The organism is Lysobacter sp. SCRH-1R (genome assembly GCF_057747855.1).
In genome coordinates this window covers 3,110,016-3,221,249 of record NZ_CM173227.1, presented here as the reverse complement: position 1 = coordinate 3,221,249, position 111,234 = coordinate 3,110,016, and the positions used below count along the sequence as shown (strand labels likewise).

The 111,234-nt window shown below is 69.1% G+C and carries 106 protein-coding genes, 1 pseudogene and 1 riboswitch (2 of these 108 running past the window's edge); of the genes and pseudogenes, 31 read left to right on the top strand and 76 right to left on the bottom strand.

Annotation, left to right across the window (positions count from 1 at the left end; translation table 11 throughout):
- On the bottom strand, positions 1-558 hold the 5' end (the start) of the coding sequence (locus AC3ANK_RS14800; RefSeq protein ID WP_484171511.1) for an AsmA family protein. The gene continues 1,410 nt to the left of window position 1, outside the view; only the first 558 of its 1,968 coding nucleotides appear in the window; its start codon is at positions 556-558; its stop codon lies off the left edge, out of view.
- A gap of 142 nt (positions 559-700) precedes the next feature.
- On the bottom strand, positions 701-1,381 hold the full coding sequence (gene trhA, locus AC3ANK_RS14795) for a PAQR family membrane homeostasis protein TrhA (protein WP_206861662.1): 681 nt from the start codon (positions 1,379-1,381) through the stop codon (positions 701-703).
- Between the two features lie 197 nt (positions 1,382-1,578).
- On the opposite strand from trhA, the gene AC3ANK_RS14790 reads away from it, so the two are divergent.
- Both AC3ANK_RS14790 and AC3ANK_RS14785 read left to right on the top strand, forming a co-directional pair.
- Entirely contained in the window at positions 1,579-2,202 is a 624-nt protein-coding gene (locus AC3ANK_RS14790; RefSeq protein ID WP_206861483.1) for a sulfotransferase family 2 domain-containing protein, read from the top strand.
- A 2-nt stretch (positions 2,203-2,204) separates the two neighbouring features.
- On the top strand, positions 2,205-2,834 hold the full coding sequence (locus AC3ANK_RS14785) for an aspartyl/asparaginyl beta-hydroxylase domain-containing protein (protein WP_206861482.1): 630 nt from the start codon (positions 2,205-2,207) through the stop codon (positions 2,832-2,834).
- A 113-nt stretch (positions 2,835-2,947) separates the two neighbouring features.
- Here AC3ANK_RS14785 and AC3ANK_RS14780 read toward each other — a convergent pair whose 3' ends face one another.
- Together AC3ANK_RS14780 and AC3ANK_RS14775 are read right to left on the bottom strand one after the other, a co-directional pair.
- A complete protein-coding gene (locus AC3ANK_RS14780; RefSeq protein WP_206861481.1) occupies positions 2,948-3,214 on the bottom strand; it encodes a DUF1294 domain-containing protein in 267 nt (88 codons plus the stop codon).
- A 27-nt stretch (positions 3,215-3,241) separates the two neighbouring features.
- Positions 3,242-4,846, bottom strand: coding sequence for a peptide chain release factor 3 (locus AC3ANK_RS14775; RefSeq protein ID WP_484171510.1), 1,605 nt, complete (start codon positions 4,844-4,846; stop codon positions 3,242-3,244).
- 652 nt (positions 4,847-5,498) lie between these two features.
- Here AC3ANK_RS14775 and AC3ANK_RS14770 point away from each other — a divergent pair.
- A complete protein-coding gene (locus AC3ANK_RS14770) occupies positions 5,499-6,578 on the top strand; it encodes an HDOD domain-containing protein (RefSeq protein ID WP_206861479.1) in 1,080 nt (359 codons plus the stop codon).
- A 204-nt stretch (positions 6,579-6,782) separates the two neighbouring features.
- Here the strand turns inward: AC3ANK_RS14770 and AC3ANK_RS14765 are convergent, their stop codons facing one another.
- On the bottom strand, positions 6,783-7,700 hold the full coding sequence (locus tag AC3ANK_RS14765; RefSeq protein ID WP_206861478.1) for a peptidoglycan DD-metalloendopeptidase family protein: 918 nt from the start codon (positions 7,698-7,700) through the stop codon (positions 6,783-6,785).
- Positions 7,701-7,704: 4 nt separating this feature from the next.
- Positions 7,705-8,817: an NHL repeat-containing protein gene (locus AC3ANK_RS14760; protein ID WP_206861477.1), complete on the bottom strand. Its 1,113-nt coding sequence runs from the start codon at positions 8,815-8,817 to the stop codon at positions 7,705-7,707.
- Positions 8,818-8,934: 117 nt separating this feature from the next.
- Positions 8,935-9,060: riboswitch (SAM riboswitch) on the top strand.
- Positions 9,061-9,131: 71 nt separating this feature from the next.
- Here AC3ANK_RS14760 and metX point away from each other — a divergent pair.
- From metX to AC3ANK_RS14745, 3 genes are read left to right on the top strand one after another with little or no spacing between them, the layout of a single operon-like run.
- The gene (metX, locus tag AC3ANK_RS14755; RefSeq protein ID WP_206861476.1) at positions 9,132-10,193 is read left to right on the top strand and encodes a homoserine O-succinyltransferase MetX; all 1,062 of its coding nucleotides are present in this window, start codon (positions 9,132-9,134) and stop codon (positions 10,191-10,193) included.
- Positions 10,190-11,380, top strand: coding sequence for an O-succinylhomoserine (thiol)-lyase (locus AC3ANK_RS14750; protein ID WP_206861475.1), 1,191 nt, complete (start codon positions 10,190-10,192; stop codon positions 11,378-11,380). The genes metX and AC3ANK_RS14750 overlap by 4 nt, the downstream gene beginning before the upstream one ends.
- Entirely contained in the window at positions 11,377-12,501 is a 1,125-nt protein-coding gene (locus AC3ANK_RS14745) for a homoserine dehydrogenase family protein (protein ID WP_206861474.1), read from the top strand. Before AC3ANK_RS14750 ends, AC3ANK_RS14745 begins: the two co-directional genes overlap by 4 nt.
- 238 nt (positions 12,502-12,739) lie before the next feature.
- Here AC3ANK_RS14745 and AC3ANK_RS14740 read toward each other — a convergent pair whose 3' ends face one another.
- A complete protein-coding gene (locus AC3ANK_RS14740) occupies positions 12,740-13,768 on the bottom strand; it encodes an alpha/beta fold hydrolase (protein ID WP_484171509.1) in 1,029 nt (342 codons plus the stop codon).
- 170 nt (positions 13,769-13,938) lie between these two features.
- Here AC3ANK_RS14740 and AC3ANK_RS14735 point away from each other — a divergent pair, with 170 nt between their 5' ends.
- A complete protein-coding gene (locus tag AC3ANK_RS14735; RefSeq protein ID WP_206861472.1) occupies positions 13,939-14,256 on the top strand; it encodes a winged helix-turn-helix domain-containing protein in 318 nt (105 codons plus the stop codon).
- A 99-nt stretch (positions 14,257-14,355) separates the two neighbouring features.
- Here AC3ANK_RS14735 and AC3ANK_RS14730 read toward each other — a convergent pair whose 3' ends face one another.
- From AC3ANK_RS14730 to AC3ANK_RS14720, 3 genes are all read right to left on the bottom strand, one after another.
- Positions 14,356-16,434 (bottom strand): glycosyl hydrolase family 18 protein, encoded by a 2,079-nt coding sequence (locus tag AC3ANK_RS14730; protein ID WP_425492561.1) that lies wholly within the window; start codon positions 16,432-16,434, stop codon positions 14,356-14,358.
- A 460-nt stretch (positions 16,435-16,894) separates the two neighbouring features.
- Positions 16,895-19,291, bottom strand: a complete 2,397-nt coding sequence (locus AC3ANK_RS14725; RefSeq protein ID WP_206861470.1) for an EAL domain-containing protein — start codon at positions 19,289-19,291, stop codon at positions 16,895-16,897.
- A 312-nt stretch (positions 19,292-19,603) separates the two neighbouring features.
- A complete protein-coding gene (locus tag AC3ANK_RS14720; RefSeq protein WP_206861469.1) occupies positions 19,604-21,001 on the bottom strand; it encodes an L-serine ammonia-lyase in 1,398 nt (465 codons plus the stop codon).
- A 105-nt stretch (positions 21,002-21,106) separates the two neighbouring features.
- On the opposite strand from AC3ANK_RS14720, the gene AC3ANK_RS14715 reads away from it, so the two are divergent.
- Entirely contained in the window at positions 21,107-21,358 is a 252-nt protein-coding gene (locus tag AC3ANK_RS14715; RefSeq protein ID WP_206861468.1) for a glutaredoxin family protein, read from the top strand.
- Positions 21,359-21,462: 104 nt separating this feature from the next.
- Here the strand turns inward: AC3ANK_RS14715 and AC3ANK_RS14710 are convergent, their stop codons facing one another.
- Genes AC3ANK_RS14710 through AC3ANK_RS14700 form a run of 3 tightly spaced genes read right to left on the bottom strand, consistent with a single transcriptional unit; the run spans position 21,463 to position 23,275 of the window.
- The gene (locus AC3ANK_RS14710; protein WP_206861467.1) at positions 21,463-22,017 is read right to left on the bottom strand and encodes a YceI family protein; all 555 of its coding nucleotides are present in this window, start codon (positions 22,015-22,017) and stop codon (positions 21,463-21,465) included.
- Positions 22,017-22,601: a cytochrome b gene (locus AC3ANK_RS14705; RefSeq protein WP_206861466.1), complete on the bottom strand. Its 585-nt coding sequence runs from the start codon at positions 22,599-22,601 to the stop codon at positions 22,017-22,019. The genes AC3ANK_RS14710 and AC3ANK_RS14705 overlap by 1 nt, the downstream gene beginning before the upstream one ends.
- Entirely contained in the window at positions 22,598-23,275 is a 678-nt protein-coding gene (locus AC3ANK_RS14700) for a YceI family protein (protein WP_425492580.1), read from the bottom strand. The genes AC3ANK_RS14705 and AC3ANK_RS14700 overlap by 4 nt, the downstream gene beginning before the upstream one ends.
- Before the next feature lie 237 nt (positions 23,276-23,512).
- Here AC3ANK_RS14700 and AC3ANK_RS14695 point away from each other — a divergent pair, with 237 nt between their 5' ends.
- Positions 23,513-27,028, top strand: a complete 3,516-nt coding sequence (locus tag AC3ANK_RS14695) for a hybrid sensor histidine kinase/response regulator (protein WP_206861464.1) — start codon at positions 23,513-23,515, stop codon at positions 27,026-27,028.
- 165 nt (positions 27,029-27,193) lie between these two features.
- Here AC3ANK_RS14695 and hemE read toward each other — a convergent pair whose 3' ends face one another.
- From hemE to AC3ANK_RS14670, 5 genes and pseudogenes are all read right to left on the bottom strand, one after another.
- A complete protein-coding gene (gene hemE, locus AC3ANK_RS14690; RefSeq protein ID WP_206861463.1) occupies positions 27,194-28,264 on the bottom strand; it encodes a uroporphyrinogen decarboxylase in 1,071 nt (356 codons plus the stop codon).
- A 120-nt stretch (positions 28,265-28,384) separates the two neighbouring features.
- A complete protein-coding gene (locus AC3ANK_RS14685) occupies positions 28,385-28,639 on the bottom strand; it encodes a WGR domain-containing protein (RefSeq protein WP_206861462.1) in 255 nt (84 codons plus the stop codon).
- Positions 28,640-28,735: 96 nt separating this feature from the next.
- Positions 28,736-29,848, bottom strand: coding sequence for a 3-dehydroquinate synthase (gene aroB, locus AC3ANK_RS14680; protein ID WP_425492578.1), 1,113 nt, complete (start codon positions 29,846-29,848; stop codon positions 28,736-28,738).
- Between the two features lie 101 nt (positions 29,849-29,949).
- Positions 29,950-30,474: pseudogene (locus AC3ANK_RS14675) on the bottom strand (shikimate kinase); the annotation flags it as partial.
- Between the two features lie 9 nt (positions 30,475-30,483).
- Positions 30,484-31,302, bottom strand: coding sequence for a kinase (locus AC3ANK_RS14670; RefSeq protein ID WP_206861459.1), 819 nt, complete (start codon positions 31,300-31,302; stop codon positions 30,484-30,486).
- Positions 31,303-31,319: 17 nt separating this feature from the next.
- On the opposite strand from AC3ANK_RS14670, the gene pdxH reads away from it, so the two are divergent.
- The 3 genes from pdxH to AC3ANK_RS14655 all read left to right on the top strand — a co-directional run bounded on the left by pdxH (position 31,320) and on the right by AC3ANK_RS14655 (position 33,198).
- Positions 31,320-31,922 (top strand): pyridoxamine 5'-phosphate oxidase, encoded by a 603-nt coding sequence (gene pdxH / locus AC3ANK_RS14665; RefSeq protein ID WP_206861458.1) that lies wholly within the window; start codon positions 31,320-31,322, stop codon positions 31,920-31,922.
- A gap of 71 nt (positions 31,923-31,993) precedes the next feature.
- Positions 31,994-32,404, top strand: a complete 411-nt coding sequence (gene aac(6'), locus AC3ANK_RS14660; RefSeq protein ID WP_206861661.1) for an aminoglycoside 6'-N-acetyltransferase — start codon at positions 31,994-31,996, stop codon at positions 32,402-32,404.
- Positions 32,401-33,198, top strand: coding sequence for a cobalamin-binding protein (locus AC3ANK_RS14655; RefSeq protein WP_206861457.1), 798 nt, complete (start codon positions 32,401-32,403; stop codon positions 33,196-33,198). Before aac(6') ends, AC3ANK_RS14655 begins: the two co-directional genes overlap by 4 nt.
- Before the next feature lie 217 nt (positions 33,199-33,415).
- Here AC3ANK_RS14655 and AC3ANK_RS14650 read toward each other — a convergent pair whose 3' ends face one another.
- From AC3ANK_RS14650 to AC3ANK_RS14640, 3 genes are read right to left on the bottom strand one after another with little or no spacing between them, the layout of a single operon-like run.
- A complete protein-coding gene (locus tag AC3ANK_RS14650; RefSeq protein ID WP_206861456.1) occupies positions 33,416-33,907 on the bottom strand; it encodes a DUF4426 domain-containing protein in 492 nt (163 codons plus the stop codon).
- A gap of 19 nt (positions 33,908-33,926) precedes the next feature.
- On the bottom strand, positions 33,927-34,778 hold the full coding sequence (gene proC, locus AC3ANK_RS14645) for a pyrroline-5-carboxylate reductase (protein WP_206861455.1): 852 nt from the start codon (positions 34,776-34,778) through the stop codon (positions 33,927-33,929).
- A gap of 45 nt (positions 34,779-34,823) precedes the next feature.
- Positions 34,824-35,519: a YggS family pyridoxal phosphate-dependent enzyme gene (locus AC3ANK_RS14640; protein ID WP_206861454.1), complete on the bottom strand. Its 696-nt coding sequence runs from the start codon at positions 35,517-35,519 to the stop codon at positions 34,824-34,826.
- A 111-nt stretch (positions 35,520-35,630) separates the two neighbouring features.
- Between AC3ANK_RS14640 and AC3ANK_RS14635 the strand changes: the two genes are divergently transcribed.
- Together AC3ANK_RS14635 and AC3ANK_RS14630 are read left to right on the top strand one after the other, a co-directional pair.
- Positions 35,631-36,668: a type IV pilus twitching motility protein PilT gene (locus AC3ANK_RS14635; RefSeq protein ID WP_206861453.1), complete on the top strand. Its 1,038-nt coding sequence runs from the start codon at positions 35,631-35,633 to the stop codon at positions 36,666-36,668.
- 152 nt (positions 36,669-36,820) lie between these two features.
- Positions 36,821-37,996, top strand: a complete 1,176-nt coding sequence (locus AC3ANK_RS14630; protein WP_206861452.1) for a PilT/PilU family type 4a pilus ATPase — start codon at positions 36,821-36,823, stop codon at positions 37,994-37,996.
- Positions 37,997-38,065: 69 nt separating this feature from the next.
- Here AC3ANK_RS14630 and AC3ANK_RS14625 read toward each other — a convergent pair whose 3' ends face one another.
- The 3 genes from AC3ANK_RS14625 to AC3ANK_RS14615 all read right to left on the bottom strand — a co-directional run bounded on the left by AC3ANK_RS14625 (position 38,066) and on the right by AC3ANK_RS14615 (position 44,859).
- Complete coding sequence (locus AC3ANK_RS14625; protein ID WP_484171508.1) at positions 38,066-40,363, bottom strand: hybrid sensor histidine kinase/response regulator; 2,298 nt, start codon at positions 40,361-40,363, stop codon at positions 38,066-38,068.
- 232 nt (positions 40,364-40,595) lie between these two features.
- Positions 40,596-42,200 carry an alkaline phosphatase D family protein gene (locus AC3ANK_RS14620; RefSeq protein WP_206861450.1) on the bottom strand — a complete coding sequence of 535 codons (1,605 nt, stop codon included), beginning with the start codon at positions 42,198-42,200 and terminating at the stop codon, positions 40,596-40,598.
- 46 nt (positions 42,201-42,246) lie between these two features.
- On the bottom strand, positions 42,247-44,859 hold the full coding sequence (locus AC3ANK_RS14615; RefSeq protein ID WP_206861449.1) for a TonB-dependent receptor: 2,613 nt from the start codon (positions 44,857-44,859) through the stop codon (positions 42,247-42,249).
- A 500-nt stretch (positions 44,860-45,359) separates the two neighbouring features.
- Between AC3ANK_RS14615 and AC3ANK_RS14610 the strand changes: the two genes are divergently transcribed.
- Positions 45,360-46,838, top strand: coding sequence for a SulP family inorganic anion transporter (locus AC3ANK_RS14610; RefSeq protein WP_242525138.1), 1,479 nt, complete (start codon positions 45,360-45,362; stop codon positions 46,836-46,838).
- Positions 46,839-46,859: 21 nt separating this feature from the next.
- Here the strand turns inward: AC3ANK_RS14610 and AC3ANK_RS14605 are convergent, their stop codons facing one another.
- Entirely contained in the window at positions 46,860-47,321 is a 462-nt protein-coding gene (locus tag AC3ANK_RS14605) for a carboxymuconolactone decarboxylase family protein (RefSeq protein WP_206861448.1), read from the bottom strand.
- Between the two features lie 11 nt (positions 47,322-47,332).
- Positions 47,333-47,761 carry a cupin domain-containing protein gene (locus AC3ANK_RS14600; protein ID WP_242525137.1) on the bottom strand — a complete coding sequence of 143 codons (429 nt, stop codon included), beginning with the start codon at positions 47,759-47,761 and terminating at the stop codon, positions 47,333-47,335.
- 94 nt (positions 47,762-47,855) lie between these two features.
- Between AC3ANK_RS14600 and pdxR the strand changes: the two genes are divergently transcribed.
- Positions 47,856-49,274, top strand: coding sequence for a MocR-like pyridoxine biosynthesis transcription factor PdxR (gene pdxR / locus AC3ANK_RS14595; protein ID WP_206861447.1), 1,419 nt, complete (start codon positions 47,856-47,858; stop codon positions 49,272-49,274).
- Positions 49,275-49,277: 3 nt separating this feature from the next.
- Here pdxR and AC3ANK_RS14590 read toward each other — a convergent pair whose 3' ends face one another.
- Genes AC3ANK_RS14590 through AC3ANK_RS14570 form a run of 5 tightly spaced genes read right to left on the bottom strand, consistent with a single transcriptional unit; the run spans position 49,278 to position 51,604 of the window.
- Positions 49,278-49,940 carry an aquaporin gene (locus tag AC3ANK_RS14590; RefSeq protein WP_242525136.1) on the bottom strand — a complete coding sequence of 221 codons (663 nt, stop codon included), beginning with the start codon at positions 49,938-49,940 and terminating at the stop codon, positions 49,278-49,280.
- Entirely contained in the window at positions 49,940-50,323 is a 384-nt protein-coding gene (locus AC3ANK_RS14585) for an arsenate reductase ArsC (RefSeq protein WP_206861445.1), read from the bottom strand. Before AC3ANK_RS14585 ends, AC3ANK_RS14590 begins: the two co-directional genes overlap by 1 nt.
- Positions 50,320-50,859 carry an arsenic resistance N-acetyltransferase ArsN2 gene (arsN2, locus tag AC3ANK_RS14580; protein WP_206861444.1) on the bottom strand — a complete coding sequence of 180 codons (540 nt, stop codon included), beginning with the start codon at positions 50,857-50,859 and terminating at the stop codon, positions 50,320-50,322. The genes AC3ANK_RS14585 and arsN2 overlap by 4 nt, the downstream gene beginning before the upstream one ends.
- Positions 50,778-51,266: an ArsI/CadI family heavy metal resistance metalloenzyme gene (locus tag AC3ANK_RS14575; RefSeq protein ID WP_206861443.1), complete on the bottom strand. Its 489-nt coding sequence runs from the start codon at positions 51,264-51,266 to the stop codon at positions 50,778-50,780. Before AC3ANK_RS14575 ends, arsN2 begins: the two co-directional genes overlap by 82 nt.
- Positions 51,263-51,604: an ArsR/SmtB family transcription factor gene (locus AC3ANK_RS14570; protein ID WP_206861442.1), complete on the bottom strand. Its 342-nt coding sequence runs from the start codon at positions 51,602-51,604 to the stop codon at positions 51,263-51,265. Before AC3ANK_RS14570 ends, AC3ANK_RS14575 begins: the two co-directional genes overlap by 4 nt.
- A 354-nt stretch (positions 51,605-51,958) precedes the next feature.
- Here AC3ANK_RS14570 and AC3ANK_RS14565 point away from each other — a divergent pair, with 354 nt between their 5' ends.
- Positions 51,959-54,832 (top strand): ATP-binding protein, encoded by a 2,874-nt coding sequence (locus AC3ANK_RS14565; RefSeq protein WP_484171507.1) that lies wholly within the window; start codon positions 51,959-51,961, stop codon positions 54,830-54,832.
- Positions 54,833-54,835: 3 nt separating this feature from the next.
- Here the strand turns inward: AC3ANK_RS14565 and AC3ANK_RS14560 are convergent, their stop codons facing one another.
- Positions 54,836-55,405 carry a DNA-3-methyladenine glycosylase I gene (locus AC3ANK_RS14560; protein WP_206861440.1) on the bottom strand — a complete coding sequence of 190 codons (570 nt, stop codon included), beginning with the start codon at positions 55,403-55,405 and terminating at the stop codon, positions 54,836-54,838.
- Between the two features lie 185 nt (positions 55,406-55,590).
- On the bottom strand, positions 55,591-57,288 hold the full coding sequence (locus tag AC3ANK_RS14555; RefSeq protein WP_206861439.1) for a dipeptidyl-peptidase 3 family protein: 1,698 nt from the start codon (positions 57,286-57,288) through the stop codon (positions 55,591-55,593).
- A 98-nt stretch (positions 57,289-57,386) separates the two neighbouring features.
- Here AC3ANK_RS14555 and AC3ANK_RS14550 point away from each other — a divergent pair, with 98 nt between their 5' ends.
- From AC3ANK_RS14550 to AC3ANK_RS14540, 3 genes are read left to right on the top strand one after another with little or no spacing between them, the layout of a single operon-like run.
- Complete coding sequence (locus AC3ANK_RS14550) at positions 57,387-57,953, top strand: YqgE/AlgH family protein (RefSeq protein ID WP_206861438.1); 567 nt, start codon at positions 57,387-57,389, stop codon at positions 57,951-57,953.
- Positions 57,953-58,480 (top strand): Holliday junction resolvase RuvX, encoded by a 528-nt coding sequence (gene ruvX, locus AC3ANK_RS14545; RefSeq protein WP_206861437.1) that lies wholly within the window; start codon positions 57,953-57,955, stop codon positions 58,478-58,480. Before AC3ANK_RS14550 ends, ruvX begins: the two co-directional genes overlap by 1 nt.
- On the top strand, positions 58,477-59,406 hold the full coding sequence (locus AC3ANK_RS14540; RefSeq protein ID WP_206861436.1) for an aspartate carbamoyltransferase catalytic subunit: 930 nt from the start codon (positions 58,477-58,479) through the stop codon (positions 59,404-59,406). Before ruvX ends, AC3ANK_RS14540 begins: the two co-directional genes overlap by 4 nt.
- Before the next feature lie 201 nt (positions 59,407-59,607).
- On the opposite strand, the gene AC3ANK_RS14535 is transcribed toward AC3ANK_RS14540, so the two are convergent.
- From AC3ANK_RS14535 to AC3ANK_RS14455, 17 genes are all read right to left on the bottom strand, one after another.
- The gene (locus tag AC3ANK_RS14535; RefSeq protein ID WP_206861435.1) at positions 59,608-60,447 is read right to left on the bottom strand and encodes a carboxylesterase family protein; all 840 of its coding nucleotides are present in this window, start codon (positions 60,445-60,447) and stop codon (positions 59,608-59,610) included.
- Between the two features lie 88 nt (positions 60,448-60,535).
- A complete protein-coding gene (mgtE, locus tag AC3ANK_RS14530; RefSeq protein ID WP_206861434.1) occupies positions 60,536-61,897 on the bottom strand; it encodes a magnesium transporter in 1,362 nt (453 codons plus the stop codon).
- Positions 61,898-62,053: 156 nt separating this feature from the next.
- The gene (gene ptsP / locus AC3ANK_RS14525) at positions 62,054-63,778 is read right to left on the bottom strand and encodes a phosphoenolpyruvate--protein phosphotransferase (RefSeq protein ID WP_206861433.1); all 1,725 of its coding nucleotides are present in this window, start codon (positions 63,776-63,778) and stop codon (positions 62,054-62,056) included.
- A 7-nt stretch (positions 63,779-63,785) separates the two neighbouring features.
- A complete protein-coding gene (locus AC3ANK_RS14520; protein WP_206861432.1) occupies positions 63,786-64,055 on the bottom strand; it encodes an HPr family phosphocarrier protein in 270 nt (89 codons plus the stop codon).
- Between the two features lie 88 nt (positions 64,056-64,143).
- On the bottom strand, positions 64,144-64,536 hold the full coding sequence (locus AC3ANK_RS14515) for a PTS sugar transporter subunit IIA (protein ID WP_206861431.1): 393 nt from the start codon (positions 64,534-64,536) through the stop codon (positions 64,144-64,146).
- Positions 64,537-64,730: 194 nt separating this feature from the next.
- Positions 64,731-65,054 carry a hypothetical protein gene (locus tag AC3ANK_RS14510; protein ID WP_206861430.1) on the bottom strand — a complete coding sequence of 108 codons (324 nt, stop codon included), beginning with the start codon at positions 65,052-65,054 and terminating at the stop codon, positions 64,731-64,733.
- 70 nt (positions 65,055-65,124) lie between these two features.
- Positions 65,125-65,451: an EF-hand domain-containing protein gene (locus tag AC3ANK_RS14505; RefSeq protein ID WP_206861658.1), complete on the bottom strand. Its 327-nt coding sequence runs from the start codon at positions 65,449-65,451 to the stop codon at positions 65,125-65,127.
- 175 nt (positions 65,452-65,626) lie between these two features.
- The gene (gene rapZ / locus AC3ANK_RS14500) at positions 65,627-66,508 is read right to left on the bottom strand and encodes an RNase adapter RapZ (protein ID WP_206861429.1); all 882 of its coding nucleotides are present in this window, start codon (positions 66,506-66,508) and stop codon (positions 65,627-65,629) included.
- Between the two features lie 30 nt (positions 66,509-66,538).
- Positions 66,539-67,489: an HPr(Ser) kinase/phosphatase gene (hprK, locus tag AC3ANK_RS14495; RefSeq protein ID WP_206861428.1), complete on the bottom strand. Its 951-nt coding sequence runs from the start codon at positions 67,487-67,489 to the stop codon at positions 66,539-66,541.
- A gap of 8 nt (positions 67,490-67,497) precedes the next feature.
- Positions 67,498-67,995: a PTS sugar transporter subunit IIA gene (locus tag AC3ANK_RS14490; RefSeq protein ID WP_206861427.1), complete on the bottom strand. Its 498-nt coding sequence runs from the start codon at positions 67,993-67,995 to the stop codon at positions 67,498-67,500.
- 24 nt (positions 67,996-68,019) lie between these two features.
- Entirely contained in the window at positions 68,020-68,346 is a 327-nt protein-coding gene (gene hpf / locus AC3ANK_RS14485; protein WP_115842550.1) for a ribosome hibernation-promoting factor, HPF/YfiA family, read from the bottom strand.
- A gap of 153 nt (positions 68,347-68,499) precedes the next feature.
- Positions 68,500-69,927 (bottom strand): RNA polymerase factor sigma-54, encoded by a 1,428-nt coding sequence (locus AC3ANK_RS14480; RefSeq protein ID WP_206861426.1) that lies wholly within the window; start codon positions 69,925-69,927, stop codon positions 68,500-68,502.
- An 81-nt stretch (positions 69,928-70,008) separates the two neighbouring features.
- Positions 70,009-70,728, bottom strand: a complete 720-nt coding sequence (gene lptB / locus AC3ANK_RS14475; RefSeq protein ID WP_206861425.1) for an LPS export ABC transporter ATP-binding protein — start codon at positions 70,726-70,728, stop codon at positions 70,009-70,011.
- A complete protein-coding gene (lptA, locus tag AC3ANK_RS14470) occupies positions 70,728-71,264 on the bottom strand; it encodes a lipopolysaccharide transport periplasmic protein LptA (protein WP_484171506.1) in 537 nt (178 codons plus the stop codon). Before lptA ends, lptB begins: the two co-directional genes overlap by 1 nt.
- Entirely contained in the window at positions 71,251-71,835 is a 585-nt protein-coding gene (lptC, locus tag AC3ANK_RS14465; protein WP_206861423.1) for an LPS export ABC transporter periplasmic protein LptC, read from the bottom strand. Before lptC ends, lptA begins: the two co-directional genes overlap by 14 nt.
- Positions 71,832-72,413, bottom strand: coding sequence for a KdsC family phosphatase (locus AC3ANK_RS14460; protein ID WP_206861422.1), 582 nt, complete (start codon positions 72,411-72,413; stop codon positions 71,832-71,834). Before AC3ANK_RS14460 ends, lptC begins: the two co-directional genes overlap by 4 nt.
- A 101-nt stretch (positions 72,414-72,514) precedes the next feature.
- Complete coding sequence (locus AC3ANK_RS14455) at positions 72,515-73,537, bottom strand: KpsF/GutQ family sugar-phosphate isomerase (RefSeq protein ID WP_206861421.1); 1,023 nt, start codon at positions 73,535-73,537, stop codon at positions 72,515-72,517.
- Positions 73,538-73,723: 186 nt separating this feature from the next.
- Between AC3ANK_RS14455 and AC3ANK_RS14450 the strand changes: the two genes are divergently transcribed.
- From AC3ANK_RS14450 to AC3ANK_RS14440, 3 genes are all read left to right on the top strand, one after another.
- Positions 73,724-73,966, top strand: a complete 243-nt coding sequence (locus AC3ANK_RS14450) for a BolA family protein (protein WP_206861420.1) — start codon at positions 73,724-73,726, stop codon at positions 73,964-73,966.
- Positions 73,967-74,037: 71 nt separating this feature from the next.
- Positions 74,038-75,315 carry a UDP-N-acetylglucosamine 1-carboxyvinyltransferase gene (gene murA / locus AC3ANK_RS14445; RefSeq protein ID WP_206861419.1) on the top strand — a complete coding sequence of 426 codons (1,278 nt, stop codon included), beginning with the start codon at positions 74,038-74,040 and terminating at the stop codon, positions 75,313-75,315.
- A 16-nt stretch (positions 75,316-75,331) separates the two neighbouring features.
- Positions 75,332-75,667: an EF-hand domain-containing protein gene (locus AC3ANK_RS14440; protein ID WP_242525135.1), complete on the top strand. Its 336-nt coding sequence runs from the start codon at positions 75,332-75,334 to the stop codon at positions 75,665-75,667.
- Positions 75,668-75,772: 105 nt separating this feature from the next.
- On the opposite strand, the gene AC3ANK_RS14435 is transcribed toward AC3ANK_RS14440, so the two are convergent.
- Genes AC3ANK_RS14435 through purM form a run of 4 tightly spaced genes read right to left on the bottom strand, consistent with a single transcriptional unit; the run spans position 75,773 to position 79,022 of the window.
- Positions 75,773-76,462 (bottom strand): DUF3108 domain-containing protein, encoded by a 690-nt coding sequence (locus AC3ANK_RS14435; RefSeq protein ID WP_206861418.1) that lies wholly within the window; start codon positions 76,460-76,462, stop codon positions 75,773-75,775.
- Entirely contained in the window at positions 76,462-77,235 is a 774-nt protein-coding gene (locus AC3ANK_RS14430; protein ID WP_484171505.1) for a DUF3108 domain-containing protein, read from the bottom strand. Before AC3ANK_RS14430 ends, AC3ANK_RS14435 begins: the two co-directional genes overlap by 1 nt.
- 21 nt (positions 77,236-77,256) lie before the next feature.
- A complete protein-coding gene (purN, locus tag AC3ANK_RS14425) occupies positions 77,257-77,955 on the bottom strand; it encodes a phosphoribosylglycinamide formyltransferase (protein WP_206861416.1) in 699 nt (232 codons plus the stop codon).
- An 8-nt stretch (positions 77,956-77,963) separates the two neighbouring features.
- Positions 77,964-79,022, bottom strand: coding sequence for a phosphoribosylformylglycinamidine cyclo-ligase (purM, locus tag AC3ANK_RS14420; RefSeq protein WP_206861415.1), 1,059 nt, complete (start codon positions 79,020-79,022; stop codon positions 77,964-77,966).
- Positions 79,023-79,188: 166 nt separating this feature from the next.
- On the opposite strand from purM, the gene AC3ANK_RS14415 reads away from it, so the two are divergent.
- From AC3ANK_RS14415 to hda, 3 genes are read left to right on the top strand one after another with little or no spacing between them, the layout of a single operon-like run.
- Positions 79,189-80,283 (top strand): DUF2066 domain-containing protein, encoded by a 1,095-nt coding sequence (locus AC3ANK_RS14415; RefSeq protein ID WP_206861414.1) that lies wholly within the window; start codon positions 79,189-79,191, stop codon positions 80,281-80,283.
- 24 nt (positions 80,284-80,307) lie between these two features.
- Positions 80,308-81,471: an AI-2E family transporter gene (locus AC3ANK_RS14410; RefSeq protein ID WP_484171504.1), complete on the top strand. Its 1,164-nt coding sequence runs from the start codon at positions 80,308-80,310 to the stop codon at positions 81,469-81,471.
- Positions 81,472-81,492: 21 nt separating this feature from the next.
- The gene (gene hda, locus AC3ANK_RS14405) at positions 81,493-82,209 is read left to right on the top strand and encodes a DnaA regulatory inactivator Hda (protein ID WP_206861412.1); all 717 of its coding nucleotides are present in this window, start codon (positions 81,493-81,495) and stop codon (positions 82,207-82,209) included.
- Positions 82,210-82,294: 85 nt separating this feature from the next.
- Here the strand turns inward: hda and murU are convergent, their stop codons facing one another.
- The 4 genes from murU to cysG all read right to left on the bottom strand — a co-directional run bounded on the left by murU (position 82,295) and on the right by cysG (position 86,719).
- A complete protein-coding gene (gene murU, locus AC3ANK_RS14400; RefSeq protein WP_484171503.1) occupies positions 82,295-83,011 on the bottom strand; it encodes an N-acetylmuramate alpha-1-phosphate uridylyltransferase MurU in 717 nt (238 codons plus the stop codon).
- A 22-nt stretch (positions 83,012-83,033) separates the two neighbouring features.
- Entirely contained in the window at positions 83,034-84,074 is a 1,041-nt protein-coding gene (locus AC3ANK_RS14395) for an aminoglycoside phosphotransferase family protein (protein WP_484171502.1), read from the bottom strand.
- Between the two features lie 162 nt (positions 84,075-84,236).
- On the bottom strand, positions 84,237-85,214 hold the full coding sequence (gene cysK / locus AC3ANK_RS14390) for a cysteine synthase A (RefSeq protein ID WP_206861409.1): 978 nt from the start codon (positions 85,212-85,214) through the stop codon (positions 84,237-84,239).
- Between the two features lie 65 nt (positions 85,215-85,279).
- Positions 85,280-86,719 (bottom strand): siroheme synthase CysG, encoded by a 1,440-nt coding sequence (cysG, locus tag AC3ANK_RS14385; RefSeq protein WP_484171501.1) that lies wholly within the window; start codon positions 86,717-86,719, stop codon positions 85,280-85,282.
- A gap of 301 nt (positions 86,720-87,020) precedes the next feature.
- Between cysG and AC3ANK_RS14380 the strand changes: the two genes are divergently transcribed.
- Positions 87,021-88,004 (top strand): LysR family transcriptional regulator, encoded by a 984-nt coding sequence (locus AC3ANK_RS14380; protein ID WP_484171500.1) that lies wholly within the window; start codon positions 87,021-87,023, stop codon positions 88,002-88,004.
- A 65-nt stretch (positions 88,005-88,069) separates the two neighbouring features.
- Here the strand turns inward: AC3ANK_RS14380 and AC3ANK_RS14375 are convergent, their stop codons facing one another.
- From AC3ANK_RS14375 to AC3ANK_RS14360, 4 genes are all read right to left on the bottom strand, one after another.
- Complete coding sequence (locus AC3ANK_RS14375) at positions 88,070-88,432, bottom strand: hypothetical protein (RefSeq protein WP_484171499.1); 363 nt, start codon at positions 88,430-88,432, stop codon at positions 88,070-88,072.
- A gap of 84 nt (positions 88,433-88,516) precedes the next feature.
- The gene (locus AC3ANK_RS14370; protein WP_484171498.1) at positions 88,517-89,254 is read right to left on the bottom strand and encodes a phosphoadenylyl-sulfate reductase; all 738 of its coding nucleotides are present in this window, start codon (positions 89,252-89,254) and stop codon (positions 88,517-88,519) included.
- Complete coding sequence (gene cysI, locus AC3ANK_RS14365) at positions 89,251-90,969, bottom strand: assimilatory sulfite reductase (NADPH) hemoprotein subunit (RefSeq protein WP_484171497.1); 1,719 nt, start codon at positions 90,967-90,969, stop codon at positions 89,251-89,253. The genes AC3ANK_RS14370 and cysI overlap by 4 nt, the downstream gene beginning before the upstream one ends.
- A complete protein-coding gene (locus tag AC3ANK_RS14360) occupies positions 90,969-92,786 on the bottom strand; it encodes an assimilatory sulfite reductase (NADPH) flavoprotein subunit (RefSeq protein ID WP_484171496.1) in 1,818 nt (605 codons plus the stop codon). The genes cysI and AC3ANK_RS14360 overlap by 1 nt, the downstream gene beginning before the upstream one ends.
- A 182-nt stretch (positions 92,787-92,968) precedes the next feature.
- On the opposite strand from AC3ANK_RS14360, the gene cysD reads away from it, so the two are divergent.
- Positions 92,969-93,880, top strand: a complete 912-nt coding sequence (cysD, locus tag AC3ANK_RS14355; protein ID WP_484171495.1) for a sulfate adenylyltransferase subunit CysD — start codon at positions 92,969-92,971, stop codon at positions 93,878-93,880.
- A complete protein-coding gene (gene cysN, locus AC3ANK_RS14350) occupies positions 93,880-95,763 on the top strand; it encodes a sulfate adenylyltransferase subunit CysN (RefSeq protein ID WP_206861401.1) in 1,884 nt (627 codons plus the stop codon). The genes cysD and cysN overlap by 1 nt, the downstream gene beginning before the upstream one ends.
- 79 nt (positions 95,764-95,842) lie before the next feature.
- On the opposite strand, the gene AC3ANK_RS14345 is transcribed toward cysN, so the two are convergent.
- The gene (locus AC3ANK_RS14345; protein ID WP_206861400.1) at positions 95,843-96,088 is read right to left on the bottom strand and encodes a GlsB/YeaQ/YmgE family stress response membrane protein; all 246 of its coding nucleotides are present in this window, start codon (positions 96,086-96,088) and stop codon (positions 95,843-95,845) included.
- A gap of 399 nt (positions 96,089-96,487) precedes the next feature.
- Positions 96,488-97,996, bottom strand: a complete 1,509-nt coding sequence (locus AC3ANK_RS14340) for a M20 family metallopeptidase (protein ID WP_484171494.1) — start codon at positions 97,994-97,996, stop codon at positions 96,488-96,490.
- 299 nt (positions 97,997-98,295) lie between these two features.
- On the opposite strand from AC3ANK_RS14340, the gene AC3ANK_RS14335 reads away from it, so the two are divergent.
- Together AC3ANK_RS14335 and AC3ANK_RS14330 are read left to right on the top strand one after the other, a co-directional pair.
- On the top strand, positions 98,296-98,691 hold the full coding sequence (locus AC3ANK_RS14335) for a ComEA family DNA-binding protein (protein ID WP_484171493.1): 396 nt from the start codon (positions 98,296-98,298) through the stop codon (positions 98,689-98,691).
- Between the two features lie 289 nt (positions 98,692-98,980).
- Entirely contained in the window at positions 98,981-99,598 is a 618-nt protein-coding gene (locus AC3ANK_RS14330; protein ID WP_206861398.1) for a HutD/Ves family protein, read from the top strand.
- Positions 99,599-99,655: 57 nt separating this feature from the next.
- Here AC3ANK_RS14330 and AC3ANK_RS14325 read toward each other — a convergent pair whose 3' ends face one another.
- The 12 genes from AC3ANK_RS14325 to sufC all read right to left on the bottom strand — a co-directional run.
- Positions 99,656-101,284, bottom strand: coding sequence for a flavodoxin domain-containing protein (locus tag AC3ANK_RS14325; RefSeq protein WP_484171492.1), 1,629 nt, complete (start codon positions 101,282-101,284; stop codon positions 99,656-99,658).
- Entirely contained in the window at positions 101,281-102,207 is a 927-nt protein-coding gene (locus tag AC3ANK_RS14320) for an FAD:protein FMN transferase (protein WP_484172888.1), read from the bottom strand. Before AC3ANK_RS14320 ends, AC3ANK_RS14325 begins: the two co-directional genes overlap by 4 nt.
- 73 nt (positions 102,208-102,280) lie before the next feature.
- A complete protein-coding gene (locus tag AC3ANK_RS14315; RefSeq protein WP_484172887.1) occupies positions 102,281-103,081 on the bottom strand; it encodes a DUF4198 domain-containing protein in 801 nt (266 codons plus the stop codon).
- An 80-nt stretch (positions 103,082-103,161) separates the two neighbouring features.
- Positions 103,162-103,671, bottom strand: a complete 510-nt coding sequence (locus AC3ANK_RS14310; protein ID WP_206861395.1) for a DUF2271 domain-containing protein — start codon at positions 103,669-103,671, stop codon at positions 103,162-103,164.
- 26 nt (positions 103,672-103,697) lie between these two features.
- Entirely contained in the window at positions 103,698-104,333 is a 636-nt protein-coding gene (locus AC3ANK_RS14305) for a PepSY-associated TM helix domain-containing protein (RefSeq protein WP_425492577.1), read from the bottom strand.
- Between the two features lie 19 nt (positions 104,334-104,352).
- The gene (locus tag AC3ANK_RS14300) at positions 104,353-105,039 is read right to left on the bottom strand and encodes a Fe2+-dependent dioxygenase (RefSeq protein WP_484171491.1); all 687 of its coding nucleotides are present in this window, start codon (positions 105,037-105,039) and stop codon (positions 104,353-104,355) included.
- Positions 105,040-105,100: 61 nt separating this feature from the next.
- A complete protein-coding gene (locus AC3ANK_RS14295) occupies positions 105,101-107,404 on the bottom strand; it encodes a TonB-dependent receptor (RefSeq protein ID WP_484171490.1) in 2,304 nt (767 codons plus the stop codon).
- Positions 107,405-107,728: 324 nt separating this feature from the next.
- A complete protein-coding gene (locus AC3ANK_RS14290) occupies positions 107,729-108,058 on the bottom strand; it encodes a non-heme iron oxygenase ferredoxin subunit (RefSeq protein ID WP_484171489.1) in 330 nt (109 codons plus the stop codon).
- Positions 108,055-108,585 (bottom strand): GNAT family N-acetyltransferase, encoded by a 531-nt coding sequence (locus AC3ANK_RS14285; protein ID WP_484171488.1) that lies wholly within the window; start codon positions 108,583-108,585, stop codon positions 108,055-108,057. The genes AC3ANK_RS14290 and AC3ANK_RS14285 overlap by 4 nt, the downstream gene beginning before the upstream one ends.
- Before the next feature lie 79 nt (positions 108,586-108,664).
- Positions 108,665-109,909 carry a cysteine desulfurase gene (locus AC3ANK_RS14280; protein WP_484171487.1) on the bottom strand — a complete coding sequence of 415 codons (1,245 nt, stop codon included), beginning with the start codon at positions 109,907-109,909 and terminating at the stop codon, positions 108,665-108,667.
- Between the two features lie 11 nt (positions 109,910-109,920).
- Positions 109,921-111,219 carry a Fe-S cluster assembly protein SufD gene (gene sufD / locus AC3ANK_RS14275; RefSeq protein ID WP_484171486.1) on the bottom strand — a complete coding sequence of 433 codons (1,299 nt, stop codon included), beginning with the start codon at positions 111,217-111,219 and terminating at the stop codon, positions 109,921-109,923.
- 1 nt (position 111,220) lies between these two features.
- Positions 111,221-111,234, bottom strand: the 3' end of a protein-coding gene (sufC, locus tag AC3ANK_RS14270) for a Fe-S cluster assembly ATPase SufC (protein WP_206861387.1). It continues 751 nt past the right edge of the window; 14 of the gene's 765 nt are visible here — the last part of the coding sequence; its start codon lies beyond the right edge, outside the window — the gene reads right to left on this strand; it ends in the stop codon at positions 111,221-111,223.

Below are 111,234 nucleotides of genomic sequence, written 5' to 3'. Positions count from 1 at the left end.
GCGTTGGCTGCTCACGCCGACGCGGATGTCGGTGCGCTTGGGCGCGTCGAGGAACTGCAGGAAGCCGCGCTGGATGTCGACGCGCCGGAACTGCACCGTGCTTTCGCCGCCTTTCTCGCCGAACACCCAGTTGCCGTCGCCGCCCTTCGGATTGGTTTCCAGCAGCAGGCGCGGGTTCTCCAGCCGGATCAGCGGCAGCAGTACCTGCCGGCGCAGCAGCGGCCACAGTGCGATGCCGATTTCGGCGCGATCGGCCGAGGCCATCACCGGCGCGCGCGACCACGGTGCGTTGCCGAAGGTGACCTTCTCGCCGGACACCACCGGCGTCCAGCCCAGGTCGACATCGAGGTTGCCGCCGATGCGGAACTCGCGGCCGGTGCGCGCCTGCACCTGGCGTTCGACCGGCCCCTTGAACCAGTTCCAGTCCCAGATCGCGATGAGGATGGCGATGAGCGCGGCGACGATCGCGACCGCCGTCATCACCGGATGGCGATGCGGCCAGGCGCGTGCGCTCGCGCCCGCTTCGTGTTCCGTCGTTCGCGACCCGCGCCAGCGCATGCCGTCATGCGCGCGCGCGGCGGCGCGTGCGAAGAAGCGGAGCGAAGTTGGAGCGCGAAGCGGTCACCGCGAGGATCCGAAAGGGACCGGACCCACCTTCGGGGGCGCGCAGTCAAGCGAAAGTGAATGCGTTGTGCGCAGTTCAGGTCGGAAGCAGGCTGCCCGGCGTGACCACCTGCGCCATCACGGCGACGTAATGGCAGACGCTGCCGGCGACCACGAACAGGTGCCAGATCGCGTGCGAGTAGGGCAGCGAGGGCCGGTGGTAGAACACCGTTCCCAGCGTGTAGAACACGCCGCCGCCGAACAGCCAGCCGATCGTCCACGCGTCCAGCGCGCCCAGCAGCGGCTCGATGGCCACGATCACCAGCCAGCCCATCGCGATGTAGATCGCGGTGGACAGCAGCTTGAAGCGCCCCGTGAAGAACAGCTTGAACACGACGCCGGCCACGGCGAGCGTCCAGATCGCGGCGAACAGCCCCCAGCCCCACGGCCCGCGCAGACCGATCAGCGTGAAGGGCGTGTAGGTGCCGGCGATCAGCAGGTAGATCGCGCAGTGGTCGAACACCTTCAACCGCGCTTTGGCGACCGGATGCTGGATCGCGTGGTACAGCGTGGAGGCCAGGTAGAGCAGCAGCAGGCAGATGCCGAACACGATCGCGCCGGCGAGCTGCCAGCCATCGCCGAACAGCGCGGCGAGCGTGATCAGCACGGCGCCGCCAGCGAGCGCGGCGGTCGCGCCCAGGCCGTGGGTCAGCGCGTTGAAGAACTCCTCGCGGACCGAATGGACTTCGCCCGTCGCGGAAGGCCGCGCGGGCGCCATGGGCTTGGGGCCGTCGTGGACGGATCGGGCGGGGGACATGATGCGAGCATCCTAGCGCAGGCTGGAGTAAATGCTCTGACATGGGTCAAGCAGAGCGCGAGCCTGTGACGCGGGCCGCAGGACGCGCCGCCGCGCACGCCCCGCGCGTTCGCCGCGCCAGCCTCTATGATGCGGCCAGAGCCGAGCCCAGGGGTCCCATGATCATCTCGCACCAGCACCGTTTCGTTTTCGCCGCCATCCCGAAGACCGGCACGCATTCGGTGCGGCAGGCGCTGCGCGAGCACCTCAGCGAGGACGACCTCGAACAGGTCGGCCTGTTCGTGAACAAGCGCTTCCCGTTCGAGGAACTCGCCGCGATCAAGCATGGGCACATTTCGCTGCAGCAGATCCGACCGTTCCTGGGCGAGGCCGCCTTCGCCACGTACTTCAAGTTCGCCTTCGTGCGAAATCCCTTCGACCGTTTCATCTCGTACTGCGCGTTCATGACGCGCGCGGACGGCGCGTTCCTGAAGAATCCCGGGCAGGTGATGCGTTACATCCTCGACGATGCGCGCGCGAGGCAGCACGTGCTGTTCCAGCCGCAGCACACGTTCGTGACCGACGCGGACGGCACGCTGCTGGCCGATTACGTCGGTCGCGTGGAAGAAATGCAGGGTTCGTACGAGGCCATCTGCGAACGCCTGAACCTGCCCGCCGCAACGCTGGGCCAGGTCAACAGTTCGCGGCGCGGCAGTTATCGCGACTATTACGACGACGCACTGCGCGACAGCGTGGCCGCGCTGTACCGTCGCGATCTGGAACTGTTCGGATACGGGTTCTGACCATGACGTCGTCCGTATTCACGCCCGCCGACATCCAGCCGAACCCGCGCAAGACGACGTCGGTGCGTCGCCTCGGCCACGTCGACGTCGCGCGCCTGCGCGAGGCCGTGCTGGCGATTCCCGAAGCGACGTGGGACGCCGAGAACGCCGACAAGCCGAACCGCTTCGAGGCGCTCGATCGGACGCGCCACATCGTGTTCCGCTTCGTCAGCGACTTCCAGGATTGGCGCAAGCATTACGAGCGCCCGCTGTGGGCGTCATGGCGCCCGCTGATCGAGCCGGTGCTGACGCAGGCGGTCGCGCCATACGGTTATGCGAACGGGGAATTCCCGCGCGTGATGCTCGCGCGCATGGCGCCGGGCGGCGTGATCAAGCCGCATCGCGATGCAAACCCGGCGGCGAAGTGGCCGCACAAGATCCACGTGCCGTTGCTGACCAGCGACCGCGTGGTGTTCTACATCGATGGCGTCGGGTATCACTTCGTCGAAGGCGAAGCGGTCGAGGTCAGCAACATGGCCGTGCACGCCGTGGAGAACAACGGCGACACCGATCGCATCCACCTGATCTTCGAGTATTTCGACGCGGACCAGCCGGTGCCGCCGTGGGTGGGGAAGTTGCCGGCGCGGAAATAGGCGCTTGTAGCTCTTGTAGCCCGGGTAAGCGAAGCGCACCCGGGTCGGGCGTCACAGCCCCCGGGTGCGCTTCGCTTACCCGGGCTGCAAATGCCCGCTTGCCCGGCGAACCGCTATCGCTGGAAGTACAGGATCCCCAGCAACACCATCTGCGCGAAGACGATCGCGATCATCATCCGCCGGAACGACACCTTCGCCGTCTTGTGCCGGAACAACCCCATCGCCAGCAGTGCCCCCGGCGAGCCGCCCAGCAGCGCGAGCGCGAGCAGCGTGCGTTCCGGCACGCGCCGGCGGTGGCCGCCGGCGATCGCCTTGTCGTAGCCGTACACGAGCGCGGTGGCGAGGTTGAACGCCAGCCACCACGTCAGCCACATCGACATCAGCGCGCCTTCGTCAACGCGGCGTCGTCAATCGAACGCCGCGGCGTGCGCGTGTTCGCGCGTGGCCAGGAACGTCACGTCCGGCGCACGTTCCTGCGCGAGCTGCAGGTTCACGCGCGTAGGCGCGAGGTAAACCAGCTGGCCCGCCGCGTCGAGCGCGAGGTTCATCGCGTTCTTGTCGCGGAATTCCTCGAGCTTCTTCTCGTTGTCGCAGCGGATCCAGCGCGCCGTCGCGACGCTCACCTGCTCGAAGCTCGCGTCCACGCCGTACTCGTCCTTCAGGCGGTACGCGACGACGTCGAACTGCAGCACACCGACCGCGCCGAGGATCAGGTCGTTGCTCATCAGCGGGCGGAAGAACTGCGTCGCGCCTTCTTCCGACAACTGCGCCAGGCCCTTCTGCAGTTGCTTGAGCTTGAGCGGGTCGCGCAGTCGCGCGCGGCGGAACAGCTCCGGCGCGAAGTTCGGAATGCCGGTGAAGCTCAGCGATTCGCCTTCGGTGAACGTGTCGCCGATGGAAATGGTGCCGTGGTTGTGGATGCCGATGACGTCGCCCGGCCACGCGCTTTCGGCGATCTCGCGGTCGCTGGCCATGAAGGTCAGCGCGTTGGCGAGCTTCACTTCCTTGCCGCTGCGCACGTGGAAGGCCTTCATGCCGGCGGTGAACTTGCCCGAGCACACGCGCATGAACGCCACGCGGTCGCGATGCTGCGGGTCCATGTTCGCCTGGATCTTGAAGACGAAGCCGCTGAGCTTGGGCTCGTACGCGGCGACTTCGCGCGAGGTCGCCGCGCGCGGCTTCGGCGAGGGCGCGTGCTCGACGAAGAAGTCCAGCAGCAGCTGCACGCCGAAGTTGTTGACGGCCGAGCCGAAGAACACCGGCGTCTGTTCGCCGGCGAGGTACTTCGCGACGTCGAAGGGATGCGAGGCGCCTTCGACGAGTTCCAGCTCGTCGCGCAGTTCCTGCAGCATCTGCGTGCCGATGCGTTCTTCCAGAGCGGGATCGTCGATCGACGCGAAGATCGTCGAATCCTGGCGGGTGAAGTTGCGGCCCTGTTCGTACAGGTGCACCTCGCCGGTCACCAGGTGCACCACGCCCTTCAGGCGTTGTCCCATGCCGATCGGCCAGGTGATCGGCGCGCACTGGAACTTCAGCACGCTTTCCACTTCGTCCAGCAGCTCGATCGGGTTCTTGCCCTCGCGGTCGAGCTTGTTGATGAAGGTCATGATGGGCGTGTCGCGCAGGCGGCACACCTCCATCAGCTTGATCGTGCGCTCCTCGACGCCCTTGGCGACGTCGATGACCATCAGCGCCGAGTCCACCGCGGTGAGCACGCGGTAGGTGTCCTCGCCGAAGTCGGCGTGGCCCGGGGTGTCGAGCAGGTTGACGATGCGGTCCTCGTAGGGGAACTGCATCACCGAGCTGGTCACCGAGATGCCGCGCTCCTTTTCCAGCGCCATCCAGTCGGAGGTCGCGTGGCGCGCGGCCTTGCGGCCCTTGACCGAGCCGGCCATCTGGATCGCACCGCCGAACAGCAGCAGCTTTTCGGTGAGCGTGGTCTTGCCGGCGTCGGGGTGCGAGATGATCGCGAACGTGCGGCGGCGGGCGGCTTCGAGGGAAACGTCGGACATGGCAACGGAGGCGCGGACGGGCCGAACGGCGGTCCGCGGGTCGGTAGTCGGGAAGGGCGGGAATTATACGCGGCTGGCCTTGGCGGCCGTCGGGGGCGACGGGCTGGCGATCCGGCCGAGCTCCGGGCCCGGCGTCCGGAGCACATCGCTCGGCGTTCCGGCCTCAGAGCTCGGCGTTCGGACCAAACAGCCCGGCCTTCCGAGCTCCGGGCCCGGCGTTCGGAGCAAACAGCTCGGCGCCCAGAGCTTCGAGCTCGGCGTTCGGGGCAAATGGCCCGGCGATCCGAGCTCCGGGTTCGGCGTCCGGAGCGAGCAGCTCGGTACCCCGGGCTTCAAGCTCGGCATACGGGGCAAATAGGCCGGCCTTCCGAGCTCCGGGCTCGGCGTTCGGAGCAAACAGCTCGGCGCCCCGAGCTTCGAGCTCGGCGTTCGGAGCAAACCAGCGCGATCTCCCAGGGTCCGGGCCAGACATACGGCGCGAATCGTCCGCCTCCCAGGCGCCCCTGCGCGACCGCCAAACGGTTCGCCGCGGACCCCGAAAGTGTGCGCGTGCTCCCAGTTCAGAACATCCCCGTTCAGCACCTCCTAAAGCCCGGCCTTTCCGGGCCGCTACCCGTCATGGATATCCGTATTCCGTATGCCGGGGGTTGCAGTGCGCATTGTGATCGTGGGTGAGGACGCCGGCCGCGCCGGCGAATTCGAAGAGTCGCTGGGCTATTTCGACCTGGGCTGGGACGTGCACTGGCTCACCGAGGCCGACGCGGCGCTGTCGCTCACGGAAGTCGACGTGGTCCTGTGCGGGATGCGCGTGGGCGCGGTGCCGGGCCCGGCGCTGCTGTCGCAGATGTCCAGCCTGCACCCGCAGGCGGTGCGCGTGCTGCTGCTGGACCAGGGCGAGGACAGCAGCATGCTGCAGGGCCTGGACTGCGCGCACCGGCTGCTGTCGCGACCGCTCGACGCGGGCGAGCTGATCGAGGCCGTCGACAGCGTCGCCGAACTTCGCAACGTGCTGGGCAGCGAAGAACTCAAGCAGGCCGTGGGCCGCGTCGGTTCGCTGCCGCCGCCGCCGCGCCTGTACCTGGAACTCTCGCGCCTGCTGCGCGACCCCGACGCGAGCAACGCCGCCATCGCGCAGATGCTCTCGCAGGACCCGGCGATCGTCGCCAAGGTGCTGCGCCTGTGCAATTCGGCGTACTTCTCCGGAGGTCGCGAGATCACCGACATCCGCGCCGCGGTCACGCGCCTGGGCCACCAGCAACTGCTGCGCCTGGTGCTGGCGAGCGAGGCCTTCGGCCCGACGCAATTGGCCGGAAAGGAACGCGAGGCGATCCAGGACCGCGCGCTGCGCACGTCGCGCCTGGCGCGTCGCCTGCTCGCTGGCCCGAGCGCCGAACTCGCCGCGACCGCCGGCCTGCTGGCGGAAGTCGGCAAGCTGCTGCCCGGCGTGTCCGACGGCTCGGAAGGTTCGACCGGCCCGCACTACGCCGAAGCCGGTGCGTACCTGCTGGGCCTGTGGGGCCTGCCGATGCCGATCGTCGAAGGCGTGGCGTTCCAGCACCGCCCCGGACGCTTGAAGGCGAGCGGGTTCTGGGTCGCCGGCGCCGTGCACGTCGCTGCATCGCTGGTCGCCGGCGCGCCGCTGGACGAAGGCTACCTGCGCAGCGTCAACGTGCTCGACCGGCTGCCGCAATGGCGCGATATGGTGGAGCCGTCGGCGGCGCAGGCGGCGTAGGAGCTCGTTCGTTCGGAAGGCCGCGTCGGTGACGCGGCCTTTGCGTTGTCCGTGCCTTCGCCGCTTTTGTAGCTTTTGTAGCCCGGGTAAGCGAAGCGCACCCGGGAGCTGTCACGCGGTCCCCGGGTGCGCTTCGCTTACCCGGACTACAACCGCCCGTGAGGGTGTCGCCTGCTTCGTTATCGCCGCCGCATGGCAGCCGCGCTAATTCCCCGCGATCCGCAAAGGCCCCTGCGGCCCCGTCATGCGGAACGGGATCGACTCCAGCTTCATCCCGCGATTGACCTGCACCGCGAAATGCAGGTGCGGGCCGGTGGTGAAGCCGGTGTTGCCCGACAGCCCGATCTGCTGCCCCGCCCGCACGCGCTGACCCACGCGCACCAGCGCGCCTTCGGATTTCAGGTGCGCGTACAGCGACATCGCCCCGTCCTCGTGCAGGATGCGCACGAAATTCGCGCGACCGCCGTAACGCTCCAGATTGAGCCCGGCCTTGTCGAAGTCGGATTCCACCTGCATCACCACGCCATCGCGCGCGGCGAGTACCGGCGTGCCGATATCGGCGGCGAAGTCGACCGCGTAGCGGTTCTGTTCGTCGCGATGGCTGAAATGCCCGCCATAGCCCTGGTCGATGCGGAACTGTGCCTGCTGCAACGGCAACAGGTATTCGACGTCGCGCGGACGCGCCGAGGGATCACCCGGCAGGCTGTCCATCTGCAACTCGAAATCGAAGCCGCGGTCGGGATCGGCGGAACTCAGCACGGCGACAAGCGCGCTGCTGCGCGCCGCGACGGTGGCGCGCGCCGGCAGCACCGGATTGCCGATCACGTTGTCGCTGCGGCTGAAATCCAGCTGCACCTCCACCGGGCCGGAGAGGCGGTTGTCGGCGAAGGCGAGGAAACGGTCGCCGTCGTTCTCGATGCGCAGCCGCGCGATCGCGCCCGGTTCGCCTTCCACCGGGATGGTCTTCACCTGCGAAGGCGGCGCGTCCGGCACGTGGTCGCCGTAATGCGTGATGCCGTTGCGGTCGGTCCAGCGGTAGATCTTCGCCGCGCCCGCGCCGAACGCCGTCAGCAGCGTGACGGCACCGAGGAACCAGACCGCATGGCGGCGCGCGCGCGTCATCGCGTCACTGCGCGCAGTCGGGCGAGAGCTGCAGCACGCGCGCGACTTCGGCCAGGTCGAAGGCCGACACCGACTTGTCGTCGTGCACGGCGAACAGCGCGCCGGCCGGGAACGTCAGCGTGGACGCCGCATGCAGCGCGACGCCGTCGGTGTGCGCGGTCGTCTCGCCTTCGAAGCTGCCGCGCGGTTCCAGCGTCGTGCGGTCGAACAGGTGGAAGATCGTCAGCGGTGCGAGCTGGTCGACCGCGATCCAGTAACCGCTGCCGTCGGCGCAGCTCCACAGCGCGACGCCTTCGGCCTCCGCGGCGAAGCTGTCCTGCGGCAGGCTGCGGCCGGTGTACTTGCCGCTGAAGCTGTACTCGCGCAGCGTGGATTCGTGGCGACGGTCCTCGTCGGCGATCAGCAGGCGATCGTTCGCCGGATCGCCCGCGATGGATTCGACCATGCGCAGCGCGGCGTCCGGCGTGGTGTCGCCGAACGATCCCGCGTACGACGCACGAAGCCGGCCCGCCTGGTCGAACTGCACGCGGTAACGGCGCACGCGCTGGTCCAGTTCGGCCAGCGGCGGCACTTCGTCGAACTTCTTCCCGTACATGAAGCTGTCGGTGACGTAGGCCTCCAGCTCGCCGGGCTCGGTCTCGGTGAGCCACACACCGTACGGGCTGCGCAGTTCCTCTCCGCCGAACGTGCCGACGGGCGCGAACGAAGGCAGCGACAGCACCTGCACGCGATGGTTGTCGCGTTCGACCACGAACACGTAATCGCCGTACACCGCGATGCCGTTGGGGCGGTTGAACTGCCCGGGCGCCGAACCCTCGCCGCCGACCTCGCGCAGGCGACGACCGGTGTCGGCGTCGAACACGACCAGCCGATCCGTCGATTTCGCGGTGGCGAGCAGCCACGTCGCGCCTTCCTCGGTGGTCCAGGTGGCGAGCGAATCCAGTTCGTCCTGCGCGCTTTCGCCGGAGACGTAGCGCTCCAGCACGGTGCGCGGTTCCGGCTTGGCGGCGGGTACGGAAACCGCCGCGGGCTCGACGGGGCGGACGGTGGAACAGGCGGAGGCCAGGGCCGCCAGCGCGAACGCGATGGCGGCGGGGGCGGACAGGCGGGGAGTCATCGCCGAAGTGTATTCGGGCCGACTTTGCATCGGGAGCCGGGGACGTGACTGACATAATAAATCGCTATATGCGGATGAAGCGATTGACAGCCCCGCCGGCCGGGGGCAGACTGCGGCCATCCATCGAGACCGGCTGAGGGACAGGCCCTTTGAAGCCGGGGCAACCCAACCCAGCGCGCAAGCGCGGGCGAAGGTGCCAATTCCTGCGACGGGGCGCGCCAGGCGCCGGTCGAAAGATGGTTGCGATGCGCGTCCCGCGGGGCGCGCAGTGCGACTCGCAGGCTCGGTGGCCCTTCGTCTTCAAGGATGCCGCCATGAGCTTCGCCCCCGTTTCCGCCCTCGCTTCCGACGTCGCGCCGGCCGAGCGCATCGACGCGTTCGATCCCGTCGTGCACGCCGCCGTGTTCGCCAACGCCATCCACGCGCAGCGCGGCGAATGCACGGTCGACCTGGACCTTCGCCACGCCGGCACGCGTCGCATCGCGCTGCGTTACGAGATCCTGGGCGATCGCACGCTGCCGGCGGTGTTCGTCGCGGGCGGCATCTCGGCGCATCGCCACCTCGCCGCCAGCGCCGCGTTTCCCGAAAGCGGCTGGTGGGAGCAGCAGGTCGGCGCGGGCAAGCCGCTGGATCCGCGCGAGCGCTGCCTGATCGCCTTCGACTGGATCGGCGCCGACGGCACCCTCGACACGCCGCTCGACCCCGCCGACCAGGCCGACGCCATCGCCGCGCTGCTCGACGTGTTGCAGGTCGCGCGCCTGCAGGCGTTCGTCGGTTGCTCGTACGGCGCGATGGTCGGCCTGCAGTTCGCCGCGCGACACGGTGCGCGCGTCGAACAGCTGGTGGCGATCAGCGGCGTGCATCGCGCGCATCCGTATGCGAGCGCATGGCGCGCGCTGCAGCGCCGCGCCGTCGCGCTGGGTGCGTTGCAGTGCGATGAGACGCATGGCCTCGCGCTCGCACGGCAGCTGGCGATCCTGAGCTACCGCACGCCGGAGGAGTTCGACGCGCGCTTCGAACCGGCGCAGGTGAGCGAAGGCCGCGTGCGCGTGGGTGCGGAGGACTACCTCGATCATTGCGGCGCGAGCTACGTGCAGCGCACTTCGACCACGGCCTATCTGCGCCTGTCCGAATCCATCGACCTGCAGGACGTGGATCCGACCACGATCCGCCTGCCGGTGACCGTCGTCGCCGTCGCCGAAGACCGCCTCGTGCCGGTGTCGGATGCCTACGACCTGGTGGAGCGTCTTCGCGGCGAAACGCGCCTGCGCGTGGTCCGCTCGCTGTATGGACACGATGCGTTCCTGAAGGAGGAGGGCGCGATCGCGCAGATCCTCGGCGAAGCGCTCGACGACGCGCTGGAGGTGGCCGCATGAGCACGCGCAACCGCTGTACCGCCGCGGTCCGCGCCGGCATCGACCGCGACACCGCCTTCGGCGCGGTGACGCCGCCGATCGTGCTGTCGTCCAACTTCAGCTTCGCCGGTTTCAACGAGAAGCGGCAGTACGACTACACCCGCAGCGGGAACCCGACCCGCGACCTGCTGGGCGAAGCCCTGGCCGAACTCGAAGGCGGCGCCGGCGGTGTCGTCACCGCCACCGGCATGGGCGCGATCACGCTGCTGCTGCACGCGCTGCTCAAGCCCGGCGACCGCCTGGTCGTGCCGCACGACGGCTACGGCGGCAGCTGGCGCCTGTTCAATGCGCTGGCGAAGAAGGGCGCGTTCGAACTGATCACCGCCGACCTCACCGATCCGCGCGCGCTGACCGATGCGCTGGCGAGCGATCCCACGGTGGTGTGGATCGAAACGCCGTCGAACCCGCTGCTGCGCATCACCGATCTGCGCTTCGTGATCGAAGCCGCACAGGCGAAGGGCGCGCTGACCGTCGTGGACAACACGTTCCTTTCGCCGGCGCTGCAGCAGCCGATCGCGTTCGGCGCGGATTTCGTCCTGCATTCCACGACCAAGTACATCAACGGCCACAGCGACGTGGTCGGCGGCGCGGTCGTCGCGCGCGACGCCGAGCAACACCAGCAGCTGGTGTGGTGGGCCAACGCGCTGGGACTGACGGGCTCGCCGTTCGACAGCTTCCTCACCCTGCGCGGCCTGCGCACGCTCGATGCGCGCCTGCGCGTGCACCAGGAGAACACGCAGGCGCTGGTGTCGCTGCTCGACGCGCATCCGGCGGTGCGCGCCGTGCATTACCCGGGACTGGAATCGCACCCGGGGCACGCGCTCGCCGCGCGCCAGCAGGACGGTTTCGGCGCGATGCTGAGCGTGGAACTCGACGGCGGCGTCGATGCGGTGCGCGCGTTCCTCGACGGACTGCAGTGCTTCACGCTGGCCGAATCGCTCGGTGGCGTGGAAAGCCTGGTCGCGCATCCGGCGACGATGACGCACGCGGCGATGTCGGCCGAAGCGCGCGAAGCCGCGGGCATCGGCGACGGTCTGCTGCGGTTGTCGGTGGGCATCGAGCATGTCGACGATCTGGTCGCCGACATCGCCGTCGCGCTGGAGCGCGCGGAACAGGCCGTGGCGATTGCCGAGCGCGTCAAACGATGAGCGTGGCGGCGGTCGAAGTCGCGCGCGCTTCGGCCGCGCAGGCCGTACCGGCGCGGGTGGCGCTGCTCGGTACCGGCACGGTCGGAAGCGCGGTGCTCGCGCGGCTCGCGTCGTGGCGCGCATCGCCGCTCGGCGAACGCCTGGAACTCGTGCACGTCGCCAATTCGCGCGCGTGTGCGGGCGATCGTTCGGGACTCGCACCGGGCGACGCGCTGCGTCGACTCGCGCTGGCGCCGCAGGGCAGTTCGCTCGATGCGGTCGATGCCGCTTTGCGCGGGGACGGGCCGCGCGTGGTGATCGACGCGACCGCGAGCGAGGCGGTCGCCGAGCGTCATGCGCATTGGCTCGCACAGGGCATCCACGTCGCCACCGCGTGCAAGATCGGCCAAGGCACGTCGTTGTCGCGATGGCGGGCGATCCGTGCGGCGTCGCTCGCGGGCGATGCGCGTTACGGCGACAGCGCGACCGTCGGCGCAGGGCTTCCGCTGCTGCGGTCGTTGCGCGAACTGCGCGAGGGCGGCGACCGCATCCATGCCATCGCCGGCGTGTTGTCGGGATCGCTCGCGTGGCTGTTCAACCAGTACGACGGCATGCGCCCGTTCTCCGCGCTGGTGCGGCAGGCGCGCGACGCCGGCTACACCGAGCCGGATCCGCGCGACGATCTCTCCGGCGAGGACGTGCGCCGCAAGCTGCTGATCCTCGCGCGCACGGCGGGAGTGGAGCTGGAAGCGTGCGACGTCGACGTCGCCTCGCTGGTACCGCCGGAACTGGCGATCCTGTCGAAGGACGCGCTCGACGCCGCGCTGCCCGCCCTCGACACGCCGCTGCGCGAGCGCTTCCAGTCGGCGTACAAGCGCGGGGAGAAGCTGCGCTTCATCGCGCGATTGCAGGACGGGCGGGCGAGCGTCGGGCTGGAATCGCTCGCGTCGGATCATCCGCTCGCCGGCGGCGCGGGAACGGACAACCGCGTGGCGATCTGGTCGGATCGTTATGCGACGCAGCCGCTGGTGATCCAGGGCCCGGGTGCGGGTGCGGAGGTGACTGCGGCGGGGTTGCTGGATGATGTGTTGCGGGTATTGCGCAGCCGTGGGAGTTGCACGCCATCCCGGCGCTCGCCGTGATGACGGCTTGCGCTTGCAGCCCGGGTAAGCGAAGCGCATCCGGGTAGGGGAGGCGACCGCGCTCCCGGGTGCGCTTCGCTTACCCGGGCTCCAAAGGCAACGGCGCAAGCTCGCGAATGCCAGCGTGGTCGCGCCTCCCGCCTCCCGCCCATCCCCGCTCAGCGGTTCACTCCCTCGGGTCGCCAATGGGAGAGCGGCTCAAGCGAGCCGTCATTCACAGCGCGCCCGCACGCGACACTCACCGTTTCACCGCCAACGCCTCCAGCAACGCCTTCTCGAACCGTGCCGGCGCTTCCACGTGCGGCGAATGCCCCAGGTCGTCGAACTCCACCAGCGTCGCATCCGGAATCGCCTTCGCCGCGCGCTTGCCCAGCGCCGGATAATCGCCAAGCCGCTCGCGCAGTTCGGGCGATGCGCGGTCGCGGCCGATCGCCGTCCGGTCGCGCTGTCCGATGAACAACGTCGTCGGCACGCGCAGCTGCGCGAACTCGTGCACGACGGGCTGCGTGAACACCATGTCCGTCGTCAGCGCCTGGTTCCATGCGACGCGCTGCTTTCCCGGGCCGGCGTACAGGCCGGCGAGCATGCCGACCCAGCGGTCGTACCCGAGCTTCCACTGGCCGCTGTAGTACACCTGCTGCTGGTAACGCTTGATCGAATCGAAGCTGGTCTTCAGTTCGCCGGCAAGGTTCGCGTCCACGCTCGCCCACGGCACGCCGAGCGCCTTCCAGTCTTCCAGCCCGATCGGATTGACCAGCATCAGGCGTTCGACCTGCGCCGGATACATCAGCGCGTAACGCGTGGCGAGCATGCCACCCATCGAGTGGCCGACGACGCTCGCGCGCTCGATGCCCAGCGAGCGCAGCAGCGCGTTCGTGTTCGCGGCGAGCTGGTGGAAGCTGTACTGGTAATGCCCGGGCTTGGTCGATTTGCAGAAGCCGACCTGGTCCGGCGCGATCACGCGGTAACCGGCGCCGGTGAGCGCGCGGATCGCCGACTCCCACGTCGCCGCGCAGAAGTTCTTGCCGTGCAGCAGCACCACGGTGCGGCCGTTCGGGGTGGACGGTGCGACGTCCAGGTAGGCCATGCGCAACGCTTCGCCCTGCGAGGTGAATGCGTGGTGTTTCACCGGATACGGATACTCGAAGCCTTCCAGTTCCATGCCGTAGGACGCCGCGCCGGGCGCGGGCGCGGGCGCATCGGCGCACAGGGCGATGGACGGGGCGAGGACCAGCGACAGCGCGCAGGCGGACAACGTCGGACGCATCGGAAGGGCTCCGTGGAAGGGGGAAGGCCCGACCTTACCCCAGCGGTCGCGACGGCCATGAGGCGCCGCGTGCCGGTTCGCCGGCGACCGCGCGGCACACCAACGTCTGGCCTATGTGGGCGCGCGGCGCGCTGGATAGGATCGGCGCAGGTTTCGTCAAGGTGCGCCCGATGGATCGACCGACCTCGACCGACGCTGATCCGCGCTGGCGGCTGGATGCCGACGGCTGGGCGCTGATCTGCCCCGACGGCAGCGCCGTCCCTCTCACGCGCACCGAACGGCGGCTGCTCGAACGACTCCTGCTCACGCCCGGCCAGCTGGTCACGCGCGAGGCGCTGGCGGACGCGTTCGCCGATGGCGGGTTCGATTCGCACCGCCTGGATTCGCTGGTGTATCGCCTCCGACGCAAGGTCGCCGATGGCTGCGGCACGCAGCTGCCGCTGGATGCGATCCACGGCGAAGGCTACGTGCTCGACGCCACGCGATGAACGCATCACGCGTGGAAGCCCGAAAAAAGGCGCCGATCGCAGGGGATCGGCGCCAGGGGCAAACCCGTTGCCGGGTCCGGGGAGAGCGCGTTCAGCGCATCACTTCAGGCCATTGCTGATCACGTTGACCAGCGTGCCGCTTGCATCGTCGCCGCTGAATTCCCAGAAGAACGCGCCGCCGAGGTTCTGCGCCTTCACGTAGCCCATCTTCTCGGTGACCATCGCGGGCGTGTCGTAGCTCCAGAACGTGTTGCCGTCGTACTTCCACGTGGCGCGCGCGTTCGCGTCGGTATAAACGGTGCCGGGGCGGTCCTTCAGGACCTTGTAGTCCTCGTTGCCGGCTTCATACGTGCCAGGCGCGGCGGAGCCGGTCTGGTACAGGCCGTTGTTGACGTTGGGCACGTTGGTCCAGCCGCGGCCGTAGAAACCGATGCCGAGGTTGAGCTTCGACGCCGGCACGCCGCGCGTGAGGAAGGCCTCCATCGCATCGTTGCTGTTGTAGAGCCGCTGGTCGCCCGTGGACGGATCGTTCGGCGAATCGAACAGCGCCGAGTGATGGTTCGTGCGCGCATCCCACGTGCCGTGGAAGTCGTACGTCATCACGTTGATGTAATCCAGGTACTGGCTGTACGCGCCCGGATCGGTGACGCGCACCTTGTCCACGCCCGCACCGGCGGCGATGGTCAGCAGCAGGCCGGGGCGCACCGCGTCGAGCTGGCGGCGGAACTCGGCCAGCAGCGCGGTGAAGTTGGCGCTTTCCTCCGGCGTGCCGCAGGTCAGGCCGCATGCGGACGGGTATTCCCAGTCCAGGTCGATGCCGTCGAACACGCCTGCCGCCGCACCCGGACCGCCCGCGCCGTCGGTGACGGGCAGGTTGCCGCGGATGTACGCATCGATGCACGAGGACACGAACGCCACGCGGTTCTCCGGACGCGCCGCGCTGGCGAATCCACGCGACCAGGTCCAGCCGCCGAGCGAGATCAGCACCTTGATGTTCGGGTACTTCGCCTTGAGCTGCTTGAGCTGGTTCCAGTTGCCGCGCAGCGGCTGGTCCCAGGTGTCGGCCGCGCCGCTCACGCTTTCGCCGGCCTGGAAAGCCTTGGTGTAATCGGCGAACGCATCGCCGCCTTCACCGGTCGCTTCGTTCGTCGGGATCGTCACGCCGACCTGGCAGCGGTTGTTGCGCACGTTGCCGAAGGCGTAGTTGATGTGCGTGATCTTCGACGCCGAACCGCTGGTGTCGATGTTCTTCACGCGATAGTTGCGGGCGTAGATGCCCCACTGCGCGAAATAGCCGATCACGCGCTTGTTGCCGCCGGTGCCGCCGTCGAGCGTCTTCGCGCTCACCGCGCTGCTCTGAGCGGAGGCATTGGACGGATTGGCCGCGTCTCGCGCACGCACGGTGTAGCTGTAGGTGGTGTTCGCCGCGAGGCCGCTGTTGGTGTAGCTGGTCGCGGTAGGCGATGCGATCAGCGTGCCGCCGCGATACACGTCGTAGCCCGCCACGCCCGCGCCGCCGGTGTTGTCGGTGGACGCGTTCCAGCTCAGCGCGATGCTGCTGGACGACAGCGCCGTCGCCGACAATCCGGTCGGCACGCTCGGCGGCGTGGTGTCGGTCGGCGGGTTGCCGTTGACGGTGATGTTCGCCGCGCTCGAGGTGGTCGTCGCGCCCTGGTTGTCGGTGGCCTTCGCGGTGAAGCCGTGGCTGCCGGCGGTGGCGTTGCTCCAGGTCACCGCATACGGCGCTGTGGTGTCGACGCCCAGCGACACGGTGCCGCGGAAGAACTCGACGCTCGCGACGCTGCCGTCGCTGTCGCTCGCATTCGCCGTCACGGCGATGTTGCTGCCGGCGTTATAGCTGGCGCCGTTGGCGGGCGAGGTGAGCGTCACGCTCGGCGGCTGGTTCGTGCCGCCGGTGCCGCACGCGCCGAGGTCGCTGTACCAGCCGCAGCTGGGACAGTGCGTCGGCGGCGCGTTCCAGATCTGGATGTTCGCCTGGTACAGGCGGTTCTGATAGACCAGCTTGTCGCCGGGGTTGTAGATGGTGGACGCGGTCCACGCCGGTATCGCGGCGCACGACACCGTCTGCGCGTGCACGGCGGGCATCGCGGCCAGCGCGAGCAACGTGGACAGCGCGAACGCGACCGGTCTTGCGGCATTCCTGGTTGCAACTCTCATGAGCTTCCCTCCCATACGAGATTGACCGCCACACACATGCCGGCCCCGACCGGGCCCGGCGCCTTTAGTGACCCCCGGGTGCCGCAGGTGGACGCACGCCGCCGCGTGCGATGGGCGCTTGCGCGATGAAGCCGATCTGGCGCGAATCCGACACGCTCACCTCCGGCAGGAACGGAACCGGAGCCGGCGGCGTCATGCCGCGTGGAATGGTCCGGTCGATGGCTGACAACGTTGTCAGCGGGTTGGGGGTCGATCTGTGATCGCATCCGCATTTCGCGCCGGCTACCGCCTGGCGCCGACGAACGCGCGTGCGGGGCAGCCTGAAAACGGCGCCGCATCACGCCGACTTAATGATTGTCCGAAAGACAATCGTTAAACGCGAGAAGACAGGCCGCAACGCGTCGTCGCGCATGCTGCGGCGCCGCATCGCCTTGCGCGATGCGGTGTTGTCCGGCCCGACTCAGGCCGGCATCGGTCGCAGCAGGCGGCGCTCGAATTCCGACGCCAGCATCGGCGCCCCGAACAGGAACCCCTGCACCAGCGCGCATTCGGCCGCCAGCAGCGGTGCCACCTGCGCTTCGCGTTCCACGCCTTCGGCCACCACCTGCATGCCGAGGTTGCGGCCGAGTTCGATCACCGCGCGCACGATCGCCAATCCGCCGGGATCGCGGTCGATCTGGTCGGTGAACGCACGGTCGATCTTCAGCTTGCGCAGGGGGAATTCGCGCAGGTGGCTCAGGCTCGAATAGCCCGTGCCGAAATCGTCCAGCGCCATCGCCACGCCGAGGTCGGACAGCGCGTTCATCGTCGCCACGCTCGAGGCGGGGTCGGTCATGATCTGTCGCTCGGTGATTTCCAGCTCCAGACCGTCGGCCGGGTATCCGTGCCGGCGCAGCACGCGATCGACCGCGTTGCGCAGGCGGTTCGCATCGCGGAACTGCGCGCTGGAGACGTTCACCGCCATGCGCATCGGCGTCAGCCCGCGCGCGCGCCATGCGGAGGACTGGCGCACGGCTTCCTCCAGCACCCATTCGCCGAGCTGCTCGATCAGGCCGTGCTCTTCTGCCACCGGAATGAACGTGGACGGCGTGATGCGCCCATGTCGCGGATGATCCCAGTACACCAGCGCCTCGGCGCCGACGATGCGACGACGGCGCAGCTCGATGATCGGCTGGTACAGCAGCACCAGCTGGCCGAGCTCCTGCGCGCTGCGCAGTTCGTTGAGCATCGCGAAGCGGCGCGTCACCGACGCTTCCATGTCGGGCAGGAAACGCAGGTGCACGTTCTTGCCCGCGCCCTTGGCCTGGTACATCGCGATGTCGGCGCGCTTGAGCAGCTGGTCGTGGTCGCGCCCGTGTTCGGGATGCCGCACGCTGCCCAGGCTCAGCGTGACGCCGAGCTGTTCGCCTTCCATCCACAGCGGCACGGCGACGCGGCGGATGAGCTCCTCGGCGATGCCCGCATCGCGCGTCGGCGAACCGCTGGGCAGCAGGATGATGAATTCGTCGCCACCGAAGCGGAACACTTCGCCGCGCTCGCCCACGCCTTCGCGCAGGCGGTGCGCGATCTGCGCGAGCACGCGATCGCCGGCGCTGTGGCCGAGCGAATCGTTGATTTCCTTGAAGCCGTCGAGGTCGGCGAAGATCAGGCCGAAGCCGTCGGGATCGCGCTGCGCCAGCGCCTGTTCCAGGCGCAGTTCGAACCGGCTGCGGTTGGGAAGCCCGGTGAGCGCGTCGAAATACGCCAGCCGCGCGATGCGGTCCTGCGCCTGCTTGCGCTCGGTGAGGTCCATGATCGAGGCCACGACGATGTTGCGGCCCTGCACGGTGATGGGGCTCAGGCCCAGTTCGACCGGCACCTCGCCGCCGTCGCGCCGCAGGCAGTGCAGTTCATGCTCGCCGCCGCCCAGGTGCACGCGACGCTGCACGCGCAGGAAACGCGCGCGTTCCTGCGGGCACGACGGCAGCAGGCGTTCGGGAATGAGCACTTCGATGGGATGGCCGACCAGTTCGCCGCGCGCGTAGCCGAGCAGGCGCTCGGCTTCCACGTTCGCCAGCGAGATGCGGCCGTCCGCATCGACGATGATCATCGCGCCGGGCGCGCCGTCGACGAGCGCGCGGAAACGCTGCTCGCTGGCGTGCAGGTCGCGCTGCGAGCCGATGGTGATCGCCGCGAGATAGATGAGCGCGATGCCGACGATCACCAGGCTGAGCTGCTCGCCCGGCACCGTGCCGGGCGCGGTCACGCACATCGCGTCCGGCGCGATCTGCAACGCCGCCATCCCCGTGTAATGCGTGCCGCACACGCCCAGCGCCATCAGCGCCGCGGCGCCGAGCTGCACGCCGAAGCGGGGTTCGTTGCCGACCCACGAGAAACGCGTGAGCAGGTGCAGCGCCACCATCGACACGGCCAGCGCGACGACGACCGAGGCGACGATCCAGAACGGCGAATACGTGGCGGCCGGCGCAAAGGGAATCGCCGCCATGCCGATGTAATGCATGCTGCAGATGCCGATGGCCATGCACATCGCGGCGAGCAGGACCTGCGCGAAGCTGCGCGTGCGCGTGCCGGCCACGTACAGCGCGAGCACCGAGGCGAGCACCGCCGGCACCATCGACAACGCGGTGACGCGCACGTCGTAGACCAGCGGCACCGGCAGGCGGAAGGCCATCATCCCGGTGAAGTGCATCGACCAGATGCCCAGCCCGAACGCGGTTCCTCCCGCCCACACCCACAGCGGCGTGCGCCGTGCCGTCGCGCTGCGCACGCGTCCGACGAGCTGGATCGCGACGAACGCCGCGAACCAGGCGATAAGGAACGACAGGGCGATCGCCCTGAGGTCGTAAGTCCCCTGCATGCCGCTCCCCTCCCCAGAGAAGCAGACCGATGGTCACCGTTCCCATCGGCCGGCGGCGGGAAAACTTTAGGGGCCGGATCTGGCGGGTCGATGGGCGGTGTGGGGGAGGGGGTGGGGGCACTGCGTTACCGGCGAACCACTTGGACGTCATTCCAGCGAGAGCGGGAACGTTGCTTGCGTCGTGGTCTTTGTAGCCCGGGTAAGCGAAGCGCACCCGGGTTGGAGAAGTGACCGCGCTCCCGGGTGCGCTTCGCTTACCCGGGCTACAAAAGAACAACGTCATCCCGGCATTCGCTGGAATGACGGGTGCCCTCAGCACTCGATCACATTCACCGCCAACCCGCCGCGCGACGTTTCCTTGTACTTGTCCTGCATGTCGCGACCCGTGTCGCGCATCGTCTTGATGACCTTGTCGAGCGACACCTTGTGCTTGCCGTCGCCGCGCATCGCCATGCGGCTGGCGTTGATCGCCTTCACCGCGCCCATCGCGTTGCGTTCGATGCAGGGGATCTGCACCAGCCCGCCGATCGGATCGCAGGTGAGGCCGAGGTTGTGTTCCATGCCGATTTCAGCCGCGTTCTCGATCTGGCTCGACGTGCCGCCGATCGCCGCCGTCAAACCGGCCGCCGCCATCGAACACGCGACGCCCACTTCGCCCTGGCAACCAACCTCGGCGCCGGAGATGCTCGCGTTTTCCTTGTAGAGGATGCCCACCGCCGCGGCGGTCAAAAGGAACGTGCGCACGCCCTGGATGTTCGCGCCCGGGCAGAAGCGGTCGTAGTAATGCAGCACCGCGGGGATGATGCCCGCCGCGCCGTTGGTCGGTGCGGTGACGACGCGGCCACCGGCGGCGTTCTCCTCGTTTACCGCGAGCGCGTACAGGTTGACCCAGTCCAGCGTGGTGAGCGGATCGCGCATCGCCGCTTCCGGCCGCGCCGCAAGTTCCGCATGCAGCGCCGGTGCGCGGCGCGACACATGCAGGCCACCCGGCAACGTGCCCTTCTCGCGGATGCCGCGCGCCACGCACGCCTGCATCGCGTTCCAGATCTCGTCGAGCCCCGCGTCGATCTCCGCCGGCGTGCGCCACACCTGTTCGTTGGCGTACATCAGCTGCGCGATGCTCAATCCGCTGTCGCGGCTGCGCGCGAGCAGTTCGTCGCCGGAGTGGAACGGATAGGGCAGTTCGGTCGTGTCGGCGACGATGCGGTCTTCCGCCGCTTCGTCCTGGTTCACCACGAAGCCGCCGCCGACGGAGTAGTAGTCGCGCGTGGCGATCACGTTGCCGTCCGCGTCGAAAGCGGTGAAGCGCATGCCATTGGTGTGGAACGGCAGCTTCTGGCGCTTGTTCATGATGAGGTCGTGCTTCTCGTCGAAGCCGATCTCGTGGCGGTCGAACAGGCGGATGCGCTTGGTGCTGCGGATGCGTTCCAGGGCCGCCGGAATCAGGTCCGGATCGATCTCGTTGGGCAGATGGCCTTCAAGGCCCATCAGCACCGCCTTGTCGGTGCCATGGCCACGGCCGGTGAGCGCGAGCGAGCCGAAGACTTCGGCGCGCACGCGCACGGTACGCGCCAGGTCGCTGCCGTCGCCGTTGCCGCCTTCCAGCAGCCAGCGCTGCACGAAACGCGCGGCGGCGCGCATCGGGCCGACGGTGTGGGACGAACTCGGCCCGATGCCGATCTTGAAGAGGTCGAAACTGCTGACGGCCACGCACTGCTCCGGAAAAGGCCACCGCGCGCACGACGGGTGCGGCGGAAATACCGCTATTCTACGCGCCCCGCGGGGCCGGCCCCGCCATACTCCGCCGCATTGCGTATGCAGGACGTGCCCGCCGTCGCACCACCGCTGACGCTGTTCCAGCGCGACGATTGCCACCTGTGCGACCTCGCGCTGGAGGTGCTCGCGCAGGCTCGGGTGCCCGAATTCGAGAGCGTGTTCATCGACGGCGACGACGCGCTGGAGATGCGTTACGGCGTGCGCGTTCCGGTGCTGCGCGACGAGACGCGCGGCGTGGAGCTGGACTGGCCGTTCGACGTGGCGCAGGTGGTGGCGTTCGTCGGTCGTTGATTGTGGTTTTGCAGCCTGGGCAAGGCCGAAGGCCGCACCCGGGACACCGCCGCTGTTACGCCTGCCCCGGGTGCGCTCCGCTTGCCCGGGCTACAACGGCACCCTCACTTCGCCGGCGCGAACACCACCTTCGTGCTCACCGCCACCTCGTTCGGAATCAGCGCCGTGTCGGCCCAGTCGCCGCCGCCGACGCCGAAATCCAGCCGCTTCACGGTGGCCTTGCCGCTCAGCACCGGCTGCGCGCCCGGCGTCCAGGTGAAGGTCAGCGTCACCGGCTTGCTCACGCCGCGCAGGGTCAGCGTGCCGTCGGCCGCGTACTGGTTGCCGCCGAGGCTGCGGAACTTCGTCGCGGTGTAGCGCGCCTGCGGGAACTTCGCGATCGAGAAGAAATCCGCGCCGCGCAGCGTGTCGTCGCGATCGCTGTTGGCGGTGTTCGCGCCGGCGAGGGGAATGGTCACGTCGAGCTTCGACGTCGCCAGCTGCGCCGGATCGAAGCTCAGCTTCGTCGCGAATCCCGGGATCTTGCCGGTGAAGGTTTCGCCTTCGTACTTGCTGGCGAACACCAGCGACGAGCCGGCGGCCTGCACGTAGTCGGCGGCGAAGGCGGGAAAGGCGAGCGCGGCCAGCACGGTCGCCAGCAGGGCGGGCTTGATCGACATCAACGGGTCTCCGGAACGGGATCGGGGGAAGAAGCGCGACGGCGCGGCAGCATGCGCGTCAGCGTGGCGTCGTGCTGGAACAGGTGGTGGTAGAACGCCGCCGCCGCATGCACGGCGACCAGTGCGATCAGCGCCCAGAACAGCCATTCGTGCGTGTCGCGCATCACCGGCGCGAGCGCCTGGCTCGGATCGGCGAGCTTGGGCACCTTGAACTGGCCGAACCAGCGCAGCGGACGCAGGCCGCTCAGCGAGTCGTACAGCCAGCCCGAGAGCGGCACGGCGAAGGTCAGCGCATACAGCAGGCCGTGCGTGGAGGTGGCCACGCGTTCCTGCCAGCGCGGAGTGCCCGGCACCGGCTTCGGCGCGCCGGCGAACCAGCGCCACAGCAGGCGCAGCACGATCAGCGCGAGCACGGTGAGCCCGAAGGATTTGTGCAGGTCGTAGACCCAGAACCAGCGCGGCGACTTCGGCAGTTCGACCATGACCAGCCCGACCACGCCCAGGCCGAGGATCAGCAGCACGATCAGCCAGTGCAGCAACTGGCTGACCGGACCCCAGCGTTCGGCGGAATTTCTCAGCATCATGGCGTGGGCTCGGGTTCCTGGGATTGGGGTTCGGAAGGTTCGGAAGGTTCGCCGGATGGATCGGCCGGCGCCTGCGCGCCGCTCTTCGAAAGCTCGGCCTCGGCCTCGATGCGAAGCTCGACCGCATCGCCGATCACGGTCGGCCACGCGTTCATGCCGAACGCCGCGCGACTGAGCGTCGCCGTCGCGGAAAAACCGGCGGTGCGGTGGAACGGCGGCAGCGGATGGCGCTTGAACGCGTTGAGCGTCACGTCCATGCACAGCGGCCTGGTGACGCCGCGCAGGGTGAGATCGCCGCAGACCTTCGCGTGGTCGGCATCGACGGGCTCGATGTTCGTGGAGACGAAATGCGCGTCGGGGTGGCGTCCGGTGTCGAGCAGGTTGCTCGCGCGCACGGCGTCGTTCCACTTCGGATCGCCCAGGTCCAGGCGTTCCAGCGGTACGCGCACGTCCAGCCGCGCGCTTTGCCAGTCGTCGCGATCGAACACCAGCGTGCCGGTGCTGCCCGAGACCGTGCCCAACGCCTTCGAGAATCCGGCGTGCTCCACCGCGAACAGCACCCGCGTGTGGACCGGATCGAGCGCGTAGCTGCGCGGCTCGAACGCCGGGGCCGCCGGCGCCACGCCGAGCGCCGCCAGCACGAGCCAGGCGGCGCGGGGGAGAACGGGGCGGATCCGCTCGGGCACGGAACGATCGGGCACGGAGCTCTCCGGCGGGGACGTTGCCGGGATTCTAGGCGGACGCGGGTGAACAGGGCGGACCCGCGGCGTAACGAACCGTTGCAGGCGCGGGCGCGCCGCCGTGGTGGCGGGAAGCGGCGGCGCCCCTTGCCGATCCCCGCCGACCCACGTAAGACGTGCATCCTGAAAGCGAGTGCGTCCTGAAGTGGGCGGGGGAACCGGATGATCCGAATGCTGTGGGCGCTGCTGTTGTGCGCCGTGTGCCATGCCGCCTTCGCGGGTCCGGCGATCCCGCGCCCGCGGCAGCTCACGGTCGCCGACGGCCTGCCGTCCAACAGCATCAACGGCATCGCCGAGGACCAGAGCGGCTACCTGTGGATCGCCACCAGCGACGGCCTGGCGCGCTACGACGGCATCACCTTCCGCGTGTGGCGGGCCGGCGACGGGCTGCTCGACAACTACCTGTGGTCGGTGCACGTGGATGCGCGCAACCGCATCTGGGTCGGCACCAGCCAGGCGGGGCTGGCGATGCTCGACACGGATCGCCGCACCTTCCGCCATTACGACTCGCACAACACGCCGGGGATCGGCAGCGACAACGTGTGGTCCGTGACGTCCACGCCGGACGGCGCGATCTGGTTCGGCACGGCGTCGGCGGGCCTTCACCGGCTCGGACGCGACGGCCGCGTGCAGCGTTTCGTGCCCGAGCCGGACGATCCGCACAGCCTGCCCAGCCTGGAAGTGAGCCAGCTGCGCACCACGCCGGCCGGCGAGCTGTGGATCGCCACGCGCGACGGCGCGGCACGCTGGAACGGCCGCGATTTCGATCGCGTGCGCACGGACGCGTTCGCCTCGCCGGTGATCAATTCGATCGGCGTGCAGCCCGACGGCACGCTGTGGTTCGGCACGCCGCGCGGCGTCGGCGTTCGCCGTCCAGACGGCCGCTTCGATGCCGCGCCGTTCCGCGCGCTGGGCGCGGACGCGACGGTGCTCGACATCCTCGTGCGCGACCACGCCGGGCAATACTGGTTCGACACGCCGCAGGGCATGGGCATCGAACAGAACGGACGCGTGCAGAACGTGCCGCTGTTCAGCGCGGCGTCGCAGGGCATGGTGCGGCCGTCGTGGACGTCGTCGCTGGAGGATCGCGAAGGCGGCGTGTGGTTCGGCAGCGCCGGCAACGGGCTGTGGTACCTGCCGGCGAACTGGCGCCAGTTCGCGCTGTACTCGCGGCGGCTGGACGATCCGGCCTCGCTCGGCAACGCCGCCGTGCACGGCATCGCGCCCGGCAGCGACGGCACGATGTGGCTGGTCGGCACCGGCGGCGTGCTCGACCGCTTCGATCCGCGCACCGGCGACATCGCCCACGTCGCGCGCGACTTCAGCGAGGGCTACATCGTCTACAACGTGCTGGAGGGCCGATCCGGCTACGTCTGGGCGAGCTACCACGACGGCCTGGTGCGCCTGGACCCGAAGACCGGGCAGGTGCGGCGCTGGACCGCGAACGATCCGCGCGACCCCATTCCCGGCGGCAGCGCGTACCTCGCGCAGACCTCCGACGGACTGGTCTGGATCGCCGGTCCCGCCGGCGAGGTGCAGGCGCGCACGCCCGAAGGCGTGCGGATGGAATCGATCGTCCCCGGCGACCTGCGCGGGCCGCCGGAAGGCGGCACGATCCAGCAGATCGGTGCGGGCCCGAACGGCGCGCTGTGGCTCGCGTGGTCGGACGGCCTGTCGCAATGGGACTACACCGCGCGCCGCTTCATCCCCGTGCCGGGCGCGCCCGGCGGCACCATCCTCAGCTTCGCCATGGAGGGGCGCAACCGCGTCTGGATCGCGCGCCTGGGCGTGCTCGAACAGTACCGCTGGGACGGCGCGAAGCTCACGCGCATGCAGCGGCTCGACCGTTCGGCCGGCATGCCCGAAGTCGCGCTCAACGGCGTGGTCGTCGATCGCGAAGGCGTGGTCTGGGCGACCACCGTGCGCGGGCTGCTGCGCATCGATCCGGAGCGTCGCGCCGTGCGCGTGTACAGCGTGCGCGACGGGCTCTCGAACCAGGAATTCCCCGGCAAGCCGGTGACCACGCGCGATCGCGACCGCATCCTCGTCGGCTCGCCCGACGGCCTGGTGATGTTCACCGCCGCCGACGTGCACCCGGAACTGCAATCGCCGCGCCTGCTGGTGCAGGGCGTGGACGTGAGCCGCGGCGACGTGCGCACGCCGCTGGACGCGTCGAAGCCGATCGTGCTCGAACCCGGCGACCGCGACCTTCGCGTGGTCGCGCGCCTGCTCTCGTTCAACGACGCGCGCAACCACGCGTTCCGCTTCCGCATGAACGGATACGACGCCGACTGGGTCGACGTCGACGCCAGCGGCGAGCGCGTCTATTCGCAGCTCGATCCCGGCGACTACACGCTGCAGATCATCGCGCGCGCGGCGGACAACATCTGGTCCGCGCCGCAAACGCTGACCGTCACCGCGAAACCGCCGTGGTGGCAGACGTGGCCGGCGATCGCCTCCTTCGCCGCGATGATCCTGGCCGTGGGCTGGTGGAGCGCGGATGCGTACCGGCGCCGCCTGAAGCGACGCCATGCGTGGCAGCTGTCGGAACGCGAACGCGAACTCGCCAAGCAGGCCTCGCTCGCCAAGACGCGCTTCCTCGCCACGCTGGGCCACGAAGTTCGCACGCCGATGACCGGCGTGCTGGGCATGAGCGAACTGCTGCTGGAAACGCCGCTGGATTCGCACCAGCGCGGGCACGTCGACTCGATCCGCCGCGCCGGCCGGCATCTGCTGCGACTGGTCAACGACGCGCTCGATCTGGCGCGCATCGAATCCGGCCGCCTGGAGCTGGCCGACGAGCCGTTCGACCTGCGCACCGTCGTCGACGACGCGGCGACGCTGATGGCGCCGCTGGCGAAGCAGAGCCGGCTGGCGTTCCGCGTGATCGTCGACGATGACGCCCCGCACGGCATGCGTGGCGACGCGAACCGCGTGTGCCAGATCCTGCTGAACCTGCTCGCCAACGCGATCAAGTTCACCGAGCGGGGTTCGGTCGAACTGCGCGTGCGTGCGCTGTCGCCGCAGGGCGTGCGGTTCGAGGTGACCGACACCGGTCCGGGACTTTCCAGCGAGCAGCAGGCGCGGCTGTTCCGCCGCTTCGAACAGGCCGACGGCGCGCGCACCGCCGCGCGCTACGGCGGCAGCGGGCTGGGGCTGGCGATCTCGCAGGAACTCACCGCGGAGATGGGCGGTTCGATCGAAGTCGAGAGCGCGCCCGGCGAAGGCGCGCGTTTCATCGTCCAGTTGCCGCTGCCGCACGATGCGCTGCCGATCGAACAGGACGGCGCGCAGGCGCTGCTCGCCGCGCGCGGCGGGCCGTTGTCGCTGCTGCTGGTGGAGGACGACCCGACGGTCGCCGAGGTGATCTGCGGCCTGTTGCGCGCGCAGGGACACCGCATCGTCCACGTCGCGCACGCGCTCGCGGCGCTGGCCGAAGCGGCGACGGGAACGTTCGACGCGGCGCTGCTAGATCTCGATCTGCCCGGCATGGATGGGCTGGCGCTGGCGCAGCAGTTGCGGCTGCAGGGCTTCGATCGTCCGCTGCTGGCGATCACCGCCCGCGCCGACGCCGACGCCGAGCCGCAGGCGATGGCGGCGGGGTTCCAGGGTTTCCTGCGCAAACCGGTGACGGGGGCGATGCTGGCGGCGTTGCTGCAGGGGGTGCCGCGGGAGCAGGTGGCGTAGGGGCTGCCTCGTTATTTCCAGCGAAAGCTGGAACCTTCTTTGCTGTTCGCGCCTCGGGCGGAGGGCAGCAGCGAGTGCCGGCGTGGTGGCGCGCGCCGACCCTCACCCCAACCCCTCTCCCGGTGGGAGAGGGGCTCAACGCGCCCAGTTCCTCAGGCAAGCGCGCTATCGCGCGCTCAACTCATGCACCGCCGCCACCAGCGCGGCGACGTGGTCCGGGCTCATGTCCGGCGACATGCCATGGCCGAGGTTGAACACGTGGCCCTCGCGCGAGCCACCGTTGCCCTGCGCGTAATCGTCGAGTGCGCGGCCGACCTCGCGGCGGATCGCCTCCGGCTGCGCGTACAGCGTCACCGGGTCGAGGTTGCCCTGCAGCGCGACCTTGCCGCCGGTGCGGCGGGCGGCGTCTCCCAGGCCGACCGTCCAATCGATGCCGACGCCTTCGGCGCCCGTGTCGGCGAGTTCTTCCAGGTACGCGCCATTGCCCTTGCCGAACAGGATCAGCGGGGCCTTCTCCGCGCCGCGCGGCAGCGCCTGCGCGATCTTCTTCAGGTAACGCAGCGAGAACTCGCGGTACATCGACGGCGACAGCACGCCGCCCCAGGTGTCGAACACCTGCAGTGCCTGCGCACCGGCCTGGCGCTGCGCGTCGAGATAGGCGATGACCGCGTCGCTCACCACGTCCAGCAGCTTGTGCATCGCCGCCGGGTCGTTGAGCGCCAGCGCCTTGACCTTCGAGAAATTCTCGCTGCCGCCGCCTTCGATCATGTAGCAGGCCAGCGTCCACGGGCTGCCGGAGAAGCCGATCAGCGGCACCGCGTTGTCGAGTTCGCGGCGGATCGTGCGCACTGCGTCGGTGACGTAGCGCAGGTCGCGATCCATGTCGGGCACGGCGAGCTTCGCGATGTCCTCGTGCGTGCGCACCGGGCGCTCGAACTTCGGGCCTTCGCCTTCGACGAAATACAGCCCAAGGCCCATCGCGTCGGGCACGGTGAGGATGTCGGAGAACAGGATCGCCGCGTCCAGCGGGAAACGGCGCAGCGGTTGCAGCGTGACCTCGCAGGCCAGTTCCGGATTCTTCGCCATGCCCAGGAAGCTGCCGGCGGCGGCGCGCGTGGCGCGGTATTCCGGCAGGTAGCGACCGGCCTGGCGCATCAGCCACACGGGCGTGCGGTCGACGGGCTCGCGCCGCAGGGCGCGCAGGAAACGGTCGTTCTTCGGAGGCGTTGCGGTCATCGTGGATCCTTGCGGCGCCGCGTCGGCGCGAGGGGCGTGATTATCGCGGCTCGCGCCGCGCGGCACCGGTGCATCGCCGTGCACCGGATCGTTCCGGCGGCCGGGTTGCCGGCCGCGCGGCTATCTGGGCGCGTCGACGCCCTGCACGAACATCAGCTGGAAACCGCGCTTGAGCTGCTGGTCGCGCGCGGCTTCCAGCGCGGCCATGGCGCTGGCCTGGTCGAGGAACTGCTCGCGCCGCAGCGTGCTGCGCCCGCCGATCTGGCCGCTTTCGCGCACCAGCGTCCACCCGCCGAGCAGGTCGGGTTGCAGCATCAGTTGCACGAAGCGGGGCGCTTCGCGGCCATCGGGCCGTTGTTGCAGGAGCAGTCGCATGGCCGGCATTGTACGAGCGCGTGGCGCCGGCCGTTGACGCGGCTTTGCCGCAGTGCCGGGGCGAACCGGACCAGATCCGGGCCCGCGCCGCCGGCCTCAGCGCTCGCGCAGCACGCCCAGCACCCGCGCGTCCGGCACGCCGGAGACCACCTTCGCCAGCCCTGCGCGTTCCCACAGCACGAAGCGCAGGCCGGCCGCGTCGGCCTTCTTGTCCAGGCGCATGCGGGCCAGCAGCGCCTCGGGATCGAGCCCGGCCGGCACCACCGTCGGCAACCCCAGGCGCTGCAGCAGCGCCTGCAGCCGGTGCGTGTCCGCCGACGGCGCGCGGCCCAGCGCCGCCGACAGCCGCGCCGCCAGCACCATCCCCACCGCCACCGCCTCGCCGTGGTTGAGCGCGTCGCTTCCCGCGCCCGAATACCCCTGTTCGGCCTCGATCGCATGCCCGAAGGTGTGGCCGAAGTTGAGCAGGGCACGCTCGCCGTGTTCGTAGGGGTCGCGCGAAACCACTTCGGCCTTGTAGCTGCACGAACGCGCGATCGCCTCCGACAGCGCCGCGTCGTCGCCGGACAGCAGCGCGTCGGCGTGGTGTTCGAGCCAGGTGAGGAATTCGGCCTCGAAGATCGCGCCGTACTTCACCACTTCGGCCAGGCCCGCGCGCAGCTCGCGCGGCGGCAGCGTGCGCAGCGTGGTCGTGTCGGCGACCACCGCGCGCGGCGGATGGAACGCACCGACCAGGTTCTTGCCCGCCGGCAGATCCACCGCGGTCTTGCCGCCGACGGAGGAATCGACCATCGCCAGCAGCGTGGTCGGCACCTGCACCACGTCGATGCCGCGCATCCAGCACGCGGCGGCGAAACCGGCCAGATCGCCCACCACGCCGCCGCCGAGCGCGATCACCGCCGCATCGCGCGTCGCGCCGAGCCCGGCCAGCGCATCCAGCGTTTCGCAGAAGCGGGCGAGGGTCTTTTCCTGCTCCCCCGGCGGGATCACGAAGGAGGCGATCGCCAGTTGCGGCCGTGCGGTGCGAAGCGTGGCTTCCACGCGTTCGGCATACAGCGGCGCGACATTGCCATCGCTGACCACCAGCGCATGCCGGCCGCGCAGCGCGTGCGCGAACAGCGCCGAGTCGCCGAGCAGCCCCGGTCCGATGGAAATGTCGTAGCGCGCCTCGCCATCGACCTTGACCGTGCGCATCGTGCTCATGGGAATTCCGGAGTGGGGGACGAGGGCGGGGCGTCGCTCCCGCCTTCGTCGTGGAGCCCGCCAGCGCATTGTCCCGCCGGCGTGGATGAAGCCCGCGTGTCGGGCGTGCGACACCAGCGCGCCTGGAGTTCGCGGGCGAGGACATCGGCCGCCGCGACGCTGTCGTGCGCATCGGTATCGAACACCAGGTCGGCCACCTCCGCGTACAGCGGCGCGCGGCGCTCGGAGAGTTCGCGCAGCACCTGCTCGCGATCGCCGCGTGCGAGCAGCGGCCGGCTGCGATCGCGCGCGAGCCGCGCGAGCTGCTGTTCCACGCTCACCATCAGGTGCACGACGAAGCCGCGTTCGCGCATGAGGCGGCGGTTGTCGGGATCGAGCACCGCGCCGCCACCGGTGGACAGCACGATGCCGTCGTCTTCCAGCAACGACGCCAGCACCGCGCGTTCGCGTGCACGGAAGCCGGCTTCCCCCTCGACCTCGAAGATGGTGTTGATGCGGGTGCCGGCGAGGCGCTCGATTTCGCGGTCCGCATCGACCAGGCGCAATCCGAGCCGTTCGGCCACGCGGCGTCCGACGCAGGTCTTGCCTGCGCCCATGGGGCCGACGAGGACGAGGTTCGGCGCGGGATTCATCCCGTGATTCTAAGGCGGTATGCCATCGACCGGACGCCGCTGCGCGTCCAGCCGCAATGTCAGGTCGGCGATGTCCGGCAGCGTGCGCAGCGCCTGCCGGCTCACGCGTTCGAACAACTGCACGAAGCGCGCCACGCGGGCCCGGTCCATGGCGTGCGGGCCGGCACGTCGGGCCTGCAGGGCGCGCTCCTGCTCCCAGCGCCATGCGGGCACGGTTTCGAAGCCGGGCGGCTGCAGGAACAGCAGGCGGTCGATGCGCGACCACAGCGCGGGATACTCGCGGGCCAATGCGTCGTTGCAGTAATGGCGCCAGCGGCCGTCGGCATCGTGCTCGCGTTCGATCGCGTTCAGCGGCTCGCGCAGCGCGGCCTCGTCCTGCGCCGGCGTGCACAGGAACCAGCCTTCGAACAGGGTGAGATCCACCGCGTCGACGCGATGCCAGCGCGACGGCGGCAGGCGCGTGTCGGCGAGCTTGTCGAAACGCGGAAGCGCCACCGGCGCGCCCTCGCGCAATGCATCCAGCGTCGCGCGACCCAGCGCCACGTCGTGCGTGCCGGGCGGACCGCGCGTGGCCAGCAGCGGATGAACCCGCCGCGCCAGGCGCTGGCGTTCGCGCCGGCCGAAGTAGACGTCGTCCACCGACACCACCGCCACGCGCAGGCCGCGCGAACGCGCCCGTGCCGCGACCTGCGCCGCCAGCGTCGATTTGCCGCAACCCTGCAGGCCGCAAATCCCGTACACGCGCACGCCCGGCGCGAGCGCATCGGCGAGCACGCGTTCGACCAGCGCGGCGTCGAATCCGGCGGCGGGGTGCACACGGGGCGGCATCGGCCCACAATAGCGCAATGGACACGCCCGACCTGCTCAAGCAAGCCCTCGCCACGTTCGATGCGCTGTTCGAAGAAGCGCTACGCGCCGGCGAGCCCGACCGCACCGCGATGACGCTCGCCACCGCCAGCCTCGACGCGCGACCGTCCGCGCGCACGGTGCTGCTCAAGGCGTTCGATGCGCGCGGCTTCGTCTTCTACACGCACCTGGACGGTCGCAAGGGTCGCGAACTGCAGGCCAATCCACACGCCGCGCTGCTGTTCCACTGGCCGCGCGTGCGCGACGGCGTGCAGGTGCGCATCGAAGGCCCGGTCGAGATCGTGGGCGACGAGGAAGCCGACGCGTACTTCGCCACGCGTCCGCGCGGCAGCCAGCTCGGCGCGTGGGCGTCGAAACAGTCCGAGACGCTGGAATCGCGCGGGCATTTCGAAGAGCGCCTGGCCCAGGCCGAGCGCGAATTCGAAGGCCGCGACGTCCCGCGCCCGCCGCGCTGGACCGGCCTGCGCGTGAAGCCGGACACGATCGAATTCTGGTACGGCGCGAACTTCCGCCTGCACGAACGCCAGGTCTACGAACGCGACGTCGCCGGCGACTGGCACCAGCGGATGCTGTTCCCGTGAGTGCATCGCCGCGCGGTCCGCGCTGGCGCGTGCGCCTGGCGACACCGGGCGATACCGAAGCGTGGGTCGCGATGCGCGTTCGCCTGTGGCCGGACGAGGATGCGGGTGCGCTGGCCGAAGTGCGCGCGTACTTCGATCCCGACTGGCGCGCGGCGGCGTTCCTCGCGTTCGACGGGGCCGATCGCGCGATCGGTTTCGCCGAGGCGACGATCCGCAGCGATTACGTCAATGGCACGCAGACCTCGCCGGTTGGCTTCCTCGAAGGGCTTTACGTGGTGGACGCCCATCGTCGCAGCGGCGTGGGCCGCGCGCTGGTGCAGGCCGTGGAGGACTGGACGCGTGCGCAGGGTTGCACGGAACTGGCGTCGGATGCGTTGATCGGCAACACCGCCAGCCACGCCGCGCATGCGTCGTACGGCTTCGAGGAGACCGAACGCGTGGTGTATTTCCGCAAACCCGTCGCGACGCCGGTGACGCCATGACGCACGGTCCGCGCCGCATCGTCTGCCTCACCGAGGAACCGACGGAAACGCTGTACGCGCTGGGCGAGCAGGACCGCATCGTCGGCATCAGCGGCTTCACCGTGCGCCCGGCGATCGCGCGCAGGGAGAAGCCGAAGGTCAGCGCGTTCACCAGCGCGAAGATCGGCGAGATCCTGAAACTGCAGCCGGATTTCGTGGTCGGGTTTTCCGACATCCAGGCGGAGATCGCGGGCGAGCTGATCCGCCACGGCGTCGAGGTGTGGATCAGCAACCACCGCAGCGTGGACGGCATCCTCGACTACGTCCGCCGCCTTGGCGCGCTGGTCGGCGCGGCCGATCGCGCGAACGCGTATGCGGATGATCTGGCGCGCGGGCTGGACGACATCGCGCGCGAAGCCGCCGCGTTGCCGCAACGGCCGAAGGTGTATTTCGAGGAATGGGACGAGCCGCTGATCAGCGGGATCCGGTGGGTGTCCGAACTCGTGGGCATCGCCGGCGGCGACGACATCTTTCCGGAGCGGGCCGCCGAATCGCTGGCGAAGCAGCGCATCCTCGAAGATCCGTCCGAAGTGGTGCGGCGCGCGCCGGACATCGTGCTGGGCTCGTGGTGCGGGAAGAAGTTCCGCCCCGAGAAGGTCGCGGCGCGAGCTGGCTGGAATGCCATTCCCGCGGTGCGCGATGGCGAGCTGCACGAGATCAAGTCGCCGATGATCCTGCAGCCGGGACCTGCGGCGCTGACGGACGGGGTCCGGGAGATTGCGAAGGTGATACGGGCGTGGGCGGGGCGGCGGTGAGGTGTTGCGCCGTTCGCCGGGACGGTCTTCTTTGGAAGAGAGTTGCTTCTGTAGCCCGGGTAAGCGAAGCGCACCCGGGTTGGAGGAGCGACCGCGGTCCCGGGTGCGCTTTGCTTACCCGGGCTACAAAACTACAAAGGCCACAAACGACAGCATGAAGTGCGCGCTACGGCTTGGCTTTTGTCTTCGCCAAGACGCACGCAAGCGCGCGCTCACCTCACCGCGGATAAAAATCCCGGCTGAACTGCATCTGCGACGTCGCGCCGCCTTCGCGGACGATCTGCACATCGAAGCGCAGCGTGTCCGGCGGGGCGATGTCTGCGATGCCGACGTAATCGAGCAACGGCTGGCCCGAGGCCGGGTCCGCGCTGCGCAGTTCGCGCATTTCGATCGGACGCGTCCGGCCGCGCAGGTCGGTCGCGGTGGCGACGATGCGCGCCGGCAGCGCGGTTTCCTGCGCGCCTTCGCCCTGGCGTACGCCGATCAGCAACATCACCGTGTCGTCGGTGCGCGCGATGCCGTACTGGCGTGCGACCTGCTCGCCCAACGCGTTCGTCGGAACGGCGCTCGCGCGGATGGTGACGTCGCCGATGCGGCTCACCGCTTCCTGCGAGGCGGAGGCACGGGACGATGGCGCGGGCGGCGCGTTTCCGCCACAGGCGGTGAGCGCGGCGGTGCACAGCAGGCAGATCGCGAAGGCGTGGCGCATGTTCGCTCCGGTCAGGGGATCAGTCGTTCGCGGCGGACAACTGGCGACCGCGTTGCGTTGCAGCGGCGATCGCCCGATCCACCAGTTCGCGGAAGCCGCCGGCTTCGAAGGTTTCGATCGCCGCCTGCGTGGTGCCGCCGGGCGAGGTCACGCGCGCGCGCAGCACGTCGGCGGGTTCGTCCTGCCTGACCAGCATCGTCGCCGCACCGAGCAGCGTCTGCCGCACCAGCGCACGCGCCGCATCCGGCGACAGGCCCTGCGCGACGCCGGCGGCCTGCATCGCCTCGGCGAGCAGGAACACGTACGCCGGGCCGCTGCCGGACACCGCCGTGACCGCGTCCATCGTGGATTCGTCGTCGATCCACACGGCGGGGCCGACCGCTTCGAGCAGCGCCGTCGCGTTCGCGCGCTGCGCGTCGTCGGTGCGCGCGTTCGCGAACAGGCCGGTGATGCCGACGCCGAGCAGCGCGGGCGTGTTCGGCATCGCGCGCACGATCGCCATGCCGCCGCCGAGCCAGCGATCGAGCTGGCCGGTGGTGATGCCCGCGGCGATGGACACCACCAGCGGACGGCGTTTCTGCGCGAGCTCGGCGAGCGCGGTGCAGACCTCGCGCATCACCTGCGGCTTGACCGCGAGCACCCAGACGTCGGCGCCGTCGGCGGCCGCAACGGCGTGCCCGGCGCACGTCACGCCGAAGTCGCGCTGCAGGGCATCGCGCAGCGACGCCACGGGTTCCGCGACGCGGATCGCCTGCGGTGCCTGGCCGCGCGCGACCAGTCCGCCGATCAGGCTGCGGGCCATGTTGCCGCCGCCGATGAAGGCGACCTGGTCGGGACTCGGAACTTTGGACTCGGGACTCGGATGTGCCATCGGAATGCTGCAGGTAAGAAACAGCCGGAAAGATAACAAAGCGCGTCAGTTCGCCTTTTCCGGGTCCCGCCTGGGCCGCGCCCCGAACAACGCCGTCCCGATCCGCACCATCGTCGCCCCCTCGGCGATGGCGACCGCGAAGTCGTCGCTCATCCCCATCGACAGCGTGTCGACGGACGGATGCCCCGCACGCAGCGCATCGAACAGGGCGTGCGTGCGGCGGAAGGCGTCGCGGCGCTGTTCGGGGTCGGGATGCGGGGTGGGGATCACCATCAGCCCGCGCAGGCACAGTCGCGGCTGCGCGGCGATGGCCCGCGCCAACGCCGGCACGTCGTCGGGCTGGCAGCCGTGCTTGCTGGCCTCGTCGTCGATGTTCACCTGGATCAGCACGTTCAGCGGCGTCCGGTCGTCGGAGCGGTGCCGCGCCAGCGCCTCGACCAGCCTGGGGCGGTCCACGGTCTGCACCCAGTCGAACAGCGCCGCCGCCTCCTTTGCCTTGTTGGACTGGAGATGGCCGATGAGGTGCCATTCCAGCCCGCGGTCGGCGAGCGCGGCAGCCTTGCCCATGGCCTCCTGGACGTAGTTCTCGCCGAAGGCCCGCTGTCCGGCGTCGGCCAATTCCGCGACGGCCGTCGCATCCTGGGTCTTGCTGACTGCGAGCAGGCGCGGCTGCGGCCGGCCGGCCGCGGTCGCGGCGTTCTGGAGCTGGAGCAGGATGTCCGCAAGGGCGCGTGCGCGCACGTCTCAATTCCTGGAAAAGGTGCTTGGTTTGGGGCGAGGAGTGGGGGCTATACTGCCCTCCAGGGGTCCTTCCGTTCCACAGTTTCACTCCGGCAGTGCAGGGGAGCACGCATGGATATCGCCGAACTTCTGGCGTTCTCGGTCAAGAACAAAGCATCCGACCTGCACCTGTCCGCCGGCCTTCCGCCGATGATCCGCGTGGACGGCGACGTGCGGCGCATCAACATCCCGGCGCTGGACCACAAGCAGGTCCACGCGCTGGTGTACGACATCATGTCGGACAAGCAGCGCCGCGATTACGAGGAATTCCTCGAGGTCGACTTCTCGTTCGAGATCCCGGGCCTGGCGCGCTTCCGCGTCAACGCGTTCAACCAGAACCGCGGCGCGGGTGCGGTGTTCCGTACGATTCCGTCCGAAGTGCTCACGCTGGACGACCTGGGCTGCCCGCCGATCTTCCGCGAACTGATCGACCAGCCGCAGGGCCTGATCCTGGTGACCGGCCCGACCGGTTCGGGCAAGTCGACCACGCTGGCGGCGATGCTCGACCACATCAACAAGAGCGAATACGGCCACATCCTCTCGGTCGAGGATCCGATCGAATTCGTGCACACCTCGCAGAAGTGCCTGATCAACCAGCGCGAGGTGCACCGCGACACGCACGGCTTCAACGAGGCGCTGCGTTCGGCGCTGCGTGAAGACCCGGACTACATCCTCGTCGGCGAATTGCGCGACCTGGAAACCATCCGCCTGGCGCTGACCGCCGCGGAAACCGGCCACCTGGTGTTCGGCACGCTGCACACCTCGTCGGCGGCCAAGACCATCGACCGCATCATCGACGTGTTCCCCGCCGGCGAGAAGCCGATGGTGCGCTCGATGCTGTCCGAATCGCTGCGCGCGGTGATCTCGCAGGCGCTGCTGAAGAAGGTCGGGGGCGGTCGCACCGCGGCGTGGGAAATCATGGTCGGCATCCCGGCCATCCGTAACCTGATCCGCGAGGACAAGGTCGCGCAGATGTACTCGGCGATCCAGACCGGCCAGAGCTACGGAATGATGACGCTCGACCAGCACCTGCAGGACCTCGTCAAGCGCGGCCTGATCCTGCGTCCGCAGGCGAAGGAATACGCCAAGGACAAGCGGTTGTTCGAGTGACATCCGGGACCCGGGACCGGGGCTCGATGGATGCACTTGGGGATTAGTCAGTATCAGCTGTTTGCGGGAAGCGGTGAGGGATGTTCGGGGTTGGGCGATGGTTCGCCGCGTCCCGAGTCCCAAATCCCGAGTCCTGCCCAAAGGGGACACACATGAGCACCAGCACTCCAGGCGCCACGCCCGCCGTCAACGCCGCCACCGGCGCCATCGACTTCACTTCGTTCCTGAAGCTGATGGCGCACCAGAAGGCGTCGGACCTGTTCATCACCGCGGGCATGCCGCCGTCGATGAAGGTGCACGGCAAGATCGCGCCGATCACCCAGAACCCGCTGACGCCGCAGCAGTCGCGCGACATGGTGCTCAACGTGATGAGCCCGCAGCAGCGCGAGGAATTCGAGAAGACGCACGAGTGCAACTTCGCCATCGGCGTCGCCGGCGTCGGCCGCTTCCGCGTGAGCTGCTTCTACCAGCGCAACCAGGTCGGCATGGTGCTGCGTCGCATCGAGACCAAGATCCCGACGGTGGAAGAGCTGAACCTGCCGCCGGTGATCAAGACACTGGCGATGACCAAGCGCGGCATCATCATCTTCGTCGGCGCGACCGGCACCGGTAAATCGACCTCGCTGGCGGCGATGATCGGCTACCGCAACCTCAATTCGACCGGCCACATCATCACCATCGAGGACCCGATCGAATTCGTGCACAAGCACGAGGGCTGCATCATCACGCAGCGCGAGGTCGGCATCGACACCGACAGCTGGGAAGCGGCGCTGAAGAACACGCTGCGCCAGGCGCCGGACGTGATCATGATCGGCGAGGTGCGCACGCGCGAAGGCATGGACCACGCCATCGCCTTCGCCGAAACCGGCCACCTGGTGCTGTGCACGCTGCACGCGAACAACGCCAACCAGGCGATGGACCGCATCATCAACTTCTTCCCGGAAGACCGCCGCCAGCAGTTGCTGATGGACTTGTCCTTGAACCTCAAGGGCGTGGTCGCGCAGCAGCTGATCCCCACGCCCGACGGCAAGGGCCGTCGCGTGGCGATGGAAATCCTGCTGGGCACGCCGCTGGTGCAGGACTACATCCGCGACGGCGAGATCCACAAGCTCAAGGAAGTGATGAAGGACTCCGTGCAGCTGGGCATGAAGACCTTCGACCAGAGCCTGTTCGAGCTGTACCAGGCCGGCGAGATCTCCTACGAGGACGCGCTGCGCTACGCCGACTCGCAGAACGAAGTGCGCCTGCGCATCAAGCTGGCGCAGGGCGGCGACGCGAAGACGCTCGCGGCCGGGCTGGACGGCGTGGAGCTGGCGCAGGTGCGGTGATCGCCGCGCCACCGCGCTGCATGCAGGAAAGCCCCGCGGAAGCGGGGCTTTCTGTTTCCAGCGGTGCGATCAGACCTTCGCTGTCGCGCCCGCCGCAGCAAGCGACACCTCCTGCAACCACCGCACCAGCTCCGGAATGTCCACCGGCTTGATGAAGTGCCGGTCGAAGCCCGCGGCGAGCGCGCGCTCCACATCGTCCGGCTGTCCGTAGCCGCTCACCGCGGCCAGCAGCACGGCGTGGCCATCGGGGTCCGCGCGCACGCGGCGTGCGACCTCGAAACCGTCGATGTCGGGCAGGCCCAGGTCGAGCAGCACGATGTCCGGCTTCCACGCGCGGATCAGCTCCAGCGCGCGGACGCCGTTGCTCGCGGTGCGCACCTGCGCGCCGTGGATCTCCAGCAGCGCGGCCATCGAATCCACGCAGTCCTCGCGGTCGTCGACGACCAGCACGCGGTGCGCGGCCAGCGGGTTCGCGCGCTGTGGTTCGCGGCTCGCGTCCACGTGCGCATACGGAACCTGGGCCAGCGGCAGGCGCACGGTGAATTCCGAGCCGCGCCCCGTTCCTTCGCTGAAGGCCCGCACCGTGCCGCCGTGCAGTTCGACCAGCTGCTTGACGATGGTCAGGCCGATGCCGAGCCCGCCCTGCGAGCGCGCCAGCCCGCGCTCGGCCTGCGCGAACAGATCGAACACGCGCCCGGTCACTTCCGGCGACATGCCGATGCCGTCGTCGCTCACGCGCAGTTCCGCCGCGCCGTCGTGCGCCTGGATCGTCACGCCGATGCGACCGCCCGGATCGGTGTACTTCACCGCGTTGCAGACCAGGTTCACCACGATCTGCTCGATGCGTCCCGGATCGCCGATCACGCGCACGGGCAGCTCCGGCGCGGCGAACTCCAGGCGGTGGCCCTTGCCGGCGATCATCGGCTGCAGGCTCGACAGCGCGTTGCGCGCGATGGCCTGCAGTTCGCAGGGCTCGCGCCGCAGCGTGACCAGGCCGCGCGTGATGCGCGAGACGTCGAGCAGGTCGTCGACCAGCTCGGTCAGCAACGCGACCTGCCGGTCGATCAGCGCCGAACACCGCGCGGTGGCGACCGAATCGGGATGGTTGAGCAGCAGGTAGCTGGCGTTGCGGATCGCCGCGATCGGGTTGCGCAGCTCGTGCGCGAGCATTGCGAGGAACTCGTCCTTGCGCCGCCCGGCGTCGCGCAGCGCCGCTTCGCTTTCGCGCAAGGCCGCGGCGGTGCGGCGGCGCGCGGTGGCTTCGATGTCGCGCGAGATGATGATCGCGGCGGTCTGGGTGAGCCGCGCGGCCAGGTCGATGTGGCGCGGCGTCGCTTCGTGCGGCTGCGGCCAGTACAGCGCGAAGGTGCCGACGAACGAACCGGCCGAGGTGTGGATCGGGAAGCTCCAGCAGGCGCGATAGCCGAAACGCTCGGCGAGCCACAGCCAGGGCTGCCAGCGCGGATCCTCGCGTACGTCGCTGGTAAGCACGGCCTCGCCGGTGGCGGTGGCAAGCCCACACGCGAGCGATTCGGGCCCGATGAGGAAGCCGTTCACCGCCTGCGCGTAGGTCTCGTCCATGCCGACGACGTGGTTCAGCTGCTTTCCGTCCACATCGGACAGGTAGAACGCCGCGCGCACGCCGTCGTCGAGCTGCTGCGTCGCGGTGCGCGCAAGCACGCCGAGCGAGACCTCCAGCGGCGCGCCGTCCATCGCCGCCTGCATCGCTTCCTTCTGTCCGGCGAGCCAGGCCTCGCGTTCGCGCAGCGCGGCGTCGACCTGGTTGCGTTCGATCAGCTCCGCGGCCTGGCGCACGAGGATGTCGAACAGCCGCAGCTGGTCGGCCGTGGGCGCGTACGTGCGGCGCCAGTGCGTGGAGAGCATGCCGAGCAGGCGGCCGTGGCGCGTGATCAGCGGCGAGCTCTGCACGGCGAGCATGCCGGTGTCCAGATACACGGCCAGGTCATCCTGCGGGATGAGCGCGTCGCGTACGAGATCCGACGAGATCACGCGCTCGCCCCTGCGCAACGCGAGCCCGCAGATGCAGTTCGAATCGGCGTCGACGACGGCCCAGTGGTGCTGCGCGTGCGGCGTGAATCCGTGCGCGGCGATCAGGCGCAACTGCGGACCGCGACCGCCGGCTTCGAGCACCTGCAGGCTGCCGAAGTCCGAACGCATGATCGCGACCGCCGCGTTCACCAGCTTCTGGTAGAGCGCACTTTCGTCTTCCGCGCCGACCAGTTCCTCGCTGAGCTGGTGCAGCAGGATCATGCCTGCGAGTTGCGACTGCGTCGCCGCTGCCTCGTCCTCGCCCGGCGGCGGTGCAGTGCGGTCTGGGGCGGCCTGAGGCCCGGATGGTGTCGTCATCGCGTTCGCCCTCGGTATGCGGCGAACATACACCGTGCGTGCGGCGATGGCGCGCCACGCAGGCGATTTTTCCAAGGTGGCATGCAACGTGCGATGCCGTCGCTTCACGACGGCGTCACCTGGTTACGACGTTGCTTTTCGGACCGGGAATCGGGGACGGGTGAAGAGCCAGCGCAAAGGCTTTCCTCCTGCTTTCACGGGTCCGGGTCTCCGGTCGCCGGTCCCGCAAGCGTCAGCCCCGCTGCATCCCCGGCCGCCCGTGCTCGATCGCGAACCGCGCATGCACCTTCACCGGTTCGTCGGGCACCATCACGCGGTCGAGTACCTTCAGCTCCGCCGTCCACGTCTCGCGCGTCACGTCGCAAAGCGCGTAGCCGCGCTTGTCGACCATCGCCTTCAGGTGCGGGTTGAGGCTGCGCGTGGTGCGGGTGAAGTCGTCGTCCTCGCCGATGCCGTCGGAACCGGACGTGATCGAAGTCGCCAGGAACTCGCTCGAGATCACCTTCGATTCCTCGCCGTCCTGCAGCAGGTCGCTGGCGAAATGACGGTGCGCGTCGCCCGACACCGTCACCACGTTCTTCATGCCCGACTGTTCGATGTGGCCGAGCAGGCGGCGACGATTGGCGAGGTAGCCGGACCACTGGTCCATCGAATACACCACGTCGCTGCCCGGGCCGCGCGGCTGCATGGCGAGGTTGGCCAGGCCGACCTGCTGCGCGATGACGTGCCAGCGGTGGTGATCGGGGCGCAGGCCGTCGTGCAGCCATCGTTCCTGCTCGCGACCGAGCATGCTGCGTTCCGGCGCGCGCGCGACGGCGTCCTGCGCGGCGTCGCGATCGCCGTTGGCCTGGTCGCTGCGGTACTGGCGCGTGTCGAGGAAGTGCGCCTGCAGCAGGTCGCCGAAACCGGCGCGTCGATGCATGCGCATCGCGCCGTCGACCGGAAGCGACGCGCGTCGCAGCGGCATGTGTTCGTAGAACGCCTGCATGCCGACGGCGCGACGCAACAGGAACAGCTCGCGCGGCGTACCGTCCTGGTCGCTGTCGCCGGCCCAGTTGTTGTCGATCTCGTGGTCGTCGAAGCTGACGAACCACGGCGCCGACGCATGCGCGGCCTGAAGGTCGCGGTCGCCGCGATACAGCGCGTGGCGGCGGCGGTAATCGTCGAGCGAGTAGATCTCCTCGCCGACGTGGCGGCGCAACGGCGTGAACGGACGTCCGTTCATGCGGCGCTCGCCGGAGCCACGGTCGGGACCTTCGTAGATGTAGTCGCCGTAGTGGAAGACGAAATCGAGCGGCTCTTCGGCGATGCGGCGCCACGCGGTGTAGTGGCCTTCCTCGTAATGCTGGCAGCCGGCGACCGCGAAGCGCACGCGATCCACGCGCGCGTCCGACGCCGGGAGCGTCGCGCTGCGGCCGACCGGGCTCACCGCATCGCCCACCACGAAGCGGTACCAGTACGGCCGCGCGGGCGCGAGTCCTTCCACTTCCACGTGCACCGAATGCGCGAGTTCCGGATGCGCAAGCGTCTCGCCGGTGCGCACGATGAGGCGGAACGCGTCGTCCTGCGCGATTTCCCACGTCACCACGACGGGCTTCATCACCATGCCGCCGCCCTGTTCGAGCGGCTGCGGCGCCAGGCGCGTCCACAGCACGAAGCCGTCGGAGGCCGGCTCGCCCGATGCCACGCCGAGCGTGAACGGATCGCGGTCGAACGTGGGCCTGGCGAGCACGTTGCGCGGCAGCGCCTGCGCGTGCAGCCACGCGGGGCCGGGCAGCAGGCCGGCGGAACCGGCGGCGAAGGCCTGCAGCAGGCGGCGGCGTCGTGTATCGATCATGGTGTGTTCCCGCGAAAGGGCGCCGCCACGCGACGGCGCGTGGCGATCAGTCGAGCGAATAGATGACGTGGAAGTACACGCCCTGGCCGTACTCGTCTTCCTGCGACAGCGTTCCGTACATGTCGCGGCCGTAGAACCACTGCGGCTTGGCGTCGAGGAGGTTGTCGATCTCGTACTTGAACGTCCAGCGGTCGGCGACCTGGTGCCAGAACGACAGGTCCACCGTGGTCTTGTGGCGGAAGAACTTGTCGTTCCATGGCGTCGAGCCGATCGAGGCGAGGTAGTCGTCCTGGTAGTTCGCCGACAGGCGCGCCGCGCCGCGGATCGCCGGCAGGTTGTAGGTGAGCGTGAGGTTCGCCATCCAGTCGGGCTGGTACTGCATGCGGTCGAGCGTGCGGCGGCCGGCGTCGGCGACGTAGTGCATCTCGCCATCCAGGCGGCTCACGTTGAGCGACGCGCCGAGGTTCTCGTGGAAGGCGAAGCTGCGGTTCACCAGCGACAGCTCCAGGCCCCGCACCATCGATTCGTCGGCGTTGAGCGGCTGGCGGATGCGGTCGACGACGCCGTTGTTCTCCACGTCGGTGGTGAGCGTGAAGATGTCGTCGGCGATCTCCTTGCGGAACGCGGTCAGCGCGACGAGCGCATTGCCGCCGTCGAAGTAGCGTTCCAGCGCGACGTCGTAGTTCTTCGCGCGGCGCGGCTTCAGGTCCGGGTTGCCGCGCGTGATCGTGCAGCCGCTGGTGTCCTCGCCGCAGGTCTCGCTTTCGGCCTGCGCGATGTCGCCCGGTGTCGGGCGGCCGATGGTGCGGCTGAAGGAACCGCGCAGCTTCCAGTGCTCGTTCAGGTCATGGACGACGTTGAACGACGGCAGCCAGCTCCTGTAGTCGCCCTGCGGGCGCGCGAATTCGCTGGTCAGCACGCCATCGACCGTGAGCGGCGTGCGGCCCTCGAACGAGGTGTCGTCGTAACGCAGGCCGACGATGTACTGCGTCGCGTCCGTCGCGTAGCGCAGCGACAGATAGGCGTTGGCGACGTCCTCCTCGTAGGCGTAGTCGCTGATGGCACTGTACTGGCGCGTGGCGGCCTCGTCGACCGCCAGCATGCCGGGAACGGCGGGCCAGAAGCGGTCGTAGTTCAGCCACGGCACGACCAGGCCGTTGCTGCCGTGATGCGAATAGCCCGGGTCGTACATGTAGTCGTCGATGCTGCCGCCGGCGACGTAGCGCAGGCTGTCCACGTCCTTGCCCAGGCGCAGGCGGCGGTATTCGACACCGGCCCTGAATCCGAAGCCCATCGCGCCCGGGCCCGCGTTGAAGCCGTAGTCGGCGCGCAGGTCGAGGACGTTCTCTTCGGCGTGGTTGTCGGTCAGGCGCGCGGTGCGCAGCAGGTACGGGTTCGACAGCGTGTCGCCCAGGTACGACGTCATCTGCGGCAGCTGGCCCATCCAGTAGGTGTAGGACTGGTCGTCGGGCGTGGTGCGCACCTGCGCGTAGGGTTCCAGGTCCGCGTAGGTTTCCTTGGTGTAGCCGGCGCGGAAGGACAGCTCGTTCCGATCGTCGATGCGCCAGTCCAGCGCGGAGATCAGCCCGCTCGCGGTGCGATCCCACTGGTTGTAGCGCAGCGTGGACTGGATGTAGTCCACGCCGACCCGGCCGGTGTCCTGCGTGCGGTCGGTGACCTCGTTCGGATTGCCGATGAGGTCGGTCGAATTCATCGTCGAGGATTCGCGGCGGTTGTACGAATAGCCCATCAGCGAGGTGCGGACGTCGTCGCGCGGGCGCCATTCCAGCTTCAGCGATGCGCCCTTGTTGGTGATGGTGTTGCTGTAGTCGCCATAGGCGAACTTGGTCAGCGAGTTGCGCCCGTCCCAGCCGAGCGCGGGATCGGGCGCGGGAACCGTATTGCCGTCCGCGTCGAAGTAGGTGCGCGCGTCGGTCCAGTTCTTGTTGGAGTTGCGCACGCGGTCCTGGTAGCGCGCGGTGAACACGATGCCGAACTGGTCCTCGCTGCCGAAGCGCTGCGCGAACGCGGTCTTCAGGCCCTTGCCCCAGTGCGACTTGCCCGCGCCGCCGGCGTTCTCGCCTTCCGGGCCTTCGAAGCTGGAATGGATGCCGTAGCCATCGACCATGAAGTACGGGTTGGCGCTGTTGAACGCCGAACGCGTGACGATGTCGATCGCGCCGCCGATCGCCGCCGCGTCCTGCTCGGCGGTGAACGCCTTGTACACGTCCACGCGTTCGGAGATGTCGCTGGGCACCAGCTGCAGGTTCACGCGGCGCGTGCCGGCGCCGTTCTCGCCGGTGGTCGCCAGGGTGAGGCCGTCGATGGTGGTGACGTTGAGGTCGGAGGAAATGCCGCGCACCGTGATGTAGCGCGGCTCGTCGCCGTCGCCTTCGAAGCTCACGCCCGGCACCTGGATCACCATCGAGGCGATCGAGTTGTCGCCGGTGGGCGCTTCGATGTCGTCGTTCATCACCGAATCGACGATCGTCGGTGCGGCCTTCTTCACGTCCACCGGCTGGAACCCGTAGTCGGCGATCACCTGCACGGCGTCGAGGTCGTTGACCTCGTCGGCTGCTGCGCCGGATGCGATGAGGACGAGCATCGCCGATACGGCGAGCGAAAGACGGTTGCGGCTGCGTGCGTGGGTGCGTTTCATCGGATCCTGCCGGCAGAAAAAAGAAACGCCACCGATCGGTGGCGGCCGGGATGCTAGGAAGAGTTCGTTTCAGTTTTGCTGCAATCGCACGCGACCTTCGTCGCATGCGTGCCATAGCCGTGGCGATGTTGCCGAGTGGATCGCGACGCTTTGCGCAGTCGGGTTCGAACGCATTAGGAAACGCAGGAATGCGCAGGAACGCACGCGTGCATGTGTGGACGCGACCACGCGTTCCGATGTGAAGGAATGTGGCGGCGGTCACTTCGTGCGCGGCGGGGGGCAGCGTGAGCACCCGCGCGGTTCGCGCCATCGCCCGACATTGAGCGCGGCGCCCGGCGGAGTAGAATGGCCGGCCTTTCGCCGATGCCGCTCCGCGTGATGACGCCGCCCTGATCCCCCGCGTACACGATGCATCGCTCCGCCGTCGCCACGGCGGACGAAGGGGCCTGTCCGTCATCCATTCACGTTTCGCGCCGCGAAGGCGCGTCGGAGTTCATCCCATGTCCGTCACCTGGTCGCTGCGCGAGCAGTGGTTCGGCAATGTCCGCGGCGACATCCTGTCCGGCCTGCTCGTCGCGCTCGCGCTCATCCCCGAGGCCATCGCGTTCTCGATCATCGCCGGCGTGGACCCGAAGGTCGGCCTCTACGCGTCGTTCTGCATCGCGGTGATCACCGCCATCGCCGGTGGCCGGCCGGGCATGATCTCCGCCGCGACCGGCGCGATGGCGCTGGTGATGGTCGACCTGGTGAAGGACCACGGCCTGCACTACCTGTTCGCCGCGACGATCGTCGCCGGCGTGCTGCAACTCGTCGCCGCCGCGTTGCGGCTGAACACGCTGATGCGCTTCGTCTCGCGCTCGGTGGTGATCGGCTTCGTCAACGCGCTGGCGATCCTGATCTTCCTCGCGCAGCTGCCCGAACTCATCGGCGTGCGCTGGCCGGTGTACGTGGTGTGCGCGGCGGCGCTGGCGATCATCTACCTGCTGCCGCGGGTGACGCGCGCCGTGCCGTCGCCGCTGGTGGCGATCGTGGTGCTCACCGCCGCATGCATGTGGTTCGGCGTGGACATCCGCACCGTGGGCGACATGGGCGAGCTGCCCGACGCGCTGCCGTCGTTCCTGTTCCCCGACGTGCCGTGGACGCTGGACACGCTGAAGATCCTGCTGCCGGTGTCGGCGACGCTGGCGGTGGTTGGCCTGCTGGAATCGCTGATGACCGCGCAGATCGTCGAGGACGCGACCGACACGCCGACCCACCGCCGCCGCGAATGCGCGGGGCAGGGCGCGGGCAACATCGTCGCGGGCCTGTTCGGCGGGATGGCCGGCTGCGCGATGATCGGTCAGTCGGTGATCAACGTCAGCTCCGGTGGGCGCGGACGGCTGTCGTGCTTCGTCGCCGGCGTCGTGCTGCTGCTGCTCGTGGTGTACGCGTCGGAATGGGTGTCGCGCATCCCGATGGCCGCGCTGGTGGCGGTGATGATCATGGTCAGCATCGGCACGTTCCACTGGAAGAGCTTCGTCGAGCTGAAGACGCATCCGAAGAGCGCGAGCCTGATCATGATCGGCACGGTGATCGTCACCGTGGCGACGCACGACCTGGCCAAGGGCGTCATCACCGGCGTGCTGCTGACCGCGCTGTCGTTCGCGCGCCGTGCCAGTTCGATGCTCCGCCTGGACGATCGCGTCGGCGAGGACGGCGCGCGCGTGTACGAGGTCCACGGCGAGGTGTTCTTCGCCAGCGCGATCCAGTTCGCCAACAGCTTCGATTACCTGCATGCGCCGGAGCGGGTCGTCATCGACCTCACCCACGCGCACTTCTGGGACACCAGCGCCGTGGCGGCGCTGGACCGCGTGGTGCTCAAGCTGCGCAGGCACGGCGCGCAGGTCGAGGTGGTCGGGCTCAACCGCGCCAGCGAATCGCTGGTGGAACGGCTGGGCACCTATCGCGACGCGCGCACCGGCCTGCCAGCGGGGCATTGATCCTGTCGGCCGGCGCGACGATCAGCCGCCCGCGGTGAGCGCCGCGGCCGGCGGTCGGCGGAAGCTGATCGCCAGGCGGTTGTAGGCGTTCATCAGGCCGATCGCCATGGTCAGGTCGGACAGCTGCTTCTCGTCGAACACCTTCGAGGCGGCGGCGAACTCGGCGTCGGGCACGCCGGTCTGCGCGACCAGCGTCACCGTCTCGCTCCATGCGAGCGCCGCGCGTTCGGTCTCGCTGAACAGCTCGCCGGCCTCGCGCCAGGCCTGCACGAGCGCAAGCTTCTCGATCGGCACGCCCCTGCCGTGCAGTTCGCGTGTGTGCATGTCCAGGCAGTAGGCGCAGCCATTGATCTGGCTCACGCGCAGGTAGACCAGGTCGACGAGCGTCGCGTCGAGCCCGCTCTGCATGATGTAGCCGTAGACGCTGCCGAACGCCTTGACGCCGCCGGGCGCCGCCTTCGTGTAGTCCAGTCGCTGGGTCATGGTCGTGTTCCTCATTCGGTGGGCGTGGTGAGATCGGTATCGCCGGTGTCGACGACGAACACGGCGAGCAGCTTCGCCGGTTCGGACTGGCTGGCATTGCGGCTGACAGAATGGCGCGAGCCGGGGTCTTCATGGAACGAATCGCCGGCGCGATAGACGCGTACCGGCCCGTCGTCGATCCGGCTTTCGATCGCGCCGGACACCACGTGCGCATAGATGAAGGCCGAAGCGGCATGGACGTGCGCGGGCGACGCGGCGCCCGGCGGATACGTGACTTCGACGGCGACCAGCGATTTGCCGGGGACGTTGGGGATCGGCCGCGAGAAGTCGACGACGACCGATTCGCGCGATGCGCCCGTGGCGTCGTGCGCGACGGCGCCGCCGGCGAACGCCAGCATCGCGGCGGCGAACAGCATCAGGCGGGAACGGACGGCTTGCATCGGGAAGCTCCGGTGGGGGCGGTGAGCGCATCCTGCGCGCATCCCGGTGCAGTCGAAAGAACCAGGAACGGAAAGTTCGGCTGTACCATGCGGCATGGCGCCGTCGCTCACATTCAGGCTCGACCGCTCCGCCCGCGACACGCTCACCGAGCAGATCCGCAAGGGCATCGTGGCCGCGATCGAGAGCGGCAGCCTCGCGCCCGGCGCGCGGCTGCCGTCGTGGCTCGACCTTGCGGCGCAGCTCGGCGTCGCGCGCGGCACGGTGAAGGCGGCCTACGAGCGGCTTGCCGACGACCAGATCGTCGTGACTTCGCGTGCCGGCGGCACGCGCGTGTCGGATCACGCGGCGAAGGCGCTGTCGACGAAGCCGCCCGCCGAGCCGGATCCGCCGCCCGCGCTGTACCAGGAGTTCTTCTCCGGGCCGGCGATCTTCCAGATGGGCGTTCCGGCTTCCGATCACTTTCCGGTTCCCCTGTTCGCCCGACTTCGCGCCAACGCGGCGCGCGCCGAGGTCGCCGAGCCGGCGGTGTATCCCGATCCGCGCGGCACGTTCGAGCTGCGCCAGTCGATCGCCGCCCACCTGCGCATCGCGCGCGGCCTGGAGTGCCATCCCTCGCAGGTGTTCGTCACCACCGGTTACGCCGGCGCGCTCGCCTTCGCGCTGCGCGTGCTGCGCATGGACGGGCGCACCGCATGGATGGAGGACCCCGGATTCTTCCAGGGCCGCATGGCGCTGGAACTGGCCGGGATGTCGCTGGTGCCGATGCGCGTGGACGAGGACGGGCTCGACGTGGCGCAGGCGATCGCGCGCGCGCCCGATGCGGCGCTCGCGCTGGTCACGCCCGGGCAGCACGCGCCGCTGGGCGGGACGCTCGCGCTCGCGCGTCGCGTGCAGCTGATCGAATGGGCCACGCGCGCGCAGGCGTGGGTGTTCGAGGACGACTATCTCGGCGAACTGCAGCTCAAGCGCCGCGCGGCGCCCGCGCTGGCGTCGCTGGATCGCGCCGGCCGCGTGATCCACATCGGCTCCTTCAGCAAGACGATCAGTCCGGCGTTGCGGCTGGGATTCCTGGTCGTGCCCGCGGCGGTGGCGCCGCGCTTCGCCGAAGCGGCGATGGCGTTCGCGCCCGCGCCCGGGCCGGCGGTGCAGACGGCCGTCGCCGGATTCATGCGCGAAGGGCATTACCTGCGCCATCTGCGCCGCATGAAGCGGCTGTACGCCGCGCGCAGCGACGCCTTGATGGCGGCGTTGCGGGCGCGCGGGCATGCGGTGCAGGCAGGTGGGTTGGCCGTACTGTTGCGATTGCCCGACGGCACCGACGACGCCGCGATCTGCCGGGAAGCGCAGGCGTTCGGCCTCGCGCCCGTGCCGCTGTCGGCGTGGTACGACCCGACGGGCGCGCGCGATTCGGGATTGCTGCTCGGCGTCGCGACGACCGACGAGGCACGGCTCGACGCGGCATGCGACCGGCTGTCGCGCGTGATCGAACGTTTCCGCTGGGCGGACGCGTGATCGTCAGGCGGTCGCGGGAACCCGGAACGCCTTCGCAGCGACGACCGCGCCAATGGTCCCGAACGCCTGCGCCATCACGAATCCCGCGACGTCGACCGGCCGGATCCCGGCGAAGGTCTGCGTCAGCGCGCGCGCGAGGGTCACGGCGGGATTCGCGAACGACGTGCTCGCCGTGAACCAGTACGCGGCGAAGATGTAGCTCGCCACCAGCGCCGGCAGCGCGGCGGGACGATGTCGCGCGCCGAGCAGGACGGTCAGCACCAGCCCGAACGTCGCCACCGCTTCGCTGCCCCATTGCGCTAGGCCCGTGCGCGCGTGCGTGCCGGGCTGCAGCAGCGGCTGCGCGAACATCGCATGCGCCAGCAATACGCCGGCGACGGCGGCGATCGCCTGCACGACGAGGTAGGCGGCCGACTCGCCACGGCCCAGTTCGCCGCGCAGCCGCATCGCCAGGGTGACGGCCGGATTGAAGTGGGCGCCGGAGATCGGCGCGAACAGCACGATCAGCACGTACAGCGCGCCCGCGGTGGCGGCGGCGTTCGCCAGCAGCGCGACCGCGGCGTTCCCGCGCGACAGTGTTTCGCCCATGATCCCGGACCCGACCACGGCGGCCAGCAGCAGCGCGGTGCCGATGAACTCGGCCAGCAGTTTCCGCGACAGTGGCATCACAACGCCGCGATCAGGGCTTTCACGCGTGCGGCGATCTCGTCGCGCACGGCGCGGTAGCCGTCGTCGTCCATGTGTTTCGGATCGGGCAGCGCCCAGTCCTCGCGGCGGCGCGCCGGCACCCAGGGGCAATCGTCGCCGCAGCCCATGGTGACGACGGCGTCGAACTCGCCGTGGATGTCGTCCAGCGATTTGGACTCGTGCACGCTCAGGTCGTAGCCGAGCTCCGACATGAAGCGGATCGCCTTCGGGTTGATGCGGCCCGACGGCTTCGAGCCGGCACTGAGCGCCTCCACCCGATCGCCGCCGTGGATGCGCGCGAAGGCTTCGGCCATCTGGCTGCGGTTCGCGTTTTCGATGCAGACGAACAGGATGCGTTTCATCGGGAGTTTCCGGTGGGGGGAAGCATCTTCGACATGCACGTGGCCGATGCCGGGCACAGCGAACGGAATTCGGCGCTGGCCTGCACGACGGCGGGCGCATCGTCGCGGGCCATGACGGCGTAGCCGCGCGCGGCGAAGAACGGCGCCGCGGTGAGCGTGAGCAGCACGAGCCGTTCCAGACCGCGTTCGCTCGCGTGCGCTTCCAGCGCCTGCACCAGCGCGGCGCCTACGCCTTCGCCACGCGCCTGCGCCCGCACCACCAGCGAGCGCAGCAGGCCGACGCGATCGAACGGTTGCAGGCCGATCGCGCCGATCACGGCCCCGTCGCGTTCGGCGACGATGAAGCGCACGTCGGCTTCGTCGAGATCGTCGACCGGCAGCGCGCCCTCGACGAGGAGGGCGCGGATGGCGTTCTGTTCGGCGACGGTGGCGGGGCGCAGGTTCACGGCGCGCCTCAGCAGCAGCCCGCTGCGGGCGTGCAGCGCGAGGCGGCGCGTTCCGTCGCGATGGGCGCCGGTGTCGCGCGCGGGCTGCATGCGGCGCCGTCGGTGGCGCAGGTCGCCTCGGCGGCATGGTAGGTGACCGCATCGCCGAAGGTGTGGAAGGTTTCCCAGCGCGTGCCCTGCGGGTCTTCCGTCCACATCTTGTCCGAGCGTGCGTAGCAGCAGGTCGCGTCCGGTTCGGGCTCGACCGTGCCGCCGGCGGCGTCCAGGCGCTTTCCGAGCGCGGCGAGCTCGTCGCCGCTATCGACCTGGATGCCCAGGTGATCGATGCCCGGCGTGCGGCCGGTGGTGGAAATGGCGAAGTTGACGCGCGGGTCTTCGAGCATCCACTTGGCGTAATCGCCCTTCACCACGGCGGGCTCGCTGGCGAAGAGCTGCGAATAGAAGCGGATGCTGCGGTCGAGGTCGGACACGTTCAGGTGCACGTGGAAGCGGTTCACGTCGTGGCTCCTTGGGGTTGCGGCGCGCAGCCGCGATCGGGCGCGCAGGCGGACGCGCCGGCGCAGCAGTTTTCGGTGAGGTAGGCGATCAGTGCGTTCATCTGCGGATAGTTCGCGCGCACGCGGATGACGCGGCCCTCGCGCTCGTCGGCGACCAGCGCGGCATTGCGCAGCAGGTTGAGCTGCGCGGTGAGCGTGGCGGCGGGCAGGTCGAGGCGGTCGCGCAGTTCGCCGACGGAGAGGCCATCGGGGCCGGCCTGCACGAGTTCGCGGAAGGCGGCGAGCCGGGCTTCATGGCCGAGGGCCGTGAGGGCTCTGAGGGCGGCTTCGGTGTTCATGATTCGATGATTATGGAAATATCGAAATGAGTCAAGTGGCGGGCGATTCGAAGTGGGGACGGCCCTTCGTCGAGGTGATCGGTGGACACTTCCCCCCTCTTCAATCCTCGCCTGCATTCGCATGGGAGGGAGTTCCCGAGGTGAGGGTCAGGACGTGCGATGCGCTCGCACTCGCCTGCGCTGCATGTCACACGCTCGAACGGCTACCGCTTCGAGCAGTTCCTGCACTCTCGCGTGCAGCTCACGATTGACAGCGCAAGCGCCATCCGCAACACGAAACCGCCGCGCACGTTGACAGCGCCCTTACGTCCATGGGACACGATGGCGTCTGCGTTTCGCAGGAGAACCCGCCGGATGGCCGTCACCACGCACAGCCTGGAGCGATCGGAGGATCCGGCGCGTGCCCAGGATCTGCGCATCCGGCTCGCGCTGGATGCCGCCGGGCTGGGCAGCTTCATCTGGTATCCGCAGGGCGACCACGGCGTGCTCGACGCGCGCCTGCTCGCGCTGCTCGGCCTGCCGCCCGCCACGTCGATGAGCCAGGCCGAGGCGCTGGCGACGCTGATCCATCCGGACGACCGCGACGGCTACCGCATCGCGGTCGAGCGCGCGCTCGATCCCGACGGCGACGGGCTGCTGCGCGAGGACGTGCGCATCCTGCGGCCCGATGGATCGCAGCGCTGGATCAGCGTGAATGGCCGCACCTCGTTCGAAGGCACGCCGCCGCAGCCGCTGCGGATGGACGGCGTGGTCATGGACATCACCGGGCGCAAGCAGGACGAGGCCGTGCTGCGCGACGGCGCGCGCACGCAGCGCTTTCTCGTCGCGCTGGGCGACGCGTTGCGCCCGCTGGAGGACGCCGGCGCGATCATGCGCGTGGCGATGGCGATGCTCGCCGGGCATCTGGACGTCAACCGCTGCTATTACAGCGAGGTCGAACGCAACGGCGCCTGGTGCCGCGTGCGCAACAGCTACAACCGCGGCGTGCACAGCCTCGATGGCCGTTATCGCCTGGACGATTACGGCCCGGAGAAAATGCGCATGCTGCGCGCGGCGCGCGATTTCGTGCTGGCCGACGCGGAAACCGACGCCGACATCGCCCCGGCCGAACGCGAGCGCTATCGCGCGCTGAGCATCCGCTCGCTCATCAACGTGCCGCTGGTGAAGAACCAGCGTTTCATCGCGGTGCTCGGCGTGAACGACGTGCGTCCGCGCGAATGGACCGCGCATGAAATCGAACTGGTGCGCGAGACCGCCGAGCGCACCTGGGCCGCCGTCGAACGCGCGCGCGCCGAGGCGGAGCTGCGCCAGAGCGAGGAGCGTTTCCAGCAGGTCGCGCGCAACCTCGATGCGGCGTTCTATGTCGTGGACCTCGTGCACGATCGCGTCCACTACCTCAACGACGCGCACGAACGCCTGTGGTCGATCGAACCGGTGCGGCATCGCGATGCGTGGTTCCAGCGCATCCACGCCGACGACGCGCATCGCGTGCGCGCGCTGCACGACGCGTTCGCGCGTGGCGACGCGGTTGCGTTCGACGCCGAATACCGCATCGTCCTCGACAGCGGCGCCGTGCGCTGGATCCACGACCGCGCCACCGTCGGCTCGCGCAGCGAGGACGGCAGCGTGCGCACCGTCACCGGGCTGGCGCAGGACATCACCCAGGCAAAGATCGCCGCCGGCCTGCTGCGCCAGTCGGACGAGAAGTACCGCAACCTGTTCGATTCCATCGACCAGGGATTCGCGCTGCTGGAAATGATCTTCGAGGAAGGACGCGCGGTGGATTACCGCCTGTGCGAGGTCAACCCCGCGTTCGAACGGCAGACCGGCCTGGTCGGCGCCGCCGGACGCACAGCGCTGGAGGTCGCGCCGGACCTGGAGCAGGACTGGTTCGACATCTACGGCGAGGTGGCACGAACCGGCGAACCGCTGCGCTTCGAACGCCGCGCCGATGCGCTGGAGCGCGACTTCGACGTGTACGCGTTCCGCGTCGGCCCGGACGATGCTCCGAAGGTGGCGGTGCTGTTCGCCGACATCACCGACCGTCGGCGCATGGAGCACGCGCTGCGCCAGGCCGACCGGCGCAAGGACGAATTCCTGGCGACGCTCGCGCACGAACTGCGCAATCCGCTGGCGCCGCTGCGCACCGGCCTGGAGCTGCTGCACCGGTGGAACGAGCGCGAGGACGCCGTCGCGACCATCGGCATGATGGAGCGGCAGGTGCGGCACCTGGTGCGCATGGTCGACGACCTGCTCGACATCAGCCGCATCAGTCGCGGCAAGGTGGAGCTGCACCGGCGTCGCGTCGATCTCACGCATGAAGTGCGCGTGGCGGTGGAGGCGATGCAGGCGACGTACGCGGCGGCGAACCGCACGCTGGGTGTCGATCTGGCGTCGTCGCCGCTGACGGTGTTCGCCGATACCACGCGCGTGACGCAGGTGCTCGGCAACCTGCTCAGCAATGCGCTCAAGTTCACCCGCGAAGGCGGCCACGTGCGCGTGTGCCTGTCGCGCGAGGGCGACGAGGCGGTGCTGTGCGTGCGCGACGACGGCATCGGCATCGCGGCCGATCATCTGGAACAGATCTTCGGCAGCTTCATGCAGGTGGACACGTCGCTCGAACGCGCGCAGAGCGGGCTCGGCCTCGGACTGGCGGTGGCGAAGGAACTGGTGGCGATGCACGGCGGTCGCATCCAGGCGCGCAGCGACGGACTGGGGCAGGGCAGCGAATTCATGGTGCGCCTGCCACTGGACGATGCGGACCAGGCGTTCGTGCACATCACCGTCGAGGTTCCCGGGCAGCCGCTGGACATCGAGCGCTCCGCCGCCGGCCACGCATGGAAACGCGTGCTGGTGGTCGACGACAACCGCGCCTCGGCCGATACGCTGGCGTTGCTGCTGCGGCTGTCGGGCTTTCAGGTCGCGGTGGCCTATGAGGGACGACAGGCGGTCGCGCGCGCGCAGGCGTGGCATCCCGACGCGGTGGTGATGGACATCGGCATGCCCGACCTCAACGGCTTCGAGGCCTGCCGCGCGATGCGCGCCAATGCCGAGGGCCGCGCGTTCCTCGCGATCGCGCTCACCGGGTGGGGCGGCGCGGACGCGAAGGCGGCGAGCCGCGAGGCGGGCTTCGACCTGCACCTGGTGAAGCCGGCCGAACCCAGCGCGATCACCGAACTGCTGTCGCTGCGCCTGTCGTCGCGTGCGGCGCCGCGTGGCGCGCCGTAAGAATCACAGCTTGCGGCGCCAGGCGGGATCGAGCGGCGGCTTGAGCTTGAGGATCTTCTTTTGCACCGGGCAATCGTCGCGGTGCGCGCCGGGCAGGTAGCCCAGGCTCATCAGGAATTCGTTGGTGATCTCGCCGCCGGTGAAGCGGAAGGTTTTCTTGAACAGCCTGATCCAGCCGGTCTTGTCGCGACGCTTGCCGGCCTCGTCGAGGATGTGCGCGTCGAGCCATTGCGCGAAGCCGCCGTGCGAGGTGCGCAGTCCGCGGATCACGTTCGCGTTGTGGATCGCCGCGTCCACCTTCAGGCGGTTGCGGATGATGCCGGCGTCGTTGAGTAGCCGCTCGCGGTCCCGGTCGCCGTACTTGGCGACCTTGTCGACGTCGAAACCGTGGTACGCGCGATGGAAGCCTTCGCGCTTGCGCAGCATGGTTTCCCAGCTCAGGCCGGCCTGGTTGATCTCCAGGATCAGGCGTTCGAACAGCACGGCTTCCTCGCGTTGCGGGAATCCGTATTCGGTGTCGTGGTAGGGGCCGTGGAGCGGGTGGCCGGGGGCGTGGTCGCAGTAGCCGGACATGGGGTTCCGAATGAAAGGAGAGGTTTTGCAGCCCGGGAAAGCGGAGCGCACCCGGGGAACGATTGGTCCAAAGAATGGCCGCTTCAAGAATGCAGGCTCGTGTAGCCCGGGTAAGGCCGACGGCCGCACCCCGGGCTGATCGCGTTCCCGGGTGCGCTGCGCTTAACCGGGCTACGAAGGCACGATTACTTCTTGCTGGCGAACTCCTGCAATCCCAGCGTCTCCAGTCCCTGCTCGAAGCGGATGTCCACCGGAATCTTCGCGTCCTTCAACCGCCCCAGGTCCGCGGCGAGTTCCGGCTTGATCACGCCCATCGTCTCGGTCATGCGCCTGGCTTCCGCGTAATCGCCATCGCCCTGAACGGTGAGCAGCTTCGCGCCGAGCGCGTTCATCGCCTGGCGCATCTTGTCGAAGTCGACGCGATAACGGCCGTCGGCATCGCGCGTGAACGCCCCGCGCTCGGCGAAGAAGTTGAAGCGCACCATGTTCGCCTTGCCGTGCGCGTCGCTCGCGCCGAAGCGCACCGAACGCAGGATGCCGGCAAGGAACGTCACGTAGCCGTCCATCAGCTTGCTTTCGTCGAGTTCGCCCTGCCGGCTCAGCGCGTCGATCATGTACAGGCCCAGGATGTCGGCCTTGCCTTCCTCGAAGCTGGAGGCGTACTCCTTCAGCGCTTCGTCGACCGTGCCCTTGCCGTCGAGGGTTTTCTTGATGCCCAGGCCGTGCGCGACCTCATGGAACATCACATCCTCGAAGAACGCGTCGAAGGTGACGTGCCTGAGCTGGTCCTTCGCGATCAGCTCGTTCGCGATCGGCACCAGGATCGTGTCGAACTTCGCCTTCATCACGTTCTCCAGCTGCAGGCGACGCGTGCCCTTCTTCAGCTGGACTTCCTCGTCGTTGGGCAGGTTGATCGCGATGGTCTTGGCGCCGACATTCGCGTTGCCGCCGTAATAGACGACCTGGTACGCGTTGAGGTCGGCGTCCGAGCCCGGCATTTCCGCCTTGTACTTCGCGTCCACCGGCAGGCCCTTCTGCAGCGCCGGCAGGAAGCTCGCGAAGCGCGCGAGCTTCTCGCTCCACTCCACGTCCTTCACCAGCACCAGGCCCTCGTACGCGGCCTTGTAGCCGAACAGCTGGTCCTCGTAGGTTTCGATCGGTCCGATGACGACGTCGACCGGATTGGTCTTCATGTCCATCCACGCCATGTCGCTGGGGCGGAAGTCGTCGTCGAGCAGCGCGTCGGCGCGCAGGTTCAGGTAATCGGCGAACGACTTGTCGGCGCTGAGCGTCGCGGCCTCGCGCAGGAGCGCGGCGGCGCGTTCGAGCTCCGGCTTGTAGGCGACGTGGTACGGCACCGTGACCAGCTTGCCGTTCTCGCGGCGGAGCAGGGTGTAGTTGGAGGTCTTGTCGGGCAACTGCGCGGCTTCGAACTCGGCCTTCGTCATGTCGGCCGGATAGAACGGGCCGCCCGGCGGGCGCGGGCCGATGCCGTCGAGGATCGGCGTGTCCTCGTTGAGGCGGTCCCACGGGCCGAAGTTGATTTCGACCAGCTCGCGCGTCGCGGCATCCGGCGCGCGCGCCAGCAGCGCGGCGTGATCGCCGGCCCAGGACTGCTTCCAGTAGATCGCGTTCATCGCTTCGCTGGCTTCGACCAGGCGGGCGATCATGCGCCGGGTGTTCTCGTCGAAGCGGGAGAGATCCGCCTTGAGCGGGACCACCGCGTAGTCGCCGGCGTGCGCCGCCGCGTAGGAGGGCGTGGCCGCGTCCTGCGCGGGCGTGGCGGTCGCGGGCGCGCTTCCCGGCGCGGGCGAGCGCTGGCAGGCGGCGAGGACGAGGACGGCCAGGCAGGCCAGGACGAGCGGGCGCGTTGGGAAAGCCATGGCGGGGATTCGGCGGCGATGCCGCGGCAGGGAAAGTCGCCATCCTACGCCGTGCCGCGATGCGGCACGCGTCACGCCCGGCGGGCTAGAATGCGGCCATGTCCGTTACGCCCACGCCACTGGCCAACCAGCTGCTGATCGCGCTGCCCGCGCTGGCCGATTCGAACTTCGCGCGCAGCGTGGCGCTGATCTGCCAGCACGACGCCGACGGTGCCATGGGCATCGTGGTGAACCGCGCATCCGAATACACGCTGGGCGAAGTGCTCGGCCAGATGGGGTTGGAGAGCGGCGACGAAACGCTGCGCGCCCAGCCGGTGCTCGCCGGCGGCCCGGTGCATCCGGAGCGCGGCTTCGTGCTGCACGACGGCGGCATGCAGTGGGATTCGACGATGGCCATCACCGACCATCTGTTCCTCACCACCTCGCGCGACATCCTCGAAGCGATGGCGCGCGGCGAAGGCCCCGACAACGCGATCGTCGCGCTGGGCTGTGCCGGCTGGGGTTCGGGCCAGCTCGAACACGAGCTGACCGAGAACGACTGGCTCACCGCGCCGGCCGACGCCGAGCTGCTGTTCGAGCTGCCGCTGGACGCGCGCTGGCAGGCCGCCGCCGGTCGCATCGGCGTCGATTTCGCGCATCTGGCCGATTACGCCGGTCACGCCTGATGGCGGCCTCGCCCGACAAACCCCGCATCCGCCGCGACGGCACCGTGCTCGGCTTCGACGTCGGCGCGCGCCGCATCGGCGTGGCGGTCGGCAGCGCGTTTGGGCACGGCGCACGCGCGCTTGCCGTGATCGACGTACACGGGCACGGGCCCGACTGGGCGTCGATCGACCGGCTGCGCGGCGAGTGGCGGCCCGACGGACTGATCGTCGGCGACCCGATGTCGCTGGACGGCGGCGACCAGCCGATCCGCCAGCGCGCCCATGCCTTCGCGCGCGAACTGGCGCACCGCTACAACCTGCCGGTGGTGCTGGTGGACGAGCGCATGAGTTCGATCGAGGCCGCGCAGCGTTTCGCGTCCGATCGCGCCGAAGGCCGCAAGCGCCGCCGCGACGCGGAAGCGCTCGATGCGGTCGCCGCCGCGGTGATCATCGAACGCTGGCTCGCCGCGCCCGACGACGCGCTGGACCTTTCCGACCTTTCCGATCCCGCAAGGCCGACACGGCCGAGCCCGCCGCCGACCGCATGAACGCATCGACTATGCACCTTCCGCGCCACCTGCTCACGCTCGATGGCCTGCCTTTCGACGCGCTCGATGCGCTGCTCACGCGCGCGCAGGCGTTCGCCGACGGGCACTACGACCGCCGCGCGCTGGATGGCGTCGCGGTGTGCACGTTGTTCTTCGAACCGTCCACGCGCACGCGCATGAGCTTCACGCTGGCCGCGCAGCGGCTGGGCGCGGACGTGCTGAACTTCGACGCGTCCACCTCGTCCACGCGCAAGGGCGAAACCGCGCTGGACACGTTGAAGAACCTCGAAGCGATGGGCGTGCGCGGCTTCGTCATCCGCCACCACGAAGATGGCGCCGTGGCCGCGCTCTCGCAGCACGTCGAACACGGCACGGCACTGGTCAATGCCGGCGACGGCCGCAGCGCGCATCCGACGCAGGGCCTGCTGGACATGCTCACGCTGCGCCAGGCGAAGGGCTCGGATTTCTCGAAGCTGAAGGTCGCGATCGTCGGCGACGTGAAGCATTCGCGTGTCGCGCGTTCGGACCTGCAGGCGCTTCGCACGCTCGGCACCGGCGAGATCCGCGTATGTGGCCCGGCCTCGCTGCTGCCGAACGATGGCACGCTCGACGGCTGCGTCGTCTCGCACGATCTCGATGCCGCGCTGGACGGCGTGGACGCGGCGATGATGTTGCGCCTGCAACGCGAGCGCATGGAGGAAGGGCTGATCGATTCGCTCGACGACTACCACCGCGAGTTCGGTCTCACCGCGCAACGCCTGACGCACGCCGCGCCCGATGCGGTGGTGATGCATCCGGGCCCGATCAATCGCGGCGTGGAAATCACCGACGAAGTGGCCGACGGCCCACAGTCGCTAATCCTGCGGCAGGTGAGCAACGGCGTCGCCGTGCGGATGGCGGTGCTGGAGGCGTTGCTGCGCGCCTGATCGTCACCCCTGAAAAAGGATCCAGCCTTTGTAGCCAGGGTAAGCGAAGCGCACCCGGGTTGGGCGTGACGGTCCCCGGGTGCGCTTCGCTTACCCGGGCTACAAGAGCCCATTGCTAGCACCAGCGGCGACACTCCGCCGACCCTCACCCCAACCGCTCTCCCGCAGGGAGAGGGGTGAAGCGCCGACATCGCGCTGGGCTCAGAACAACCCGCCCTTGCGCTCCTGTGAGAACGCCCAGGTCCATAGCTCCGGCGTCGCATACGCCGCATCCCACGCGTTGTGGCCGAGGTCGGCGAATTCCGTGTAACGCACGTTGCCGCCCACGCCGCGCAGCGCTTCGACCATGTGGCGCGACTGGTCGGGCGTGACCACGTCGTCCTTGCCGCCATGGAACGCCCACACTGGCAGCTTCTGCAGCTTCTGCGCGGCGGCGAGGAACGGGTCGGGCGCGAGCGCGACGCTTTCGACCTGCAGGTGTTCCTTCAACGCCGGCGGCTGCGTGATGCCGCCGCACACCGGCACCAGCGCGGCGAAGCGGCGCGGCTCCATGATCGCCAGCTCGAACACGCCATAGCCGCCGCGCGACATGCCGGTGAGCACGATGCGGTCCTCGTCGCCATCGAACTCGTCGATCGATGCATCCAATGCGGCCAGCGCCACGCGCGCCTGCGTACCGGTCCACGACGTGCCTTCGGGCGACTGCGGGAAGACGACGATCGCCGGAAAACGCGTCGCGTGTTCGCGCACGAACGGTCCGAGCCCCACTTCGACCTGCTTGCGGTTGTCCGTGCCGCGCTCGCCCGAGCCATGCAGGAACAGCACCGTGGCAGGATTCTTTCCTCCCGCCTGCCGCGAGGGCACGAACACCTGGTACCGGCGCGGGGAACCGTCCACCACCACGCTGCGTTCGACGAACTGCCCGGGCACGGCCTCGCGCGGCGTGGTCGCGCAGGCGCCCACCGCAAGCGCCGCGACGATGGCGGCAAGACGGATCAACGGCGCGATGGCGAAGGTCGCGAGGCGGAAAGGCGAGGGCATGGCGGGACTCCTGGCGTCGGCCCGCATCATTGGCGCAGCCGCGGCGCGCCGCAATGGCGTGCGTCGCAGATCGCGGCGATGGGTGCGATCAGTGCAGCAGGATGACCGTCGCCAGCCCGAGGAAGGTGAAGAACCCCATCACGTCCGTCACCGTTGTGAGGAAGATGCCCGACGCCAGCGCCGGGTCGTAGCCGAAGCGCTTGATCGTCACCGGCACCAGCACGCCCGCCACCGCCGCGAACAGCAGGTTCGCGGTGAGCGCGGTCGCGATCACTATCGACAACCCCACGCTGTGGAACCACAGCAGCACGATCAGGCCCAGCAGCGTGCCGAGCACCAGCCCGTTGAGCAGCGCCACGCGCGATTCCTTCCACAGCAGCGTGCGCACGTTCGCCGCGCCGACCTGGCCGAGCGCGAGGCCGCGCACCATCAGCGCCAGCACCTGCGTGCCGGCGTTGCCGCCCATGCCGGCGACGATGGGCATCAGCACGGCCAGCGCGACCAGCTTGTCGATGGTGTCGGCGAATTCGCCGACCACGCTCGCGGCCAGGAACGCGGTCGCGAGGTTGATCGACAGCCAGATCAGCCGGCGGCGCATCGCGCGCCAGACGGGGCTGAAGAGGTCTTCGTCCTCGTCCAGGCCGGCGGCGCTCAGCGCCTGGTGCTCGGCCTGGTTGCGGATGATGTCGACGACGTCGTCGATGGTGATGCGGCCGAGCAGGATGTTGTTGTCGTCCACGACCGGTGCGCTGATCCAGTCGTGGTCGGAGAACTTGCGCGCGACCTCGTTGGCCGATTCCTCCACGTCGATCGCCGGCTGCTCGTCGTCGATCAGCTTGTTGATCGGCGTGCCCGGCTCGTGCGTGAGCAGCGCCGCAAGCGCGATGCGGCCCAGGTACTGGTGGCGGCGACTGACCACGTACAGGTGGTCGGTGTGCTCGGGCAGCTCGCCGCGCAGGCGCAGGTAACGCAGTACCACGTCGATGGTGGTGTCGGTGCGCACCGTCACCACGTCGGGGTTCATCAGTCGGCCGGCGGTGTCCTCCGGGTACGACAGCACCTGCTCGAGCCGCTCGCGGTTCTCGCGGTCCATCGACTTGAGGACTTCGTCGATGACGGTGTCCGGCAGGTCCTCGACCAGGTCGGCGAGGTCGTCGATGTCAAGGTCCTCGACGGCCGCGACGATTTCGTCCGGGTCCATCTCGGCCAGCAGGCTTTCGCGCACGTCGTCGCCGACGTGGACCAGCACCTCGCCGTCGTCCTCGGCATCGACCAGGCCCCACACCACCGTGCGCTTGCCCGGCGGGAGCGATTCGAGGAGGTTGCCGATCTCGGCGGGGGAAAGCGTGTTGACCAGCCGGCGCACGGGGCCCAGACGACCGCTGTCCAGCGCGTCGGAAAGCAGGCGCAGTTGGCGCGCGGTCTTGTCGTGGCGGACGGCTTCGGCCATTCGGGGCTTCCCGTGCTTCGTGAGAAGCGTGGTCGCGTCGGGCCGCTCGGGCACGACAGGGTCAGGCGTTCATGGCGTCAGTTTAAGCCAGGATCGAGTGGAGAGGAACGAAAAACGGGCAGGAGCACACCGGCACTCTCGCTCCTTCACTCGTTCCTAGAACCGGGGCGCACTCTCCGCGATCCACTCCTCGATTCCCGCGCGATCGCGTGCGCGCAGCAGCGCCGGTGCGCGCGCCTGCAACTGCGCCAGGTCGCAATGGCGGATCGTGCGGCGCAGTTCCAGCAGCGTGGCCGGATGCAGGCTGAATTCCATCAGCCCCAGCGCCAGCAGCATCGGTGCGAAGTGCGCGTCGCCGGCCATTTCGCCGCACACCGCCACCGGCTTGCCGCGCTTCCGGGCGAGCTGGATGACGTCGCGCACCAGCCGGATCACCGCCGGATGCAGCGGTGTGTAGAGGCTCGTCAACGCCTCGTTGTTGCGATCGGCGGCGAGCAGGTACTGCACCAGGTCGTTGGTGCCGATCGACAGGAAATCCACCGCGCCGATGAACGCCGGCAGCGCGATCGCCGCGGCCGGCACTTCGATCATCGCGCCCAGCGGGATGTGCTCGGCGATCTCGCAGCCTTCCTCGCGCAGCTGCGCGGTGACGCGGTTGAGCGTGGCGCGCACCGCGCGCACTTCCTCGCGCGTGGACACCATCGGCAGCAGGATGCGCAGCGGCCCGTAGCCCGACGCGCGCACCAGCGCGCGCAGCTGCGCTTCCAGCAGGTTCGCGCGCGCCAGCGACAGGCGCACGCCGCGCAGGCCGAGCGCGGGGTTGGGCTCGTCGCGCAGCGCAAGGCCCGTGCGGTCGGCCTTGTCCGCGCCCAGGTCGAGGGTGCGGATCGTCACCGCGCGCCCGGTCATGCCGAGCACCACGTCGCGGTAGACGCGGAACTGTTCCTCCTCGTCCGGCAGCTCGTTGCGCTGGAGGAACAGGAATTCGGTGCGGTACAGGCCCACGCCGGCGGCGCCGAGCGCGTGCGCCTCGGCCACGTCCTCGCGCGATTCGGCATTGGCGTACAGCTTGATGTCCACGCCGTCGAGCGTGCGCGTGGGTTCGCGTCGCAGGCGGTGCAACTGCTTGCGCTCGCGCGCCAGTTCGCGCACGCGGGAACGGTGCGCGCGCAGGTCCTCCGCGTCGGGTTCCAGGATCACGCGACCGCTGGCACCGTCCACGGCGAGCACGTCGCCGTCGTTGATCTTCTGCAGCGCCTTCTCGGTACCGACCACCAGCGGCAGGTGCAGGCTGCGCGCGAGGATCGCGCTGTGCGACAGGATGCTGCCGGTGGTGGTGACGATCGCCATCACGCCCTGCGCCTGCAACTGGGCGATTTCGGCCGGCGCGACGTTGTCAGTGACGAGGATCTCGCCGGCCACGCCGGGCATGCCGGCATCGCGACGATGCAGCGCGGCGTGGATGCGGCCGATCACCTGGTCGATGTCGTCCACGCGGCTGCGGAAATAGGCGTCGTCCATGGTCTGGAAGACGGCGGCGATGCGGTCGCGTTGCAGGCGCAGCGCGTAGTCGGCCGAATAGCGGCCGGTGCGGATCAGTTCGTCCAGGCCGTGCAGCAGTTCGGGGTCGTCCAGCAGCAGGCTGTGCAGATCGAGGAATTCGCCGACCTCGTGCGCCAGCGCGCCGTGCAGGCGTTCGCGCAGGGACACCATCTCGCCGCGCACGGTGGCGATGGCGGCACGCAGGCGCGCGATCTCGCGTTCCACGCGCTTGGCCGGAATGTGTTCCTCGACGACTTCCAGTACGTGCGGCAGGCGGACGCGGGCGCGGCCGAGCGCGCTTCCGCGCGAGGCCCCATGTCCTGCGAACTCCTGCCTCATCGGCGCCTCAGCTGTCTTCGTCGAAACGGCGTTCGAACAGCGACACGACCGCCTGCGCGGCGTGCTCCTCGTCCTCGCCTTCCACGCGCAGTTTCACCTGCGTGCCCTGGCCGGCGGCGAGCAGCATGACGCCCATGATGCTCTTGGCGTTCACCTCGCGGCCTTTCGCCGTGAGCGTGGCGCTGCTGCGGTAGCCCGACAGCGTCTGCACGAGCTTGGCCGTGGCCCGCGCATGCAGGCCGAGTCGATTGCTGACGGTCAAATCGTGCTCGATCATCGTCGCGTCCTCCGGGCCCGTCGCCGGTCCCGCCCTTGTTCTGCTCCACTCATGCTTCGTCCAGCTGCTTCGTTGCGCCCGACCGGCGTCAGGCTTCGTCCACGATCACGCCGTTGCGCGCACCGGCGGCGGCGACCGCCGGCAGTTCGTCCAGGCCCAGGTCGGCGTAGTTCATCACCCGCAGCAGCATCGGCAGGCTCACCGCCGAGACGCGCCGCACCGGCGTGCCCAGTCGCGCGACCTTCGCCGCGAGGTTGCTGGGCGTCGCGCCGTACAGGTCGGTCAGCACCAGCACGCCGTCGCCACCGTCCACCCGGCGCAACGCCGCGCTGGCCTGCGGCAGCAGCGCGTCGGGATCGCCTTCGAACGGCACCTCCAGCGCTTCGGTGCGCAGCGGCAACTGGCTCAGCAACCGGCGCGCCACCGCGACCAGCGCGGTGCCGATGCCTTCGTGGGTGATGAGCAGGATGCCGACGGCCATGCCGCCAACTTAACAGGTCCGGGTGACGGCCCGGAAGCGGGAATGCTGCCGTCCTGCGACTTCCGGGACACGCGCTTCGCGTAGCGTCGGAGGAGGCGCGCGGCGACATCAGGAACGCCGTCACGAAAGCCGCCGGCCGGACACGGAAACGGCCCGCTTGCGCGGGCCGTTCGGGGTGGGAATCCGACGTGCGATCACGAACGCGGCGGGGTGGTCTGGTCCTGCGGCGTGGTCTGGTCCGTCGGCGGGGTGGTGTCCGTGCCTTCGGTCGGCGGCGGCGTGGTCGGCGGCGGAGTGGTGGTATCCGTCGGCGGCATCGTGCTGTCGGTCGGTGGCGTGGTATCGGTCGGCGGCGGCGTGGTCGTGTCCGCAGGCGGCGTGGTGGTGTCGGCCGGCGGGGTTTCCGTGGTCGGCGGGACCGTGTCGGTCTCGGTCCTCTGGCAGCCGGCCAGGGCCAGCGTCGAGGACACGAGGACCAGCGCAAGCGCGCCGGTCAGGCGATGGAGTCGGGCGTTCATTCGATCGATGCTCCTTTCAGGGGGAAGGGTTCGGCGACCTGGCAACCGCGTCGCCGCAAGCGGTCGTGCTTCACTGCGGCGTGGAGGTATCGGTGCGCTGATGGCCCGCCGCGAATTCGGTCTCCGAGACCTGGCCATCGCCATCGCGGTCGACCTGCGCGAAATGACTGGTCAGTCGCGCGTCGGCCGCCGCTTCGTCCTTGCTCACCTTGCCGTCGGCGTTGACGTCGAGGTCCGCGAAACTCAGGGTCCGCGGCGTGGTGTCGGTGGTGCTGCCGGTCGGTGGCGTGGTCGGCGTCGGTGGTTCGGTGCGCTGCGCGAAGGCGGGCGACATCACGAGCGCGACGGCCAGCGCGGTCGCCAGGATCGATGTCTGCGTGAGGGTGGAGTCCTGCATTGCACTCTCCTGCGGGTGGGCGCCATTGGGCAGCGCAACCCGACCGTAGCCTTGGCACCGCAAGGCTTGCGCAAGCGTGATGCGAAAATTTCGTGAGCCCGTTCAGCGCACGCTGGGAAAAGCGGGCTGGAGTTCACGGGAAGGGGCTGGAAGGTCCCGGATCGTGAACGTCGTGTCAGTCCAGCTCGCGATGGTGCACCGCGACCTCGTCCCAGCCCTGCGAGCGGGCGTGCTCGGCGAAGCGTTCGGCCAGGTACACGGAACGATGCCGCCCGCCGGTGCAGCCGAAGGCGATGGTCGCGTAGCTGCGCGTGCTGTCCACGTGCAGGCGCGGCAGCCAGGTGTCGAGGAAAGCGCGGATCTGTTCGAAGAACAGGTTCACGTCGGCCTGCGATTCCAGGTACTCGCGGATCGCGGCATCGCGACCGGACAACGGCCGCAGTACCGGGTCCCAATGCGGATTGGGAAGCGCGCGTGCATCGAACACGAAGTCCGCGTCCGGGGGCACGCCACGGCGGTAGGCGAAGGATTCGAACAGCAGCGACATGCCGGTGTCGCCGCCGATGCCGAATTCGGTCAGCACCTGGCGGCGCAGCTGGTGCACGTTGAGCGTGCTGGTGTCGACCACCGCGTCGGCGATGGAGCGCAGCGGCTTGAGCACCTGCCGCTCCAGCGCGATCGCATCGGCCAGCGACAGTCCGAGATGGCTCAGCGGATGGCGCCGGCGCGTGTCGGCATAGCGCTTGAGCAGCGCGGCTTCGTTCGCATCGAAGAAGACCAGGCGCGGATCCAGCCCGAGCTTGCCGACGGCCGACAACCACTCGGGAATGTTGCTCAGGTCGCTGTGCCGGTTGCGCACGTCGATGCTCACCGCCATCTTCGCCGGCGCGCCGTCGTCGGCGCGCATCACGCTGGCGACGAACTGCGGCAGCAGGTCGGCGGGCAGGTTGTCGACGCAGAAATATCCCAGGTCCTCGAACGTGCGCAGGGCGACGGACTTGCCCGACCCGGACATGCCGCTGACGATGACGAGAATGGAGTTGGGCGATTCGCTCATGGCTCGGGCGAAGTGGAGGGAGGTGCGCGGTCAGGCATCGCCGCGTTCGAGGAAATTGCTGTGCCGCGCGATGAACGCCGCCGCCGGATCCAGCCCCTTCATGCGCAGGCTGTGCAGGCGCGTGGCCGCTTCGGTCAGCACGGCGAGGTTGCGGCCGGGCATGACGGGCAGGGTGATCATCGGCACGTCCAGGTCGAGCACGCGACGCACGCCGCTGTCGCCGGTGAGCCGCTCCATGCCCATCGGCTTGGGCTCGGTCATCGGCTTGCCCAGGTGCACGATCAGGCGCAGGTACTTGTTGTTCTTCACCGCGGTGTCGCCGAACATCTGGCGGATGTTGAGCACCCCCAGGCCGCGCACTTCGAGCAGGTCCTGGAGCATTTCCGGGCAGGTGCCGTCGAGCACGTCCGGCGCGATCTGGGTGAACTCCGGTGCGTCGTCGGCGACGAGGCGATGGCCGCGCGTGACCAGTTCCAGCGCGAGCTCGCTCTTGCCCGATCCCGATTCGCCGGTGATCAGCACGCCGATGGAGTAGATCTCCATGAACACGCCGTGCAGCGTCACGCGCGGCGCGAGCGACCGCGCGAGGTGGTATTGCAGGTGGTTGAGCAGCTCATGCCCGCGACGCGGCGAGGCCCACAGCGGCGTGTGGCTTTCCTCGGCGGCGATGCGCAGGTCTTCCGGGCAGGTCTGGTCCTTGCTGATCACCAGCGCGAGCGGCCGGAACTGCATGATCTTCTCGATGGTCTCCCAGCGCAGGCGCGGTTCGAGTGCGTCGAGCCACGCGAGTTCCTCGGTGCCCAGGATCTGCACCTTGTTGGGATAGATCGCGTTGAGATAGCCGGCCAGCGACGGACGCCGCGCGACAGTGTTGACCGATTCCAGGACGCGCCGCTCGCCGCTTTGCCCGGCCAGCCAGCGCAGGCCGAGGCGATCGCGTTGTTGTTCGAACAGTTCTCCCGCGCTGATGCTGGTGCTCATGCGGACCCTCAGGCGGCGCAGGGAAGGAAATCGGAAGCGCCGCACAACACTCCGTGCAGCTCGCCGACGTCGCGCGCCTCGCGCAGCGCGGCGCGGTAATCGGGATTGGCGAAGCGTTCGGCGATCTCCGCCAGACGCTGCACCTGTGCACTGACCTCGTGCTCGGGCACGAGCAGGGCGAGCACGAGGTCGACGGGCTCGCCGTCGGGCGCGCCGGAATCGACCGGATGCTGCAACCGCAGGAACGCGGCGCGGCACTCGTCCAGGCCGGCGACGCGCGCGTGCGGAAGCGCGACGCCGTGGCCGAGCGCGGTGCTCGCGCGGGCCTCGCGTTCGCGCAGCGCGAGCGCGATGGATGCGGTGTTCCCACCATCGGCCAGCAGCCATGCCGCCGCATCGAGCACGCGCGGCAACGCGGACACGCCCGTCCCGGGCGCGCCCGTCTCTATGGCGTGGCCATCCAGGATGGCGACACGCGCGCGTGACAACAGGTCATGCAGCGGCATGGTGCGGGCGGTGGGGTCCGATGATCAGCCGAAGCTGTTGCTGCGGGCGGCGCTTTCGCCGCGGTGATGGTCGACCACCTTGCTGCGGTGCTCGCGGAGCAGACGGTCGAGCTTGTCGGTCAGGAGGTCGATGGCGGCGTACATGTCCAGGGCCTGCGCGTCGGCGACCAGGGTGCGGCCGGCGAGGTTCACGGTGGCCTTGGCGCGGTGGTTGGGTTTCTCAAGGCTCAGCTGGGTGCGAACGTCGAAGGGTTGTTCGCAATGCCGTTCCAGTCGCGAGAGCTTGCTTTCCACGTAGTCCCGCAGGGCGGGCGTGACCTCGATCTGCTGGCCGTAGGTTTCGATACGCATCGGAGACCTCCTTTACGTCGCGACGGGAGGACAGGATGGCACGCCGGGCGCGTTGCGCAAGGGGCCTGCATCCGCAGTTTCGGGGTTCCGCGCCGAACGCTTTGATCCGGCAAGGTTTTGTGTTCGCGGCCTTCACGCCGCGATGTCGAATTCCTAACCGATCCTTACGCGATCCTGCGAGGACGGAATGCTCATCGCCTCGCGGTACTTGGCGACGGTACGCCGCGCGACGGGAACGCCGGTGGCCTTGAGCGTCTCCGCCAGGCGGGCATCGGAGAGAGGCTTGCGCGGATTTTCAGCCTCGATGAGGCGGCGGATCATGGCCTGGATCGCCGTGCTGGACGCCTCGCCGCCGGTGCCGGTCTCGATGCCGGATGCGAAGAACGCGCGCAGCGGCACCGTGCCCCGCGGCGTGCGCGCGTATTTGCGGGCGATCGCGCGCGACACCGTGGATTCATGCAGCCCGACCTCGGCCGCGACTTCGCGCAGCGTGAGTGGACGCAGTGCGCTGTCGCCGAATTCCAGGAACGCCGCCTGCTGCTTGATCAGGCAGCGCGCCACCTTGATCAGCGTCTCGCCGCGCGCTTCCAGGCTCTTGAGCAGCCAGCGCGCCTCCTGCAGGTGGCCGCGCAGGTAGCTCGCATCCGCGCCGCTGGCGTGGCGCAGCATGTTCTCGTAGCCACGATGGATCGAAATGCGCGGACGCATGCCATCGGCCAGCGCGACGCGCCACAGGCCGTGCTGGCGCCAGATCACCACGTCCGGTGCGATGTAGGTGTCGCTGGCGATCGCGCCGATCTGCGCGCCGGGGCGCGGATCGAGCGATCGCAGCAACTGCACCGCGGTTTCCGCCTCGCCCAGGTCTAGCTTGAGTTCCGCCGCGAGCCCCGCCACGCCCACGCGCGGGAGGCGTTCGAGCGGACCATTGGCCAGCTGGTGGGCCAATGCGCGGCCCGGGGTCTCCGCAGGCAGCTGCGCGAGCTGCAGGCGCAGGCATTCGCCCAGAGAACGCGCGCCCACGCCCACCGGGTCGAACTGCTGGATCTGGTGCAGCACCGTGGTGAGTTCCTCGAGGCTGCATTCCAGCGTCGAGGCGAGCGTGGCGGCGATCGACTCCAGCGGCTCGCGCAGGTAGCCGTCGTCATCGATGGATTCGATCAGGGCCACGCCGATCGATCGATCGCGCGCGGAGAGCGGGCTCAGGTGCAACTGCCACAACAGGTGGTCGTGCAGCGTGTCCGATTCGGCCACCTGTTCGGCGATGGGCGTTTCGTCGTCGCTGTCGGCCGGCCCGAGGCGCTCGTACCAGGGTTCGCCGTCGGTGTTCCATTCGGCTTCCGGTGGCAGGTGTTCGGGTTCGGCGCTGCTGGCGGCGCCTTCGCCGCCGGATTCGCCGTTGATGCCCGCGTCGGCGACGCTGATTGCGGTTTCGGTCCAGTCCAGCAGCGGATTGCTCTCCACCGCTGCGGCCAGTTCAGCCTCGAGCTCGATCGCGGACAGCTGCAGCAGGCGGATCGCCTGACGCAACTGCGGTGTCATCACCAGCTGTTGTCCGAGAGCGGCTTGGAGACGCGGTTTCATCGTCGAATGCCAACGCGACCAGGGGGATCCGACGGCCGCGTGGCGTTGGGCGTGCGGAGAAGCCGCACCTTCGACACATCCTTACAGCCGGAAGGTTTCGCCCAGGTAGACGCGACGTACGTCGGGGTTCGCAAGCAGCGCGTCCGGTGCACCCTGCGCCAGAACGCCGCCTTCGTTGAGGATATACGCCCGATCGCAAATGCCCAAGGTTTCGCGGACGTTATGGTCCGTGATGAGCACCCCGATTCCGCGATTCTTGAGGTGGCGCACGATCCGCTGGATCTCGCCGACCGAAATCGGGTCCACGCCGGCGAAGGGTTCGTCGAGCAGCATCAGGCGCGGACGCGCGGCCAGCGCGCGTGCGATTTCCACGCGACGGCGCTCGCCGCCGGAAAGGCTGGCGCCGATCTGGTCGGCGACGTGGCCGACCTGCAGTTCGTCGAGCAGGCTTTCCAGTTCGCGATCGCGGCCGTCGCGGTCCAGGTCCTCGCGCAGTTCGAGCACCAGGCGGATGTTGTCGGCCACGGTGAGTTTGCGGAACACCGAAGGCTCCTGCGGCAGGTAGCCCACGCCGTACTTGGCGCGCGCGTACATCGGCTCGGCGGTGATGTCCTTGCCGTCGAGCACGATCTGCCCGGCATCGGCCGGAACGAGGCCGACGATCATGTAGAAGCAGGTCGTCTTGCCCGCGCCGTTGGGGCCGAGCAGGCCCACCACTTCGCCGGCGTCGAGCGTGAGGCCGAAGTCCTTGACCACTTCGCGCGAACGGTAGGCCTTGCGCAGGCCCTGGGCCACCAGCATCAGCCGCCCCCCTGCGCGTTCTTCGGCATGATGCGGATCTTCACGCGATCGTTCGCGCCCTGTCCGCCGCCCTGCACCTGGCCGGTCCGCATGTTATAGACCACGCGCTCGCCGGCGATGGAGCCGGACGGCTGGCGGATGTTCACGCCGCCGGTGAAGACGACGATCTCGGTCTTGAGGTCGTAATCGACCTTGTTGGCGACGGCGTCCATCAGCTTGCCGTCGTCGAGTTCCTGCTTCAGCGTCACCGGCGACCCGGTCAGCACGGCGCGCGCGGGTTCGCCGTCGCGCGTGGTGATCACCGCCTGTTCGGCGCGGATCTCGAGCGTGCCCTGGGTGATGATCACGCCGCCGCTGAGGACGGTGGGGCGGCTGTCGTCCATCGAGTAGTCGCTGCGGCCGGCATCGATGTCCATCGGCTTGTTGCGATCGGACGTGCGGGCGAGCGCGCCGGCCGGCATCAGTGCCAGGACCAGCAACGCAGCGCCGGCGAAGCCCGCGAGGGACTTTTCCAGCGTTGCACTAAGGCGCAGCACGTTCATATCGGGCCTTGACGTCATTCTTGAGGGTGATGCGCTTCGCATCGAGGTCGGCTTCCAGGCCGCGGCCGTTCAGTATAAGGCCCGGCTGCGTGAGGGTTACCTGCGCGGCCGACGTGGCGCGCCGGGCGTCGGGGAAAACGTTCAGTTCCTCGGTGACGACCTTGATGGGCTTTCCGTCGGCGTTCGTGCTGCGGGCGTTCACGCCGCCGCGCAGTCGCACTTCCTCGCCCTTCTCGCTGACCCATCCGGTCTGCGAGCGGATGTCCCACGGCGATGCCTGGCTGCCCTGGCGCGGCGGGATATGGAATTGCGGCGTGGCGATCTGCATCGTGCGCACGTCCGGATCGCGTTCCAGCCGCGGCGCGTTGAGCGTGAAGGACTCGCGTCCGTCTTCATCGAGCACGGTCGCCTGGAAATCGTGCAGCACGTAGTCGGGCCGTTTTCCGATCGGCCCCGTCGCGGTGTCGCGATCGCGCTGCTGCCACAGCAGCCAGCCGCTCAGCAGTGCGCCGGCGAGGAGGGCGAGGGTGCCGATCGCGCGCCAGTTCATCGCGCGCCAGTTCATGCGTTGCCTTCCACGCGCACGCCTTCGACGCGGACCAGGTCGGCGAGCAGTCGTTCGGCATGGCCCTGCGCGGCCAGCAGCAGGTCGCAGAACTCGCGCACCGCGCCGTGCCCGGCGCGCGCGGTGGTGCGCCAGTGCACGCGTTCGCCGACCCAGCGGTGCGCGTCGGCCGGCGCCACGGCGAAGCCGGTCTGCAGCATCACGCGCAGATCGGCGAGGTCGTCGCCCATGAAGGACGCCTGTTCCATCGCGATGCCCATGCGCGCGGCGATGTCATGCACGCACGCCAGTTTGTCCTTCACGCCCACGTGCACCTCGTCGATACCCAGGTCCTCGCCGCGACGCTTCGCGATCGGCCCGGCGCGCGCGGTGATGAAGGCCACCGAGATGCCGACCTTGCGCAGCAGCGTCAGTCCCTGGCCGTCGTGCACGTGGAAGGCCTTCAGCTCGCTGCCCTCGTCATCGAAGTACAGCCGCCCGTCGGTCAACGTGCCGTCGACGTCGAAGCACGCCAGGCGGATGCGCGAGGCGCGTTCGCGGATGTCGGCGGGGTAGTCGTTGAGGTGGCTGTAGGGCATGGAGCTAGAGGTGAGTGAGGAGGATCGGGAAAGGAGTGGAGAGCGAAGGCGAGCCGGAGGGTCCCACTCGGTTCTCGTTCCTTTCCACCCGTTCCCCGCCGTTAGACAACGCGAGCCCGCAACAGGTCATGAATGTTCAGCGCGCCGACGACGCGGCCTTTGCCATCCACCACCAGCAGGCCGCTGATCTTGTGCGCTTCCATCAGCTGCGCCGCTTCCACCGCCATCGCATCGGAGCCGATGGTCTTGGGCGAACGCGTCATCACCTCGACGATGCGCGTGTTGCGCAGGTCGAGGCGATCGTCGTCCAGCGTGCGGCGCAGGTCGCCGTCGGTGTACAGGCCGAGCAGGCGATCGTCCGCGTCGACCACGGCGGTCATGCCCAGGCGCTTGCGGCTCATCTCGACCAGCGCCTCGCTGATGCTGGCGTCGGCGCCCACGCGCGGTACGTCGTCGCCGGAATGCATGATGTCGACGATGTGCAGCAGCAGGCGGCGGCCGAGCGCGCCGGCCGGATGCGAGCGCGCGAAATCGTCGGCGGTGAAGCCGCGCGCGTCGAGCAGCGCGACCGCGAGCGCGTCGCCCATTGCCAGCGAGGCGGTGGTGCTGGAGGTCGGCGCCAGCGCGAGCGGGCAGGCCTCGGCGGGGACGCTGACGTCCAGGTGCACGTCGGCCTCGCGCGCCAGCGAGGAATTCGGCCGGCCGGTCATCGCGATCAGCTTGTTGCCCTGGCGCTTGAGGCCCGGCAGCAGCATCAGCACTTCGTCGCTCTCGCCCGAGTACGACAGCGCCAGGACTATGTCGACGTCGGTGATCATGCCCAGGTCGCCGTGCCCGGCTTCGCCCGGGTGCACGTAGAAGGCCGGGGTGCCGGTGGAGGCCAGGGTCGCGGCGATCTTGCGCGCGACGTGGCCCGACTTGCCCATGCCGGTGCAGACCACGCGGCCCTGCGAGGCGAGGATCAGCCGGCAGGCCGCGCTGAAGTCGCCATCGATGCGCGAGGCGACCGCGGACAGCGCCTGCGCTTCGATCTCGAACACGCGACGGCCGCTCGCGGCGAGCGTGGCGGGATCGTCCGCATGGACCGGAGCGTGGACGGGCGAGGGAATGGGAATGCTTGCCATGGGGCGCGCCATTTCGGACCGGGGGTCTTTCCGCTAGGCTAATCCGTCCATTCTAGGCGGTCGCGCCCGGATGTGCCCGTCACGGGCGCCCCACGACGCCGGCCCCGATCGCGGACCACCGCCACGCGCGGCGCGCAGGATGCGCGAAACCGCTTCCCCCCGAGCTCGCAACCAAAGGTTCGTCCCTTGAATCCCGACACCATCCGCCAGCTGATCGAACAGGGCCTGCCCGGCGCACGCGCCGACGTGCGCGGCGACGACGGCGTGCATTTCGAGGCCACCGTCGTGGCCGAAGCCTTCCGCGGCAAGCTGCCGCTCGCCCGCCATCGCCTGGTCTACGCGACCCTCGGCGAGCGCATGGGCGGCGAGATCCACGCGCTTGCGCTGAAGACGTTGACGCCGGAAGAAGCCGGGATCCGGGATTCGTGATCCGGGATTCGCAAGAGCCCTGACGCACCCCGGCATTTCCGAATCCCACTCCCGAATCCCGAACCCCCGACATGCAAAAGATCGTTGTAGAAGGCGGCGCCGCGCTCAACGGCGAGGTGCAGATCTCCGGTGCGAAGAACGCCGTCCTGCCGATCCTGTGCGCGACGCTGCTGGCCGACGGCCCGGTGTCGATCACCAACGTGCCGAACCTGCACGACGTGGTGACCACCGCCAAGCTGCTGGGCGAACTCGGCGCCGGCATCACGGTGGACGAGGGCACGCTTGGCAAGGGCCGCGGCATGATCGTCGACCCGACCACCGTGCACAGCCACGTCGCGCCCTATGAACTGGTCAAGACGATGCGCGCTTCGGTGCTCGTGCTCGGTCCGCTGCTGGCGAAGTACGGCGCGGCCGAAGTCTCGCTGCCGGGCGGCTGCGCGATCGGTTCGCGTCCGGTCGACCAGCACATCAAGGGCCTGCAGGCGCTGGGCGCGGACATCAGCGTCGAGAACGGTTACATCAAGGCCCGTCGCAACGGCCGCCTGAAGGGCGCGCGCTTCGTGTTCGACATGGTCACCGTCACCGGCACCGAGAACGTGCTGATGGCCGCCGCGCTTGCCGAAGGCACCAGCGTGCTGGAAAACGCCGCGATGGAGCCGGAGATCGTCGACCTGGCCGACTGCCTCAACGCGCTGGGTGCCAACATCGAGCACGCCGGCAGCGGGCGCATCGTCGTGCACGGCGTGGAGCGCCTGCAGGGCGGCAGCCACCACGTGCTGCCCGACCGCATCGAGACCGGCACGTTCCTGGTCGCCGCGGCGATGACCGGCGGCCGCGTGACCGTGCGCAGCGCGCGTCCCGACACGCTCGACGCGGTGATCGACAAGCTCAAGCAGGCCGGCGCGCAGATCACGGTGGATGGCGACCGCATCACGCTCGACATGGGCGGGCGCCGTCCGAAATCCGTCGACCTGACGACCGCGCCGCACCCGGCCTTCCCGACCGACATGCAGGCGCAGTTCATGGCGCTCAACTGCATCGCCGAGGGCGTGGGCGTGATCAACGAGACCATCTTCGAGAACCGCTTCATGCACGTCTCGGAGCTGCAGCGCCTGGGCGCCGACATCCGCGTGGAAGGCCACACCGCGATCGTGCGCGGCGTGCAGAAGCTCAGCGGCGCGCCGGTGATGGCGACCGACCTTCGCGCGTCGGCGTCGCTGGTGCTCGCCGGCCTGGTCGCGGAGGGCGCGACGACCATCGACCGCATCTACCACCTGGACCGCGGTTACGAGAACATCGAGGAGAAGCTCTCGGGGCTCGGCGCGAAGATCCGGCGCATCGCGGGCTGAGGAGCAGGCGCTGACCATGGCACTGATCGACCTGACCGGAAAGCGCGCGCCGTTCACCGCGCGCCGCATCGCGACGCTGGGGTTCTTCGTCGTGCTGTTGATCGTCGTCGCGTGGCTGCACTTCACCGGCGCAGCCGTCACGCGCGGGATCGAACGCAAGGACATGGACTGGAACGGCGACGGCAACGTGACGATGCACGAGATGCTGCAGTCGTTCTACGCGGTCACCGTCAAGACGACGATCACCGCCACGAACGGCGGCGCGCGCGAATGCCGCGCCTTCGCCTTCCGCGGCAGCAGCGAGACGTTGCGGGTGGATTGCCGGACGATGGTGAAGCCGTCGGCCGAGTGAGCGTCGGCGTCGTTGCGATACGGTCGGCGGTGACGATTCAAAACGAAAGGCCCCGCGATGCGGGGCCTTTCGTTTCGTCCATCGTTCCCGTGGAGTCCGGTACGATCAGCGAACGTCCTGCACCCGCAGATCGATCGCGTCCTGCCCCTTGTCGCGCTGCAGGATGCGCGCCGGGACCGGCATGCCGTCCACGATCCACGCGATGGTCTGCTTGTCGCCCTGCGTGCTGACGACCTTGGTCGCCTGCTTCGACTGGCCGCCGACGGTGATCGCTTCCTTGCCGGCGATGGTGTAGTCGAGATTCTTGACGCGGCCGTCCTCGACCATGCGGTACTGCGTGGACTTGCCGGCCTGCACGTCGCGCACGATCGCCAGGTTGATCAGCAGCGCATCCATGTCGCCCGGCTGCAGCTTGATCGGGCCGGCGCGCTCGGGCTTCACGTCGCCCGTCCACGTCGCCACGCCCTTGGACCAGTCGTAGGTCGCGTTCTTGTTCTGCTTCTTGGTGAGCACCTGCGAGGTGTCCTTGCCGGAAACCGGGCGCCACTGGCCGTTGGCCTCCTCGAACACGGTCGTCTGGCGCAGGTTCGCCAGCGGGCTGGTGACGGCGAGGCTGTACTTCCAGCGGTTCGCGCCATCGGCGACCAGCGTCATCTGGCCCTGGCCCTGCATGCCCATGTAGCTTGCCTGGTAGTCGGCGGTGAATGGCTTGATCGCCAGCGCCGGCGCGCTGACCGCGGCCAGCATCGCCGCGGCGAGGACCGGGCGCAGCAGTCGGGTGGTGAAGTGGGCCATCAGGGTGCTCCTTTGTAGTCGACCAGGCGCAGGTCGAAAGTGTCCTCGCCATTCTCGCGCTGCAGGATGCGCACGGGCGTGGGCACGCCTTCGACCACCCACACTACCGTCTCCTCCTTGCCCGAGCCCTGAACGCGGCTCACGCGCATGGCGTTGAATCCCATGCCGTCGACGCTGACGCCTTCCAGCTCCTGCGCGACGGTGTACTGGTGGTCGCGCGCGCGGCCGTTGTCGACGAAGCGGTACTGCAGCGTCCGGCCCGGCTGCGCGTCGCGGATGATCGCCAGGTTGATCAGCAGTCCGCTCATGTCGCCGTCCTTCAGCGGCACGGGCGCCTGGCGGTTCTTCTTCACATCGCCGGTCCAGCGCGCGGTGTGCGCATTCCAGTCGTAGGTGCCGGTGATCTTGCGGCCGACGAAGATCGCCTTGCGCACGGTGCTCTGGCTCAGCGGGCGATAGGTATCCGTGCCGACCACGTCGAACACGGTGCTCTGCTGCGCGTTGGCGCCGGCCAGGCCGATCAGGCCGCGCGTGCCGCGCATGTCCAGGTCGATGCGCCAGTGCGAGGGATTCGCGTCGGGCACGACCTGCATCGTCGCCTCGCCCAGCGGTTTTCCTTCGTTGAAGATCTGGTAGTTCGCCACGAATGGCTCCAGCGCCGACGCGGGCGCGGCAAAGGACGCCAGCACGAGCGAAAGCAGGAACGGGGTGGCGGTCAGGACGCGGGTAAGACGCTTCATCGACAAGGCGGGGGAGGGGAGGTGCGCAGGCATGCCAGTTCCCGCAGGACCCCGTCAGACGGGGGCAACTGCGCCGGGGGCGCGCAGGGCACCGGCGGAATCTAGGAGCAGTGGCGTAAACAGGGCATGACCATCCAGTGTCGTGGTTGTTCCCTGTTCAGCCAGCCGGCCGGAAACCGCCAGGCGCAGCACCGCGACCAGCAGCGGATGCTCGACGTCGAGCACGCGCGCGGCCAGCGCATCGGCGTCGTCGCCCGGCTGCACCGGCACGCGCGCCTGGGCGACGACGGTGCCGGCGTCGAGTTCGGGGATCACGAAATGCACGCTGGCGCCGTGCTCGGCTTCGCCCTCGGCGATGGCGCGCGCGTGCGTGCGCAGGCCCGGATACTTCGGCAGCAGCGACGGATGGATGTTGAGGAGCCGGCCGCGGAAGCGTTCGACGAAGGCATCGCACAGGATGCGCAGGTAGCCGGCGCAGACGATCCAGTCCGGACGCGCCGCCTCGATCGCATCGCCCAGCGCGGCGTCGAAAGCTTCGCGAGAGGAATACTCCTTCGGGCTCGCACTCCAGCGCAGCGCCGGTTCCACGCGCTGCAGGGCCGCCGCGCCCGGCTTGTCGGAGAACACGCCGACGATGCGCGCCGGCAGCGAGCCGGCGTCGATCGCATCGAGGATCGCCTGCAGGTTGCTGCCGCGCCCCGACACCAGCACGGCGATGCGGTTCGGGCGCGATGTGTCCGCCGGCTCGCTCAAGGGCGCGCTCAACCGATGCGCACGCGGCTTTCGAGCGGGGCGCCGGCGGCAGCCTTCGCCACCTGGCCGATCGGACGATGACGCAGGCCCAGGCGGTCGAGGTCGGCGTTCACCGCGGCGACGTCGCCCGGCGCGACCACCAGCACGAAGCCGACGCCGCAGTTGAACGTGCGCCACATCTCTTCCGACGGCACCGCGCCTTCGCGCTGCAGCCAGTCGAACACCGGCGGCAGCACGATGGCCGACGCTTCGATGTCGAGGCCCAGACCGTCCGGAATCACGCGGATGATGTTTTCGGTCAGCCCGCCGCCGGTGATGTGCGCCATGGCATGCAGGTCATGCTTGCCAAGCAGTTCGAGGATCGGCTTCACGTACAGCTGCGTCGGCGCCATCAGCGCGTCGATCAGCTTCACGCCGCCGACGTCGAGATCGGCCGGGCGACCGGCGCGATCGTAGATCCTGCGCACCAGCGAGTAGCCGTTCGAATGCGGGCCGCTGGAGGCGATGCCGATCAGCACGTCGCCCTCGTGGACCTTGGCGCCGTCGAGCAGCTTGGACTTTTCCACCGCCGCGACGCAGAAGCCGGCGAGGTCGTATTCGCCCGGCGGGTACATGTCGGGCATCTCGGCGGTTTCGCCGCCGATCAGCGCGCAGCCGGACAGCTCGCAGCCCTTCGCGATGCCGCCGACCACGGCGACCGTGGTGTCCACGTCGAGCTTGCCGGTGGCGAAATAGTCGAGGAAGAACAGCGGCTCGGCGCCCTGCACGAGCACGTCGTTGACGCACATCGCGACCAGGTCGATGCCGATGGTGTCGTGGCGGTTGAGCTGCTGCGCCAGCTTGAGCTTGGTGCCGACGCCATCGGTGCCGGACACCAGCACCGGCTCCCTGTACTTGCCCGACAGGTCGAACAGCGCGCCGAAGCCGCCGAGGCCGCCCATCACCTCGGGACGGAAGCTGCGCTTGACCAGCGGCTTGATGCGTTCGACCACCTCGTTGCCCGCGTCGATGTCGACGCCGGCGTCGCGGTAGGTGATCGGAGTGGGAGCGGAGGGGGGATTCGACACGGGCGGCCTCGTCGGTCGCGGAGAGATGAAGTCGCGATTTTAACAGTCGCCGGCGACCGGCGGCCTTCCGCGAATGGACGGGCCGGGGGGCGCTGCGGCACCATTTCGGCTGATGACGCACTCAGGGACAGCGATGGTTCGGGCAATCCGCGCGGGAACGCCGCGCATGACGTTCCTCCGGAAGATCCACTTCCCGATGGTGGCCGCGTTCATGGCCGCGGTCCTGCTGGCGGCGAGTTTCGGCGCCTCCGCGCAGCGCGTGGAGGGCGATCGCGCCCGCGCCGAGGGCATCTACGCCACCGAAGTGACGGTCAACGGCCAGGGTGAGACGGAGCGCAACGCCGCCTTCGCACGCGGCCTGGCGCAGGTGCTGGGCAAGCTGTCGGGCGATCGCGGCGCGGCGTCCAAGCCGGGCGTGGGCAACGAGCTGCGCCAGGCGAAGATCTACGTGAAGCAGTACGACTACCGCCAGGACGAGGGCCTGGGCCCGACCGGGGCGCCGACCTTCCGGACGCTGCTGGTGATCCAGTTCGACGAGGAGGCCGTCAACGACCTCGCCGCGACGCTGGGCATTCCGATCTGGCCGCAGCCGCGCCCCAAGCCCGTGCTGTGGCTGGCGATCGACGACGGCAGCGGCCCGCGCCTGGTCGGCCTGCCGCAGGTGAATGCGGCGCGTCCGGCGCTCAACCGCGCGGTCGAGCGTGGCTACAAGCTCGGCCTGCCGAGCGGCAACGCGGCCGAACAGGCGGCGGTCGGCGCGATCTGGCGCGGCGACAGCGCCGCGGTGGCGCGCGCCTCGGCCCGCTACAGCCCGCCGATGCAGCTGATCGGCAAGCTCTACCGCGACACCACCGCCGGCTGGAAGGCCGACTGGACCTTCGTCGACGCCGGCAAGGTGCTGGCGAACTGGTCCCAGACCGGCCCCGACGCCCGCCAGCTGATGGCCGGCGGCGCCGACGGCGCGGCCGACGCGCTGATGAAGCGCTACGCCAAGCGCGCGCCCTCGGGCGAGCCGGGCCTGTACCGCGTGACCTTCACCGGCATCGACAGCAGCGACGATTTCATTCGCCTGGCCGGCTACCTGCAGAAGCTGTCCGTGGTGCGCCGGATCGCGCCGGTGCGCGCCACGCCGCAAGGCCTGGAGTACGAACTCGACCTCGTCAGCGGCATGCCGGGCTTGAACCGCCTGCTCGCGCGCGACGGCGTCGTCGATGTACTGGAAGGCCTGGAAGGCCAGCCGCCGGTCTACCGGCTGCGTTGACGGGCGCACGCCCGAAGGAACCACATGCAATCGCCAGCACTGGACGACATCGCACGATTCCTGCGCCGCCTGCAGTGGGTGGCGCTCGCCCTGGGCGTGTGCTGGCTGGTATGGCTGCTCGCGCCGATCCTGACGCCGTTCGTGTTCGCGCTGATGCTGGCCTGGCTCGGCGATCCGCTGGTCGACCGGCTGCAGCGCGCCGGGCGCTCGCGCAACGTCGCGGTGACGCTGGTGTTCACCGCGATGGCGCTGATCCTGCTGGCCGGCCTGCTGATCCTGGTGCCGCTGATCGAACGCCAGATCTCGACGCTGGTGGCATCCTGGCCGCACTACCGCGACTGGTTCATGCTCACCGCGCTGCCGTGGGTGGAGCAGCGCATCGGCGTGGAAATCACCGACTGGCTGGATTTCGGCCACATCAGCCAGCTCGTCCGCGACAACTGGGACCAGGCCGGCGGCATCGCGACGACGCTGCTGGGCTACCTGTCGCGTTCGGGCTTCGCGGTGATCGGACTGGTGGCGAACGTCGCGCTGCTGCCGGTGATCACGTTCTTCTTCCTGCGCGACTGGGACCTGCTGGTCGAACGCGTCGCCTCGCTCATCCCGCGCGACCACCTCGACATCGTCAGCCGCCTGGCGCGCGAATCCAGCGACGTGCTCGGCGCGTTCCTGCGCGGGCAGTTCCTGGTGATGCTGGTGCTGGGCGTGATGTACGGCCTGGGGCTGTGGGCGGTGGGGCTCGACCTGGGCATCCTGATCGGCCTGATCGCCGGCCTGCTGACCTTCGTCCCGTACCTGGGGCCGGCCAGCGGCATCATCCTGGGCGTGATCGCCGCGCTGGTGCAGTTCGGCGACTGGCAGCACGTCGCCGGCGTGCTGGTCGTGTTCGGCATCGGCCAGGTGATCGAGAGCTACGTGCTCACGCCCAAGCTGGTGGGCGACCGCATCGGCCTGCACCCGGTGGCGGTGATCTTCGCCGTGCTTGCGGGCGGGCAGCTGTTCGGCTTCCTCGGCATGCTGCTGGCCTTGCCGGTGGCCGCGGTGGTGAACGTGCTGCTGCGCTACGCGCAGGAGCGCTACCGCCACAGCCGCCTGTACGTGGGCGCGCATCCGGTGCCGGAGGAAGCGCTGGCCGATCCGCTCGCCGACCCGCACCTCCCGCCGCCGGCGGACCACAGGCCCGAGTGATCCATAGCGAGTAATCCCGCAGTGAGCGTTCCGCAGTTGCCGCTGGCCTTGCGCTATCCGACCGACCAGCGCCTGGACACATTCGTGCACGCGCCCGAGGGCGCGATCGAACAACTGCGCGCGCTGGCCGAAGGTCGCGCCGATGCGCGACGCGACAGCGTCTACCTCGCCGGTCCCGCCGGTGGCGGCAAGACGCACCTGCTGCTGGCGACCTGCGCGGCCACCGAGGCGGCCGGGCGTCGCGCCGCGTACCTTCCACTGATCGCCGCCGCCGGCCGCCTGCGCGATGCGCTGGAAGCGCTGGAAGGCAACGACGTGATCGCGCTGGACGGACTGGACGTCATCGCGGGCAACCGCGAGGACGAAGTCGCGCTGTTCGACGCGCACAACCGCGCCCGCGCCGCCGGCGTCGCGCTGGTGTACGCGGCGCGCGACATCCCCGATGCGATCGGCCTCGGCCTTCCGGACCTGCGTTCGCGCCTGGGCCAGTGCACGCGCATCACGCTCGCGCCGCTGGACGAGGAAGGTCGCCGCGACGTGTTGCGGCAGCGCGCGCAGCGTCGCGGACTGGTGCTGGAAGATGCGGCGCTGGACTGGCTGCTCCGCCGCGTCGGCCGCGACCTGGGCGGCCTGACGGCGCTGCTCGATCGACTCGATCGCGCCTCGCTCGCGGCGCAGCGGCGGATCACGGTGCCGTTCCTGCGGCAGACGCTGGGGAGTGGCGAGGCGTTGTCGTAATCGTCGCGGAAGCCCTGACTTTGTAGCCCGGGTAAGCGAAGCGCACCCGGGGTCGGAAGCCCCGGGTGCGCTTCGCTTGCCCGGGCTACAGGAGCGAATGCGGCTGGACCGCCAACTCCCGCTCCAACCCCGCCAACCGCTCCGGCGTCCCCACATCCGTCCACCGCCCTCGATGGTGCTCGCCGGTGACCCGCCCGCGCGCCATGTGCGCGCGCAGGATCGGCGCGAGACGGAACCGCGGCGGTGTTTCATCCGCACCCGCATCGCTCGCATGCGCACGCCAGCCGTCGAGCAACTGCGGCCGATACACGCCGATGCCCGCGTAGGTGAGGCGATCCTCGCCGTCGCTGCGCACCAACCCATCTTTGTCCAGCGCGAAATCGCCCTGCGTCGCCTGCGCCGGTCGATCGACCATCACCAGGTGCGCGAGCCCCGAAGGCTCGCGCGGCAATCGCGCGAAATCGACATCCGTCCACACGTCGCCGTTGACCAGCAGGAACGGCGCATCGCCCAGCAGCGGCAGCGCGTGCAGCATGCCGCCGCCGGTCTCCAGCGGGCGCTCGCCTTCGTACGAATAGCGGATCGACAATCCCCAGCGTCCGCCATCGCCCAGCTGCTCGGGGAACTGCGCCGCGAGCCAACTGGTGTTGATCACCACATCGCGCACGCCGATCGCCGCGAGCTTCTCCAGGTGCCATTCGATCAGGCGCTTGCCGCCCGCGCGCAGCAGCGGCTTGGGCGTGTGGTCGGTCAACGGACGCATGCGCTCGCCGAGGCCGGCGGCGAAGATCAGGGCTTTCAAGGCGGCTCCGGGAACAGGCCTGTCAGGGCGAGGGCAGGGCGACGCGTTCCATCGCCGGGCGGATGCGCACGTCCAGCACTTCGCGCAGCGCCGTGAGTTCGCGATAACGGGGCAGCACTTCGTCGAGGTAGCGGATGAAACGCGGCGCGTCGTGCAGGTAGCGGCTCTTGCCGTCCCGGTAATGCAGGCGCGCGAAGATGCCGAGGATCTTCAGGTGCCGCTGCACGCCGAGCCAGTCCGCGTCGCGCTGGAACACCGGCAGCGGCGGCACGGGAATGCGCGCGGCCACGGCGCGTTCGTGGTAACGCGCCAGCCATTCGTCCACGCGCTCCAGCGGCCAGCTCAGGAACGCGTCCTTGAACAGGCTCACCGGATCGTAGGCGACCGGGCCCCACACGCAGTCCTGGAAATCCAGCACCGCCGGCCCGCCTTCGACGGGCATCAGGTTGCGCGGCATGAAGTCGCGATGCGTGAGCACGCGCGCCTGCCGCAGCGCGTTGTCCATCAGCCGGCGCTGCACGAGTTCGAGGCGGTCGTAGTCGTCGCAGTCGAGTTCCAGCCCGAGGTGACGTCGCAGGAACCAGTCCTCGAACAACCCCGCATCGCGCTGCAGCAGCGCTTCGCCGAACTCGCCCGTGCCCAGCGGCGGCTGGATCGCCTGCAGGCGCAGCAGCTGTTCGATCGCGGCGTCGAAATGCGCGTCGGCGGTGTCGTCGCCGATCACCTGCGCGAGCGTCGGCCCGCCCAGGTCTTCCAGCAGCAGGAAGCCGTTCGCCACGTCCTCGACCAGCACCTGCGGCACGCGCACGCCGCCGCTTTCCAGCAGCGCGCGCATGCGCAGCCACGGACGCACGTCCTCCAGCTGCGGCGGCGAGTCCATCACGATGCGGCTGCCGCCGGAGGTCAGCACGCGCCAGTAACTGCGATGGCCCGCGTCGATCGACGCGCGCACCGGTTCCAGGGCGGGATCGTCCGTGGCGGCGCGCGCCCAGGCCAGGCGCGCGGCTTCGCGCTCGGCGGCGTCGTGGACAGGAAGCGGATTCGAACCGGGTACGACCGTCATGCAGGCTCCGTGCGGCAAGGGCCGCGGCGCACAGGTTAGCCCGCGGGGCGTGCACGGTGGAATGCATGGCGATCACGCCATGGCGGAGGGCCCGGCTTTCTGCGGGACGACGCTCCGATGGGTCCGACGCTCACGCGTTCTTCGCGCGCGAGCGCCGTCGCCTCACGCCGCGACCGCGTCGCGCTCCAGCGATGCCAGCCATTCGTCGTCCGAGCCCTCGGCCACGCCCTCGAACAGGAACGTCGACAGATACCGCTCGCCGGTGTCCGGCAGCACGGCCAGCAGCACCGAACCTTCCGGCGCGCTCTCGGCGACCTTCAGCGCGGCGGCGACCGTCGCGCCGGCGGAGATGCCGACGAACAGCCCTTCTTCCGATGCGAGGCGACGCGCGGTATCGCGCGCGAGCACGTCATCGACCGGCAGCACCTCGTCGGCGACGGTGCGGCTGAGCACGGCCGGCAGGAAGTCCGGGGTCCAGCCCTGGATCTTGTGCGGCTGCCATTCCTTGCCCGACAGCAGCGCGGCACCGGCCGGTTCGCTGGCGATCACCTTCAGGTCCGGTCGCGCGAGCTTGAGCACTTCGCCGGCGCCGGTGATCGTGCCGCCGGTACCCCAGCCGCTGACGAAATAGTCCAGCCGCTTGCCGGCGAAATCGCGCAGGATTTCCGGGCCGGTGGTGCTGCGGTGATACGCCGGGTTCGCTTCGTTCTCGAACTGGCGCGCGAGGAACCAGCCGTGCTTGTCCGCCAGTTCCTTCGCGCGGCGCACCATGCCGGTGCCGCGTTCGGCTGCGGGCGTGAGGATCACCTTCGCGCCGTACGCGCGCATCAGCTTGCGGCGCTCGACCGAAAAGGTTTCGGTCATCACCGCGACGAACGGATACCCGCGCGCCGCCGCGACCATCGCCAGCGCGATGCCGGTGTTGCCCGAGGTCGCTTCCACGATCGTCTGGCCCGGCTTGAGCAGGCCCTTGCGTTCGGCATCGAGCACGATCGCGAGCGCGAGGCGGTCCTTCACCGAGCCGCCGGGATTGAACGACTCGACCTTCGCGTAAAGCGTCACGTGTTTCGGCGCGATGCGGTGCAGCTTCACGATGGGCGTGCTGCCGATGGTGTCGAGGATGCTGTCGTGGAGGGCCATGGCGTTGTCTCTCGTTCAAGGGGACGTTCGGTGTGGTCGCACGGACGATCCGTGCCGGAATGCGTTCACGCGGCCTCGGCGACGGCGGACGCGTCGCGCAGCGGCGGCGCGCCGTACCAGTGCAGCGATCCGGCCAGCGACGCGACTTCGCCGACGATCAGCAGCGCCGGCGATTGCACGTCGTGTTCGCGCGCGCGCTGCGCCAGTTCCGACAGCGCGCCGACGATCACCCGCTGGTTCGCGCGTGAGCCGTTCTCGACGATGGCGAACGGCGTCGATGCCGCGCGGCCGTGTTCGATCAGGCGCGTGCTGAAACGTTCGAGTCCGGCCACGCCCATGTAGACGGCGAGCGTCTGCCGCTCCAGCGCGAGCGCGCGCCAGTCCGGCTCGCCTGCATCGCCGCCGTCGTGCGGCTCCTTGTGGTGCGCGGTGACGAAGCGGACCGACTGCGCGTGATCGCGATGCGTGAGCGGAACCCCGGCATACGCGGCGCAGGCGAGCGCCGCGGTGATGCCGGGCACGACTTCGAAGTCGATGCCTGCCGCGCGCAGCACTTCGAGTTCCTCGCCGCCGCGGCCGAACACGAACGGATCGCCGCCCTTCAGCCGCACCACGCGCTTGCCGGCGCGGGCGTGTTCGAGCATCAGCGCGTGGATCTGCGCCTGCGTCGCGTGATGGTTGCCGGCCTGCTTTCCGACCTCGATGCGCTGCGCGTCGCGGCGCACGAGTTGCAGGACCTCGTCGCTGACCAGGCGATCGTGCAGGATCACGTCGGCTTCGTTGAGCACGCGCAACGCGCGCAGCGTGAGCAGTCCCGGATCGCCGGGCCCCGCGCCGACGAGCGCGACCGAGCCGCACGGCGCCGAGGTTTCGGCATGCAGTTGCGCGACGAACTCGCGCTCGGCCGCGAGGTGCTGGCGCTTGCGCAGCAGCGCGGGAACGGGGCCGCGCAGCAGGCGTTCGAAGAATTTCCTTCGCGCGCCGAGCTGCGGGAAGCGCGCGCGGATACGGCCGCGCTCGCGCCCGAGCAGTTCGGCGAACTGGCCGAGCGAGGCGTCCAGTGCGGTCTCGAGCATCTCGCGGACGTGGCGCGCGAGCATCGGCGCCGCGCCGCCGCTGGAAATCGCGACCTGCAACGGACCGCGGTCGACGCGCGCGGGAATCTGCACGCTGGACGCCCGCGCGTCGTCGACCACGTTCACCCAGATGCGGCGCGCTTGGCCTTCGTCGGCGACCGCGCGATTGACGGCGTCGTCGTCCGTCGCGGCGACGACGAACCACGCGCCATCGAGCCAGTGCGGCGCGAAATGGCCGGGCAGGTGGTGGATCTCGCCGCGCGAGGCCATCGCCGAGAGTTCCGCGTTCAGCACCGGCGCGCCGACGCGAACCGCCGCACCGGCCTCGCGCAACGCGATCGTCTTGCGCAGCGCCACCGTGCCTCCGCCGACGACGAGCACCTCGCGGTCGCGCAGGTCGGCAAAAACAGGAAACAGCGGACTGGCCATGAACTCGAAGCCGGCAGGAAGGGGCGGTACCGTGACGCTACGCATGCACCCCGGCGTGCGGAAATGACGCCGCCGCCTGCGGACATGCCGTTTCGGAATGACCCGCTCCCCGCGACGCGCCGGCTGGACACGGTCCGCCGGGCGGGGTAGCTTCTATTCATCCCTTTATTCGTATCGAGCGATACATGAACGCGGCCCACGGTCGATCCACGTGTTGTCGGCACGCCTTGAAACCGACCGCCCGCCTGCACGCGCCAGCGCCGGCTGGCCCGATTCCGCCGCTTTCACGAAACGCCCCGACATGACCCTCGTCCAGCTCCGCTACCTCGTCGCCATCGCCGATTCCGGCCTCAACATCACCCTGGCCGCCGAGCGCGTGCACGCCACGCAGCCCGGCCTGTCCAAGCAGCTCAAGCAGCTGGAGGACGAGCTTGGATTCCAGTTGTTCACGCGCAAGGGCCGCAGTCTGGAAGCGGTCGCACCGGCAGGCGAACGCGTGCTGATGCACGCGCGCCGCATCCTCGAGGAAGCCGGCAACATCCGCGCCTACGCCGCCAACGAGCGCGGCCAGCACAGCGGCCAGCTGGTGCTGGCGACCACGCACACGCAGGCGCGTTTCGTGCTGCCGGAGGCGATCGCCGCAGTGAAGCGCGAATTCCCGCAGGTGAGCATGCACCTGCAGGCGGTCGCGGGCGACGAGGTGCTCGAACAGCTCGCGCGCGGCGAAGCCGACCTCGCGGTGATCAGCACCGCGGGCGCCGAACCCGATGGCGGCGTCGCGGTGCCGCTGTACCGCTGGCGCCGGCTGGTGCTGGTGCCGCGCCCGCATCCGCTGGCGAAGCTCAGGCGCGCGCCGACGCTGGCGGAGCTGGCCTCGCACCCGCTGGTGAGCTACGAGTCGTCCACGCGCGCGGAATCCTCGCTGCGCCGCACGTTCGTCGAAGCGGGCCTTGAGCCGCAACTGGCGATGACCGCGCGCGATGCCGACCTCATCAAGACCTACGTCCGCGCCGGCCTGGGCGTCGGCATCCTCGCGGAGATGGCGGTGGGCGCGCGCGACGACGACCTGGTCGCGTTGCCCGCGCCGGACGCGCTGCCGGAATGCATCACCTGGGCGGTGATCCCGCGCGCCCGCGTGCTGCGCGAATACGCATTGGCGCTGCTGCACGGGATCGCGCCGCAGCTGGATCGTCGCGACCTGCGCCGTGTGCTCGAAGGCAACCTGGAGCCGCAATGGCCGCAGGCGCCGTCGTGGCGCGAGTTGAGCCAGCCGATCACGACCTGATCGCGGTGGCGTGCCAGGCGTGACGCCGGGGTGTGGCGCTGGCGGCCGATGCGATCGTCGTTGCGCTACAGCAACATCACCCACGCCGCCATCCCGCCCGCCATGCCCAGCACCGCCGACGCCACGCCGCGGCGGAACCACAGCGATTGCGCGCTCGCGGCGGAGGTCAGCACCGAATCGTCCGGCGCCAGGCCGATCATCGAGATCAGGAACAGCAGCGCCACCAGGATCGGGCAGCTGATCGGATTGCGCAGCGCCACGTTCACCGGCCATTGCGCGACCGAGAGGACGCCGGCCAGCGCGACCCAGCACCAGCCGTGGCCGCGCGCGATCAGCGGTCGCTGCCAGCGCATCACCGCGAACACCGACCAGGCCAGCAGGACGGTGGTGACCGCGGATCGCAGGAAGTCGAGAGCGTCGTATCGCATCCGCGCGATGCTGCGCGCGGACGCGTCGGAATCCGGTCGGAACACGCGCCTGCCGCGGCGCGTGTTCACGCATCGGCGATGCGATCAGGCCGCGTGCGGTTCGCTGTCGAAATGCAGCCCGCACTCACGCTTGAGGCCGAAAAAACGCGTGTCTTCCTCGTTCATGCCGGGCTCGAGGCGGCGCGTGGTGTGCACGTCGCCGATCGACACGTAGCCCTGGTGCCACAGCGGGTGGTACGGCAGATCGTGCTGCTGCAGGTACTGCCACACGTCGCGATCGCTCCAGTCGGCGATCGGGTGCAGTTTCCAGCGGCCGTCGCGCAGCTGCAGGAAGTCGATCGCCGCGCGGCTGCGCGACTGGCTGCGACGCAGGCCGGCGATCCACGTGCGCACGCCGAGTTCGTCGAGCGCGCGCTGCATCGGTTCGACCTTGCGCATGCGGTTGTAACGCTCGATCCCTTCCAGCCCGCCCTCCCACAGCTTGCCCAGTCGCGCTTCCATCCACGCGATGCCGATCTGCGGGCGGTACACCTTCAGGTTCAGGCCGAGCCGGTCGGTGAGTTCGTCGATGAAGCGGTAGGTTTCCGGGAACAGGTAGCCGGTGTCGATCAGGATCACCGGAATGTCCGCGCGCTGCTGCGTCGCCAGGTGCAGCGACACCGCCGCCTGCGCGCCGAAACTCGACGACAGCGCGTGCTCGCCGGCGGTGTGTTCCAGCGCCCAGGCGATGCGATCGGGCGCGCTCAGCCCGCCGAGCCACTCGTTGAGCTCGGCCAGGGCGCGGGGCGATTCGGCGGCGGTGATGGGATCGGGCGGAGTCATGCGGCGTTCTCGGTGCGCAGCTGCAGTGGAATGGCGGGTTTCGGCGGAACGACGATGCCGGCGCGCACGAGGAAATCGCCGAAGCCTTCTTCCGCGTATCGCTCGCCTGCATAACGCGCGAGCACCGGATCGAGCGCGTCGAGGATCTGCGCTTCGACCACGTTCTCGCGGAAGAGGGTGTTCAGGCGCTGGCCGCGATGGTCGGCGCCGAGCATCAGGTTGTAACGACCGGGCGCCTTGCCGACCAGCGCGATCTCGCCCAGGTACGGACGCGAGCAGCCGTTCGGGCAGCCGCTGATGCGCAGGTGGATCGGCGCATCGCGCAGGCCGTGCGTGTCGAGCAGCGCCTGCACCTTGTCGGTGAATTCGGGCAGGTAGCGTTCGGCCTCGGCCATCGCCAGGCCGCAGGTCGGCAGCGCGACGCAGGCCAGCGCGTTGCGCTTGAGCGGCGTCGCGGCGACGTGCGTGTCCAGGCCGTACTGCGCGACGAGTGCATCCACGCGCTCGCGCAGTGCCGCGGGCACGCCGGCGATCACCAGGTTCTGGTTCGGCGTGAGGCGGAACTGCGCGTCTGCGTCGGCGTCATCGAGCACGCGCGCGATCTCGCGCAGACCGGTCAGATGGGTGAGACCTTCGCGATCCCAGATGCGGCCCGCGACGATGCGCAACGTCAGGTGCGCGCGACCGTCGGCGCCTTCGACCCAGCCGAAGCGATCGCCGTTGTGGACGAAGTCGAACGGACGCGCCGTGGAGAGCGCGAAGCCGGCGCGCCGTTCGACTTCGGCCTTGAACCAGTCCAGGCCGTTGTCGTCGATGGTGTACTTCAGCCGCGCGCGCTTGCGCAGCACGCGGTTGCCGAAATCGCGCTGCGTCGTGACGACGGCGACGGCGACCTGCGCCAGCTGGTCCGGCGCGACGAAGCCGATCACGTCGCCCAGGCGCGGATACGTCTCCGGATCGCCATGCGTCGCGCCCATGCCGCCGCCGACGCTGACGTTGTAGCCGAGCAGCTGGCCGTCGGTATCGGGGATCGCTATGAAGCCCAGATCCTGCGCGAACACGTCGACGTCGTTGTACGGCGGGATCGCGAAGCCGATCTTGAACTTGCGCGGCAGGTAGGTCGGGCCGTAGACGGGTTCGTCCTCGCTGCCGCTGCCGGCGACGCGTTCCTCGTCGAGCCAGATCTCGTAGTACGCGCGCGTGTTCGGCAGCATGAACTCGGACAACGCGGCGGCCTGCGCATGCACCTGCGCATGCAGTTGCGACTGCAGCGGGTTCGCCGCGACCGCGACGTTGCGGTTCACGTCGCCGCAGGCCGCGAGCGTGTCGATCAGCGCGGCGTTGATCGCCTGCATGGTCGCCTTCAGCTCGGTCTTGATCACGCCGTGGAACTGGAACGCCTGTCGCGTGGTGATGCGCAGGCCGCGTTCGGCGAACGTCGTCGCCACCGCATCGAGCTTGAGCCACTGCGCCGGCGTGACCACGCCGCCAGGCGTACGCGTGCGGATCATGAACGCATACGCCGGCTCCAGCTTCGCGAGGCGACGTTCCTCGCGGATGTCGCGATCGTCCTGCTGGTAGCTGCCGTGGTACTTGATCAGCGTCTGGTCGTCCTCGTCGAGCGCGCCGGTGACCGGATTGGCGAGCGACTCCAGCAGCGTGCCGCGCAGGCGCGCGCTTTGCTGCTTGATGTCTTCGACGGAATGGCTGCTCATCAGTACACGTCCCGGGCGTAGCGTCCCTGCTGCTGCAGGGTGTTGAGGTAGTCCTCGGCGTCCTCCGCCGACTTGCCGCCGCGTTCGGCGACGACATCGCGCAGCGCCGCGTGCACGTCCTTCGCCATGCGTGTCGCATCGCCGCAGACGTACAGGTGCGCGCCGCCTTCGAGCCATTCGAAGAGTTCGCGACCGCGTTCGCGCAAACGGTCCTGCACGTAGATCTTGTTCGCCTGGTCGCGCGAGAAGGCGAGGTCGAAGCGGTGCAGCGTGCCGTCCTTCAACGCCTGCTGCCATTCGACCTGGTAGAGGAAATCGCTGCGGAAATGCGGGTTGCCGAAGAACAGCCAGTTGCGGCCCGCCGCGCCGGTCGCGGCGCGTTCCTGCACGAATGCGCGGAACGGCGCGACGCCCGTGCCGGGGCCGATCATGATCACGTCGCGCGCGGCATCGGCCGGCAGGCGGAAGCGTTCGTTGTGTTCGATGAACACCGGCAGGCGCGCGCCTTCCTCGCTGCGCGCGAAGTGGTTCGACGCGGCGCCCCAGCGCAGGCCGTCCCCATGGTCGTATTCGACATGCGCGACGGTGAGGTGCACCTCGTCGCCGACGTGCTTCTGGCTGGACGCGATGGAATACAGACGCGGCGTGAGTGGGCGCAGCGCGGCGACGAGTTCCTCGGCGCTCCAGTGCGCCGGATGGCGACGCAGCAGGTCCAGCACCTGCGCTTCGTTCAACAGCGCGGCGAGTGCGGGCTGCTGGTCCGGCGCGAGCAGGCGGTTGAGTTCCTCGCTGCGCGATTGCGCGGCATGGCTGGCGACGAACGGGCGCGCGAGCTTCGTCAGTTCGCGCTTCTCGCCCAGCCAGTTCCGCAGCGGCCGGCTCTGGCCGCCGTGTTCGACGACGGTGTCGCCATCGAGCTCGGCCGTACGCAGGATCGTCTCGACCAGCGCCGGCGGATTCACCGGCCACAGGCCCAGCGCGTCGCCGGGTTCGTAATGCAGGCCGGAGCCTTCCAGCGAGAGTTCGACGTGGCGCACGTCCTTCGTGCTGCCGCGCGCGGTGAGGCGCTGGTTGGCGAGCAGTTCGGCGGCGAAGGGCGCATCGCGTCCGTGCGCGGGCGTCGCCTGGAGCGGACGCAACGGCGTCACCGTGGCGAGCGGGGCGGCCGGCTTCAGCGATTCCTTCGCCTTCGCCAGCGCCTGTGTGAGCCAAGGCTCGGCGACGGTGTCCAGATCGAGGTCGGCATCGGCGCGCGGCAGCAGGCGCGTGGCGCCGAGTTCGGCCAGTCGCGCATCGAGCCGGTTGCCGATCGCGCAGAACTGCGGGTAGCTCGAATCGCCCAGTCCCAGCACCGCGTAGCGAAGTTGTTTCAGTTCGGGCGCGCGCTTGCCTGCGATGAATTCGACCAGTGCGCGCGCGTCGTCCGGCGGATCGCCGTCGCCCTGCGTGCTGATGACGAGGTACAGCGTGCGCTCGTCCTTCAGTTCGCGCGTGGGGTAGGCGTCGGCGCGCAGCAGCCGCACGGGCAGGCCCGCGGCTTCGCTCTGGCGGGCGAGGCGTTCGGCCACGCGCCTGGCGTTGCCGGTCTGGCTACCGTAGACGATCGTGAGGCGACCCGCCGGCGTGGCGTCGGCGAGGGGGGCTGTAACCGTTTGCACACCCGCAACGCCGCGCGAGGCCAGCCCTGCCGCGTAACCCGACAGCCACCACAGGCCGTTCGTATCGAGTCCGTCGGTGACGCGCGCAAGCGCCGCCAGCCGGTCCTCCGTGAGGGGCGCGGCGAGCGCGGCGGAAACGCTGGTCGAGGTGGCCGACATGGACTGGGCGGGACGAAGGGGACCCTCGCAGGCTAGGCCCGCGCCATCGCCACCAGAAAGGATGAGGGGTTATGCGCTCATGCCGGTGGCTTATTTCCGCCGGCAAGCGCCGCCGTTCCTACAATGTGCTCAACTAGCCGCGGGCAATGGGACCCTCGGCCATTCCGCAAGATCAAGATCCGATGACGCTGCCCCTGGACCTGAGCCATCTCGACCGCCTCGAAGCGGAAAGCATCCACATCCTGCGCGAGGTCGCGGCCGAATTCCGCCATCCGGTGCTGCTGTATTCCATCGGCAAGGACAGCTCGGTGCTGCTGCACCTGCTGCTGAAGGCGTTCGCGCCGGCGCGCCCGCCCATTCCGCTGCTACATGTGGATACCGGCTGGAAGTTCCGCGAAATGATCGCCTTCCGCGACCAGCGTGCGAGCGAGACCGGCGTGCAGCTGCACGTGCACACCAATCCCGAGGGCGTGGCGCAGGGCATCGGCCCGATCACGCATGGCGCCACCGTGCACACCGACGTGATGAAGACGCAGGCGCTGAAGCAGGCGCTCGACAGGTTCGGCTTCGATGCGGCCGTCGGCGGCGCGCGTCGCGACGAGGAGAAATCGCGCGCGAAGGAACGCATCTTCTCGTTCCGCAACGCGCAGCATCGCTGGGATCCGAAGAGCCAGCGTCCGGAGTTGTGGAGCCTGTACAACACGCGCATCCACAAGGGCGAATCGGTGCGCGTGTTCCCGCTGTCGAACTGGACCGAACTCGACGTCTGGCTCTACATCTACCGTGAGAAAATTCCGGTACCGTCGCTGTATTTCGCCGCGCAGCGCCCGGTGGTCGAACGCGATGGCGCGCTGATCATGGTCGACGACGAACGCCTGCCGCTGCGCGAGGGCGAATCGCCGCGGATGAAACAGGTGCGCTTCCGCACGCTGGGCTGCTATCCGCTGACCGGCGCGATCGAGTCCGACGCCGACACGCTGGAGAAGATCATCGCCGAGATGCTGGTCTCCACCACCTCCGAGCGCCAGGGCCGCGTGATCGACCACGATCCGTCGGCGTCGATGGAGAAGAAGAAGCAGGAGGGGTATTTCTGATGACGCGCGCACACGACGCTGGCGCGACGATCGCCGCCTACCTTGCCCAGCACGAAACCCGCGGCCTGCTGCGCTTCATCACCTGCGGCAGCGTCGACGACGGCAAGAGCACGCTCATCGGGCGCCTGCTGTACGAAAGCCGCGCGCTGTTCGACGACCAGCTCGCCGCGCTGGAATCCGACAGCCGTCGCCACGGCACGCAGGGGGAGGCGATCGACTACGCGCTGCTGCTCGACGGCCTCTCGGCCGAGCGCGAGCAGGGCATCACGATCGACGTCGCGTACCGCTTCTTCAACACCGAAAAACGCAAGTTCATCGTCGCCGACTGCCCGGGCCACGAGCAGTACACGCGCAACATGGCGACCGGCGCATCGACCGCGGACGTCGCGGTGGTGCTGGTCGACGCGCGCAAGGGCCTGCTGCCGCAGACGCGGCGGCACAGCTACATCGTGTCGCTGCTCGGCATCCGCCATGTGCTGCTGGCGGTGAACAAGATGGATCTGGTCGGCTTCGATCGCGCGGTGTTCGACGAGATCGAAGCAGGTTATCGCGAACTCGCCGACAAGCTCGGCATCGACCACGTGCAGGCCGTGCCGCTGTCCGCGCTGGAAGGCGACAACCTGATGGCGCGTTCGGCGCGGACGCCGTGGTACGGCGGCCCGAGCGTGCTCGAATACCTGGAAACCGTGGACGTTTCGCGCGACGCGCAGGACGTCGGCTTCCGCCTGCCGGTGCAGTGGGTGAATCGGCCGAACCAGGATTTCCGCGGTTTCGCCGGCACCGTCGCGGCGGGCGGGATTCGTCCGGGCGACGAGATCGTCGCGTTGCCGTCGGGCCGTCGTTCGCACGTGGCGCGCATCGTCACCGCCGATGGCGATCTCGACGTCGCGCGCGAAGGGCAGGCGATCACGCTCACCCTGCGCGACGAACTCGACGTGAGCCGTGGCGACGTCATCGCCGACGCGCACCGTCCGCCGCAGGTCGCCGACCAGTTCGCGGCGCACCTGCTGTGGATGGGCGAGCAGCCGCTGCTGCCGGGCCGTCCGTACTGGCTGAAGATCGGCACGCGCACCGTCAGCGCCAGCGTCACCGAGATCAAGCACAAGACCGACGTGAACACGCAGGAGCCGCTCGCGGCGAAGCACCTGGAACTCAACGAAGTCGGCTTCTGCAATCTGTACCTCGACCAGCCGGTGCCGTTCGAGGCGTATGCGGACAACCGCACGCTCGGCGGTTTCATCCTCATCGACCGGCAGACGAATGCCACCGTCGCCGCCGGCACGTTGCAGTTCGCGCTGCGTCGCGCGGGCAACATCCACTGGCAGCATCTGGACGTGGATCGCGTGGCGCGTGCACGCATCAAGGGGCAGCAGCCACGCGTGCTGTGGTTCACGGGCCTGTCGGGCTCGGGCAAGTCGACCATCGCCAACCTCGTCGACAAACGCCTGCACGCGCTGGGCTACCACACCTTCATCCTCGACGGCGACAACGTGCGCCACGGGCTCAACAAGGACCTGGGCTTCACCGACGAGGACCGCGTGGAGAACATCCGCCGCGTCGCCGAAGTCGCGAAACTGATGAGCGACGCAGGCCTGATCGTGCTGGTGAGTTTCATCTCGCCCTTCCGCGCCGAACGCCGCATGGCGCGCGAGCTGTTCGCGCCGGGCGAGTTCGTCGAGGTGTTCGTCGATACGCCGCTGGCCGTGGCCGAGAAGCGTGACGTGAAGGGTCTGTACGCGAAGGCGCGCGCCGGCCAGTTGCGCAACTTCACCGGTATCGATTCGCCGTACGAAGTGCCGGAAGCCGCGGAGCTGTCGCTCGACACGGTGTCGGACAGTGCCGAGCGACTCGCGCAACGGGTGATCGATTTCCTGACGGAATGACGTCGGAGCAATCGGTCGCGCAACGAAAAAAACCCCGGCGAAAGCCGGGGTTTTCCTTTTTGTGCGTAAGGAACCGGGACTACGCCGTTCGCACCGTCTTCCTGCGCACGATTTCGTAGAGGAACAGCAGCACGATGGCGCACAGGATCGAGACGACGAATCCGATGAAGCCGCCACCGGCGTAGATCAGGCTGCCGATGTACGCGCCGACGATGCCGAGCACGATGGTGAGGATCCAGCCCATCGGATCCGCTCCAGGTTTGAAGAACCGCGCCAGCACACCAATGACCGCACCGATGATGATCGTGTAGAGCAGACTGCCCATGGTGTCCTCCTTGGGGTGGGTGCCGGCGCATCGTAGCAGCGGCGAACGGCGCGGCAGCAGCCCGAAGATGTCGTGCCGACGGACGGGACCTGGTGGCGCTCCCTCCCCTGCGAATGCAGGGGTGAGGAGGGATGCTTGCGCGCCACTGGCGCGCATCCCGACGAACGCCATCAGGCTGTGCCCGATGGCTGCGGTTGGGGAGGGTGAAGTGCAGCGCCGTAGCGCGGACGAAGATCGCTGCGGTCCTCAACGAAACGCGCGAGCACGGACCGCACCACTACAACGCACGCCCCTCACCCCAACCCCATCCCGAAGGAAGAGCGGCTCAACAAGCAACAGCACAAAAAGAAAACCCCGCCAAAGCGGGGCTCTCCCAAAAACGTCAGTCACACGCCGCGATCAGCAGCACCCATGCCCGCCGTGCCGATCGCCGCTGTCCGGCGCGACCGAAGCGCCGCTGGTCTCGCCGCGCTGGCTCGCATGGTGGTGTTCGGCGATCACGCGCGACACGCACGCGGTCACGCGCTTGCCCATCGGAATGTGCAGGAACTCGTTCGGACCGTGCGCGTTGCTGTGCGGGCCGAGCACGCCGGTGATCATGAACTGCGCGCCGGGGAACTTCTCGCCGAGCATGCCCATGAACGGGATCGAGCCGCCTTCGCCCATGTACATCGCCGGCTTGCCGAAGAACTCGCGGCTCGCCGAATCGATCGCCCTGGTCAGCCACGGCGATTGCGCGGGTGCGTTCCAGCCGGTCGAGGACTTCTCCAGGTCGAGCGTCACCTTCGCGCCGTTCGGCGGATCCTTGGTCAGCACCTCGCGCAGCAGTTCGCCGGCCTTTTTGCCGTCCAGGGTCGGCGGCAGGCGCAGCGACAGCTTCACCGAGGTATGCGGACGCAGCACGTTGCCGGCCGACGCCAACGCCGGCATGCCGTCCACGCCAGTCACCGACAGCGCCGGACGCCAGGTGCGGTTGAGCACGAGTTCGGCCAGGTCGTCCGCGCCATCGCCGTTGAACATCGGCGTCATGCCGGGCAGGAACGGGAACTTGTCGAACACCGCCGTGTCGAGCACCTTCGCCGCCTCGCGCGCCTGCGCAAGACGCTCGGCGGGGATGTCCGCGAACAGGCCGTCCACGCGGATCTTGCCGGTGTTCTCGTCCTCCAGGCGGGAGAGCAACTGGCGCAGCAGGCGGAAGCTCGACGGCACGATGCCGGACGCATCGCCCGAGTGCACGCCTTCCTCCAGCACCTTCACCGTGAAATTGCCGCCGGCCAGGCCGCGCAGCGAGGTCGTGCACCACAGTTGCTCGTAGTTGCCGCAACCCGAATCCAGGCACACCACCAGCGACGGCTTGCCGATGCGGTCGGCGAGGTGGTCGACGTACGCGGGGAGGTCGTAGCTGCCGGACTCCTCGCACGCTTCGATGAGGATCACGCAGCGCGCATGCGGCAGTTGCTGCTCCTGCAGCGCGAGCACCGCGGTGAGCGAGCCGAAGATCGCGTAACCGTCATCGGCGCCGCCGCGACCGTACAGGCGGTCGCCCTTGATGACCGGATTCCACGGGCCGAATTCCGGATCCCAGCCGGTCATCTCCGGCTGCTTGTCCAGGTGGCCGTACAGCAGCACGCAATCGTCGTTGCTGCCGCCGTTGGACGCCGGGATGTCGATGAAGATCAGCGGCGTGCGGCCTTCCAGGCGCACCACCTCGACCTGCATGCCGGGGATCGGCTGGGCCTTCGCCCAGGTTTCCATCAGCTTGACCGCATCATCCATGTAGCCGTGCTTGACCCAGTCGGCGTCGAACATCGGGGACTTGTTGGGAATACGGATGTACTCGACGAGCTGGGGAACGATCTCGTCGTCCCATTTGTCGCCGACGTAGCGGTCGACCTTGCTGATGTCCATGGCGGCTGCGCCTCGTATCGGGGGACGCCAAGTTTACGCCCACGTGCGACTGCGCCGGACCTGCCGCCGTCGCCCCGGAACGATCCGACACGCGCTCCGCCTGTTCCGACACCGGCTGGGAACGCGCCTACCCGCGGTCGCGGGGCCTTCTTTGCCTTCGCTGGCGAATCGCCCGATGGGGCGGATCGGCCCGGCTGGGGAGACTGTGCCTGCCGCCACGCACCGCGCCGGCGAGCAGGAACCACGCAGGAAAACCTTCATCCACGTCGGGGCCCCATGCGGGCCCAAGGAGTCGCTCAATGAAATCCTTCCAGACCAAGGCGCTCGCCGTCCGGTCCTTCGCCATGTTCGCCCGGACCCTGCTGCTGTCGCTGGCCCTCACCGGGACGGCGATGGCCGCCGAGACCGTCAACGTCAATACCGCCGATGCGGCCACGCTGGACCGCGTGCTGGTCAACATCGGCCCGAGCAAGGCCGAGGCGATCGTCGCGTATCGCAAGACCAACGGGCCGTTCCGCAGCACCGACCAGCTTGCGCAGGTGCCGGGCATCGGCCTGAAAACGGTGGAGAAGAACAAGGACCGGATCGTCCTCGGCGGCGGCGGCGGCGCGCCGCCGGTCGGCCCTGCCGCAGCGGCGAAACCCGCACCGCCCGCCGGCACGGCGAACGCGACGAAACCGGCCGTCAAGCGCTAGGGGAGGGGCGCGAGCCGGCCCGGCGCGATCCGGCGCGCCGGGCCGGCGACGCGTCAATGCGCGAAATCCGCTGCTCTCGCTCCCTCCCTGCGTGCAGGGGGAGACGGGACGTTTTGCGCGCCACAGGCGCGTCCCGACGAACGCCATCGGGCTGTGTCCGATGGCTGGGGTTGGGTGGGGGTGCACCGTACGACAGGGTCAGTTTGCAGACGGAAGCGTGGCACGACGTCCGCATGGTGGGCGCGTTGTCTCGCTAGACTGTTCGTCGTCGACTTTCCGGACATGGCGCATGGCTCCCGAGCAACGCAGCCGTTCGCGGGTAATGCCCGCCAACGAATACCGCCGCGAACGCTGGCGCAATCAACTGGGCTGGACGCGGGAGATCCACGCCGGCCATCTCGCCGATGCCGCCGCGGACGCGCCGTGGGACTGGCGGCTGTCGATCGCGGAAATCGAGCGCGATTCGGAGTTCTCCGTCTTCCCGGGGATCGATCGTGAACTGGTCCTGCTCAGCGGCAACGGCGTGCGCCTGCGCTTCGACGACGGCGAGGCGCATGAGCTGCATCCGCCTCACGATCGCCTGCGCTTCGCCGGCGAACGCAAGGTGACCGGCGAATTGCTGGACGGGCCGACGCACGACTTCAACCTGATGTGGCGTCGCGATCGCGTACGTGCCGCGTTGTGGCATCGGCCGCTGGTCGGCCCGATGGTGCTGTTCGCCGAGCCGGGCTCCACATGGGTGGCGCACCTCATCGCGGGACAGGCGGAGTTCGCGGACGAGTCGGGACTGCCGCCGTTGGCGGCCGGCGACACGGCGTTCTTCGAAGCCGGAAGCGAGCGTTTGCGGCATGTGCTCGACGGCGGCGGGGAGTTGCTGTTGATCCGGATCGAGCCGGTGGGTCCGTAGCGTCTTCCGGCGCCTCCTCCATGAGCGCGTCGGTATCGTGCAGGTGGAGCGGCCGCGTCAGTAAACATCCCGGCAATACCGCCCGTCGGCCGCCATCGCTTCCAGCGCATCCAAACCAACCAGGTCACGCAACACCGCATCCACCGCTGGCGCCATGCCCTCCAGGCTGCCGCAGACGTAGACGGCGGCGCCGTGGTCGATCCACGCGCGAAGTCGGCCGGCTCGCGCGCGCAGCACGTCCTGCACGTACACGCGCTGCGTGCCGTCGCGGGAGAAGGCGAGGTCGAGGTGTTGCAGGTGGCCGTCGCGGAGCCAGCTTTCGATCTCACCCTGATGGTGGAAATCGTGCTCGCGCTGCCGTTCGCCGAACACCAGCCAGTTGCGCCGATGACCCTGCGCGTGCCGCGCCTTCAGGTGCGCGCGCAGTCCGGCGAGGCCGGTGCCATTGCCGACGAGGATCATCGGCCGATCGTCCTGTGGCGGATGGAACGCGAGGTTGCGGCGGATGCGCAGGTCGAGGGTCGTGCCGACGTCCGCATGCGCCGTCAGCCAGCCGCTGCCACTGCCCAGTCGACCATCGGGATGGCGCATCTGGCGAACGAGCAACTGCAGCGAGCCGTCCTCCGGCAGCGATGCGATGGAGTATTCACGATGCGGCAGGGGCTGCAGCGCATCGGCGATGGCTTGCGCCGACTGGCCGCGCGCGCTGTCCGGCTCCGGCAGGCGCGAGCGCTGCAACAGCGTCGCCAGTTCGACGGTCTCGCCGGCGTGCTCCACTTGCGCCGTTACGTCGTGACCGGACGCGGCCAGCCATCCCATCACCGCCGACGGCGCATGGCGCGGCCCGATCTCGGCGATGTCCCCCGCCTGCCATTGCAGATCGCGCGCATCCACCGGAACGAGCGCCACGTGATATGCGGGGCCGCCGACGCTCCCCGGGTTGAGCCAGCGCCGTTCCCGCAAACGCCACGGACGGTACTGCGGCGCGCTCCAGTCTGCGAAGGCGGTGTGGCCCGCCAGCTGGCCGAGGCGGTGCTGCCAGTGGCGCAGCGCACCCGCGTCGCCGGCGTCCACGTCGATGCGGTCGAACATCGGCTGCGCACCGTTGTGATGCAGCCACTGGTCGAGGCGACGGCCGAATCCGCAGAAACGTTCGTATGCGTGATCGCCCAGCGCGAGCACCGCGTACTGCAATCCGGCGAGCGCCATCGGCTGGCCGAGCACGTGCCGCGTGAATCCGAGCGCGTGATCCGGCGGATCGCCTTCACCCGTGGTGCTGGCGATGAAGAGCGCGCGCCGGTGCGAGCGCAACACGTCCGCGTCGACGCGATGCAGCGGCAGTACGCGCACCGCGGTTCCCGCGTCGCGCAACGCCCGCGCGGTGTGTTCGGCGAGCTGCTGGCCGAAGCCGGTCTGGCTGGCCCAGGCGAGCAGCATCGCGTCGTCGCCCGGCGTGTCGGCATCGTCGGCGTCGGCGCGATCCTGACGTGCCCGTCGCCACGTTGCCGCGCACAATCCGACGAACGCCAGCATGACCACCACCGCAAGCACCCAGCCGCCCGCGCGTGGCGAAGCGACCCACCACGGTTCCGCCTGCCAGCGCCCGAACGCGACCGCCAACGCGAGCAGCAGCGACAGCACGACGCCGTTGCCGAACCAGACACGAAGCGAGCCGTTGCCGTTCAAGCCAGCCCCACTCCTGCCTGCAACAGCGCTTCGAACGCAGACGTCATGCGTTCCTCGACGCGGACCCCATCGACATCGACGAATCGCGCCGCCAGTCCGTTCGCCCGTGCGACCTGCAATCCTTCGCGCGTTCCCAGCACCGTGAGCCCCGTCGCCCACGCATCGGCGCGCATCGCGTCGTCGGCGGCGACGGTCACGGCGACAGGCGCATCGAGTGCGGGACGCCCGCTGCGTGGATCGATCGTATGGCCGATGCCGCGACCCTCGTGTTCGCGCCGGTGCCAGCGATCGCCGGACGTCGCCACCGCGAGGCCATCGAGCGCGAGCACGCGCGGTTCGGATGCATCGCTCTCGTCGCCCTGCCAGCCTTCGACGATCACCCGCCACGGCGTGTCATCCGGCTTTCGGCCGTAGCCGTACAGCTCGCCGCCCACTTCCACAAGCGCCGCTTCGACACCCAGCGCGCGCAGCTGTGCGGCGACGGCATCGACAGCGAATCCCTTCGCGATCGCGCAAAGATCCAGCCGCGTTCCGCCCGGTTGCAGCACGCGACGCGCAGCGCGATCGAGCACCACGCGTCGCCATTGCACCTGCGTACGCGCGACATCGGGAGAGAAGCATTCGACGGACGTGCCCGATGGCCCGAAGCCCCAGCCGTCCACCAGCGGGCCGACGGTCGGATCGAACGCGCCGCCGCTGGCATGGGCGATGTCGAGCGCGCACGACAGCACCGCGAAGAAGTCCGCGCGCAACGCATGCCACGAGCCCGCGTCCGACGCGTTGTAGCGGCTCAGGTCGGAGCCCGCGTCCCAGTTGCTCATCTGCGCGACGACGTCGTCGAGCCGCGCCTGGATGCCCGCATGCAGTGCATGCAGATCGGCGCCGCGTGGCGCGACGAGCTTCACCGACCACGTCGTGCCCATCGTCGCGCCGCCGAGGACATCGACGGCGCGCGCGGGCTGCGCTGCGACAACGAAAGTGTTCACGGAAGCGCGATTACTGCGGCAGCACTTCCAGCGTGGCGACATAGCCCAGGCGTCGCTGCTTGGCCTGCCGCACCGTGGTCTTGCCGTCCTGCGACGTCGTTTCGACCCAGTACATGCCCGCTTCCGGCCAGGTCACGCGGAACTCGCCGTCGGCACCGGTCTTCACCTTGATCTCGTCCTGCGCGTTGCGATAACGCGTGCCGCCGCGAACGATCTCCACCTCGAGGTTCGCCGCCGGCTTGCCGTCGATCTGGAAACGGAACGTCGCTTCCTCGCCCGCGAACAGATCGTTGGGATGCGTCACCGACACCAGTTCCAGGCCGACGCCGCTCGGCTTCAGCGCGGTTTCGTTGGGCGAACCGTTGGTGACGAAGGTTTCCACGCGGCTCACCGACTGGCCGACCTGCAGGTTCTTCGCGTTCTTCGGCACTTCCGTGGCGAAGGTCGCCTCGGTGCCGCGCCAGCGCCTGGGCTTGCCGTTCTCTTCCCAGCTGCCGGTGACGTAATCGTTCACCACGCCGATGCGATAGGTGCCGGTCTGCTTCAGTTCGACGTCGAACACCGAACGGTACTTGCCCGTGGCGGCATTCTGCGCGGCCACCACGCTGCCGTCGGGCGCGGTGATGGTGAGGTTGTCGGTCTTCAGCGGGACATGGTTGAAGTAGAACAGGTCGTTCGACACCGCCGCATCCACCGTCACCCACGGATTGTTGCCGGCCAGCACGGTCTGCGAGGGCTGCAGCCACGCCTTGTGCGCCTGCGCGGCGAAGGGAAGGGTGAGGGCCAGCGCGAGCGCGGCGAGCTTGGGGATCTTGTTCACGGCATGCTCCTGTTTGCGTGTATCGAAGTGGTGTCTGCGTTCCGGCTGGCGTTCGTGCGCAGGATCGCGATTCAGGGCTTGCTGGCGACCGTCACCAGTCCCAGCTCGCTCGTTCCCTGCGCCTTGCCGCCGGCCGCGCCGCCCCACTTGAGCGGCACCTTCACCAGCTCGCGACCGCCGACTTCGCGCACGGCTTCGACCACCAGCGTGTAGTCGCCCGGCGGCAGCTCGGCCAGTTCCGGATGCTTCGCGTCGAACCTGAGCGCATGCGTGCCGACGGGACGCGTCGGGCCGGTCACGCCGTCCACCGGCACCTTCAGCGTGCGTCCGCTGCGCCGCCACCACTGGCGAAGGTCGGGCAACCACTTGGTGCCGTGGCCTTCGGCGGTGGATTTTTGCTGGTACCACACCGCCAGGTTGGCGAGCGCCTTCTGGTCCGCGCCTTCCACCCAGATCGCCACGTACGGGCGGTGGTACTCGGCGACGTTGAGCTGCGGGATCTGCACGCTCACGTCGATCTCCGCCGAGTACGCCGGCAGCGCGAGCAGCCCGCTCAACGCGATGGTCAGTTGGACGCGCATGGAAACTCCCTTCTTGGACAGGTTCGTCAGTGGATGAAAAGCAGCGCAAGCAGCAGCGGCAACGCGAGCCCCAGCGCGACGTACGGCCAGGTCATGCGCCGCTGCCGCGCGTGCATCTGCAACAGGAACAGGCCGGTGATGCAGAACACCAGGCACGCCAGCGCGAACACGTCGATGAACCAGCGCCATGCCGCGCCCGCGTTGCGGCCCTTGTGGAGATCGTTCAGATAGGCGATGGCGCCGCGCGTGGTGCGCTCGTACTCCACCGCGCCGCTTGCGCGATCGATGCTCAGCCACGCGTCGCCGCCAGGGCGCGGCAACGCGAGGTACACCTCGTCCTCGGACCACTCCGCTTCCTGCGTGCCGATCGACACGGGCAGTACGTCGCCAAGCCAGTCGCTCACGGTGGCGGGCAGCGGTGCGTTGCCGTCCTCGCGCGTGCCGAGCGCGCGCAGCACGGAGGCGGGCATCTCGACCTTGCGCGTGAGCGTTTCCGGTTGGGCTTCGATCGCCGCCGAATGATTGAGCGTGATGCCGGTGATGGCGAACAGCAGCATGCCGACCAGGCAGATCGCCGAACTGATCCAGTGCCAGGAATGCAGCGTGCGCAGCCAGAAGCCGCGACGCTGCTGCTGCGCGGCGATGTCCGGCGTGGCGGGCATGCGGTTCATCGCGCGCGACTCACGGCTCGGCCCAGCGTCGAAGCAGGTTGTGGTAGATGCCCGTGAGCTGCACGAGCGAGGGATGTTCCGGCACGTCCTGCGTGAGCCGGCGGATCGACACGTCCAGCTCGAACATCAGCCGGCGCTGCGCATCCTCGCGCAGCAGGCTCTGGATCCAGAAGAACGACGCGATACGTTCGCCGCGCGTCACCGGCGTGACCTTGTGCAGGCTCGTGCCGGGGTAGAGCACCATGTCGCCGGCCTGCAGCTTCACACGCTGCACTCCAAAGGTGTCCTCGATGACCAGCTCGCCGCCGTCGTATTCCTCCGGCGCGCTGAGGAACAGCGTCGCGGAAAGATCGGTGCGCACCGGATCCGCGCCGCCGCGACTGCGGTCGTAGCGGATCGCGTTGTCGACGTGGAAGCCGAACGACTGCCCGTCGCTGTAGCGATTGAACAACGGCGGATAGATGCGCTGCGGCAGCGCGGCCGAGAAGAACGTCGTGTTGCGCGCGAGCGCATCGAGGATCAGCCCGCCGAGTTCGCGCGCCACCGGATCGTTCTCCGGCAGCTGCGCGTTGTCCTTCGTCATCGCCGACTGATGGCCGGCGGTGATGCGACCGTCGGCCCAGCCGGCCTGCCGCAGGCGGTCGCGGCAATGCGCGACCTGTTCGGCGCTGAGGACTTGCGGGACCTGGAGCAGCATCTGGGTTCCTTCGATGCGATCGCCCGGCAGCCGGGCGTCGCGTTGCCTGGATGGACCGCGATTAGAACCTGTACACCGCCGACAACACCACCTGTCGCGCTTCGCCGGGCGTCGCCCAGCCGTTGTTGCGGATGCGCGTGTAGTAGGTCTTGTCGAACAGGTTGTTGACGTTGAGCTGGAAGGCGAGGCGTTCGTTGACGTCGAAACCCACCATCGCGCGGTGCGCCGTGTAGCCCTTGGCTTCGGCGATGTTCGCGCCGTTGCCGGTGTAGACGTCGTAGCTGCCCACGTAGGTCAGGCCGTAGCCGAACGTCCACTGGGCCAGGTCGTAGGTCGTCCACAGGCTGCCCGAGCGCTCCGGCGTGCCGCTGATCGGCAGGCCGGCGAGCGGGTCCGGATTCTCCGGCGTGTTGTTGCACGCCCCGCCCGGATTCGCCTTGCAGAAGTCGGACACGCCCTGGATCACTTCGCTGTCCAGCCACGTCACGTTGGCGAAGATCGACCACGCATCGGTGATGCGCCCGGCCGCGCCGAGCGCGACGCCGTCCACGCGCGCGGTGCCGTCGAGCTGCTGTTCGCCGCTGGGGTTCTCCGGATTGCCCGGATCGGCGACCTTGTATTCCTCGCGCTCGTTGCGGAACACCGCCGCGGTCAGCGCCAGGCGGTTGTTGATGTCCCACTTCGCGCCGAGCTCGACGTTCACCGCCGTTTCCGGATCGACGTTGCAGTTCGCCGTGCCGGTGGTGCTGGTCGCGGTGCACGAGCCGTTCACCGAGGCCTTCGACGGCGTCTTGCTGTTCGAATAGGCCAGGTACAGGCTCGCGTTCTGCGCCGGCTTGAAGATCAGGCCGGCGCGGTACGAGAACAGGTCGTCGGAGTTGCGCGCGACCGTGTACGCGGTGGGCTGGCCGAGTTCCGGACTGCCGGCGACGGTGTTGAAGGTGGTGGTGACCGTTTCGCCTTCGTTGTGCTCGTAACGCGCGCCGAGGTTCAGCATCCAGCGATCGTTGAATTCGAGCGTGTCGAAGGCGTAGATCGCCTGGTTGTCGAGCGAACCTTCGGCGATGCTCGCGCGCAGGTAGTTGATCGGGCCGGTGTAGACCGAGAACGGATCGCTCACCGACATCGGTGGCAGCGGCACCGGCGCGCCGGCCGGTGTGCGGAACAGGTTGCCGCTGTCGAGGTCGTATTCCTCGCGCGAGAACGACACGCCGACGACCAGCGAATGCTCGACCGAGCCGGTGGCGAAGCGCGAGACCACATCCGTCTGGCTGATCGCCAGCGTGTTCTTCGTGTCGCGGCTCAGGCCGCGCGGACCGCTGGGCTGGTAGGTGTCCGGCGTGTCGCACGCAAGGCCGGTGGACGGGTTGAAACCGGCCGGCAGGCACCACGTGCCCTGCGGCGGGTCGACGATGCTCAGCTGTTCGACCTGCTGGAACCGGGCGAGGCTGCGCAGCGTGGTGTTCTCGCTGAAATCGTGCTCGAACACGCCGGTGATCATGTCCACGTCGATCTTCTGGCGATCGATGTTGTGGTAGCCGTAGTAGTTTTCCGGATCGACGCCCGGCAGCCCGCCGCCGAACGCGGGGTAGTACGGCACGCCGTATTGCGGGATGTTGTCGTCGCTCTGGTGGAAATAGCTCGCGGTGAAGCGCGTGTCGCCGTCCAGGCCGAACGCGACCGAGGGCGCGATGCCCCAGCGTTCGAAGTTCTCGTAGTCGCGGCCCGGCACGTCGTTCTGGTGGACCATCGCGTTGATGCGGAAGGCCGCGCCGTTGTCGAGGTCGGTATTGCTGTCGACCGTGAGGCGGCCGAAGCTGTCGGTGCCGGCGCCGGCCTGCAGCACGGTGAAGTCGCCGCTGCGCGCGGTCTTGCTCACCAGGTTGATGTTGCCGCCCACCGAGCCCGCGCCCGAGTACACCGAGTTGGCGCCGTTGACCAGTTCGACCGCGTCGAGGTTGAAGTTGTCGGTGCGCGAGTACTGCGCGCTGTCGCGCACGCCGTCGGTGGTGATGTCGCTGTTCGCGTTGAAGCCGCGCAGGGTGATGCTGTCGCCGTAACCACCGCCGCCTTCGCCGGCGCCGAAGGTGATGCCCGGCAGCGTGCTGAGCACGTCGCGCAGGCCGATCAGGTTCTGCTGGTCCATCACGTCGCGCGTGACGACGGTGATGGTCTGGGGCGTGTCGAGCAGCGGCTCGGTGTACTTCACCGAGGAGGGCTTTTCGACGTACTCGCCGTGGACCTCGATCTTGTCGAGGTTGCGTGCATCGGCCGGCTCGCCCGCCGGCTCGGCCATGACGGGCGCGGCCACCGCGAGTGCAAGTGCGCCGGCGAGCGGCGAAACGACGAACTTCCTGTTGGACATGGGTTTCCCGAATAGGCGTGCGGCGCGGCCGCGGTTCGGGTCAGATGTTAATGAGAGATATTCTCATTTGCAACGAAAAGTGAACGCGAGCGGCCGAACGGCGCCTGGCGCGCAGCGGCGCGACGACAAGCAGGGCGCTTAGCGCGGGCAGGCGAAGCGCACCCGGGGGCTTCACCCGCAGGGTTCCAAGACCCATCCGCCTGCGGCGGAAGAACGGGCGGCCATTGGCAATGCCCGGGTCCAAGCGTGAGGGGCACCGGGTGCGCTGCGCTTACCCAGGCTACACAAGCGGATCGACGGTGGGAGAGGGGCCAGCCGCGGGAGTCAGCCGCGATCGTCCCGCGTCCAGATGCCGACGTCGTCGACCTTCACCGGGAACTTGGGCACCGGCTCGTAAGCCGGCGCGCACAGCGGCCGGCCGTCGCGCACGTCGAACTTCGCGCCGTGCAGGACGCATTCGATCGTCGCCTCGTCGCCGTCGTAGTTGCCAGCGGACAGCTCGAAGTCCTCGTGCGAGCACTTGTCCTCGAGCGCGTAGTAATCGCCGTCGTAATTGACGACCAGGATGGCGGTGTCGCCGTCCCAGGCGACAGCCTGCTCACCCGGCAACAGCTGCGAGGTCGCGCAGACGAACACCCACGGCTTCTCGCTCACAGCGCCTTCTCCAGCACCTCGAAACGCAGGTCGTCGCGCTTGGGCAGGCCGAAGCGCTCGTCGCCATACGGGAACGGCTTCTTGATGCCGGTGCGGCGGTAACCGCGGCGTTCGTAGAAGGCGATGAGGTCATCGCGGATGTCGATCACCGCCATGCGCATCGCAGGCAGGGCCCACTCCTCGCGGACCACACGTTCGGCCTCGGCGATGACCTGCTTGCCGATGCCGCCGCGCTGCAGCGCGGGATTCACCGAGAACATGCCGAAATAACCGGCGCCGTCCTCGTCGGCCACGTGCGCGCAGGCGAGCAGCTGCGCGTCGCGTTCGGCGATGAGGATCACGCTGCGCGCGCGATCGATGCAGGCCTGCACGTCGTCCGGCCCGGTGCGGCGACCGCCGAGCATGTCGGCTTCGGTGGTCCAGCCCTGCTTGCTGGTGTCGCCGCGGTAGGCCGATTCGATCAGCGCGACGAGCGCATCGATGTCGGCGTGGGTGGCGCGGCGGAACTGCAGGGGCTGTGCGGTCATGGCGTGGGGTCGGATCGGTGGGAGGCAGGCCCATTTTCCGGCCTGGTCGCGACGCTGTCATCCGATGCGACGCGGGAAATCATCCCAGCAGCCGGCGAACCTTCCGCAGCGCCGCGACGAACGCCTCGATTTCCTCGTGCGTGTTGTAGAACGCCAGGGACGCGCGGCAGGTCGCCGGTACGCCGAAGTGCTGCATCAGCGGATGCGCGCAATGGTGGCCGGAACGGATCGCGACGCCTTCCAGGTCGAGCAGCGTCGCCAGATCGTGCGCATGCGCGCCTTCGACGAGGAAGCTCACCACCGCGGCCTTCTCGCGCGCCTGGCCGAAGATGCGCAGGCCTTCTACCGTCGAGAGCGCTTCGTTGAAGTGCGCCAGCAGTTCCTGCTCACGCGCTTCGATGTGGTGCATGCCCAGCGACGACAGGTAATCCACCGCCGCGCCCAGCCCGACGAAGCCGGCGATGTTCGGCGTGCCGGCTTCGAACTTGTGCGGCGCCTCGTTGAACACCGTGCCTTCGAAGCGCACTTCCTTGATCATCTCGCCGCCGCCGATGAAGGGCGGCATCGCGGCGAGGTGTTCGCGGCGCGCCCACAGCGCGCCGGTGCCGGTCGGCCCCGACATCTTGTGGCCGGTGAAGGCGTAGAAGTCGCAGCCGATCGACGCGATGTCGACGGCACGATGCGGCACGGCCTGCGAACCATCGATCACGGTGACGATGCCGCGCTTGCGCGCCTCGCGGCAGATCTCGCGCACGGGGTTCACCGTGCCGAGCACGTTGGACACGTGAGTGAGCGAGAGCAGCTTCACCTCGGGCGTGAGCAGGGAATACACCTGCGGCAGGTCGAGCTCACCGCGCTTGTCGATCTCCGCGACCTTGATGATCGCGCCCGTGCGCTGCGCGACGAGCTGCCACGGCACGATGTTCGCGTGGTGCTCCATGCGGGTGAGCACGATCGCGTCGCCCGGCTTGAGCTGCGGCAGCGCCCACGAATACGCGACCAGGTTCAGCGCGAACGTGGTACCGCTGCACAGCACCAGTTCGTCCGCGCGCACGTTGAGGAACTTCGCCAGCTTCGAACGCGCGCCTTCGTAGGCTTCCGTCGCCTCCGTGCCGAGCGCGTGGACGGCGCGGCTCACGTTGGCGTTGTGCCGACGATAGAAGTCGTCGACCGCGTCGATCACCGAATCGGGCTTCTGCCCGGTATTGGCCGAATCGAAATAGACCAGCGGCTTGCCGTGCACCTGCCGGGTGAGCAGCGGGAAGTCGGCGCGTACGCGGGCCCAGTCGATGGCGTTCGTCGAATCGGTGGCGGGAAGGTTCATCGTGGCTCCAGTCAGGCCGCGCCCAGGCGTTCGAGCGCGGCGTCGAGGCGGGCTTCCAGCGCGCGGCACAGCGGATCGCCCGGTTCGAATACGGACAGCGTTTCGCGGCAGAACGCCGCGGTCAGCAGGGCGCGCGCCTGGTCGGACGACAGCCCGCGACTGCGCAGGTAGAACAGCGCGGTCGGATCGAGCTGGCCCACGGTCGCGCCATGCGCGGCCTGCACTTCGTCGGCGTGGATTTCGAGCACCGGCTGGGTGTCGATCTCGGCGCCTTCGCTCAGCAGCAGGTTCTTGTTCGACAGCTGCGCGTTGGTGCCGTCGGCGCCCTCGCGGATCAGGATGCCGCCGTGGAAGGCGGCCTTGGAACGACCCGCCGCCATGCCACGCCAGGTGAGTTCGCACGACGTGTCACGGCCGACGTGATCGATGCCGAGCCGCGTATCGAGATGGCGCTTGCCCGATGCGAGCAGCACGCCGTTCGCGTGCAGGCGCGCGTTGCTTCCGTGCAGCGCGGCGTTCAGTTCGTGGCGCGACAGGCCGGCGCCGAGTTCGAGATCGATGCGGCGGTAATTTGCATCCTTCGCGAGCACGGCATCGGTACGCGCCATCAGCGTGGCGCCGGTCGCGTCGTCCTGCACGCGCGCGTGACGCAGCGTTGCGTTCGCGCCGAGGTGCACGTGGGTAAGCTGGTTCGCGAGATGGGTGTGCGCGCCGCTCGCCAGGTGATGTTCGACGACGACCAGCGATGCGTCGTCGCGCAGTTCGATCAGGTGGCGAAGATGCCACGCCTGGTCGGTGCCGGCCGGCGCGCCCACGAACACGAGATGGACCGGCTGCGACGACCGCGCGCCGGCATCGGCGCGAAGCACGATGCCGTCGTCGGCGAGCGCGGCGTTGATGCGCGCGAAGATCTCATCGCTTCGATCGAAGCGGCGTGCGAGGAAACTCGCGTCGCGCGGTTCGCCTTCGATCAGTACCTGCGAGAGCGGTTGCAGGGTCACGCCGGTGGGGAGGCTCGAAACATCGCTGTGCGACGCATCGAAACGACCGTTGACGAACACGATGCGCGGCGCCGGAATTTCGGCGAGCAGCGCGACGTCGAACGTCGCAACCGCCTGCGAAGGCGCAGCGAACGCGCGGCGCTCCAGCGCACGCAGGGGCGTGTATTTCCATGCTTCCACGCGCGCGTGCGGGATGCCATCGCGCAGTGCGTCGTCGAGCGCGGCGCGGCGGGTTTCGCGCAGGCCGGCGGCGTCGCGCAGGTCCAGCGACTGGAACGCGGTGGCGAAGGAATCGAGCAGGGCGCTCATGTCAGGCGCTCGCTG

Coding starts and splice junctions, on each gene's coding strand:
- AC3ANK_RS14555 (WP_206861439.1), bottom strand. CDS start 57,288: ATGGCTTTCCCAACGCGCCCGCTCGTCCTGGCCTGCCTGGCCGTCCTC.
- AC3ANK_RS14740 (WP_484171509.1), bottom strand. CDS start 13,768: ATGCGTCCGACGTTGTCCGCCTGCGCGCTGTCGCTGGTCCTCGCCCCG.
- cysI (WP_484171497.1), bottom strand. CDS start 90,969: ATGAGCAGCCATTCCGTCGAAGACATCAAGCAGCAAAGCGCGCGCCTG.
- AC3ANK_RS14590 (WP_242525136.1), bottom strand. CDS start 49,940: ATGCCACTGTCGCGGAAACTGCTGGCCGAGTTCATCGGCACCGCGCTG.
- AC3ANK_RS14480 (WP_206861426.1), bottom strand. CDS start 69,927: ATGAAACCGCGTCTCCAAGCCGCTCTCGGACAACAGCTGGTGATGACA.
- murA (WP_206861419.1), top strand. CDS start 74,038: ATGCAAAAGATCGTTGTAGAAGGCGGCGCCGCGCTCAACGGCGAGGTG.
- AC3ANK_RS14685 (WP_206861462.1), bottom strand. CDS start 28,639: ATGCGACTGCTCCTGCAACAACGGCCCGATGGCCGCGAAGCGCCCCGC.
- AC3ANK_RS14705 (WP_206861466.1), bottom strand. CDS start 22,601: ATGATGCTGAGAAATTCCGCCGAACGCTGGGGTCCGGTCAGCCAGTTG.
- AC3ANK_RS14550 (WP_206861438.1), top strand. CDS start 57,387: ATGTCCGTTACGCCCACGCCACTGGCCAACCAGCTGCTGATCGCGCTG.
- hemE (WP_206861463.1), bottom strand. CDS start 28,264: ATGACCGCAACGCCTCCGAAGAACGACCGTTTCCTGCGCGCCCTGCGG.
- metX (WP_206861476.1), top strand. CDS start 9,132: ATGAGCTTCGCCCCCGTTTCCGCCCTCGCTTCCGACGTCGCGCCGGCC.
- AC3ANK_RS14560 (WP_206861440.1), bottom strand. CDS start 55,405: ATGTCCGGCTACTGCGACCACGCCCCCGGCCACCCGCTCCACGGCCCC.
- AC3ANK_RS14715 (WP_206861468.1), top strand. CDS start 21,107: ATGCAGGACGTGCCCGCCGTCGCACCACCGCTGACGCTGTTCCAGCGC.
- cysN (WP_206861401.1), top strand. CDS start 93,880: ATGACGCGCGCACACGACGCTGGCGCGACGATCGCCGCCTACCTTGCC.
- rapZ (WP_206861429.1), bottom strand. CDS start 66,508: ATGAGCGAATCGCCCAACTCCATTCTCGTCATCGTCAGCGGCATGTCC.
- AC3ANK_RS14300 (WP_484171491.1), bottom strand. CDS start 105,039: ATGCTGCTCCAGGTCCCGCAAGTCCTCAGCGCCGAACAGGTCGCGCAT.
- mgtE (WP_206861434.1), bottom strand. CDS start 61,897: ATGGCCGAAGCCGTCCGCCACGACAAGACCGCGCGCCAACTGCGCCTG.
- AC3ANK_RS14730 (WP_425492561.1), bottom strand. CDS start 16,434: ATGAGAGTTGCAACCAGGAATGCCGCAAGACCGGTCGCGTTCGCGCTG.
- AC3ANK_RS14320 (WP_484172888.1), bottom strand. CDS start 102,207: ATGGGCACGACGTGGTCGGTGAAGCTCGTCGCGCCACGCGGCGCCGAT.
- AC3ANK_RS14335 (WP_484171493.1), top strand. CDS start 98,296: ATGAAATCCTTCCAGACCAAGGCGCTCGCCGTCCGGTCCTTCGCCATG.
- AC3ANK_RS14280 (WP_484171487.1), bottom strand. CDS start 109,909: ATGAACCTTCCCGCCACCGATTCGACGAACGCCATCGACTGGGCCCGC.
- AC3ANK_RS14345 (WP_206861400.1), bottom strand. CDS start 96,088: ATGGGCAGTCTGCTCTACACGATCATCATCGGTGCGGTCATTGGTGTG.
- AC3ANK_RS14360 (WP_484171496.1), bottom strand. CDS start 92,786: ATGTCGGCCACCTCGACCAGCGTTTCCGCCGCGCTCGCCGCGCCCCTC.
- lptB (WP_206861425.1), bottom strand. CDS start 70,728: ATGCTGGTGGCCCAGGGCCTGCGCAAGGCCTACCGTTCGCGCGAAGTG.
- arsN2 (WP_206861444.1), bottom strand. CDS start 50,859: ATGCAGCCCGCGCGCGACACCGGCGCCCATCGCGACGGAACGCGCCGC.
- AC3ANK_RS14630 (WP_206861452.1), top strand. CDS start 36,821: ATGAGCACCAGCACTCCAGGCGCCACGCCCGCCGTCAACGCCGCCACC.
- AC3ANK_RS14695 (WP_206861464.1), top strand. CDS start 23,513: ATGCTGTGGGCGCTGCTGTTGTGCGCCGTGTGCCATGCCGCCTTCGCG.
- cysD (WP_484171495.1), top strand. CDS start 92,969: ATGACGCTGCCCCTGGACCTGAGCCATCTCGACCGCCTCGAAGCGGAA.
- cysK (WP_206861409.1), bottom strand. CDS start 85,214: ATGGCCCTCCACGACAGCATCCTCGACACCATCGGCAGCACGCCCATC.
- AC3ANK_RS14670 (WP_206861459.1), bottom strand. CDS start 31,302: ATGCCGCCCCGTGTGCACCCCGCCGCCGGATTCGACGCCGCGCTGGTC.
- ptsP (WP_206861433.1), bottom strand. CDS start 63,778: ATGAGGCAGGAGTTCGCAGGACATGGGGCCTCGCGCGGAAGCGCGCTC.
- AC3ANK_RS14505 (WP_206861658.1), bottom strand. CDS start 65,451: ATGCAGGACTCCACCCTCACGCAGACATCGATCCTGGCGACCGCGCTG.
- AC3ANK_RS14570 (WP_206861442.1), bottom strand. CDS start 51,604: ATGAACACCGAAGCCGCCCTCAGAGCCCTCACGGCCCTCGGCCATGAA.
- AC3ANK_RS14535 (WP_206861435.1), bottom strand. CDS start 60,447: ATGCCCTCGCCTTTCCGCCTCGCGACCTTCGCCATCGCGCCGTTGATC.
- AC3ANK_RS14610 (WP_242525138.1), top strand. CDS start 45,360: ATGTCCGTCACCTGGTCGCTGCGCGAGCAGTGGTTCGGCAATGTCCGC.
- AC3ANK_RS14655 (WP_206861457.1), top strand. CDS start 32,401: ATGACGCACGGTCCGCGCCGCATCGTCTGCCTCACCGAGGAACCGACG.
- AC3ANK_RS14285 (WP_484171488.1), bottom strand. CDS start 108,585: ATGACCGCACAGCCCCTGCAGTTCCGCCGCGCCACCCACGCCGACATC.
- AC3ANK_RS14460 (WP_206861422.1), bottom strand. CDS start 72,413: ATGCCCTACAGCCACCTCAACGACTACCCCGCCGACATCCGCGAACGC.
- AC3ANK_RS14440 (WP_242525135.1), top strand. CDS start 75,332: ATGGCACTGATCGACCTGACCGGAAAGCGCGCGCCGTTCACCGCGCGC.
- AC3ANK_RS14370 (WP_484171498.1), bottom strand. CDS start 89,254: ATGACTCCGCCCGATCCCATCACCGCCGCCGAATCGCCCCGCGCCCTG.
- proC (WP_206861455.1), bottom strand. CDS start 34,778: ATGGCACATCCGAGTCCCGAGTCCAAAGTTCCGAGTCCCGACCAGGTC.
- AC3ANK_RS14725 (WP_206861470.1), bottom strand. CDS start 19,291: ATGCAGGGGACTTACGACCTCAGGGCGATCGCCCTGTCGTTCCTTATC.
- AC3ANK_RS14650 (WP_206861456.1), bottom strand. CDS start 33,907: ATGCGCCACGCCTTCGCGATCTGCCTGCTGTGCACCGCCGCGCTCACC.
- AC3ANK_RS14515 (WP_206861431.1), bottom strand. CDS start 64,536: ATGGCCGTCGGCATCCTGCTCATCACCCACGAAGGCATCGGCACCGCG.
- AC3ANK_RS14600 (WP_242525137.1), bottom strand. CDS start 47,761: ATGCAAGCCGTCCGTTCCCGCCTGATGCTGTTCGCCGCCGCGATGCTG.
- AC3ANK_RS14410 (WP_484171504.1), top strand. CDS start 80,308: ATGCAATCGCCAGCACTGGACGACATCGCACGATTCCTGCGCCGCCTG.
- AC3ANK_RS14735 (WP_206861472.1), top strand. CDS start 13,939: ATGGATCGACCGACCTCGACCGACGCTGATCCGCGCTGGCGGCTGGAT.
- pdxH (WP_206861458.1), top strand. CDS start 31,320: ATGGACACGCCCGACCTGCTCAAGCAAGCCCTCGCCACGTTCGATGCG.
- AC3ANK_RS14490 (WP_206861427.1), bottom strand. CDS start 67,995: ATGCCGCTGCATGACCTGTTGTCACGCGCGCGTGTCGCCATCCTGGAT.
- AC3ANK_RS14430 (WP_484171505.1), bottom strand. CDS start 77,235: ATGCCTGCGCACCTCCCCTCCCCCGCCTTGTCGATGAAGCGTCTTACC.
- AC3ANK_RS14710 (WP_206861467.1), bottom strand. CDS start 22,017: ATGTCGATCAAGCCCGCCCTGCTGGCGACCGTGCTGGCCGCGCTCGCC.
- hprK (WP_206861428.1), bottom strand. CDS start 67,489: ATGAGCACCAGCATCAGCGCGGGAGAACTGTTCGAACAACAACGCGAT.
- AC3ANK_RS14620 (WP_206861450.1), bottom strand. CDS start 42,200: ATGATCGATACACGACGCCGCCGCCTGCTGCAGGCCTTCGCCGCCGGT.
- AC3ANK_RS14435 (WP_206861418.1), bottom strand. CDS start 76,462: ATGGCCCACTTCACCACCCGACTGCTGCGCCCGGTCCTCGCCGCGGCG.
- AC3ANK_RS14565 (WP_484171507.1), top strand. CDS start 51,959: ATGGCCGTCACCACGCACAGCCTGGAGCGATCGGAGGATCCGGCGCGT.
- AC3ANK_RS14775 (WP_484171510.1), bottom strand. CDS start 4,846: ATGTCCGACGTTTCCCTCGAAGCCGCCCGCCGCCGCACGTTCGCGATC.
- AC3ANK_RS14750 (WP_206861475.1), top strand. CDS start 10,190: ATGAGCACGCGCAACCGCTGTACCGCCGCGGTCCGCGCCGGCATCGAC.
- ruvX (WP_206861437.1), top strand. CDS start 57,953: ATGGCGGCCTCGCCCGACAAACCCCGCATCCGCCGCGACGGCACCGTG.
- AC3ANK_RS14745 (WP_206861474.1), top strand. CDS start 11,377: ATGAGCGTGGCGGCGGTCGAAGTCGCGCGCGCTTCGGCCGCGCAGGCC.
- AC3ANK_RS14415 (WP_206861414.1), top strand. CDS start 79,189: ATGACGTTCCTCCGGAAGATCCACTTCCCGATGGTGGCCGCGTTCATG.
- AC3ANK_RS14625 (WP_484171508.1), bottom strand. CDS start 40,363: ATGACGACACCATCCGGGCCTCAGGCCGCCCCAGACCGCACTGCACCG.
- AC3ANK_RS14615 (WP_206861449.1), bottom strand. CDS start 44,859: ATGAAACGCACCCACGCACGCAGCCGCAACCGTCTTTCGCTCGCCGTA.
- AC3ANK_RS14375 (WP_484171499.1), bottom strand. CDS start 88,432: ATGCGATACGACGCTCTCGACTTCCTGCGATCCGCGGTCACCACCGTC.
- AC3ANK_RS14765 (WP_206861478.1), bottom strand. CDS start 7,700: ATGACGCGCGCGCGCCGCCATGCGGTCTGGTTCCTCGGTGCCGTCACG.
- cysG (WP_484171501.1), bottom strand. CDS start 86,719: ATGGCCAGTCCGCTGTTTCCTGTTTTTGCCGACCTGCGCGACCGCGAG.
- AC3ANK_RS14585 (WP_206861445.1), bottom strand. CDS start 50,323: ATGAAACGCATCCTGTTCGTCTGCATCGAAAACGCGAACCGCAGCCAG.
- sufD (WP_484171486.1), bottom strand. CDS start 111,219: ATGAGCGCCCTGCTCGATTCCTTCGCCACCGCGTTCCAGTCGCTGGAC.
- AC3ANK_RS14330 (WP_206861398.1), top strand. CDS start 98,981: ATGGCTCCCGAGCAACGCAGCCGTTCGCGGGTAATGCCCGCCAACGAA.
- AC3ANK_RS14295 (WP_484171490.1), bottom strand. CDS start 107,404: ATGTCCAACAGGAAGTTCGTCGTTTCGCCGCTCGCCGGCGCACTTGCA.
- AC3ANK_RS14340 (WP_484171494.1), bottom strand. CDS start 97,996: ATGGACATCAGCAAGGTCGACCGCTACGTCGGCGACAAATGGGACGAC.
- hpf (WP_115842550.1), bottom strand. CDS start 68,346: ATGCGTATCGAAACCTACGGCCAGCAGATCGAGGTCACGCCCGCCCTG.
- pdxR (WP_206861447.1), top strand. CDS start 47,856: ATGGCGCCGTCGCTCACATTCAGGCTCGACCGCTCCGCCCGCGACACG.
- AC3ANK_RS14790 (WP_206861483.1), top strand. CDS start 1,579: ATGATCATCTCGCACCAGCACCGTTTCGTTTTCGCCGCCATCCCGAAG.
- AC3ANK_RS14395 (WP_484171502.1), bottom strand. CDS start 84,074: ATGACGGTCGTACCCGGTTCGAATCCGCTTCCTGTCCACGACGCCGCC.
- AC3ANK_RS14605 (WP_206861448.1), bottom strand. CDS start 47,321: ATGACCCAGCGACTGGACTACACGAAGGCGGCGCCCGGCGGCGTCAAG.
- AC3ANK_RS14310 (WP_206861395.1), bottom strand. CDS start 103,671: ATGCGCGTCCAACTGACCATCGCGTTGAGCGGGCTGCTCGCGCTGCCG.
- AC3ANK_RS14510 (WP_206861430.1), bottom strand. CDS start 65,054: ATGAACGCCCGACTCCATCGCCTGACCGGCGCGCTTGCGCTGGTCCTC.
- AC3ANK_RS14635 (WP_206861453.1), top strand. CDS start 35,631: ATGGATATCGCCGAACTTCTGGCGTTCTCGGTCAAGAACAAAGCATCC.
- AC3ANK_RS14785 (WP_206861482.1), top strand. CDS start 2,205: ATGACGTCGTCCGTATTCACGCCCGCCGACATCCAGCCGAACCCGCGC.
- trhA (WP_206861662.1), bottom strand. CDS start 1,381: ATGGCGCCCGCGCGGCCTTCCGCGACGGGCGAAGTCCATTCGGTCCGC.
- AC3ANK_RS14380 (WP_484171500.1), top strand. CDS start 87,021: ATGACCCTCGTCCAGCTCCGCTACCTCGTCGCCATCGCCGATTCCGGC.
- AC3ANK_RS14305 (WP_425492577.1), bottom strand. CDS start 104,333: ATGCCCGCCACGCCGGACATCGCCGCGCAGCAGCAGCGTCGCGGCTTC.
- AC3ANK_RS14780 (WP_206861481.1), bottom strand. CDS start 3,214: ATGTCGATGTGGCTGACGTGGTGGCTGGCGTTCAACCTCGCCACCGCG.
- AC3ANK_RS14520 (WP_206861432.1), bottom strand. CDS start 64,055: ATGATCGAGCACGATTTGACCGTCAGCAATCGACTCGGCCTGCATGCG.
- AC3ANK_RS14455 (WP_206861421.1), bottom strand. CDS start 73,537: ATGGCAAGCATTCCCATTCCCTCGCCCGTCCACGCTCCGGTCCATGCG.
- lptC (WP_206861423.1), bottom strand. CDS start 71,835: ATGAACTGGCGCGCGATGAACTGGCGCGCGATCGGCACCCTCGCCCTC.
- AC3ANK_RS14760 (WP_206861477.1), bottom strand. CDS start 8,817: ATGACTCCCCGCCTGTCCGCCCCCGCCGCCATCGCGTTCGCGCTGGCG.
- AC3ANK_RS14540 (WP_206861436.1), top strand. CDS start 58,477: ATGAACGCATCGACTATGCACCTTCCGCGCCACCTGCTCACGCTCGAT.